This window comes from Citrobacter sp. Cb031, from assembly GCF_030336725.1.
Classification (GTDB): domain Bacteria; phylum Pseudomonadota; class Gammaproteobacteria; order Enterobacterales; family Enterobacteriaceae; genus Citrobacter; species Citrobacter braakii.
Window position 1 is genome coordinate 173015 of sequence record NZ_JAOWDA010000019.1, and the last position, 115343, is coordinate 288357.

Sequence of the window (115343 nt, forward strand, 5' to 3'; positions counted from 1 at the left end):
CGTCGATTTTTAACGGCGTGTTTGGTTTGCTGATGGCGTGGATCTTAACCCGCTATCGCTTTCCGGGCCGTACGCTGCTGGATGCGCTGATGGATCTGCCGTTTGCGCTGCCTACGGCGGTAGCAGGTCTGACGCTGGCATCGCTGTTTTCGGTCAACGGTTTCTACGGCGAGTGGCTGGCGAAGCTGGATATTAAAGTGACTTACACCTGGCTTGGCATTGCGGTGGCGATGGCTTTTACCAGCATTCCATTCGTGGTGCGTACCGTGCAGCCGGTGCTGGAAGAGTTAGGTCCGGAGTATGAAGAAGCGGCGGAAACGCTCGGCGCTACGCGCTGGCAGAGCTTTCGTAAAGTGGTACTGCCGGAGCTGTCTCCCGCGCTAGTCGCGGGCGTTGCGCTCTCGTTTACCCGCAGCCTCGGTGAGTTTGGTGCGGTTATCTTTATCGCCGGAAACATCGCATGGAAAACGGAAGTGACCTCGCTGATGATTTTTGTTCGTTTGCAGGAGTTTGACTACCCGGCCGCCAGCGCGATTGCATCTGTGATCCTCGGGGCTTCGTTGCTGCTGCTGTTTTCAATTAACACCCTGCAAAGTCGCTTTGGTCGACGCGTGGTAGGTCACTGATGGCAGACATTACCCAATTGAAACGTTATGGCGCACCCCGCATCAACTGGGGGAAATGGTTTCTGATCGGCACGGGCATGCTGGTATCCGCCTTTATTTTGCTGGTGCCGATGGTTTACATCTTCGTGCAGGCGTTCAGCAAGGGGTTGATGCCGGTATTACACAACCTGGCTGATCCGGACATGCTGCACGCCATCTGGCTGACGGTGCTGATTGCGCTGATTGCGGTGCCGGTGAACCTGGTGTTTGGCGTGTTACTGGCCTGGCTGGTGACCCGCTTTAACTTCCCTGGACGCCAGTTGTTGCTCACATTACTGGATATTCCGTTTGCCGTTTCACCAGTGGTCGCTGGCCTGGTCTATCTGCTGTTTTACGGCTCTAACGGCCCGCTTGGCGGATGGCTGGATGAACACAACCTGCAAATTATGTTTGCCTGGCCGGGAATGGTGCTGGTGACGGTGTTCGTGACCTGTCCGTTTGTGGTGCGCGAACTGGTGCCGGTGATGTTAAGCCAGGGCAGCCATGAAGATGAGGCGGCGGTTCTGCTTGGCGCATCCGGCTGGCAAATGTTCCGTCGCGTTACGCTGCCGAATATCCGTTGGGCATTGCTGTACGGTGTAGTGCTGACCAACGCCCGTGCGATTGGCGAGTTCGGCGCGGTATCGGTGGTTTCTGGCTCGATTCGCGGTGAAACTTTGTCTCTGCCGTTACAGATTGAATTACTGGAGCAGGACTACAACACTGTCGGCTCCTTTACCGCCGCGGCGCTATTAACGCTGATGGCGATTATTACCTTGTTTTTGAAGAGCATGTTGCAATGGCGCCTGGAAAACCAGGAGAAGCGCGCGCAGCAGGAGGAAAATCATGAGCATTGAGATTGCCAATATTAAGAAGTCTTTTGGTCGCACACAGGTGCTGAACGATATCTCGCTGGATATTCCTTCAGGTCAGATGGTCGCCCTGTTGGGGCCTTCTGGATCGGGCAAAACCACGCTGCTGCGCATCATCGCCGGGCTGGAGCATCAGTCCAGCGGGCATATCCGTTTCCATGGCACTGACGTCAGCCGTTTGCACGCCCGCGACCGTAAGGTGGGGTTCGTGTTTCAGCACTATGCGCTGTTTCGTCATATGACTGTTTTCGACAATATCGCTTTTGGTCTGACTGTTCTGCCACGGCGGGAGCGCCCGAATGCGGCGACGATCAAAGCAAAAGTGACCAAACTGCTGGAGATGGTTCAACTGGCTCATCTGGCGGACCGTTTCCCGGCACAGCTCTCCGGGGGGCAAAAGCAGCGCGTGGCGTTGGCGCGTGCGCTGGCGGTAGAGCCGCAGATCTTGTTGCTCGACGAGCCGTTTGGCGCGCTCGATGCTCAGGTGCGTAAAGAACTGCGTCGCTGGCTACGTCAGTTGCATGAAGAGCTGAAGTTCACCAGCGTGTTTGTTACCCACGATCAGGAAGAAGCGACGGAAGTCGCAGACCGCGTGGTGGTGATGAGCCAGGGTCATATCGAGCAGGCCGATGCGCCCGATCAGGTATGGCGCGAACCGGCTACCCGTTTTGTCCTGGAATTTATGGGTGAAGTTAACCGCCTGCAAGGGACGATTCGCGGTGGACAATTCCACGTGGGCGCACATCGCTGGCCGTTGGGCTATACGCCTGGCTATCAGGGTCCGGTGGATCTGTTCCTGCGTCCGTGGGAAGTGGACGTCAGCCGTCGTACCAGTCTGGATTCACCGTTGCCGGTACAGGTGCTGGAAGCCAGTCCGAAAGGACACTACACCCAATTAGTTGTGCAACCTTTGGGGTGGTATAACGAACCGCTGACGGTGATTATGCAGGGCGATGATTCCCCGAACCGCGGCGAACGTCTGTTTGTTGGGCTGCAAAATGCGCGTTTGTATAATGGCGACCAGCGTATTGAAACGCGTGAAGAGGAACTTGCCCTGGCGCAAAGTGCCTGATAGGTTAATTCGTATAGTTATCATCCGGTGGCGCTGCGCTTACCGGGCTTAACGGGTGGTGCATGACCTGTAAGCCGGGTAANGCGCCACCCGGCATTTTATTGAGCTGAAAACGTGAACACATTAGAACAAACAATTGGCAATACGCCTTTGGTGAAATTACAACGTCTGACGGCGGATAACGGCAGTGAAATTTGGGTCAAGCTGGAAGGCAATAATCCTGCAGGTTCAGTGAAAGACCGCGCGGCGTTGTCGATGATCGTTGAAGCGGAAAAGCGCGGGGAAATTCAGCCAGGCGACGTGCTGATTGAGGCTACCAGTGGTAATACGGGTATTGCGCTGGCGATGATTGCCGCGCTGAAAGGCTACCGCATGAAGCTCCTGATGCCAGACAACATGAGCCAGGAGCGACGTGCGGCGATGCGTGCTTACGGGGCTGAACTGGTTCTGGTGACCAAAGAGCAGGGGATGGAAGGGGCGCGTGATTTAGCCCTTGAGATGGCGCAGCGCGGAGAAGGTAAACTTCTCGATCAGTTTAATAATCCTGATAACCCGTATGCGCACTACACGACTACCGGACCCGAAATCTGGCAGCAGACGTCAGGCCGTATTACCCATTTCGTCTCCAGCATGGGGACGACAGGCACCATTACCGGCGTATCGCGTTTTCTGCGTGAACAGGACAAACCCGTCACCATCGTTGGCCTGCAGCCGGAAGAAGGCAGTAGTATTCCGGGCATTCGTCGCTGGCCAGCGGAATATATGCCGGGCATTTTCAACGCCTCGCTGGTGGATGAGGTGCTGGATATTCATCAGAACGATGCGGAAAACACCATGCGTGAACTGGCCGTTCGCGAAGGGATTTTTTGCGGAGTGAGTTCTGGCGGCGCGGTTGCGGGCGCGTTACGCGTGGCGCGCGCGACACCGGGGGCGGTGGTGGTGGCGATCATCTGCGATCGCGGCGATCGCTACCTTTCCACCGGGGTCTTTGGCGAAGAGCATTTCAGCCAGGGATTAGGTATTTAATTTGTCGGCCTGATAAGCGTAGCGCTAGCAGGCAACCGTACGGCAGGATCGCCGGATGACGACGCAAAGCGTCTTCTCCGGCCCGCACTGTTCAATCGTTACGTTTTTCTACCAACTTATCAAGGAATTGCCACAGCGTCTCATTCATCTGCTGGTAATCCCAGGTGCGCATCTCTTCAACAGCGCGAATAAAGCGCTTCCCTTTCGCTTCGGCCAGTTCTTGCTCAGAGTGCTGAATTAATCCTTCGACCGCTTCGGCGGTAAACTCCATATGGCACTGAAAACCATAGACGAAATTACCGTATTGTACGATTTGTCGCGGACATCCCTCGCTTGTGGCAAGAATTGTCGCCTGGTCGGTCAATCCCGGCATGTCATTGTGCCAGTGACCCACGTTGAGCGGTGAGCCGAAATGGCTGAACAACGGATGCTGTTGGCCTGCCTCGGTCAGGGCGATCGGATAGTGACCAATCTCTTTTTCCGGGCTTTGGCACACCTTCGCGCCCAGTGCTTCGCCGATTAACTGCGACCCCAAACAGATCCCCACCACGATTTTACGTGCCGCAATCGCCTGATTTATCAGATGCTGCTCTGCCTGAGAGTCAAAGTATGGGCACTCTGCGAGCGTGGTGCGGGGTGACTGCGGCCCACCAAATACCACCAGCATATCGAAGCCATCGGCATTAGCGGGAACAGTTTCTCCGGCGTAAACGCGCGACCAACTGATGGTATAGCCGCGTGATTCGGCCCACGGCAGGTACGCGCCAGCAGATTCGAAAGACTCATGAATAACAAAATGAACTCGCACTTTTTCTCTCCTGTTAGCGCTTTAGCGCCTGATGGATATCAGTCGCCAGCTTATCAATGTCGCTGTCTGCTAATGTTGACAGCGTAATGCGCAAGCCATGCGCAGGCGTATTGACGCCAAACACTTCGCCTTCACGTACCAGCCAGCCGGACTTTGCCAGCGCAAAAGCGATAGCCTGGCTGTTATCTTCTAGCGGCAGCCACAGATTAAGACCGTCGCTGTCGGGCAGCGTAATGCCATGAAGCCGCAGAGCCGCTGCCAGCTTTTGCTGCTGGGCGGCGTAAAACTGCTGAGTTTGCTCCAGCGTGTGTTGATAAGTCTCGTCACTCAGGCAGGCGCAGGCCAGATCCTGCAGCAGATGGCTAACCCACTGACTGCCGGCGTTGAGCCGTAAACGCAGTTTCGCGGAAGTGAGTGGATCGCTGGCGACGATGGCCAGGCGTAAATCCGGGCCTAAAGTTTTCGACATTGAGCGGACAATCGCCCAGTGTGTGGTTTCCTTCGCAATCACCGGATACCAACGGCATGCGGACAGCAGCGCAAAGTGGTCGTCGACGATCACCAGCGTCTGCGGATAGCGGGCCAGGATTTCCTGCAATTGCGCCGCGCGGGATGCGCTCAGACTGCATCCTGTCGGATTATGGGCGCGCGGCGTCAGAATCACCGCCCGCGCGCCTTTCTGTAGCGCGATTTCCAGCATGTCTGGCTGCATGCCTTCGCTGTCAACGTTGACCGGACTGGCGGAGAATCCGGCATAACGCAGCATGTTGATGCTGCTCAAAAAGCATGGATCTTCTACCACAACGCTGTCGCCAGGCAGTAAATGGGCGCACAGCAGCCGCTCAATGGCATCAATGGCGCCGCTGGTGATATCAATTTCTCCCGTGGCTGGCATCGCATCTTGCATCCATTGCGCGGCCCACGCCTCAAGGCCGGGTGATACAGCGGCATCACCGTACAAACGAGGATTCTTATTTATTTGCGCGAAATAACGGCTGAGGTCGGGAAGACGCGCGGGGGCTGGATTACCGCCGGAAAGATCGATAAGCGCGGTATCCGGATTGCCGCCTTCCAGCGCAACGGGGGCTGAAATCCCCTTGATTACCGTGCCGTTACGTCCCTGGCTTTGTGCTAGCCCGGAGGTGACCAGGCGTTTATAAGCCGCCGCGACAGTATTACGGTTAACGTTCAATGCTGTTGCCAGTTCACGCACCGGCGGCAACGTTTCTCCTGCTGCCAACGTGCCTGTAGCGACATGTTGACGAATACTGTCAAAAATTTCGTTAGCGGTTTTTCCGTCGATCATTATTGACCTATGACAAAATGAATTTTAGCATATGACGATAATAGTGAGGCGTAAGCCCGCTGTCCAGCGAGAGGAGAAATTTATGGAGCAGGGGAGTGATATTCAGTCAGTGCTCTTCGGCGACAAGCATCGGGCGTTACAGACCGATATCGTCGCCGTCCAGTCACAGGTGGTTTATGGCAGCGTAGGCAACAGCATCGCCGTTCCGGCCATTAAAGCGCAGGGATTACGCGTGACGGCAGTGCCAACGGTGCTGTTCAGCAATACCCCGCATTATGAAACATTTTACGGCGGCGTTATTCCGGCCGACTGGTTTAGCGGGTATCTCCGCGCCTTGAATGAGCGTGATGCTTTGCGCGAGCTGAAGGCGGTGACTACAGGCTATATGGGCAGTGCAGAGCAAATCGCTCTGTTAGCACAGTGGCTGAAAACGGTGCGGGCTACGCATCCGGCAGTGTGCATTTTGGTTGACCCGGTGATTGGCGATACGGACAGCGGTATGTATGTAAAAGCTGAAATTCCGCAGGCCTACCGTCAGCACCTGCTACCGCTGGCTCAGGGACTGACGCCGAACGTGTTTGAACTGCAAATGCTGAGCGGAAAGCCGTGTCGTACGCTTGATGAAGCCATCACGGCGGCGCAATCGCTGCTTACCGAAACGCTGAAATGGGTGGTGATCACCAGTGCGCCGGGGGATAGCGAAGATATTATTAACGTGGCGGTAGTGACGGCTGAAACGGTTGAGGTGTTCGCTCATCCACGGGTTAAAACGGATCTGAAGGGAACTGGCGATCTGTTTTGTGCTGAGCTGGTGAGCGGTATTGTGCTGGGTAAAGCGCTGACAACCGCGACGCACGATGCAGCACAGCGCGTACTGGAAGTGATGAAATGGACCAATCTGTGCGGTTGTGATGAGTTAATTCTGCCACCGGCAGGGGAGGCGCGATGAAGAGTTACCGGCTGGTGGTTCGCCAGAATGGGCGTATGGTTGGACATTTTGACACCAGCGGGGCAACGGCGCTGGAAGATATCTGTGTGGCGCGGGCCATGTTTGGCATCGCGGGTGGCTACAATTGTGAACTGTTAGTGGCGGATTCGGAGCGACGGATGCTGGAAAGCGGGCCGGAAGGGATGAAAATCCTGATGCGCGAGGCGTGTTACCGACCGGTCACCTCACAAATTTAGCGTTATCCGGCAGATTTTGAGGTCTGCCAGATAAAAAAATGGCGCCATCAGGCGCCATTCTTCTCAGCAGCAAGAATTACTTCTTGATGCGGATAACCGGAGTTTCACCCACTGTCACGCTACCGGACAGTTTGATCAGCTCTTTGATTTCGTCCATGTTGGAGATAACAACCGGAGTCAGGGTAGACTTGGCTTTTTCTTCCAGCAGCGGCAGATCGAATTCAATAACCGGGTCGCCCACTTTAACGCGCTGACCTTCTTCAGCGATGCGCTTAAAGCCTTCGCCTTTCAGTTCAACGGTATCAATACCGAAGTGAACAAACAGCTCAATGCCGCTGTCGGATTCGATAGAGAAAGCGTGGTTGGTTTCAAAGATTTTGCCGATGGTGCCATCAACAGGGGCGACCATTTTGTTACCGGTTGGTTTGATAGCGATGCCATCACCAACGATTTTTTCAGCAAAAACTACATCCGGCACGTCTTCGATATTGACGATCTCGCCAGAGAGCGGAGCAACAATCTCAATAGTTCCGGTGTCTTTCTTATCATCAGAAACCAGAGATTTCAGTTTATCGAACAAACCCATGATCTTCTCCTAAGCAGTAAATTGGGCCGCATCTCGTGGATTAGCAGATTGTTTTTTCTTCAATGAACTTGTTAACCAGCGTCATTAACTCGTCCGTTGTCGGTTGAGCAAGAGCCTGCTCTGCTAACACCTTCGCATCTTCGAAGTTCGTGTTACGGATAATCTTCTTAATGCGCGGGATAGAAATGGCGCTCATAGAGAATTCGTCCAGACCCATCCCCAGCAACAGAAGTGTAGCACGTTCGTCGCCTGCAAGCTCACCACACATGCCAGTCCATTTGCCTTCCGCATGAGAAGCATCAATAACTTGCTTGATCAGCGTCAGCACAGATGGCGACATCGGTTGGTAAAGGTGTGAAATCATATCATTACCACGGTCAACTGCCAGGGTGTACTGCGTTAAATCATTGGTGCCGATACTAAAGAAATCAACTTCTTTGGCTAAATGACGCGCAATTGTTGCCGCTGCCGGTGTTTCCACCATCACGCCAATCTCAATGCTTTCGTCAAATGCTTTACCTTCGTCGCGCAGTTCCTGTTTGTAGATTTCGATCTCTTTGCGTAGTGCACGCACTTCTTCAACAGAGATGATCATTGGGAACATGATGCGCAGTTTGCCGAAAGCAGAGGCGCGCAGGATTGCGCGAACCTGATCCCGCAGGATCTCTTTACGATCCATGGCGATACGTACGGCACGCCAGCCCAGGAACGGGTTCTCTTCTTTCGGGAAGTTCATGTACGGCAGCTCTTTATCGCCGCCGATGTCCATGGTACGGACGATGACCGCCTGAGAGCCACAGGCTTCAGCAACGGCTTTATACGCAGCAAACTGTTCTTCTTCAGTCGGCAGCGATTCACGGTCCATGAACAGGAATTCGGTGCGGTACAGACCAACACCCTCGGCGCCATTACGCTCAGCGCCTTCAACGTCACGAACGGTACCGATGTTGGCGCAAACTTCTACCTGATGTCCGTCCAGCGTGATAGCCGGGAGATCTTTCAGCTTAGCAAGTTCCGCTTTCTCGGTAGCAACCTGCTCCTGAACGGCGCGCAGTTGCTCAATAACTTCGTTGGTCGGATTGACGTAAACCTGGTTGTTTACGGCATCCAGAATCAGATAGTCGTCGTTTTTAACCTGAGAGGTGACGCTACCCGTACCTACGATGGCTGGCAGTTCCAGAGAACGCGCCATGATAGAAGTATGGGAAGTCCGTCCGCCCGCGTCGGTGATGAAACCCAGCACCTTGTTCAGGTTCAGCTGTGCGGTTTCTGACGGGGTCAGGTCTGCGGCTACCAGGATAACTTCTTCCTGAATAGCGCTCAGGTCGATAATAGCCAGACCCAGGATGTTACGCAGCAGGCGTTTACCGATGTCACGTACGTCAGCCGCACGTTCTTTCAGGTATTCATCATCCAGCTCTTCAAGGGCTGTGGCCTGACCTTCGATAACTTCATGCGCAGCTGCATCAGCCGTCATGTGCTTATCTTTAATCAGGGCTATGATTTCCTGCTCCAGCTCCTCATCTTCGAGCAGCATGATATGCCCTTCAAAGATGGCTTCTTTTTCTTCACCGAACGTTTCACCAGCTTTGGTTTTGATCGCTTCCAGTTGCGCAGATGCCTTGGCACGACCGCTCAGAAAACGTTCAACTTCCTGATCAACCTTGTCGGCAGAAATTTTTTTCCGGTCAATGACGATCTCGTCTTCTTTCAGCAGCAATGCTTTACCGAAAGCGATACCCGGGGATGCTAAAATGCCTGAAATCATAACCCTACCTTACTTGTGACTGATATTTAAAAGAACTCGTTGAACTTACTCGAGTTCAGCCATCAGTTTAACCAGATGCTCAACTGCTTTCTGCTCGTCTTCACCTTCTGCGGACAGGGTGACAACGGTACCCTGAGTCAGGCCCAGAGTCTGCAGTTTAAACAGGCTTTTGGCGCTAGCGCTTTTGCCGTTGGAAGTCACAGTAATTTCAGAAGTAAAGCCTTTTGCTTCTTTAACAAACTGAGCAGCAGGGCGAGTATGCAGACCGTTCGGAGCGGTAATGGTAACTTCTTGCTGGAACATTATATTTCCCCAACTTATAGGTTTAGTGTTGTGGAACTAAAGTCTAGCCTGGCGGTTCAACTTTAGCCTGTATTGTTAGCATCGGCGTAAACTGGACGCGACACAAAAGGAGTTCGGTGCAATCCGTTGCTGGCAACTTCTTGCCGCTGACGTTTCGTTCGTCATTAAACATTATGCCGCGAAAGGAAGAGTTGAACCAAATCATAAAATCGATTCAGCTAGCGCTTTTCCTGTAACGATTAATTTCGCGCATCAAAATAATTAGTTTGGTTAAATACCAGTTCCGGCGGGTTGAATCAATGCCAGGAGAGTTGAAAATTTGAAGCAGGCCACAAAAAAGCACCCCAAAGGGTGCTTTTTTACGCGTTTTTAACATGCTGGCATTACTGTTGCAGTTCTTTCTCTGTGAAGAGATCGGCAAACAGTGCAGTGCTCAGATAACGCTCACCCGATGACGGTAGGATAACCACAATATTCTTATTGGTAAAGGATTCATCTTCCTGGAGCTTAAGCGCGGCAGCCACGGCTGCGCCAGAAGAGATCCCTGCCAGAATACCTTCTTCTTCCATCAGGCGGCGCGCGGTAGAAATAGCTTCATCATTGGTGATGGCAACGACTTTATCGATAAGCTTCAGATCAAGGTTTCCAGGAATGAAGCCCGCGCCAATACCCTGAATTTTATGCGGGCCAGGTTTGAGTTCTTCACCCGCCAATGCCTGGGCGATAACAGGGGAGTCAGTAGGTTCTACCGCGACGGTGATCAGGTCGGTTTTGCCTTTAGTGCCTTTAATGTAACGGGTCACGCCAGTTAGCGTACCGCCGGTGCCGACGCCGGAAATAAAGACATCAACCTGGCCATCGGTATCTTCCCAGATTTCCGGGCCGGTGGTTTTTTCGTGAATTTCCGGGTTCGCCGGGTTGCTGAACTGCTGCAGCAGCAGGAATTTTTCCGGATCGCTGGCTACGATTTCTTCCGCTTTCTGAATTGCGCCCTTCATACCTTTTGCGCCTTCAGTCAGCACCAGGTTCGCGCCCAGCGCTTTTAAGAGCTTGCGGCGCTCAATGCTCATGGTTTCCGGCATGGTCAGAGTCAGTTTGTAACCACGGGCGGCGGCGACGTAGGCCAGCGCAATCCCCGTGTTGCCGCTGGTCGGTTCTACCAGCTCAACGCCCGGTTTCAGTACACCACGTTTTTCGGCATCCCAAATCATATTGGCACCGATACGGCATTTGACGCTAAAGCTTGGGTTGCGTGATTCCACCTTCGCCAGAATGCGTCCGTTACCGATACGGTTCAGTCGAACCAGCGGCGTATGACCGATAGTCAGCGAGTTATCTTCAAAAATCTTACTCATGGCCTGTCCTTAACTGTATGAAATTGGGATACCGCTTCAGCATACCTGTTGAGAAAGTATGGGGAAGTAAGGAATTCGCATATCTATATGCTGATGAGAAATAATGCGTAGCAGTATGGAATAAGAGCGGGCATAAGCCAGCCCGCTTTTACACATTTTTGCATTACTTCCATAACGCATGCTTAGCACGATAGCAGTCTACCCACATCGCCGTGGCACCACAAACTGCTACCGGCATGATGAACAGATTGAGCACCGGAATCATGGTGAACAGGCTGGTCAACGCGCCAAACTGCATATTGGTCACCTTGCGCGTGCGCAACGCGACGCGCATCTCCTTAAAAGGCACCTTATGGTTATCAAAAGGATAATCGCAGTACTGAATAGCCAGCATCCACGCGCTGAACAGGAACCACAGGACCGGGGCGACGGTCTGCCCAATGCCTGGAATAAAATAGAGGATCAGCAACACGAAGGCGCGCGGGAGATACCACGCCAGCTTTTGCCATTCGCGTTTCATAATGCGCGGAACGTCTTTCATAATGCCGAGAATGCCGGTGTCGGGCGGCGTTGCGCCCGTTAAGCGTGCTTCCAGCTGTTCAGCCAGCAGACCGTTAAACGGTGCGGCGATCCAGTTGGCGATAGTGGAGAACAGGTAGCCGAACACCAACAGCACGGAAATAGTCACAATCGGCCACAGTAAATAGCTGAGCCACTGAAGCCAGTCAGGGACATGACTCATCAGCGCGGGAACCCAGTTACCGAGCTGCGTAAATAACCACCAGAATGCGCCGCCCATCAGCAGGATATTCACCAGCAAAGGCAGAATAACAAAACGACGAATGCCCGGTTGGGTGATGAGCTTCCATCCCTGAGAAAAGTAATAAAGGCCGCTGCGAGGTACAACTGCAGATGATGAAACCATGGTCAGGACGTACTCCTTGTTATATAAGCTCTGGTAAACTGTGCGTATCTTACCGGGTTGTTGAGCGTTAAGCTGTTCGGAAATGTTCGAAAAAACAGCAAAAAGCACAATTTTGTTCATCTTTATGCCGTGAAAGCCAAGAGTACACTTGCACTTGGCGTAATCGACAAATACTCTTAGTGAGTAAATGTTTGCCGTGGTGGCAAGGTGTTAGAACAACAGAGAATATAATGATGCAGGATTTGCGTCTGATATTAATCATTGTTGGCGCGATCGCCATAATCGCTTTACTGGTACATGGTTTTTGGACTAGCCGTAAAGAGCGGTCTTCTATATTCCGCGATCGCCCACTGAAACGCATGAAGTCTAAACGTGAAGACGAGGATTCGTTCGACGACAACGTCGAGGAAGACGAAGGCGTGGGTGAAGTTCGCGTTCATCGTGTGAATCATGCTCCCGGTAATGCGCAGGAACATGGTGTTCCTCCTCAGTCGCCGCAACACCAGTACCAGCCGCCTTATGCGTCTGCTCAGCCGCGTCAGCCTGCGCAGCAGCCTGCACAAGCGCCGGTACCGCCGCCGCATGTTCAGCAGCAGCCTGTACAACCGCAGCAGCCGGTGCAACATCAGCCTGTTCAGCAGCCACCTGTGCAGCAACCTGTTGCCCCGCAGGTTCAGCAACCTGCTCAGCAAGCACCGCAACCTGCGCCGCAGACCTTCCAGCCAGCAGAGCCTGTTGTTGAACATCAACCGCAGCCCGAGCCGGTAGTAGAAGAAGCGCCTGTTGCTGAAAAACCGCAGCGTAAAGAAGCGGTCATCATTATGAACGTTGCGGCTCATCATGGTAGCGAGCTCAACGGGGAAGTGCTGCTCAACAGCATTCAGCAGGCCGGTTTCAAATTTGGCGATATGAATATTTTCCATCGTCATTTGAGCCCGGATGGCAGCGGTCCGTCGCTGTTCAGCCTCGCTAATATGGTTAATCCGGGAACGTTTGACCCAGAAATGACGGGCGACTTCAGCACCCCTGGTGTGACTATTTTTATGCAGGTTCCGTCCTACGGGGACGAGCTGCAAAACTTTAAGCTGATGCTGCAGTCCGCACAGCACATTGCCGATGAAGTGGGTGGTGTGGTGCTCGACGATCAACGTCGCATGATGACGCCGCAGAAACTGCGCGAGTATCAGGACCGCATCCGCGAAGTTAAAGAATCTCGCGCCTGATTTTCCTCTGGCGTGACATTTCCTTTCTAAACCCCCGCCTGTCGGGGGTTTTTTATCATTGATGGTGCGATATGGAATCAATCGAACAACAACTGACAGAACTGCGAACCACGCTTCGCCATCATGAGTATCTCTACCATGTGATGGACGCGCCGGAAATTCCCGATGCGGAATACGATCGCCTGATGCGCGAACTGCGCGAGCTGGAAGCGCAGCATCCGGACCTTGTTACCCCCGACTCGCCAACCCAACGCGTTGGCGCCGCGCCGTTAACCGCGTTCAGCCAGATTCGTCATGAAGTGCCGATGCTGTCGCTGGATAACGTGTTTGATGAAGAGAGTTTTCTCGCCTTCAACAAGCGCGTGCAGGACAGACTAAAGAGTACCGATAAACTGACCTGGTGCTGTGAACTGAAACTGGACGGCCTGGCAGTCAGTATCCTGTATGAAAACGGTGTGCTGGTCAGCGCCGCAACGCGTGGTGATGGCACCACGGGTGAGGATATTACCTCTAACGTGCGCACCATTCGCGCAATCCCGTTAAAACTGCGTGGCGAAAACATCCCTTCACGTCTGGAAGTGCGCGGTGAAGTGTTCCTGCCGCAGGCCGGATTTGAAAAAATTAACGAAGAGGCCCGCCGCACTGGCAACAAAGTGTTTGCTAACCCGCGTAACGCAGCGGCCGGTTCATTGCGCCAACTCGATCCGCGTATCACAGCGAAGCGACCGCTTACTTTCTTCTGCTATGGCGTTGGTGTGTTGGAAGGCGGCGTGCTGCCAGATACCCATCTGGGCCGCCTGCTGCAATTTAAAGAGTGGGGCCTGCCGGTAAGCGACAGAGTGGCGCTTTGCGACTCCCCGGAGGAAGTACTTGCTTACTATCACAAGGTTGAAGAAGACCGACCAACGCTGGGATTTGATATCGATGGCGTGGTGATCAAAGTCAACTCTATGGCGTTGCAGGAGCAACTGGGCTTTGTTGCCCGCGCGCCGCGCTGGGCTGTGGCCTTTAAGTTCCCGGCGCAGGAGCAGATGACTTTCGTACGCGATGTTGAGTTTCAGGTTGGACGTACTGGGGCGATTACGCCCGTCGCCCGCCTTGAGCCGGTCCAGGTTGCCGGGGTGCTGGTCAGTAACGCAACGCTGCATAACGCTGATGAAATCGAGCGTCTGGGGTTGCGTATTGGCGATAAAGTCGTCATTCGCCGTGCGGGCGATGTCATCCCGCAGGTGGTGAACGTCGTGCTTTCTGAACGCCCGGACGATACCCGCGAAATTGTGTTTCCAGCGCATTGTCCGGTTTGTAACTCTGATGTTGAACGTGTGGAAGGCGAAGCGGTCACTCGCTGCACCGGCGGTTTAATCTGTGGGGCACAGCGTAAGGAATCGCTGAAACACTTTGTTTCCCGCCGCGCGCTCGATGTTGACGGTATGGGCGACAAAATTATCGATCAACTGGTCGAGAAAGAGTATGTCCACACGCCGGCGGATCTTTTCACCCTGACCGCCGGTAAACTGACGGGGCTTGATCGTATGGGGCCGAAGTCGGCGCAAAACGTGGTCAATGCGCTGGAAAAAGCGAAAGAAACCACGTTTGCCCGTTTCCTCTATGCGCTAGGCATTCGTGAAGTCGGCGAAGCCACGGCTGCAGGTCTGGCGGCGTATTTTGGCACGCTCGACGCGCTGGAAGCCGCTTCTATTGAAGAGCTGCAAAAAGTGCCGGATGTCGGCATTGTGGTGGCGACGCACGTGTTTAATTTCTTCGCCGAAGAGAGCAACCGCGAGGTAATTGTTCAACTGCTGGCGCAGGGGATCCACTGGCCAGCGCCGGTGGTCATTAACGCTGAAGAAATCGACAGCCCCTTCGCAGGTAAAACGGTGGTGCTGACCGGGAGCCTGAGCCTGATGTCGCGCGATGACGCCAAAGCGAGACTGACCGAGTTAGGTGCAAAAGTGGCCGGTAGCGTGTCGAAGAAAACCGATCTGGTGATTGCCGGTGAAGCGGCGGGTTCGAAACTGGCAAAAGCACAGGAACTGGGTATTGCCGTGATCGATGAAGCTGAAATGATCCGCTTATTGGGTGCCTGAGATGGAAAAACAGCAGCTGGTTGACATCGCCAATACTGTGATGCCCTTTGGCAAATATAAAGGGCGTCGGTTGATTGATGTCCCGGAAGAGTATCTGCTGTGGTTTGCCCGTAAGGATGAATTCCCGCCGGGCAAGCTTGGCGAGCTGATGCAAATCACGCTGCTGATTAAAACTGAGGGGCTGACGCAACTGGTGCAGCCCCTGAAACGTCCTCTTTAAGCTTTTGCGGCGCGGCTTTTCTGTTGCGCCTGCAATGCGTCCGTCTGTTGCTTGTAGCGACGCGCCAGCACGGCGCACACCATTAGCTGTATTTGATGGAAGATCATCAACGGCAGCACCATCATCCCAATCACCGAAGTCGGAAACAAAATATTTGCCATTGGGATCCCGTTCGCCAGGCTCTTTTTCGAACCGCAGAATACAATCGTGATTTCATCAGCTTTGTTAAAGCCGCATTTGCGCGCAACAAAGACATTTATGCCAATCACGATTGCCAGCAGAATGATGCTGACCACCACGATAAACAGCAGTGAACCCACCCCCACTTTGTGCCAGATCCCGTTAACGACGGCTTCACTGAAGGCGGAGTACACCACCAGCAAAATAGAGGATTGATCCGTTTTCGCGATCCATTTTTTATGTCGAGAAACCCAGTTTCCAATCCACGGACGTGAAAGGTGACCCAGCACGAACGGCAGCAGCAGCTGCAACATGATTTTTCCCACCTGCTCCAGGCTGCCTTCTGCGCCGTGCATATTCATCACCAGCCCTACCAGCAGCGGCGAGAGAAAAATACCCAGCAGGCTGGAGGCCGAAGCAGAACAAACGGCGGCGGCAACGTTACCGCCCGCCAGCGACGTAAAAGCGATGGCCGACTGCACAGTGGCAGGCAAAATACACAGGTACAGGAAACCGGTGTACAGCATCGGGTCAACGTTGACCGGCGCCCACCAGGCGAACAGAACGCCGAGAACCGGGAAGACAACAAACGTGCTGCACATCACCCACAGATGCAAACGCCAGTGGCTACCACCGGCAATAATGGCTTCACGCGAGAGTTTCGCTCCGTGCATAAAAAACAGTAGGGCAATGGCGGCGGTGGTTAAGCCTTCAAAGAAAGGCACAAAACCACCTTCGGCCGGGAAAAAGGACGCCAGCAAAACAACGGTAATCAGCGTTATCGTGAACGGATCAAGAATACGAAAAAGTTTCATAAAGACTCCTGAAATTCGGTAGTAACATTTTGCTTTTTTCCGTTTGAGAAATAAAATTGATTTATTGCATCCATATATGAATCGAATAGATGAATTACTCTCTGCGTCAGTTGCGTATCTTTGTCACCGTCGCTCAAGCCAAAAGCTTTAGCCGGGCGGGGGATATCATCGGCTTAAGCCAGTCGGCGGTCAGCCATAGTGTCAAAGAGCTGGAAGGGCAGACAGGTGTGCGGTTATTGGACAGAACGACGCGGGAAGTGGTGCTGACGGAGGCCGGACACCAGTTGGCGGCGCGGCTGGAACGTATTCTGGATGAATTGCACAGCACGCTGCGCGAAGCCGGACAGGTAGGAACGCAGTTAACCGGCACGGTGCGGGTTGCCGCCAGCCAGACGATCTCTGCTCATCTTATTCCGCAGTGTATTGCCCAGAGTAATCAGCTTTATCCGGCTATCGATTTTGTGCTGCATGACCGGCCACAGCAGTGGGTGCTGGAGAGTATTCGCCAGGGAGAAGTGGATTTTGGCATTGTGATTGATCCCGGCGCAGTCACCGATTTGCAGTGTGAAGCCGTGCTGTCCGAACCGTTCCTGCTGCTGTGTCGCCAGGATCATCCGTTAGCCCAACGAGAGTGGGTGAACTGGCAGGATTTGTATCACGAACGCCTGGTGCTACAGGATTATGCTTCCGGTAGTCGACCGCTGATCGACGCTGCGCTGGCCCATTTTTCCATTGATGCCAATATCGTTCAGGAGATAGGCCATCCCGCCACGCTGTTTCCGATGGTTGAGGCGGGGATTGGCATCAGCGTGCTGCCCGCGCTGGCGCTCCCCTTACCGCAGGGCAGTCACTTGCAGGTTAAGCGCCTGACGCCGGTTGTTGAACGGCAACTGATGCTGGCCCGACGTAAAAACCGCTCTTTATCAACCGCTGCTCAGGCGCTGTGGGATGTGGTGCGTATGCAGGCCAGTGAATTAACCGCAGCCCGCGCCCGCGATCCGTTGTATCAGTTATAACGCTCACGCTGATGGTTATCAGAGGGGAAATGGTTCTTCTCTGCATAGCAAAAAGGCGCCTTTAGGGCACCTTTTTACATTGGTGGGTCGTGCAGGATGACTCGCTTCGCTCGCCCTTCGGGCCGTCGCCGTAAACGGCTCCGTTGTCTCACTGCGTTCGACTCGACCTGCTGCAGGTTCGAATCTTATAAATTGCAGATAGCAAAAAGGCGCCTTTAGGGCGCCTTTTTACATTGGTGGGTCGTGCAGGATTCGAACCTGCGACCAATTGATTAAAAGTCAACTGCTCTACCAACTGAGCTAACGACCCGAAGTGGTGGGTGATGACGGGATCGAACCGCCGACCCCCTCCTTGTAAGGGAGGTGCTCTCCCAGCTGAGCTAATCACCCACTTCGGTACTTCACATTTTAACAAGAAATCCAGCTGGCGAGAAAGTGGTGGGTGATGACGGGATCGAACCGCCGACCCCCTCCTTGTAAGGGAGGTGCTCTCCCAGCTGAGCTAATCACCCACTTCTCAATTTCTTGTTTTACACGGCGGAGACTACATAAAGTAGTTGGTGGGTGATGACGGGTTCGAACCGCCGACCCCCTCCTTGTAAGGGAGGTGCTCTCCCAGCTGAGCTAATCACCCCCGCTGTGTGGAGTCGCATTATAGGGAGAGTTGAAAATGAGTCAACGCATTTTCTAAAGAAATTGTTCGTTCGTCGTAAATTTAAACAAAACGATCGCAAAACAGTCCGTGCGGCATGATTTGTATACGAAAATGGCAAAGCGTAATGTTCCAACCTGAACAACATTGAGGAATCAGACCACGGTGATAGAATACGAGCCTGATAATCTTCCCTGGATTTGCCGGTTGTCGGCATCTTTATAAACGTAAGGCCATTTCATGAAAATCAAAACTCGCTTCGCGCCAAGCCCGACAGGCTACCTGCACGTCGGCGGTGCGCGTACTGCTCTTTATTCCTGGCTTTTTGCACGCAACCATGGCGGTGAGTTTGTGCTGCGTATTGAAGACACCGATCTCGAACGCTCCACTCCGGAAGCTATTGAAGCCATTATGGATGGCATGAACTGGCTGAATCTGGAATGGGATGAAGGCCCGTACTTCCAGACCAAACGTTTTGATCGCTACAACGCGGTGATTGATGAAATGCTGGAAGCAGGCACCGCATATAAATGCTACTGCTCTAAAGAGCGTCTGGACGCGCTGCGCGAAGAGCAGATGGCGAACGGTGAGAAGCCGCGTTACGACGGCCGATGCCGCCACGGCCACGAGCATCATGCTGCTGATGAACCTTGCGTGGTACGTTTTGCCAACCCGCAGGACGGTTCCGTTATTTTTGACGACCAGATCCGTGGGCCGATCGAATTCAGCAACCAGGAGCTGGATGATTTGATCATTCGCCGTACCGACGGTTCCCCGACCTACAACTTCTGCGTTGTTGTCGACGACTGGGATATGGAAATCACCCACGTTATTCGTGGTGAAGACCATATCAACAACACTCCGCGTCAGATCAATATCCTGAAAGCGCTGAACGCGCCGGTGCCAGTTTACGCACACGTATCAATGATCAACGGTGACGATGGTAAAAAACTCTCCAAACGTCACGGTGCGGTCAGCGTTATGCAATACCGCGACGACGGTTACCTGCCGGAAGCGCTGCTGAACTATCTGGTGCGTCTGGGCTGGTCCAGTGGCGATCAGGAAATTTTCACCCGTGAAGAGATGATCAAACTGTTCTCCCTTGGTGCGGTGAGCAAGTCTGCGAGTGCGTTTAACACTGAAAAACTGCAGTGGCTGAACCATCACTATATTAATGCGCTGGCGCCGGAATATGTAGCAACCCATCTGCAGTGGCACATTGAGCAGGAAAATATCGATACTCGCGTAGGCCCGCAGCTGTCAGAGCTGGTTAAACTGCTCGGTGAGCGCTGCAAAACGCTGAAAGAGATGGCGCAGAACTGCCGCTACTTCTACGAAGACTTTGCCGAGTTCGACGCTGATGCAGCGAAGAAACACCTGCGCCCGGTTGCGCGTCAGCCGCTGGAAGTGGTTCGCGACAAGCTGGCTGCGATTAGCGAGTGGACGGCAGAAAACGTGCACCATGCGATTCAGGCAACGGCTGATGAACTGGAAGTTGGCATGGGTAAAGTCGGGATGCCGCTGCGCGTAGCCGTTACCGGCGCGGGTCAGTCCCCAGCGTTAGACGTTACGGTGCATGCGATTGGTAAATCCCGCAGCATTGAGCGTATTAATAAAGCGCTGGCGTTTATTGCTGAGCGTGAAAGCCAGCAATAAGACTGATTGACCGATGAAACAACGGCAGGAGCGTATCCTGCCGTTTTTTTTGCCTGTTATTCAGACTCATCAATACCCAAACGAGTAAGAAAAGTGCGAATACCTTCGCGCGAAATATACATCGCCAGCTTTTCTTGTTCCGTTGGGGACATGTTGTCCAGTGCGCTAATTATCTGGCGGCACGCGTGGCTGCGTACTACGTGGGTGTATTCTGCCAGCGGTTCTTCAGCCTGATAAACTTCAGGAACTTTGCGAAAAGCGGGAATATTGAGCAGAAACGCGCGGACGCTGGAGTCAATATGAATCAGTCTGGCACGACCACCTTTAACGCCGGGAAACTTTTCGGTAGTCCAGTTTTGTTCTCTGATCCAACGATTGACGGTTTGTTTGGCAACCCCGAGACATTCCGCCAGCTCTTCGGTCGTCATTTTGCTGCGTAATTTTTTCATATTATTTGTTTTCGCGGATCCCTAAACGCTGTAATAAACCCGTAATGCCTTCACGCAGGATCAGTGAGGTAAACATTTTCTGTTCTGTCGGCGTCATTTCTTTGGCGAGCCTAATCAGCAGTGCTTCAACAGAGGTATCGCCGGATAACGATAAGTTATCTGATAAGCCTTCGGCTGAACGCTCAGCGCTGCGAATGTATTCACGAACTTGTTCGGTGACGTGAACCAGCCGGGCTTTACCGCCCTGAACGCCTGGTTTTGGTGATGTCGCCCAACCTTCTTTGCGTACCCATTTATTGATGGTCTGTCGGCTGTATCCGGTCAGATTAGCAAGTTCTTCTGGCGTCATCCGTTCCTTGAACATAACGATTCCCTGAATAGTCGTGGGGTTAATTAGTGGTTCATTTTATAGCACCATTTTAGTAGAAACCGTGACGCGTTTAACTACTGAATGCGAGTTGTTACGCAATGTTCTTCATTTGACTGCTTTTTCAGCGATTGAATTCTATGAGTTAATTTTGCCGTTGACACACGCGAAGGGAATTCATATGATGCCGCCCGTCAACTCGACAAGCTTTACGTAATGGGGCTATAGCTCAGCTGGGAGAGCGCTTGCATGGCATGCAAGAGGTCAGCGGTTCGATCCCGCTTAGCTCCACCAAATTTAATCCCAATGAATTTGGTACGTACGTAAAAGCATCGTGGGGCTATAGCTCAGCTGGGAGAGCGCTTGCATGGCATGCAAGAGGTCAGCGGTTCGATCCCGCTTAGCTCCACCAAAATTTAAACCCTCGCTGAAAAGCGGGGGTTTTTTGTTTCTGCATCCTGCCAGTTCTTACTCTTTATCTCTTTGGTTTGCTGAATTGCAGGCATAAAAAAACCGGGGAGAATATGAATCTCCCCGGTCTTATCACTGCGACGTTGTCTTACGCTTACAGTACCAGTGCGGCGATAGATGCGGACAGTACGCTCACCAGCGTAGAGCCGTACACCAGCTTCAGACCAAAGCGAGAAACCACGTTACCTTGCTCTTCGTTCAGGCCTTTAATCGCACCGGCGATAATACCGATGGAAGAGAAGTTAGCGAAGGAAACCAGGAACACGGACAGGATGCCTTCTGCGCGCGGGGAGAGCGTAGCGGCGATTTTCTGCAGATCCATCATCGCAACGAATTCGTTGGAAACCAGTTTAGTTGCCATGATACTGCCCACCTGCAGCGCTTCGCTGGACGGCACACCCATTACCCATGCAACCGGGTAGAAGATGTAACCCAGGATGCCCTGGAAAGAGATGCTGTAGCCAAACCAACCGGTCACGGTGGCGAACAGGGCGTTCAGGGCAGCGATCAGTGCGATGAAACCAATCAGCATCGCCGCAACGATAATTGCCACTTTGAAACCAGCCAGAATGTATTCACCCAGCATTTCGAAGAAACTCTGGCCTTCGTGCAGGTTAGACATCTGGATATTTTCTTCGCTGGCATCAACGCGGTAAGGGTTGATCAGCGACAGCACGATAAAGGTGCTGAACATGTTCAGAACCAGCGCCGCAACCACGTATTTCGGCTCAAGCATGGTCATGTACGCGCCGACGATAGACATGGAAACAGTCGACATCGCCGTTGCTGCCATGGTGTACATACGGTTGCGAGACATTTTGCCGAGAATATCTTTATAGGCGATAAAGTTCTCGGACTGACCCAGGATCAGAGAGCTGACGGCGTTGAAGGATTCCAGTTTGCCCATACCGTTTACTTTGGATAACAGGAAACCAATCGCGCGGATGATTACCGGCAGTACGCGGATATGCTGCAAAATACCGATCAGGGCGGAGATGAAGACGATCGGGCAAAGCACTTTCAGGAAGAAGAATGCCAGGCCTTTATCGTTCATGCTACCGAAGACAAAGTTAGTCCCTTCATTAGCAAACCCGAGCAGTTTCTCAAACATCTCGGAGAAGCCTCTCACGAAGCCCAGACCGACATCAGAGTTCAGGAAGAACCATGCCAGTAACACTTCGATAACAAGCAATTGAATAACATAACGAATGCGGATTTTTTTACGGTCACTGCTTACCAGCAGTGCGAGTACCGCAACCACGGCAAGGGCCAGGACAAAATGAAGAACGCGGTCCATATTTGCTCCAAATATGAGGCAGGTTTAGTTTTCGTGCACATTCTATGTAACAACCATAAAGAAAACGAGATCAAACACACACTATAATAAGGACCTGTGACGAGATTCAAAATTAGTGATCGGTGATACACTTCCGTTATGTTTAGTATGGAAGTGAAAAGTTATGTCATTGTGCTATTCTCATAACAATAATTAAACATCTCGCCGGTATTTCCAGAATCCTTATCGATCCATAGACAAACGCTATCAGAGAAATCAACGTCACCCATCAAAATGAATTTGATAATCATTCTCAGTAGGCGTAGCTTGAAACATAGCAAAGGCTATGTTTCTGAGGCATTAAAATGACTAACGATCGCGTTGAGAGTAGCAGTGGGCGGGCAGCGCGCAAGTTGAAGCTCGCATTAATGGGACCTGCGTTCATCGCGGCGATCGGTTATATCGATCCGGGTAACTTCGCCACCAATATCCAGGCAGGGGCCAGCTTTGGTTATCAATTGCTGTGGGTGGTGGTCTGGGCAAACCTGATGGCGATGCTGATTCAGGTGCTGTCGGCAAAACTCGGTATTGCTACGGGTAAAAACCTGGCGGAGCAAATTCGCGATCATTATCCTCGCCCGGTGGTGTGGTTCTACTGGGTGCAGGCAGAAATTATCGCTATGGCAACAGACCTTGCTGAATTTATTGGCGCTGCGATTGGCTTCAAACTGATCCTCGGCGTCTCCTTATTGCAAGGGGCCGTACTCACCGGTATCGCGACGTTCTTAATTCTGATGCTGCAGCGTCGCGGTCAAAAACCGCTGGAAAAGGTGATTGGCGGCCTGCTGCTGTTTGTGGCCGCGGCTTACATTGTGGAGCTGGTTTTTTCCCAACCGAACTTCGCGCAGCTTAGTAAGGGAATGGTGATCCCAAGCCTGCCTAATTCCGAAGCGGTGTTCCTGGCCGCTGGGGTGCTCGGGGCGACTATCATGCCGCACGTCATTTATCTGCACTCTTCCTTAACTCAGCATTTGCACGGCGGAACACGCCAACAGCGCTATGCGGCCACTAAATGGGATGTGGCTATCGCCATGACGATTGCCGGATTTGTCAATCTGGCGATGATGGCGACGGCTGCCGCCGCATTTCATTTTAGCGGGCATACCGGTATTGCCGATCTCGATCAGGCGTATCTGATCCTTGAACCGTTGTTGAGTCACGCTGCAGCGACGGTGTTTGGTTTAAGCCTGGTGGCTGCGGGACTCTCTTCTACCGTGGTCGGTACGCTGGCGGGGCAGGTGGTGATGCAAGGGTTTATCCGTTTTCACATTCCGCTATGGGTACGCCGTACCGTCACCATGATGCCATCATTTATTGTGATTCTAATGGGATTGGATCCGACCCGTATTCTGGTGATGAGTCAGGTGTTGCTCAGTTTTGGTATCGCGCTGGCGCTGGTGCCGCTGCTGATCTTCACCAGCGACAGTAAGCTGATGGGGGATCTGGTCAATCGTCGTTGCGTTAAACAGATTGGCTGGGTCATTGTGATACTGGTCGTGGCGCTCAATCTCTGGCTACTGGCAGGCACGGCGATGGGGTTATAATCAACCGTGACTCGCGACGGGTCACGGTTTTAATTGAGCTTTTCCTCTATTATGTGCCCTGCATAATTAACTGGCAGGCGTTCATGAATCACTTTGATCTCTCTTTCCTGAAATATCTCCAGGACAACAGTCCGCTCCCCGTTGAAGAGGCCGTCGAGCGTTTCGGTAAAACGCTCTCCACGCTAAAACGGACAATGAAAGAGCTCAATGAACTTCTGCCAGAAAATGTCCAGCTACATCAGGATAATCAGTTTATTACCACCCGGATTGGCTACAGCGAATACCGACAGTTTTTAGCGCGCGTCCAGTTTAATCGCTATATCACTACGGCAGAAGAGAGGGTGAAGGATCTCTTTGTGGCGCTCTGTTTGCACGATGTGGTGAATAAAAATGATTATTACAAAAAATTTTATGTCAGTGCGGGAACGGTAAAAAATGATAATCCCGTCATGATGAGCCTGGTGCAGGAACGCGATCTGATTGTGCAAAGTATCCCGCGTAAGGGCTCCCGGCTTGCGGGGGATGAGTTCCAGCTGCGGCTGGCGGCGTGCATGACGATACTAAAAACGGTTGAAATTGGTGAGGATCACCGACTTATCGCCCACCAGGCCAATGAGCCGACAGGCCGTTCAATTGCCGAACAGTTTCTTCATGAGTGTGCTGCAGAGATAAACCAGGCGGCAGACTATTACGAAGAGAAAATCAGTCCGGTCATCGCCCTGGGATATAACGGCAGAAAATACTTACTGGTCTATCTTAGCCTTGCCCTGCACCGTATCCGCAGGGGACACAGAATTACGGAGAGTTCGGCGGCTGAGTTTTTGACAACCTTTCCTTATGCCGTATTGCCTGATGCGGATGAAAATATCTGTCTGGATCTGCTGATTGCTTCACTGACGTTTACTCATCGCCCCTTCACATTATACGACGCCCGGCTGGTCTCTTACGTTAAGCGCACCTGTCACGCTTTAGCCGGATGTCTGGAAAACACCATTCACAATCAGCACGCCTGGTTTGCGGAGATTTATAATTTTATCTATGCCGCCATCATCCAGAATAAATTTCATCTCTGGTTCGATGATAAAAAGCTCCATGATGTCCAGCGACGCTATCCTGAGCTATGGGAACATGTCCAGTATGCGGTGAAAGAGATTGAACATAACTGGCAAACGACCTTTTCTGCTATTCACCTGGCAACCCTGGTGCTGATTATCAAAAAGTATGCGCTCAAAAATCGGGTTGTTGGCGATAAGAAAAAGCGGGTCATTATTGTGACGAACTCGTCAGAGAGTAAGGTCGGCTATTTTAAAGAGATGCTTTTCTCCCGCTTCCATATTGAAATCCCCGCCTGCATCAACATCAATGAGATTGCGCGGCTTCAGCAGCTCGAATTCGACCTGCTGATTACCTTTACAAACAAGATATCGAGTCATCTCCGCTACGCCGGGCTGGATTATGTCAAAGTGAATTTCTGGCTCACGCAGGACGATCTCCTGTTATTACGCGAAAATGGACTTCCCTCCGCGCGCAAAAAAATACCTGCTGAGGACTTTATTCAGCAGGTTCAGGGAATGAGCCAGGAGGCGTTAAAAATTTTTCTTGATACGCATTACAGTGATATTTTTATTTAGCCAGAGGTTGCGAAACGCCGCGACACCAGACGGCTTCCAGGTTTAACTCTGCACCCAACACGAGAATATCGGCATCTTTTCCTGACGTCAGGCTGCCTTTTCTCGCGTCAACACCAGCCAGGATTGCCGGATTAAGGCAGGCAATCTGCGCGGCTGAAACCCAGCCGTTTTCCAGCCTGTCGACCACATTTTTCACGGAGTCCAGAAAGCTCATCTCCAGTTTGCACACTTCGGACCACTCCGTGGGTGAAACCGTTCGGGTCTTTCCGCTGTGGTCGGTGATTTCAAGACAATGATTGTGAATACGAAACGTCTCCTGGCGCAGGTAATGGTGGAATTCTGATCCTTCGGGAAAATCCACATATCCCAGACAATCGCTGACCATGACCAACCGGCGATCTTTTTTCAACCGATAAAGAATGTCGAACACTTCTGGTCGCAACGTAATCCCGCTCTGCTTTGCCACTTCGGCATACGTATTCTGATGGTACATCAGCGCCCCCACCACGCCAGGCTCTCGGTGATGCAGCCCGCGCATGGCGCTAAAGGCATGGGTAAAGTGGGTTAAACCGGCTTCAATAGCGAGAGTGGTTTCATCAAAGGTGGCGTCGGTATGACCGGCTGACACGGTGACGCCAGACTGGCGTAAATAGCGGATTAGCGCCAGGGCGCCCGGCAGTTCAGGTGCGAGCGTCATCAGACGGATATTTCCCCTCGCGGCGTGCTGATAGCGTTTGAATCCTTCGATACCGGGTGGTTGAATCGCGTCCTTGCTCTGCATTCCGCTGTATGCAGGGTTAATAAAGGGGCCTTCCATATGAATACCCACCGCTTCGGCACCATCTTCCGCTTTTGCGTCTGCAATCCAGTCTGCGGCGGTGGAAAGACTCTCCAGCAAGAACGTTTCCGACTGGGTGGCTGATGTTGCAAGCCACGCGGTAACCCCGGCGTTAACCAGATCCCGGCTCATCGCCTGCAAAGAACGGCGTTCACCTCTCCAGGCAAACGACCCTCTCCCCCAGCCGTGAACGTGAATATCCACAAAACCGGGCATCAGCATGGCATCGCGATAATCGACGATTTTTCCTCGCGGTGTACTGTCGAGGCCAGAAATACGTCCGCTTTCAATATGCAGATAGCCGCTTTCGATTCCATTCGGGGTGACAATGCGTTCACTTGCCAGAGAAAGCAGGGGATCAGCCATTGTCTTTCTCCCATACGCGAGCGGCCGTTTCCTCGGCGATTTCTGCGCAAAGGCCGATGTAGTGAGCAGGATCCAGCAGCGTATTAATTTCTGAGTCGCTAAAGTGCTGGCGAATAAGAGGGTCATCACGCAGCACATCAGCGTAGGGGATGCCTTCATGCGTGCTGCGCATTGCCAGTTGGTAGACGCGTTCATGTGCGGCATCTTTGCCCATCCTTTCCACCAACTGCATCATGATTTTTTCGCTATTAATAAGACCATGCGTTAACTGCACATTCTGGCGCATACGCCCAGGATTGATGACCAGCGTTCGCGTCAACTCTTCGGCTCGCATCACAATCTCAGCCATTAACTCCATACTCTCCTGAATATTACCGTCAAAGATAAAGTAAGCGGAGCTGTCTGCTTCGAAGGGACGTGGGCTGACATACAGGCAGGAGGTCATTACTGAGTACAATTTCTGCGCGTTGGCGATGATCCCCTTCGCCAGTTTAGGATTCACTTTTTGCGGCATGGTGCTGCTGCCAACGGTGCCTTTAGTGAAGGCTTCTGAAACTTCGGCAAACTCTTCACTTGAGGTCTGATAAACCTCTTCGGCTATTTTGTGTAACGTCGTCGCCAGCAGGCACAAATTACTGATGTATTCAGTGCGGTAAATGCGCGAGTTGCGGGAGGGAATCGCCATTGAATGCATTCCCAGCTTTTGGGCAACGCTATCCTGAACCCGGCGGCCGGTTTCACCGGTTGCGTGGAAGGCGCCCACGGCTCCCCCCATCATCACGGTAAAGACGCGTTTTTCCGCTTCCCGCATGCGCTGCTGGGCGCTCAGTAACTCATCAATCCACACGGCGGCTTTATAGCCCCAGGTTATGGGTAGCGCGTGCTTACCGTGGGTACGTCCGGCCATAATCGTTGCTTTATGGTCAGATGCCATCTTTGCTAGGTTACGCAGAATATCGTCCACAAAACCCTGCATGATGGTATCGAACTGCTTTGCCAGATAAAGCTGTGCTGTTTGCTGAATATTCTGCGTGGTGACGCCGTAATGCACGTATTTTCCGCTTTCACTGTCACAGGCTTTGACCAGCACTTTGATGACCGGAACGAAGCCGTGACCAATCTCGCGCAGCAGGCGTTCCATTTCCGTCAGGTCAATCTTATCCACGTGGCAGTTAGCGGTAATATTGACTGCGGCGCTGGCGGGGATCATGCCGTGTCCGGCCTGAGCCTGAGCCAAGGCGGCTTCAACATCGAGCCATGACTGTACCCGCGCTGGCTGCGCGAGCAGAGATTTCATTCCTCGATCGTCGATCGTTTTGCTTTTTGAATCATACAGTGCACGCATTACTATCTCCTTGAATTTATTTCGCACCGACGAGGCGGTCGTCTACCGCGTTACGGACAAATTCTACGTGTGGGCCGAATACCACATGAACATGGTTGCTGGAGGGGATAAAGGTTCCCAGCGAGCCAGATTCTTTAAGAATGGCCATGTCCATTTTTTTCTGATCTTTCAAATCAATACGTAACCGTGAAACGCAGTTTTCAACGCGCTTGATATTGTCTGTCCCGCCCAGCCCCTGAATCACCAGTTCGGCGACTTTGTCGTACTCTTTATTGTTCAGTAAGGTGCTGTCAGCGATTTCACTCTCGCGGCCTGGGGTCTTAATATCAAATTTACCGATCGCGAAGCGGAAGACGAAATAGAAGACAACAAAGTTAATCACGCCGAGGATAATTAAATTAATCCATTGGGTGTGTTCATACATCAAACCGAAAATACCAAAATCAAAAATAGTGCCGCGAATATAGCCGATGGAGACTTCCAGTAATTGCAGTGGAATGGTCAATAAGCCACAGAGTACCGCATAGACAATAAAGAGTTTTGGCGCGATAAACAGGAAGGAGAACTCCAGCGGTTCGGTAATATTCCCCAGCATGGCGGTCAGCACCACGGTCAGGATCATCCCTTTGGCAAATTTCTTATTCTTGAAATAGGCCATATGGTACATCGCCAGACCAATCGCCGGAACGCGGAACAGCGTCGTGAGCATTTGTGATGAGGCAAGATAGCTGGTGAGCGTCGGCATATACTCTTTCCAGGCCGGATGGGTGGGACCAAGCTCAAACAGGATTTTATTGATAGCGGGCAAAATACCAACATAGGTCTGCCCGTCAATCAGGTACGTACCGCCTGCCGCGGTGAAACGCACGGTGGAACTGAGAACGTGGTGCAGGCCAAACGGGATCAGCAGGCGATTGAGCGTCATATAGATTCCTGCACCAATGTTGGGTGCCATCATTATTGTTGATATGGCGCGCATACCTGCGGTAAACAGATCCCAGATAAAAGGAATGATCAAGCCGACGGGAATGGAAAAAGCAATGGCTAAGATCGCGACGGATTTTTTACCGCTGAAAAAGGCGAAAGCGAGAGGTAATTGCAGCCGGTAAAAACGGTCGGTTATTTTAGCTGCCAGCAGCCCGGCAATAATGCCGCCCAGCGCTTCGATTTTCAGCGTCTGAATACCTAATACCATTCCCTGTCCGACGAAAGCCATATCCTCTTTCGCCAGCGTACCCGCCAGCTTAAGATGCACATGCATGGCGATAAGCAGAGTCAGGTAAGCCACGACGGATGCAAATACAGCAATCCCTTTTTCTTTTTTAGACATACCGTAGGCGACACCCATCGCGAACAGTAAAGGAATATTATTAAAAACGACGCTGCTGATTAATCCCAGAGAAGAGAGAATTGCTCTGAAAATTTCATTGCCCAGAAAGGGGAGTTTATCAATCATATAGCTCTGCCCTAACGCAGCGCTAATACCCATGACCATCCCCACAGGCGCCAGTACGGCGATCGGTAATAATAGCGATCGACCGAATGTCTGAATTTCATTCTTAAAATTAGCATTCATAAGTTAATCCTGACGTGAATTCTCTTGAGGATAAGATACGTTCAGGAGATTTTTGCTCAAGGGCAAATAGTGAAAAATAAAAAGCGCAGGATTTGACCATAAAAAAGCAGCCTGCAGGTTAATGCTGGTCACTTAAGGATTGATTAGCTGCAAAGGTATTTTTTATTAAAGCGAAACGGATTGAACTGAAAGTCAGCGTACTGAAGCGATCCGAAGGAAGACGACATAAGGCGAATGGATCACGAAGTGACGATTTTTCCTGCCGGAAGCCTGGGTGGCAAGGGAGACGGTGAGCCTCCCTTGCCCGTTACGGGAATGAGGGTTTCAGAGAAACAATGAACATACGGTGAACGGAACCCTTTGCCATTGTTAAAAATTCTCTGTTACCACAGGTTCCTTTTCTTAATGACGATGCCCGTGACCGCCGCGCCCACGACCGCGATGGTCGTCACGGTCATTCCAGCCTTCTCGGTAGCCGCGTTCATAAGCTTTGCGTTTATCCCAGCCACGATGGTAGCCGTTGTCATGACGCCACCAGCGATTTTTGCGCCACTCATAGTTATGGTGCCAGTAATCCCGGTCGCGCCAGCGGCCGCCATCCCAGTAGTTACCGTAATTATCGCGATCGCCAATTTGCAATTTTATTGATGGCAGCAGGGTGATTTCGCCAGCGTTCGCGGCCAGCGGTGTAAAAGCCATTAAGACTGCCGCCAGAATCAGTGACCTGAACATGTTTTCTCTCCTTCACGATCGAGCCGTAGCCGGCCTGTTAACGTAATATTACGGGGCAGTAAAGCCCCGTTTCATCGCCACAACTCTTAAATCGCAAGTGAGAGCACTTTTTGTTAATAAATGTGTCTTTATTTCAACCGACTCAGAATGGCATCAATCTCCGCGCACTCTTCAGGCGTAAAGTGACGGTTTGCCAGCATGCCGACGGCATCTTCAATTTGCGCCGGTTTACTGGCGCCAATCAGCACAGACGTGACCTTGTCTTCCCGGAGAACCCACGCGAGCGCCATCTGAGACAGCTTTTGTCCCCGTCGCTCTGCCAGTGCGTTCAGCGCTCGAACTTTTTCCAGTTTTTGTGGGGTGATCTGGTCCGGATTCAGAAAACGGCTGGTGCTTGCGGCGCGAGAATCCGCAGGAATACCGTTCAGATAGCGGTCGGTTAACTGCCCGCCAGCCAGCGGTGAGAAGGCGATACTACCGACGCCTTTTTCCTGTAAAAGCGACAGCAGGCTCTCTTCGACCCAACGCTCAAACATAGAATATTTGGGCTGATGAATAAGGCATGGCGTACCTAAATCGTCGAGTATTTCAATCGCTTGTCTGGCAAGTTCAGCCGGATAGTTAGAGAGGCCTACGTACAGCGCTTTGCCCTGACGGACGATATGATCCAGTGCGCGCATGGTTTCTCTGAGCGGTGTTTCAGGGTCGGGGCGATGGTGGTAGAAGATATCGACATACTCCAGCCCCAGACGCTTCAGGCTTTGATCGAGGCTGGCAATCAGGTATTTGCGTGAACCCCAGTCCCCGTAAGGGCCTTCCCACATGGTGTAACCCGCTTTGGTGGAGATGATCAGCTCATCTCGCCACGGTAAAAAATCTTCCTGCAGGATGCGACCAAAATTTCGCTCCGCTGAACCCGGCGGTGGACCATAGTTATTCGCCAGATCAAAATGGGTGATCCCCAGATCGAATGCACGCTGTAACAGCGCCCGACTGTTCTCGACCTGCGTTGTATCACCAAAATTGTGCCACAACCCCAGTGATACAATCGGGAGCTTGAGGCCGCTCTGACCGCAGCGGCGGTACTCCATTGTCTGATAACGATTTTCAGCAGCCTGATAAGCCATATAGCCTCCTGTCAGATAAGGTGTGACTTTGAGTGTATACGTTTACACAAGGCCAGCTGCAATTAAATTTAGGGATGAAAACTGTACATCTTGCTTTCCACCCCCTTCACAGCGACTTTCCTGGACAGTCATCACAGTTCTTCGATACTCAACATGAGGTTACCGTCAGAAGGAAAGCTGTCATGCAAACCCCGTATTCCGTTGCTGATTATCTGCTGGACAGGCTGGCAGGCTGTGGTGTTGGCCATCTCTTTGGTGTGCCTGGCGATTATAATTTGCAGTTTCTTGACCACGTGATTGAACATCCCAGCGTACGTTGGGTCGGGTGTGCGAACGAGTTGAATGCGGCTTATGCTGCGGATGGCTATGCCCGGGTATCCGGGGTGGGGGCGCTGCTCACCACGTTTGGCGTGGGTGAGTTAAGCGCGATTAACGGTATCGCGGGAAGTTATGCGGAATATGTTCCTGTTTTGCATATTGTTGGCGCGCCCTGTCGCGGTGCTCAACGTCGCGGGGAGTTGATGCATCACACCCTTGGGGACGGTGATTTTCAGCATTTTTATCGTATGCAGCAGGCGGTGACGACGGCCAGCGCAGTGCTGGATGAACAAAACGCCTGTTATGAAATTGACCGCGTGCTGCGAACAATGCTCATCGAACGCAGACCGGGCTATCTGATGTTACCTGCTGATGTGGCAAAACAGCGCACCACGCCGCCGAATGACATCCTGATTGTTCCTCTGAGCGAGCCAGAAAGCAGCGTGGCAGAAGCGTTTCGCTACCATGCCCGCGAGCGGTTACTGGACAGCCCGCGCGTAGCGCTTCTGGCAGACGTTCTCGCGCAACGCTTTGGCCTGCAGCCGGTATTGCAACGCTGGATGGCGGAAACGCCGATGGCCCACGCCACGTTGTTGATGGGCAAAGGGCTATTCGATGAGCGTCATCCGGCGTTTGTCGGCACCTACAGCGCTGGAGCCAGCAGCGACTATGTACGTCAGGCGATAGAAGATGCCGACACGATAGTGTGTGTTGGCACACAATTTGTTGACACTTTGACCGCCGGGTTTACGCAACAGTTACCACAGGAGCGCACGATTGAGGTGCAGCCACATGCCTCACGGATTGGAAACCGTTGGTTTAACGTCCCGATGGAGCAGGCGGTAACCACCTTGCGGGAGCTGTGTCTGGAGATGTCTTTTTCACTGCCGCCAGAACGCCCGCCAGTTAGGCGTATTCAGGTTGAGAAGGGACCTCTGACGCAGGAAAATTTCTGGCATACGGTGCAGCAGTATCTGGCGCCCAATGACATTATCCTCGTCGACCAGGGGACCGCTGCATTTGGCGCGGCTGCGCTCATGCTACCCGGTGGAGCGGAGGTGCTGGTTCAGCCGCTGTGGGGGTCTATCGGCTACGCGCTCCCGGCTGCATTTGGCGCGCAAACCGCCTGCCCGGACCGCCGGGTGATCCTGATTATTGGCGATGGTGCGGCGCAGCTCACCATTCAGGAACTGGGCTCTATGCTCAGAGACGGGCAATCTCCCGTTATTTTGCTGCTAAATAATGACGGCTATACCGTGGAGCGGGCTATACATGGGGCAAATCAGCGCTATAACGATATCGCTGCCTGGAACTGGACGCAGGTGCCGCAGGCGTTTCGTCGTGAATGTCAGGCGGAGTGCTGGCGTGTGGAGCAGGCGGTACAACTGGAAGAAGTGCTGGCCCGTTTGTCCCATCCGCAACGATTGTCGTTAATTGAGGTGGTACTACCGAAAGCCGATCTTCCTGAGCTATTGCGCACGGTGACCCGTGCGCTGGAAACGCGTAACGGAGGCTAACTACTTATCGGTACGCTCGGCGATCATCATCGGTTTGCCCGCCAGCAGCAGCCAGGCGGGCAGCATGACGATGCACAGCAGCGGCAGCAGGGTGGAATCTGGCACCACCACTGCTGCCATAAACAGGCTCAGCCAGGCGTCACGGGTGACGACCAGCACCAGTCCAAGAATCGCGCAGGAGACGGTAATGGCCGCTGGCACCGCTTCAACGTGGGCGTGCAGCATCAGGCCAAGCGCGACCCCAACGAATACTGCCGGGAAAATTCGCCCGCCGCGAAAACCACTCGCAGCTGCAACCACTAATGCCGCCAATTTGATCACGGCGAGCATGAAATAATCCGATGCTCCCAGCGTCTGGCTAAATGCCATTTGCTGCATTTCGTCCAGTCCTTTAAACAAGGTAAGCGGTCCGCCGATAACGCCTAAAATGCCGAGGATTAAGCCGCCAGCCCCAAGAATCAGGACCGGGTGTTTCAATCGATGTATTAAATGGTGTAAACGCGGCAGACACCAGACAGCCACCATCCCGGCGGCAATGGCGATGGCGGCAACGACCGCACCGCTGAGGATATCGATCACGTGCATCTGCGTGTAGTGCGCGATGGGCAGTGAAAAATGGGGGTGAAAAAACAGACTGGTGGTCAGCGAGCCCGCGGCGGCGGCCATTAACGGTGCAAACAGGCGATCCCACAAAGGAACATTGTCCGAGCTATTCAGCGTTTGTGAAAAGACCAGCGCGGCGGCAACGGGGGTGCCAAATAGCGCGCCGATGGTGCCGGCAGAGGCGAGGATGGTCCAGTCCAGCTTAGCAATGCGGGGAAACATACGGCTGCCGAGCGCCACAGCCAGTGCGATATTCACGGTCATGATCGGGTGTTCCGGACCCAAACTGACGCCACCCGCCAGGCCGAGGATGAGCGCTGCCAGCAAGCCCGCAATTGCTGAGGTGGGGACCGGCATTCCAATTAACGGCTCACAGGCAGGATCCGGTCCTGCGTGACCCTGGCTGTAGCGAATAACTAACCCGACCATGATCCCCGTGAGCGTCAGCATGCCGATAATCCACAGCGGAGAGTCCTGGGCAATACCGATGCTAACGGGCAGGCGTTCCCACAAAAATTGCTGTAAAACGGACGCCACTTTCATCACAACGATCAACACCAGGCTGGAGGCAATACCAATAATTAGCGCAGGAGTTGATAGCAAGAGCATCGTTCTGGCTCGTGGATGAAGCATATTCTATTCCTTAAAACAGAGTCATAGACATAGTTTGCACAGCCTGCGCAACCGCATCGCTGCAAATGGTGCTGAAACGATAAAGTAATTATGTGATCTGGATCGATTTTCCACGGGCATCAGCCTTCAGGGCGTTGTTGTTATGCCCCCATGAATTTACAGTGTGGCAAAGATTTATTCTGACTTTAGCGGAGCAGTGGAAGAATGACAAAATATGCTTTAGTAGGTGATGTTGGCGGCACCAACGCGCGTCTTGCTCTGTGCGACATTGCCAGCGGCGAGATTTCGCAGGCAAAAACCTATTCCGGGCTGGATTACCCAAGCCTCGAGGCGGTAGTACGCGTATACCTGGATGAGCATAGCGTCAGCGTTGAGGATGGTTGTATTGCCATTGCCTGTCCGATAACCGGTGACTGGGTGGCAATGACCAACCATACCTGGGCATTCTCTATTGCTGAGATGAAAAAAAATCTGGGCTTCAGCCATCTGGAAATCATCAATGATTTCACCGCCGTGTCGATGGCGATCCCGATGCTGAAGAAAGAGCATTTGATCCAGTTTGGCGGTGCGGAACCTGTTGAAGGCAAACCGATTGCTGTCTATGGCGCAGGTACCGGACTCGGCGTGGCGCATTTGGTGCATGTAGATAAACGCTGGGTGAGCTTGCCTGGTGAAGGCGGTCACGTGGATTTTGCGCCTAACAGCGAAGAAGAAGGGATTATCCTTGAGGTCCTGCGTGCGGAAATTGGTCACGTTTCCGCAGAGCGCGTACTGTCAGGTCCGGGGCTGGTTAATCTGTATCGCGCCATCGTCAAATCAGACGGGCGCCTGCCGGAAAATCTGCAGCCGAAGGATATCACCGGGCGTGCGCTGGCTGATTCCTGTATCGACTGTCGTCGCGCGCTGTCGCTGTTCTGCGTCATCATGGGGCGTTTTGGCGGCGATCTGGCGTTAACGCTGGGCACGTTTGGCGGTGTGTACATCGCTGGCGGCATCGTACCGCGCTTCCTCGACTTCTTTAAAGCTTCGGGTTTCCGTGGTGGTTTTGAAGATAAGGGGCGTTTTAAAGCCTACGTACAGGATATTCCGGTATATCTGATCGTGCATGATAACCCGGGCCTGCTTGGTTCCGGTGCGCATCTGCGCCAGACGCTGGGCCATATTTTGTAAGACCAACGCCGGACGGTGCACAGCGCTTATCCGGTTTACATATATCCCGCAAAACCGCGTTTATTACGCGGTTTTTTTATGCCTGCCGCCCGCCTTTCCGACCTTCGTCACATTTCCGAATGGCGGGATTATTTGTCCAGTAAAAGCATTATTTGTCTGATAACGGTCGTTACTTTCCCCGGACCATAATTTCACTCGTTAACTATTACGAGGAAATGATTATGAGCAAAAAACTGATTGCCGTTTGCGCGTGCCCAATGGGGCTGGCCCATACCTTTATGGCGGCTCAGGCGCTGGAAGAAGCCGCGGTTGAAGCGGGTTATGAAGTGAAAATTGAAACCCAGGGTGCGGACGGAATTCAAAATCGCCTGACGGCGCAGGATATCGCAGAGGCAACGTTGATCATCCATTCTGTTGCCGTTACTCCGGAAGATAACGAGCGTTTTGAGTCGCGTGACGTCTACGAAATTACGTTACAGGACGCGATAAAAAATGCAGCCGGCATCATCAAAGAGATCGAAGAGATGGTTGCCGCTGAACAACAATAATCATCGACAGGGAATTACGTATGGCCATTAAAAAACGCAGTGCAACCGTTGTGCCTGGCGCATCTGGTGCGGCAGCGGCAATAAAAAATCCACCGGCCTCCCACAATAGCTTCTGGGGCGAACTTCCGCAGCATGTGATGTCGGGTATTTCGCGCATGGTACCGACGTTAATTATGGGCGGGGTAATTCTCGCCTTCTCGCAACTGATCGCCTATAGCTGGCTCAATATTCCTGCTGACACCGGCATCATGGATGCGCTGAACAGCGGAAAATTCAGCGGTTTTAATCTCTCATTACTGAAGTTTGCCTGGCTGTCGCAATCTTTTGGCGGCGTGCTGTTTGGTTTTGCTATTCCGATGTTTGCCGCGTTTGTCGCCAACTCTATCGGCGGTAAGCTGGCGTTTCCGGCTGGGTTCATTGGTGGACTGATGTCCACTCAGCCCACACAGATACTGAATTTTGACCCAGCGACGCTACAATGGGCAACCAGTGCTCCCGTCCCGTCAACCTTTATTGGCGCGCTGATTATCTCGATTGTCGCCGGGTATCTGGTTAAGTGGATGAACCAAAAAATCCAGTTGCCTGATTTCCTGCTGGCATTCAAAACCACCTTTTTACTGCCCATTCTTTCCGCGATCTTCGTCATGTTGGCGATGTATTACGTGATAACGCCGTTTGGCGGGTGGATCAACGGCGGAATTCGTTCTCTGCTGACGGCGGCTGGAGAGAAAGGCACGCTGATGTACGCGATGGGGATTTCTGCGGCAACGGCGATTGACCTCGGCGGTCCGATTAATAAAGCTGCAGGATTTGTCGCCTTCAGCTTTACTACCGATCACGTTCTGCCGGTAACCGCACGCTCTATTGCCATCGTGATTCCTCCAATTGGCCTCGGGTTGGCTACGCTTCTCGACCGGCGCTTAACCGGCAAACGCCTGTTCAACGCACAGCTCTACCCGCAAGGGAAAACGGCAATGTTCCTCGCGTTTATGGGCATCAGCGAAGGGGCGATCCCGTTTGCACTGGAAAGCCCCATCACGGCAATTCCATCCTATATGGTTGGCGCTATTGTCGGATCGACGGCTGCCGTCTGGCTGGGGGCGGTGCAGTGGTTCCCGGAATCGGCTATCTGGGCATGGCCGCTGGTCACTAACCTCGGCGTCTATATGGCGGGGATCCTGTTAGGTGCGGTGATTACGGCGCTGATGGTGGTGTTCCTGCGCAACATGATGTACCGCAAAGGCAAATTGCTGATTGAAAGCCTCTGATTAAAAGGATTGTGACCATGAGCTTACTTGCCTCGCTGCGTGACTGGCTAACGGCGCAACATCTCGATGCGATGCTGCTGTCATCGCGGCAGAATAAACAGCCGCATATGGGGATCTCCAGCGGTTCAGGGTTTGTGTTTATCAGCCATCAAAGCGCGCATATTCTGGTCGACGCCCGTTACTACACCGATGTTGCCACGCGTACTCAGGGCTATCAGATCCATCTACTTGATGGCGCGCAGACGCTGTATTCACGGGTGAATCACATTATTGCTAACGAAAAGCTGCAGACGGTGGGATTTGAAGGCGAGCAGGTAAGCTGGAATACGGCGAATGGATGGTCGGGCAAACTGCTTGCGCGACTAGTGAGTGCCGTGCCGGATGTGCTCCGGCAGGTAAAAACGGCGCAGGAGATAGCCTGCATTCGCAAAGCCTGTCGGATAGCTGACCTTAGTGCTGAACATATTCGCCGCTTTATTCAACCTGGCCTCAGTGAGCGCGAAATCGCCGCTGAACTGGAGTGGTACATGCGCACGCTCGGTGCAGACAAACCCTCTTTTGACACCATTGTCGCCAGCGGCTGGCGCGGCGCGCTGCCGCACGGTAAAGCCAGCGACAAGCGTGTCGAGGCGGGTGAGTTCATCACGCTGGATTTTGGCGCGCAGTATCAGGGCTATTGTTCGGATATGACGAGAACCTTTCGCATCCCAGACGCAAACCAGCCAGCGCAAGAAAGCCCGCTGTTTTCCGTGTATCAGATTGTTCTGGCGGCGCAGCGTGCGGCGGTGGCAGCAATTCGACCAGGTCGGCGTTGCCATGAGGTTGACGCCGCAGCCAGGCAGGTCATTACGCAGGCGGGCTATGGTGATGAGTTTGGTCACAATACCGGACACGCTATCGGCATTGAGGTGCATGAAAATCCCCGTTTTTCCCCCACCGACGCGACGCCTCTGGCGGTTGGCATGCTGCTCACCGTTGAGCCGGGTATTTATCTGCCGGGGCAGGGAGGCGTGCGTATTGAGGATGTGGTGCTGGTTACGCCAGACGGCGGCGAGGTGCTCTACACCATGGCGAAGACATTGTTACACACGGGAGAAGCGTAATGGACTTATCGCTACTGAAGGCGCTGAGTGAGGCGGACGCGATCGCCTCTTCAGAACAGGAAGTGCGGCAGATCCTGCTTGAAGAGGCGGATCGTCTGCATAAAGAGGTGCGCTTTGACGGCCTGGGATCGGTGCTGATCCGTCTGAATGAATCAACCGGTCCGAAGGTAATGATCTGCGCGCATATGGATGAAGTGGGATTTATCGTGCGCAGCATTTCCAGCGAAGGAGCGATCGATGTATTGCCGGTGGGAAATGTGCGTATGGCGGCCAGGCAATTGCAGCCGGTGCGGATCACTACCCGTGAAGAGAGCAAAATTCCCGGTCTGCTCGACGGAGTGCGCAGCGGTAATGACGTCAGTGCGCTGCAGGTGGACATTGGCGCGCGGTCTTATGACGAGGTACTTCAGGCCGGCGTACGCCCTGGCGATCGCGTCACCTTTGACACGACGTTTCAGGTTTTGCCGCACCAGCGAGTCATGGGCAAAGCCTTTGATGATCGACTTGGATGTTATTTGCTGGTGGCGCTGCTGCGCGAATGGCATAACGCCATTCTCCCATGTGAGGTCTGGCTGGTGGCCAGTTCCAGTGAAGAAGTGGGACTGCGCGGAGGACAAACAGCAGCACGCGCGGTCGCTCCGGATGTGGCGATCGTGCTGGATACCGCCTGCTGGGCCAAAAACTTTGATCATGGTGCGGCCAACCATCGGCAGCTTGGTAAAGGCCCGATGCTGGTGTTAAGCGATAAATCGCTGATTGCCTCGCCAAAGCTGACCGCGTGGGTTGAAAGCGTGGCCACCGATGCGGGCATTACCCTGCAGTTTGACATGTTCAGTAACGGCGGCACTGACGGCGGGGCGGTGCACGTAAGCGGCACGGGGATCCCCACGGTTGTCATGGGGCCAGCTACGCGGCATGGACACTGCGCGGCGTCGATTGCCGACTGCCGTGACATCATCCAGACGCAGCAGTTGTTGTCGGCTCTTCTTTCACATCTTACGTGCGAAACCGTGGTTCATCTGACGGATTTCAGGTGCTGATTTCGCGCTAATCAGGAGTTGTTATGCTAACGATTCAATTTCTTTGCCCGCTACCCAATGGCCTGCATGCGCGTCCGGCGTGGGAGCTGAAAGAGCAGTGCAGCCAGTGGCAAAGTGAGGTGATATTTCTTAACCATCGCCAGAACGCCAGGGCAGATGCGAAAAGCTCCCTGGCGCTGATTGGCACCGGGACGCTGTTTAATGACAGTTGTAGCTTAACCATCACCGGTCGCGATGAAGAACAGGCCCGACGAGCGCTAGAGGAGTACCTCCTGCACCGGTTTATTGACAGCGACAGCGTTCAGCCGACGCCGGCGGAACTGGCGGCGCATCCGTTGCCGCGTTCGCTGATTCGCCTCAACCCAGACCTTCTTTATGGCACCGTGCTGGCAGGAGGCGTGGGGGCAGGTTCGCTCACGCTTTGGCAGAGCGATAATCTGGAAAGCTATCGCGCGATTGCGCCGAGTGCGGAAGACAATACCCGGCTGGAGCATAGTCTGGCGACGCTTGCCGAACAGCTCAATCAGCAACTGCGCGAGCGTGAGGGTGAGAGTAAAACCATCCTCAGCGCCCATCTGTCTCTGATTCAGGACGACGAGTTTGCCGGGAATATTCGTCGCTTAATGCTGGAGCAGCATCTGGGGTTAGGGGCGGCGATTATCGCCAATATGGAGCAGGTGTGCGACAAGCTGTCGGCCTCCGGTAGCGATTACCTGCGCGAGCGCGTTAGCGATATCCGTGATATCAGCGAACAGCTGCTGCACATCACCTGGCCTGAAAGACGTCCGCGCAATGCGCTGGTGCTGAATAAGCCGACGATTCTGGTCGCTGAGGATTTGACGCCCAGCCAGTTTTTAAGCCTCAATTTGCAGCATCTGTCAGGCATGATCCTGGAGAAAACAGGGCGCACCTCGCATACCCTGATCCTTGCTCGCGCGTCGGCTATTCCGGTGCTTAGCGGCTTGCCGCTGGAGGCCATTAGCCGCTATGCAGGCCAGCATGCGGTACTGGATGCCCGCTGTGGGGTACTGGCCATCAATCCAGACGATGCGGTTCGCGGTTATTACGCGATTGCGCAGAAGCTGGCCGATGAATGCCAGCGGCGGCAGGCGCTGGATGCCGCCCAGCCCGCGCTGACCAAAGATAATCAGCGTATTGACGTTGCAGCGAATATCGGTACCGCGCTGGAAGCGCCGGGGGCGTTTGCCAATGGCGCGGAAGGGATTGGGCTGTTTCGTACTGAAATGCTGTTTATGGACCGCGACAGCGCTCCCGACGAGCAGGAACAGTTTGAAGCCTACCAGCAGGTCTTATTGGCCGCGGGTGACAAGCCGGTTATCTTTCGCACCATGGATATTGGGGGGGATAAAAATATCCGTTACCTCAATATTCCGCAGGAAGAGAATCCGTTCCTGGGCTACCGCGCGGTGCGAATTTATCCGGAGTTTGCCGGACTGTTTCGCACGCAGCTGCGCGCCATCTTACGTGCGGCAACCTTCGGCAATGCGCAACTGATGATCCCAATGGTGCACAGCCTTGACCAGATTTTGTGGGTAAAAAGCGAACTGCAAAAAGCGCTGGTGGCACTGAAAGCCGACGGTTTACGCCATGCTCCGACAATTTCATTGGGGATTATGGTTGAAGTGCCGTCGGTGTGTTACATCATCGACCATTTCTGCGATGAGGTGGATTTCTTCAGTATTGGTTCAAACGACATGACCCAGTACCTGTACGCCGTCGATCGTAATAACCCGCGCGTTTCGCCGTTGTACAACCCGATTACGCCGTCGTTCCTGCGAATGTTGCAGCAGATTGTCCGTGTGGCGCACGAACGCGGTAAATGGGTGGGCATTTGCGGCGAACTGGGGGGCGAAGGACGCTATTTACCGCTGCTACTGGGCTTAGGACTCGACGAGCTGAGCATGAGCAGTCCACGTATTCCGGCGGTGAAAAGTCAGCTTCGTCAACTGGAGGGCCAGGCATGCCGTGAACTCGCCATACGGGCCTGTGAGTGCCGTAGCGCTCAAGAGATAGAAGATCTGCTCAACCAGTTTGCACCGCAGAAAGACGTGCGTCCGCTGCTGGCGCGGGAGAACATCTTTGTTGGTGAATCTCTGAGTAACAAAGAGCAGGTGATTCAGTTTCTGTGCGGCAATCTTGGTGTTAATGGGCGAACTGAACATCCGTTTGAGCTGGAGGAAGATATCTGGCAGCGCGAAGAGATAGTCACCACTGCTGTCGGTTTTGGTGTGGCTATTCCGCACACTAAGTCCCAGTGGATCCGCCATTCCAGTATCAGTATTGCCCGGCTTGCTCATCCCGTTGACTGGCAGTCAGAGATGGGCGAAGTGGAACTGGTTATCATGCTGACGCTGGGAGCTGATGAAGGCATTAACCACGTGAAGGTCTTCTCGCAGCTGGCGCGTAAGTTGGTGAACAAGCCGTTCCGCCAGTCGTTGTTTGCCGCTGAAAATGCCGACAGTATTCTCGCGTTGCTGGAGGCGGAACTGACGTTTTAAGCTTCACTGAAAGAGCGCTCTCCAGCCTGCGACGATCTGGTTGCAGGCTGGATGAACGCGACCGGAAAGCGACATCATCAATGCGGCGCGTTTGGCACCGGCAGTTTCCCGGCTCTTAAGAGCGTCATTTCTTGCTTACAGAGCAGAACCACCGCCTGGCGAGCTTTAACACGGCGGGAGGTAAGGGCTCTTTTCACGGTCTGACGATCCGCACCTGATTCCAGCATCTGAAAACACATCAGGGAGAGTGCACGTCTGTTTTTCATCGCATATTCACTTTATTGAGTAAGCCTGCAGGGGGAGCTACATGCCGTTATTTTACAACGATGCAAACGGATATTACTAACCTGTTGGTGTTGTCTCACTTAACGTGCTGACTGAAAACGTACGCTGTACTCTCCCGGCGTCAGGCCAAACTGACGCCGGAACAGGCGGCAGAAATAATTACTGTCCTGATACCCGCACCGCTGTGCGACTTCGCTAATCGACAGATGGTATTTCTGTAAGATGATGCGCGCCTTCGCCATTCTGACCCACCGCAGGTACTCGACGAACCCCATGGTGCCGTGCTGGGCAAACACTTTTGACAGGTGGTTGGGCGTGATATTAAAAAACTGCGCTACGCTTTCCCGGGTCAGCGGTTGGGCATAGTTATCCTGCACCCAGTTACACATACTGTGATAGAGAAATTCAGCGCGCGGACGTTCTGTGTCAGGGCGGGTATTCACCACGCTACGACACAGATGCAGCAGGCTAAGCACCAGCGGCTGAATAATATCCTGGGCCTGAGCAGAGCGGCTTAAATGGGTTAATGCGGTGAGCATCGCCTCGCCTTCGCCGCGCTGCGGATGTGGTAACTCAATACGGCGGATCGGACGTAACAGCGATGCCGTTCGATTATCGTAAAAAGAGAGACCCAGCCAGGCCGGAGAAAACACCAGACTCAGTAGCATCACGGGTTTATCGCTACCGGGCAAATTCGCTGCTTTCGCCGGGATAAACAGCATGTTGCCTTCAGGCAGGCTATGCTGCTGTTTTTCCAGTTGATTACTGTATTCGCCACGCAGCACGATATCGAGGCGCGGAAGGTCAATACACAAACTGCCGGACGGTAACGTGGTGGGCTGGGACGCGAACCACACGCGGCCAAGACGCTGCGGGTTCAATACCAGGCCGCTGAACAGATCGGCGAAAAACTGTTGGTCTGCGGGGAGGCCTGGCTCTTTCATCGCTCTTTCTCTGCGCTATAAGTGCATTAACTGCCTGAACTCTTTCACTTTACTCCGACTCACCGGGATTTCAAATTCCAGATCTTTTAAGCGCAAAATGTAGGTGTTGTTAAACCAGGGCTCGATCTCGCGGATTTTATTCAGATTCACACAGAACGAGCGGTGGCAGCGGAAGAAATGCGAAGCAGGCAATTTGCTGCAAAATTCAGTGATGTTCATTGGCATCACGTACGATTCGCGTCGGGTGTAGACAAACGTCATCTTTTCATGGGCTTCTGCGTAGTAGATGTCGTTGATCGGGGTCACGATGATCCGCTCATCTTTGATCAGATTGATCGTATCGTTTTCGCGGGTCACCGTACTGGCAGGCGAGGTTCCCGTTTGCTGTTGCTGCCAGGCAGCTTCCAGCTTTTGCAGCATGCCGACGATGCGTGATTCCTGATACGGCTTCAGGATGTAGTCAAAGGCCTCCAGTTCAAAGGCTTCAACAGCGTGCTCTTTCCACGCGGTAATAAAGACAATAAAGGGCTTGTGCGCGAACTGGCTGATGTTTTGCGCCAACAGGACGCCATCCAGCGAGGGAATATTGATATCCAGAAAAATGGCGTCAACGCGGTTGTGCTGGAGGTATTTCAGCACGTCCAGACCGTCGTCAAATGTGCCGACAATTTCCATCTGGCTGTGCTCTTTTATCAGCCAGCTAAGTTCCTGTTGGGCCAGGAATTCATCTTCAACAATGATGACTTTCACGACTTCACTCCTGGTTAAAGCAACAATGTGGCCGGTGCGGCTGCGGGCGAGTGCTGATTAGGCACATAAAAGGCAATCTCAGTGCCTGGCTCCAGACGGCGGATATGGAGGCCCTCGCCGTAGAGCAGCTTAACGCGATGATGCACATTTAACAGACCAATTTTATTGCCCGGCATTTCATTGGATTCGACCCGTTCAATCACTTTTGGATCGATACCGTGGCCCGTATCCCGCACGGCAATCCGTACCCGATTACCGCACTCCGCAACGCTGATGGTGACCACCCCTTTTCCTTTGCAGGGCTGAATCCCATGGACGATAGCGTTCTCTACCAGCGGCTGAATCAGCAGGCTGGGAATATAACAGCTTACCTCTTCATCGATATCATAAATAACCGTCAGCTTGTCGCCAAAACGGGCCTGTTCGATGGCGATGTAATCCTTGATTTGATACAGCTCTTTTTTGATGTCGATCTGCTCATCGTCTTTTAATTCAATATTATAGCGAAGATAGCGCGATAAATTAAAAATCAGCTGGCGCGCAGTGTCTGGATTCAGCCGCACCGACGATGAAATTGCGTTCAGGGCGTTAAACAGGAAATGGGGATTTATTTTACTTTGTAGCGCACGCAGCTCTGCCTTATTTGCCATTTCGCGTAGCTGCTCCGCCCGGGAGACTTCCAGCTGAGTCGAGATAATTTGCGACAGGCCGATGGCCATTTCTTGTAGCGAGGAGGTTATCTGGTGGGCGTGACAGTAGTAGATTTTTAGCGTACCGGTGACAACACCTTTCTCCCAAAGCGGAATCACCAGCATGGAGTGTATTTCTGGCGTACGGTGCGCTTCATCATTGTTTTTAATGATGATTTTTCCGTAATTGATCGCCTGTTGCGTAGTCGGACTGACGAAATCATCATTATCGCGGTAGTTAAGTTCACCCACGCCAACGTAGGCCAACACGTGCTGGGTGTTGGTAATAGCGACGGCATCAGCATGGATATCATGGCGAATAATTTCGCACACCTGGCGAAGCGATTCGCTATTGACCTGGCGAAAAAGCGGCAGAGTTTTGTTGGCGATATCCAGAGCCAGCTTAGCCTGCTTCGCGGCGCTGGCTTCTTTCTCGCCTTCCACGCTTTGCACCAGCATGACGATAAAACCAATGCAGACACTACCCAGAATCATTGGGATGCCGATTTTCGAGACGATATCCAGCCCCAGTTCGGTGGTGGGCGCCCAGGCGACGACGAGGATCATGGTCAGAGATTCGCACAGCATTCCGCCTAAAATACCCGCACGCCAGTGTTGCGCTTTGGGGATCCTACGGTTGATCCAGCCGGCAATGCAGCCTGCCAGAATGCTGGTGATAAAGCAGGGCAGGGCGGTTACGCCGCCGATGTCGATCAGGTAGCGGTGGGTGCCCGCGATCAGGCCTGTAATGATACCGACCCAGGGACCGAACAGAATTCCCCCTGACATGACGGCGATAATACGTACGTTAACCAGTGAGCCTTCAACCGGTACGCCGGACCAGGTACTGAACAGGGCAAACATTGAGAAAATCGCGGTAACGGCGAGCAGCTCTTTCGGGGAGTGGGCTGACTTGTGCAACAGTTCGCGAAACAGGCGGATACGAATCAGGAAAAACAGACAGAACAGCATCAGCGCTGCCCGGTCGAATACCGCCAGCAGCATATTGAATATTTCGTGCACGGGTGACTCTTGCGCAAGGGTTAAACCTCTATGATAGGTAACCTGAGGCTGGATGACCAGCACACCCGCAGCCTGTAGCTAATGGGGAAAAACCTTAATATTAAAAGGGGATTGTTGCATGATTGTTGTATTTACAATGCCTGTCCTGTCAACGGAGCGCACAAAGTAATATGTTTAACAATAAAATGTTAAATAGTGGTAATTTTAAGCGGAGTGTGAAAAATTTTATTTCCTCATTTTTTCTGGCTATTCCTCTTTTATCTCAATAAAAAATATTTTGTTTTGCCTCTCGACAGAAGGAAATTATTCAGGCTATTTTCTAAACGTGCCACCATCGTGGCAGCGTCGCTCGGACGGTCCGGGCGCTAACGTTAATCTGAGGATATTATGGCTGACTCCCGCCCTGAACGTCGCTTTACGCGTATTGATCGTCTTCCCCCTTACGTTTTTAACATCACTGCTGAGCTAAAGATGGCTGCGCGTCGGCGCGGCGAAGATATTATCGATTTCAGCATGGGGAACCCGGATGGGGCCACGCCTCCTCACATCGTCGAAAAACTCTGTACCGTGGCGCAGCGCCCGGATACGCACGGTTACTCCACCTCGCGCGGCATTCCGCGTCTGCGTCGGGCAATTTCCCGTTGGTACCAGGAACGCTATGACGTTGAGATCGATCCGGAATCCGAAGCGATTGTGACGATTGGCTCGAAAGAAGGATTGGCGCACCTGATGCTGGCTACGCTGGATCACGGCGATACGGTCCTCGTACCGAACCCGAGCTATCCGATCCATATTTATGGCGCGGTGATTGCCGGCGCGCAGGTACGTTCAGTGCCGCTGGTCGAAGGCGTTGATTTCTTTAATGAGCTGGAGCGAGCGATTCGCGAAAGCTACCCGAAACCGAAGATGATGATCTTAGGTTTTCCTTCCAACCCGACTGCGCAGTGCGTCGAGCTGGAGTTCTTCGAAAAAGTTGTGGCCCTGGCTAAACGCTATGACGTGCTGGTGGTTCATGACCTGGCCTATGCCGATATCGTCTACGATGGCTGGAAAGCGCCGTCGATTATGGAGATACCGGGCGCTCGTGATGTCGCGGTGGAGTTTTTCACCCTATCGAAAAGCTACAACATGGCGGGCTGGCGTATCGGTTTTATGGTAGGTAACAAAACGCTGGTGAACGCGCTGGCTCGAATTAAGAGCTATCACGATTACGGAACCTTTACTCCGTTGCAGGTTGCAGCAATCGCCGCGCTGGAAGGCGATCAGCAGTGCGTGCGGGATATTGCTGAGCAATATAAACGTCGTCGAGATGTGCTGGTTAAGGGGCTGCATGAAGCCGGGTGGATGGTCGAGATGCCCAAGGCCTCGATGTACGTTTGGGCGAAAATCCCAGAGCAATACGCCGCGATGGGCTCACTTGAATTTGCCAAGAAACTGCTGAACGAGGCGAAGGTATGCGTTTCGCCGGGGATTGGTTTTGGTGATTATGGCGATACGCACGTGCGCTTTGCGTTAATTGAAAACCGCGACCGTACCCGCCAGGCGATCCGTGGCATCAAAGCAATGTTCCGCGCCGATGGCTTATTGCCTGCCAGTGCAAAATCGGCCACCGAACGTACTGACTAACAACACGTTTCCCCAAAAGCAAACAGGAGCCATCAGGCTCCTGTTTTTTGCTGCGTCTTTTAATTTAGATCATCAGGGCGAAAGTACCGGCCCAAACGATGACCATAAAAGAAATGCCCATAAAGAAATATTTCACTTTTCATCTCTCCGCGTACCTGAGGTACGTCTAAATGAACATATGCTAACCTGACAGAGAGCTGATGCACGCGTAAACGAAATGGAGAATTCCCTTCGTTTGCTTGTCTGCATCACCTCAGAATTCTGAGCTTTTATGCTCCAGACGGCGCTAATGTACGCCTAAAAATGAGGTGAGACAAGAGGCATTTTTTTATTTAATTTTAATAACTTACAAGTGTCGTGATTCGGCGACAGTTTAATTTCTGTCGGTAATAAATTGCTATTGAGCGACGAAATGTTTACTCGGAGAATTCTCATATCTCCATGATGTTAATGCGGTTAATTTTTCGCGGAATGAGATTATGAAAAGGTTAAAAATGACCAGATTAATGATGTTAGCACTCGTTCTTACGCCAGTGACGTCGATGGCGGCCTCGCCGATGGCATTCAATTTCAGCTGCGCAAGTATTGGTGGTGTGAATAGTGATGGTAAAGGCAATATCTGGATTGATGGCACTAAGGCGACGGTAAAGGCCTTCAATGAAAATTACTGGGAAGCAAAAAGCGGTAACAATACCGTGTCTATCTCCCGTAAAGATGACGGGAATCCGGACGTTTCCTGGACCGGGCCTAATCGTAAGCACGGGATTTGCCTGCCTGAAGACAATATCGACTTTTCAGGGGCAAAGAAATCGACCAGCAACGGGCCTTCTTTTTCCTGTTCTGCGGTAGCAAAGGGCAGTATCGAAGAGGTTATCTGTCAAAGTCCTTCGCTCTCAGCCATGGATTTGGCATTGAACGGGGCCTACAAGCAGGCGCTGGTGAAATCGAGTAATAACCCGACGCTCAAAGCAGAGCAACGCGGCTGGGTGAAAGGGCGTAACGAATGCTGGAAAGATCAGGATAAGCCAGCGTGTATAGCCCGTAACTACAATGAGCGAATGGCTGAATTACAGAACAACTGGGGCGTGAAGTAATTCAGGCGCAGAAAAAAAGAAAGGCCTTTCGGCCTTTCTTTTTAGATATATAACGAGGCTTCACCCATCGGGCGAGTTTTGAAGCGACGGTGGATCCAGAGATACTGCTCGGGTGCGCGCATGATCTCTTTTTCGATAATTTTGTTCATATACGCCGCTGCCTGGCTTTCATCTGTTGGATAACCTTCCATTTCTGGCGTGATGAACAGGCGGTAACCGGAGTTATCTGCTTTTCTTACCATGGTTACGGTCAGCATCGCTGCGCCCGATAACCGTGACAGCACGTAAGTACCGTTGGTGGTCGCGACGTTTTTGACTGCGAAGAAGGGGGCGAATGAACTCCCTTTACGACCGTAGTCCTGATCGGGGGCAAACCATACCGCTTCCCCTTTTTTCAGGGCGCCGACAATACCGCGCAGATTATTTCTGCCGATCATGGCCTTGTTGGAGCGCATACGACCGCGGGTTTGGATCCACTCCATCAACTTATTGTTGTGCGGGCGATAGGTTGCCATCATCGGTTGGCAAAGTCCCATTACGCGACCACCCAATTCGAGTGACATAAAGTGTACACCTACCACCATCACGCCACGGTTTTGCATCTGTGCGCGTTTCAGGTTGTCCAGCCCTTCTACATCAAACCATTTGCGTACCCGGCGATCCGGCCAGAACCAGGCCATACCCGTTTCAAGCAGCGCCATGCCGAGTGAACGGAAGTTCTCATCGACCAGTTTGTCTCTTTCTTCTTGCGACAGATTTGGGAAACAGAGTTCGAGATTTTTATGAGCAATAGATTCACGGCGCTTTAAAAATGGACGAGCCAGCGTTCCTGTACGGGTACCAAGAAAACACAACACGGGATAGGGAAGTTGTACCAGTAACCAGAGCACACCGACGCCAAACCATGTGAGCCAGTAGCGCGGATGCAAAAACGCGCGTGAAAATTTACATTGGGGGAACATAAGCACCTGTTGTTGATACGAAATAGGTGTATCGCGAAGATTCTTTAGTCTGCCGCTTTACAGTCTGTACTGATCGTTAGGCCGCCATGAACGACATTGGTTCCTGTAAAGAGTGTAAAACTGAGTCAGGACAAAACCAGGAAGGGGCATGAATGATCGGACGCTCAATGTACACCCGAATATTAATGTCAGCCAGAAATAATTACTCAAGATGCGTAAATGTTTTTACGGCGATTAAGGTCAAAAATGAGTCGATATATAATGCGTTGTTTTTATGACGATTAAATAAACGGCTGTCGAATAAATTAGTAGTCAGCGATTGAGTGATTTTTGTAACGAAAATGTTGCTTAAATTGCGAACCATTGGGAATTGTCTTAGAATATAAACTCAAGGGAGTGTAAGGACTTACGTAAATTTTTACGGCAAACAGGAGGTATCGCTATGTTCTATTTTTGGATCTTTCTCGCGTTGAGCATTCTGAGTGTCAGTTGCTATATCTGGCAGGTTATGGGGACTGCGGCGTCAATAAGTGCTTTTATCGGCATGGCCATACTCACGGCATTAATTTACGTTTTTACTATGCAGTTGACCAATGGTAACGAGATGGTTACCGGATTATTCCTTTTTCTTGCCCCAGCATGCGGTTTGATCATCCGCTTTATGGTGGGTTACGGTAAGCAATAAATTATCACGTTGAGCTATTTATTCTTTATCTGAATGTATTGAAGTGCCAGCATCGCTGGCACTTTTTGCGAGACTGAAATCGGCTACCGGGCATCAGCCAACTGGAGTGACGCTTCCTCTTGTTGAGCGTTTTTCCGCTGTTGTTCGAGCTCCAGCGCGCCGCGATGGGAGAGGTAGCAGAACAGGATGCAGCATACAATCCCGCCCATCAACAGATAGAAGCCGCCATGCCATCCCATTTTATCGACCATCACGCCAAACAGGCTGGTTCCTAGCGATGCGCCAAAAATGTAGCTCATGAATCCGCGTAACCCTACCGCAGAACCTACTGCGAAGCTGGGGACGATTTCCATGGTCTGAACGGAGGCCAGGAACTGCGGAACATAAATCAGGCAACCCACGATGGCGGCAAAAATAGTGACCATCAGCAGCGATTCACTTTTCCAGTAACCGATCAGGCAGACGAAAATCAGCGCCATACAGATCATGGCCAGCGGCATGCGACGGCCTTTAAACAGTTTATCGGTGAGCCAACCCGCCAGTAATGTGGAAGGAATTGCCGCCCATTCGAAAAACAGAAAAGCTATGCTCATTTGCTCTTTCGAGAAATGTTTTTCGGTTAATAAATAAATTGGCAGCCAGCTAATCATACCAAAACGCACCATATAGACAAAAACGTCTACCAGTGAAACATACCAGGCATTTTTATTACGCAATACATAGGTGCAGAAGATCTGGAAGGCACTCATATTTTCTGGCGCCTGGACAGCGTGTCGGGAATTTAATACGACTTTTTCTTCCGGCATCATTTGTTCCAGAGCCGGTAAACCCTCCTGGCGTGGTGAACCTTTCCCTAGCATCAGCACAATAAAAGCAAACAGTACGGCAACACAGGCCGGAACAATATAGCTGGCGCTTTGCCAGTGTTCGCTCCCCAAAATGGCAAACGCGGCGCCAACAATCGGGGCGACAATACCACCGCCAACGTTGTGTGAGATATTCCAGAATGCGCCAACGCGTCCACGTTCTTTACGTGGAAACCAGTTAGCGATGGTAATAAATGAAGGGCCAACGCCCATCCCCTGAAACAAACCGTTGAAAACGACCAACGCGGCGAATATCCAGAATCCGGTACTGAACCCCAGGCCTACGTTGACGATAGCGCACAGGATCAGGCCGCATGCCATGAAGACTTTCGGGCTGGCTTTGTCTGCCAGACTGCTCATAATGCCTTTACTGATCCCATAGGCAATAAGCATGCAGCTGCTGAGTAAACCAATCTGCGTAGCGCTGAGATCCAGGTGCTCCTTCAGGTATGGAGTCGAGAGCGTGAAGTTATTGCGCACAATATAGTACGCAAGATAGCCAAGAAATACGCTGAGTAATGCCTGAATGCGGTATCGGCCATAAGTTGCCTGGACTTTCTCCGCCGGGACTTTATTCGCCGCTGGTCCTGCCTTAAATATTGATAACATATCATCACCTAATTTTTTATTGATGTGAATATCAGGATTTTTCGCAGTGAAGAGTGAAATAGACGGCAAAGAAACTCAAGTTGATGAAATGTGTCACTATTGACTCAATTTGCGGGCGGCGTGGCAGATTTTGACTCTTTTTTAATAATGGATTTTCAATTCTATTCTTTCACGGGAATTTTTATCATCGGCGTGTGCGGGTATTAACAAATTCAGGCTGCATTTTCGGGTATTCTTTACTGATGTCGTCACTTTCCGTTTGGTTATTCTACGAATAACCTTATTCTTCCCCCCAGCGGTGATAAACGGGTAAGTTTTGTCTCAATATTATTTTTTGTACATGTTGGTATTTATGAACGGGATCACAAACAGACTGTTGGGCCGGGGGCGTTTTTGGGCATTCTTGCTCTGTTTTATGTCGCTGTCGGCGAGCTGCCAGGTCCTGGGTAAAGAGCTGGTGATGGCGACCACCTTTTCCCCAGGGGCCACGGCCTGGATTATCCAGCGCTGGCAGACGGAGCCAGGGTCAGTGATGATTCGCACGTTAAACCGGACCAGCGGTTCGCTGGAACAGTTGCTGGATACTGCGAATGCGGAAAACGTCGATCTGATTTTGACCTCATCACCCATGCTGTTGCAGCATCTTCAGGAGCACCAGAAGCTGGCGCCTTTCGATAATGCGCTGCCTGAAAGCCAGCGGCTGGTGCCAGACTCGATTCGCTCGACCTCCGTGGCTGTGGCGATATCAGGGTTTGGCCTGTTGATTAATCGTTCTGCGCTGGCGGCGCGGCATCTTCCGCCGCCTGACGACTGGGGGGATTTAACGCAGCCTAAATATCAGAACGCGCTGTTGATGAGTAGCCCGTCGCGTTCCGATACCAACCACCTGATGGTTGAGTCGCTGCTGCAACAGAAAGGGTGGGAAGAGGGCTGGGCGACGTTGTTGGCCAGCGCCGGTAATCTGGTAACGATTTCATCACGCAGTTTTGGCGTGGCCGACAAAATTAAGAGCGGTCTGGGCGTGGCGGGGCCGGTTATTGATAACTATGCCAACCTGTTGCTTAACGATCCGCACCTTACTTTTACCTATTTTCCTCGCTCGGCGGTGTCACCCACCTATGTTGCCGTACTCAAAAATAGCCAGCACCCCAACGAAGCGCGTCGCTTTATCCGCTATCTGTTAAGCCCGGAAGGACAGCGGATCCTTGCGGATGCAAACACGGGGAAATATCCGGTCACGCAGCTCGCGCCTGATAACCCACGCGCCGCTCAGCAGGCTATTTTGATGAGCCAGCCCGCGCTTAATTATCGGCTGATCCTTAAGCGGCAACAGCTGGTGCAGCGGATGTTTGATACCGCCATCAGTTTTCGACTCGCGCAGCTGAAAGATGCCTGGCGGGCGCTATACAGTGCGGAAGCGCGCCTGAAACGCCCGCTACCCGAAATCAGAGCATTACTGACCAGCGTCCCGATAGATGCCAGAAGTAGTGAAGATGAGGCCTGGCTTGCGCAATTTGAGAATAAAAGCGTAGCCGAACAGCAGATGATGGAGTGGCAGCTCTGGTTTCTTAAAAATCAGCGTCAGGCGATATCCAAACTGGAAGAGTTAAAATGAAAGGTGGTTCGATACTGCAACGCCTGCGCCAGCTCAGCATCAGCAGTAGCCTGCGGGGAGCGTTTCTGACGGGCGCATTACTGACGTTGAGCGTAAGCTGCGTCAGTTTGTACTCCTGGCATGAGCAGAGCTCGCAGATACGCTATTCACTTGATGATTACTTCCCGCGCGTACATTCCGCTTTTTTGATAGAAGGAAATCTCAACCTGGTTGTGGATCAGCTTAATGAATTCCTGTTGGCCCCCAACACCACGGTAAGGCTGCAACTGCGCAATCAAATTATTTCTCATCTGGACAAAATTGAGGTGCTGAGCCGGGGATTACAATCTGCAGAACAACAGCAGTTGGCGGTGATTTTGCAAGACAGTCGGGCGCTGATGGCGGAGCTGGACCGGGTGCTCTACAACATGTTCCTCGTGCGCGAAAAGGTGAGTGAACTCTCCGCGCGCATCGACTGGCTACATGATGATTTTACAACCGAGCTGAATTCGCTGGTGCAGGATTTTACCTGGCAGCAGGGGACGTTGCTGGATCAAATTGAGGCCAAAAACGGCGATGCGGCGCAGTATCTCAAACGTGCCAGAGAGGTACAAAACGAGCAGCAGCAGGTTTACACCCTGGCAAGAATTGAAAATCAGATCGTGGATGATTTACGCGACAGGCTCAATGAACTGAAGTCGGGTAGCGACGACGGAATGCTGGTGGAGAATCATATCCGCTATCTGGAGAATCTGAAGAAAACGGCGGATGAAAATATCCGTACCCTCGATGACTGGCCCAGTACTATCACCCTGCGGCAAACCATTGATGAGTTACTGGAAATCGGGATGATGAAAAATAAAATGCCCGATACCATGCGCGATTATGTCGCCGCGCAAAAAGCGCTCGTTGATGCCAACCATGCCAGAGAGGCAACGCTCGGGCGCTTTCGAACACTACTTGAGGCGCAGTTGGGGAGTAGCCATCAGCAAATGCAGATGTTTAACCAGCGGCTGGAACAAATTGTTCGCGTCAGCGGTGGACTTATTCTGCTGGCGACGCTGCTGGCGCTACTTCTCGCCTGGGGGCTCAACCATTACTTTATTCGTTCGCGTCTGGTGAAGCGTTTTACCGCACTCAACCAGGCCGTGGTGCAAATTGGTCTTGGCAGAACGGATGCCACCATCCCGGTTTATGGGCGCGATGAGCTCGGGCGCATCGCAGGATTGCTGCGCCATACTCTGGGCCAGTTGAGTGCGCAAAAAAATCAGCTGGAGCAGGAAGTGACAGAGCGCAAGGAGATAGAGTCCGATCTCCGGGCAACGCAGGATGAACTGATCCAGACGGCAAAACTGGCAGTGGTGGGACAGACCATGACCACGCTGGCGCACGAGATTAACCAACCGCTGAATGCGCTGTCGATGTACCTGTTTACGGCGGGAAGGGCAATTGAACAAGGACAATCCGCTCAGGCCAGAAGTACGTTAACCAAAGCGGAGGGGCTGATTACCCGTATTGATGCCATTATCCGTTCGCTGCGTCAGTTTGCACGTCGGGCCGAGCCGGGCGCGCCTTTGCATCCGGTCGATCTGCGACAAACATTCAGCGCCGCCTGGGAACTGTTGGCTATGCGGCATAAGCCACAGCAGGGTACGCTGACGCTTCCAGCCCAGAGTGTATGGGTGACAGGTGATGAAGTGCGTATTCAGCAGGTGCTGGTAAACGTACTGGCAAATGCGCTGGATGCCAGTCCGACTGGCGCGCAAATAGAGGTTCACTGGCAGGCTGAGGGCAGCCGATTGTGCGTCTTTGTCTGCGATAACGGCCCCGGCTGGCCTGAGGCGTTATTGCCATCACTGTTAAAGCCGTTTACCACCAGTAAGGATGTGGGGCTCGGTATTGGCTTATCGATTTGTGTATCGTTAATGGGGCAAATGAACGGCGAGCTGCGCCTGGCGTCGACACCGGGGCGTAATGCCTGCGTCGTTCTGCAATTTAATCTGACGGATGTAAACGATGTTGTGTGATGACTATTCTGTTCTGCTGATTGATGATGATGCCGATGTTCTCGACGCTTACACTCTGTTGCTTGAACAAGAGGGGTACCGTGTCTATGCATGCAATAACCCTTTTGATGCCCGAAACTGGCTGCAAGCCGACTGGCCGGGGATTGTTCTGAGCGATGTGTGTATGCCTGGCTGCAATGGAATAGACCTAATGACGTTGTTTCATCAGGATGATAATCAGCTCCCTATTCTGCTTATCACCGGGCATGGCGATGTCCCGATGGCGGTGGAGGCAGTAAAGAAAGGCGCATGGGACTTTCTGCAAAAACCGGTCGACCCCGGCAAACTGCTGTCGCTGGTAGAGGATGCGCTGCGTCAGAGACAATCCGTGATTGCCCGTCGCCATTATTGCCAGCAAAAGCTTCAGGTTGAACTGCTCGGCTACAGTGACTGGGTCAATCAGTATCGTCAACGTCTGCAACACCTGGCGGAAACGGATATTGCCGTCTGGTTTTATGGCGAGCCGGGGACAGGACGTATGACCGGAGCCCGGTATTTGCATCAGCTTGGGCGCAGCGCTGATGGGCCGTTTATCCGCGGTGAACTAACGCCCGGGAACGCGGGACTACTCAATGACCTTATTGCACAGGCGCAAGGAGGAACGCTGGTCCTGAGCCATATTGAGTGCCTGACACGTGAACAGCAGCACCATATGGTGCATCTGCAAAGCCAGGAGCGGCGTCCGTTTCGTCTGATAGGCATTGGTGACACATCGTTAGTGGAACTGGCGGCAACCAACCAGATTGTGGCCGAACTCTATTACTGTTTTGCGATGACGCAAATCGGTTGTCAGCCGCTGTCACAGCGTCCGGATGATATTGAGCCGCTGTTTCGTCATTACCTGCAGAAAGCCTGTCTGCGCCTGAACCATCCCGTGCCCGAGGTTGAAGGGGAGTTACTGAAAGGCATGCGGCGTCGCGTGTGGTTAAGTAATGTTCGAGAACTGGCGAATGCCGCCGAGCTTTTTGCCGTTGGGCTACTCCCGCTGGCTGAAACCGCGAATCCGCAGCTGCATCTGCCTGAACCAACACCGCTCGATCGGCGGGTTGAAGAGTACGAGCGACAGATCATTACTGAAGCGCTAAATATTCATCAGGGGCGCATTAATGAAGTGGCGGAGTATTTACAAATCCCGCGTAAAAAATTGTATTTACGCATGAGAAAATACGGGCTGAGCAAAGAACACTATAAGTTTTAGTCGACAGAATTGGGGGCGAAGGGACGTCGAAGTATTTCGGTGGCGGCGTTGGCGTTCACCGAAATAGGCAACGGAAGTCCGGGTGATTATCTGGTTGTTTTTCTTACCACATCAAATCATCAGGGATGACAAAATCAGCATACGGATCGTCTTCGTCCTTCGCTTCCTGGCTCAGCTCGCAATTTAAAACAATATAACTTGCATCGCGCTGCGCAATCTTGTCGGCGACGACAGCCGGGATAATGGCGTATTCGCTATCGTTGCCGCTTTCAGCCGTGAGTCGGGCAATGGCCAGACGGCCCTTGATCAACTGAGACTGAGTCACCTTATCAACATAGACTTTTTTGATCAGGTTATTATCAGTAAAGTTGTAACCAATATCGCCACGGGTAATGGTGATTTTATTCATTTCAATCAGTTGCTTGATCTGGGCTTTATATTCTTTAGACAGCGCGGCCTGTTTCTGCTGTTCGCTGAGCTGCTTGTCGCGCTCAATTTGCGCTTTTTTATTCTCTTCAACCGCTTCTCTGGCTTCGCGAGCCTGAACGCGCGATTTCTTCGCCGTTCTTTGCACTTTGGCCACTTTTTTGCTGCTGACCAGACCTGCCTTAAGCATCTGTTCTTGTAGGGTAAGTTTTGTCATCGTCGCTTCTAATCCAATAAAATCGTTGTCAGGATTATAACCTTAACGTTCGACGGGATGCCAGAAAATGGCCGTGCCACGACGGTTATCTCCAGTAGGCGTCACTGTTCTGTGTCTTACTCCCTTTCCGAATCGTGTTGATAGTTAACTCGTTTTTTAATAAGAAATAATATGCTGAATAATTTAACTAACTTGATAATAGATATCATAAATATAAATATTCCAGTGATTTATCCTGATTGTCATAATCAAATAGAGTTATTTTGGCAGGTATTTAATCTAAAAAACAATCAGTTGTCTCTTGATCAAATTTAAAGTGCAACCTCATTGCGCCGATAACCATAATTAAAATATGGACAATGGAGGGAAGTGGCATGTGGTGGGTTTATCGAATGCCGATGAAAATGAAGTTAATAATCGCGCTACAACCACTATTATTGGCGTTATGTTGGTTTGCTGGTTCAGGAATATTGACGCGCATTGAGACAGAACGGCAGATGGAAAATATTGCTCAACTGACAGCGCTCGCGCGTAGTGCCGGAAATGTGGTGCATGAGCTGCAAAAAGAACGGGGAATGAGCGTCGGATTTCTGGGGGCTGAAGGGAAGACGTTCAAAGATGAGTTAACCGCACAGCGGGCTTTAACCGATCGCGAGATCGAGGTCTTTGTGCGTTCACTGTCCGATACTGCATTGCCAGAAGGGGATGCCGCCAATTCTGTCACCACGTTCAAGAAAAACATTCTGTCGCTTGCCACCATCCGGGAAAACGTCACGCGATTGGGGCTTCCGGCCTCTGATGTCGTTAAGTTTTATACTAATGTCATTGCTGATGTGCTGAGTTTTGTGGGCAGGTTGGGACAGTTGACGGATTCAGGCGAGATGGCGAACGCATTCGCCGCCTACTACAACTTGCTGAATTTGAAAGAACAAGCAGGTATTGAACGCGCGCTGCTGTCAAATATCTTTTCCTCCGGTCATTTCGCCGAGGGGCAGTTACATCAACTCAGTGATGTCGTCAGTAAACAGAACGTCTGGCTGGCACAATCGTTGCGTCTGAGCCCACCGGAACAGGCGGCCATGCTGGAAAGCCGCTTACAGTCCACAGAAGCGTCAAAAGCCCTCTCATTACGCGAAACCGCGTTTAGTCATGCCGCGAACGGTGGATTTGATGTCGATCCTACTGTCTGGTTCAAGGTTCAAACCCAGCGTATTGAAGTGATGCGGCAGATAGAAGATGTGACGGCGAATCTTCTGTTAGCGAATGCGGAAAAACTCGCGCAGGATGCACGAAAAAACTGGCAAATATATATGATTGTCAGCTTGTTAGCGCTCCTGGCATCATTGGCGTTCGCAGGGGCAATCGCTATCAATATGCATCGTCAATTTAGCGACACGCTCCGCAAGATTGCGGGTATGAACGGCGATCTGACTCAACGATTGGCGACCCCGGGGAAAGATGAGCTTTCCTCACTTAATCGCGCCTATAACACGATGCTGGAAAGTATTCAGCATATCGTCCAGGAGATTAAACAAGGCTCCGTGGTTTTATCCGATGCCAGCAGCAGTATTACGGCGGGTAATCAGGACCTGGCCCAACGCACGGATGAACAGGCAGCATCAATAGTACAAGCGGTGGCCAGTATGGAACAGCTCTCCACGACGATTACGCAAACGGCAGACAATGCCCGCGAAGCGGAGCATCTGACAATCAGGCTGGAAAAAGAGGTCCGCCAGGCCAGTAACGTCGCCAGTGCGGCAAATCAGAGCATGGGGGATATTCGCTCTTCCAGTGAGAAAATCTCGAATATTGTGACCTCGATAGACGATATTTCGTTTCAGACTAACTTGCTGGCGCTGAATGCGGCAGTGGAAGCTGCACGGGCAGGAGAGATGGGCAGGGGGTTTGCGGTTGTGGCCAGTGAAGTGCGGAATCTTTCGCAGCGTTGTGCCAAAGAAGCTAATCAGATCCGCGAGCTGGTCGCGCAGAATATGGTAAAAATTAGTGAGGGTGTTGAGCGGGTTACGGCGTCCGCTACCGCGCTAGAAGCCGCGGCGGACAATACCACCAGCATGAAGCAATATATTGCGGATATCGCTCGTGTAGCGACGGAACAATCGCAAGGGGTAACTCAGATTAACCTGGCACTGCGACCTATGGAGCAGGTCACGCAGCAAAACGCGGCGTTGGTTTCTCAGGCCGCAAGCGACAGCCAGCGCCTGGACAATCTGTCTGTCACTATGAAGGATCTGGTCAATCGTTTTGTTGTCTGACCTGACGCCGTTTAACCGACCCGGACAACATACCGGGTCGGTTCATCCCCTGGCGGGGAAATAGTATTAACGATAAATTGCTACAACGGGTTTCCCGTCATCGCCTATGGTTCCCCGGTACATACCTTCAGAGTTGAAGGACATGGTGTAATTACCGGCTTTATCAAGCACAATTACTCCACCGCTGCCATTCAGCGCCTTAACTTCATCCAGAGCATTCTGCGCTGCGTCTTTTAAAGGGGTATTGCGGTATTTCACCTGGGCTGCAATGTTATACGCGGTCAGCGTGCGGATAAACATTTCTCCTGAGCCGGTTGCGGATACCGCCACGGTTTCATTGTCGGCATAATTTCCTGCGCCAATGATAGGTGAATCCCCCACACGTCCGTAACGTTTGTTGGTCATTCCGCCTGTAGACGTTCCGGCAGCGAGATTACCGTCTTTATCCAGAGCAACAGCGCCGACAGTGCCATATTTATAGTCATACATCATTGGATCAGCGAACAGGGCAGCGCTCTTTCCATCGTGATCAAGGAGCACTTTTTCTTTTTTGATTGCATTCTGTAATTGCTGCCAGCGAAAATCTGTTTTGAAATAAGCAGGATCAACGGTTGCGAGTCCCTGTTCTTTTGCAAAGGTATCCGCGCCTGTCGAGACCATGAGTACGTGCGGGCTTTGAGTCATAACGGCATACGCCGCATTAATTGGGTTTTTAACCGTGGTTACACCGGCAACGGCACCGGCTTTTCGGGTTTTCCCATCCATAATGGACGCATCCAGTTCATTGCGGCCATCGTGGGTAAACACGGCACCTTTACCTGCATTGAAGAGAGGAGAATCTTCCATCACATTAATCGCTTTCTGAACGGCTTCCAGGCTGCTACCGCCTTTATTCAGAACCGCATAACCTGCATTCAGAGCTTCAGTGAGTTTTTCTGTATACTGCTTTTCCTGTTCTGGTGTGATGGTATCTTTTGTAATGGTACCGGCACCACCATGGATCACCAGCCTTATCGGCGATTGCGCGTCTCCCCATGCGGGAGCTGTCAGTAAGGTACAAAGGGTCAAAGTAGCGATACTGGTCTTGATTCTGATCATATGAATAAATTCCTTTTTTCTGAGTGATGAATCATTTCCGATAATGTTTCTCATTACCGGTATTAATCAGCCTGTTTATGGAGAACTTATCCCTGACAAACTGGCTAAAGATTAATCATGGCTATACTTCAATAATCATAATTTTGGTTAATTGATTTTAGTCAAAATATATTTTTAATGATTGATTAATCAAAAAATGAAGCGTTTCCGCAGAAGTTTCTATCATTCCACTGACCATACTCGCAGGCTTCCGGTTGCAGTCTGTCGCTGGTAAAGTGAGCAACCAATACCGAGATGTGGCCAGAAGGGAATTCCGAGTGACCGAACGTATTGATTATCAGACTGAAAAATACAGCTTTACTGAGGCGACTGAAAGTTCCCGTCTGGCTGGCCAGTGGGCTGATGTTATTGCTGAATGTCGGGAAATGAAGGCGGGTCCGCAAGAGCGTCTGCGTATTGCTTTATTGAATGTGGACTATGTGACCAGCTTTGAGCTGCCTTTCCGTTTGTTATTACTTCGTACCCCGCAACTGATTGCCAGCGTTCGTGAAGAGCTACAGCTTAGTCAGAAAAACGTAATCTTTAACGGCAAACGCTTTGGTTGTGTTTACAGCCTGAAAGCGAGTCTCGGCGGGATACCGGATGAATTTCAGTACCGCCTGTCGCATCGTATTCGACGCATTAATCGTGCAGGTTCAAGCGAAGCGCCATATCAACAAATTGCTAAAACGGTGAAAGCACCGCGTGAGCGTCTGAAGCTGGCACTGGAATCAGGCCTTGATGTCACTGCTTTGGACGGGCTTTTCTGGTTTGGCAGCCAACGTATTGCTGCTGACGTACTGAGGCTGAGAAAATCAGGGATGCGGATAGCTACTGAGCAGACAATGGTGTCCGACAATCTTACTGCAACGGTGAGGAATGTGCCGTTTTATCGCCTGGCTCAGGGATGAACTGACAGGTAAATGAAAGGATTTAGCCGGATGCATTTAATTAAAAGTGTCCCCTGCAGGAATCGAACCTGCAACTAGCCCTTAGGAGGGGCTCGTTATATCCATTTAACTAAGGGGACGAAGCGGCACGAGTATAGCGTTTTTTACTCACAACGGTAAGCCTCAGGCCGCCCAACTGCTCAAACCGTCACCATTCAAGCCTGTTTTTTCTGGTTTTTCTGCTTTTGCTCATCCCGCCTGGCTTGCAACCTGGCTTCTTCTTTGCGTTTATTGCTCATATCATTGCGGATCTGCGCATGGCTCATCAGCGCGAAGATAAACGTCCCGCCACAGATATTCCCGGCGAGCGTAGGGAGAGCAAAGGGCCAGAAGAAATCACTCCAGTGCAGCGTACCATTAAAGACCAGATAGAGAATTTCCACCGAACCGACGACGATGTGCGTGGTATCGCCCAGCGCAATCAGCCAGGTCATCAGAATAATGACCACAATTTTTGCTGCCCCGGCGGCGGGAAACATCCATACCATTGTGGCAATTAACCAGCCAGAAATGATGGCGTTGGAAAACATCTCCGTTGGCGTGTTTTTCATCACATCCATGCCGATTTTGACAAAAGCATCGCGGGTTTCTTCATCAAAAATCGGCATATGCTCAAACGCCCATGCGGCAACCCCGGTGCCAATAATATTACCTAGCAGAACCACACTCCACAGGCGCATCAGCAGGCCAAAATTGCCGAGCGTAGGGTTTTGCATTACCGGCAGGACGGCGGTGACGGTATTTTCGGTAAACAGTTGCTGGCGAGCCATAATGACAATTATAAAGCCGAAGGTATAACCGAGGTTCTCCAGCAAAAATCCTCCAGGCACACCTTCCAGTTGCACATGAAAAATTCCTTTAGCCAGTAGCGAGGCGCCCATCGAGAGTCCCGCAGCGATGGCTGACCACAGTAGCGCCATCGCGTCGCGCTCCATTTCTTTCTCCCCATCCTGGCGGATATGTTCATGGATCGCCATGGCGCGGGAGGGGAGTCTGTCCTCATCGACCTCAATCTTTTTACCCTCTAGCTTTTCGTCACTGTCGACCTGAAGTTCGTCGCTGTGCCGATCAATCTTTTCGTTCTCAATGTCATTCATAGCCGAATCCTGAATTAGCACGTATTGCTAAAGCGTAGCGGCTTTTGTCCGAAAATCAGCGGGAGAAAGTCTGAGATAGCAAAAATGGTAACGTTTGTTTTTATTGGGGTAGCTAGAATAGAGCCGCCGCGGAGTACGCATTACCAGGCTATGATCAAATCAGTAACACAGGGTATATAGACATCATTTGACGTGCTGTTACAATCGCTCACATCTAAACAGGCGGATACGTCATCGTTCCGTCATGGATGGCAATCAGCGATAGCCATAATACACAGGGAGACACTTATGAAGCTTCGCCTGTCGGCGCTTGCGCTGGGAACCACACTTTTGGTGGGGTGTGCGAGCTCTGGTACTGAACAGCAGGGGCGTTCGGACCCATTTGAAGGGTTCAACCGCACCATGTACAACTTCAACTTTAATGTTTTAGATCCATACGTTGTTCGACCGGTGGCAGTTGCCTGGCGTGATTATGTCCCGCAGCCGGCGCGTAACGGTTTGAGCAATTTTACCGGCAACCTTGAAGAGCCGGCCGTTATGGTCAACTACTTCCTGCAAGGCGACCCCTATCAGGGGATGGTGCACTTCACCCGTTTCTTCCTGAACACCCTGTTAGGTATGGGCGGATTTATCGACGTGGCGGGTATGGCTAATCCGAAGTTACAGCGCGTTGAACCACACCGTTTTGGTAGTACGTTAGGCCACTATGACGTTGGTTACGGACCGTATATGCAGCTTCCATTCTACGGCAGCTTCACGCTGCGTGATGATGGCGGCGACATGATGGATACGCTGTATCCGGTACTGTCCTGGCTGACCTGGCCGTTGTCGATAGGTAAATGGACGGTTGAAGGGATTGAAACCCGCGCGCAACTGCTTGATTCCGACGGTCTGCTGCGTCAGTCTTCCGACCCTTACATCATGGTGCGAGAAGCTTACTTCCAGCGTCATGACTTTATTGCGAACGGTGGCAAACTCAAACCAGAAGAAAACCCGAACGCGAAAGATATTCAGGACGATTTAAAAGAGATCGATTCTGAGTAAGGAAGGATGAAAATAAAAAGGTGAGCTAAAAAGCTCACCTTTTTTATATCTGAAGAAAATCAGAATGCGTAGTTGAAGTTGGTACCGAACAGCCAGGCTTTACCTTCAGAATCGAAAGTATACGGGCCTTCTTTGACGGTCACTTTCTGGCCGTGCATATAAGAAACGCCTACGTCAATGGACGCGTCATCATTGAAGGCGTAAGTGGTACCCGCACTCAGCCACAGACGGTCCTGGTCCGGAATGGAGATGGAACGCTTGCTCGCAGGAACCGGGCTATCGTCATAGGCAATACCGGTACGGAAGGTCCAGCTTTTATCCATGTAATAAGTCGTACCCAGCGCGATGCGGTAAGAATCTTTGAACCCTTCTTCTTTATAGAACAGCGTCTGCCCGTTGGTGCCGGTTGCTTTCAGTTCCTGGAACTGACTCCAACTGGTGTAAGCCATGCTGTAGTGAATAGCCCACTGTGGTGCAACGCGGTTGTAACCCGACAGTTCCCACATTTCCGGCAGGTTAAGCGTCAGAGAACCTGGGACGGTGGCGTTGGTAGTTCCCCAAGGGAACGCCGTGCCTGCGCCAGGTAACGCGTTGGCCTGGGTGCGGATGCCGCTCTTGTAATCGCCATCGAAGTCGATTTTGACTTCAGAACGATACGTTAAACCGTAGCGGTTATTTTTATCCAGCTCGTACAAAATACCGGCGTTCCAGCCGTAACCCCATTCGTCACCTTTCAGGCTGGCAATTTTCTGGCTGACTTTTGGCAATGCAGCAGTTTGTTCACCGGAATAACGCTCAATTTTTGCATCGGCATAGACGGCATTAAAACCAACGCCAAAGCTCCAGCTATCATTCAGACGGTAGGCACCGCTCAGGTTCAGGTTGACCGTTTTAAGATCGGTCTTCCCGCCGTATTCGCCGACGATGTAGCTGTCGTTAAATTCGGTTGCCAGGCCATAGTTTGACGTGACAGAAGCCCCCCAACCAAACTGTTCGTTGATCGGCATCACGAAGTGAGCATTGGGAACCCACGCCGTAGGCGCGATGTTGTCCGCATCGGTGCTGCGTCCTGTATATGGCGATTTACCGGAAATATTCACGTCTGGATCGATATACACCGCACCCGCTGAAAAAGTAGGGCGGTCAAACATCATAATCAGCGCCGGGTTACGACTGGCGTTACCTGCATCATCTGCAATAGCGCCTTCACCCGAATATGCCCGGCCAAGGCCAGAGGAAGAAAATTCGTTTAACTGAAAGCCTGCAGACCAGGCCTGTGTGGAGATAATTGCCACTGCGACTGCGAGAGCAGACTTTGTAAACAGGGTTTTCTGGCTCATGACCATAACCTCATTGATTTATTTTTATACAAACAATGTTACATACCGTAACAGGAGCGCGAAGTGTAGGGTCTGAGGTACAACTTAGAAATCAGACCAGTGCCGAGAGTATAGGTCTGACCAGATGAAATGTTGCAAGTATGTTTATAAATATTTTCAATTCTGATCTCAGAAACGCGATCCAGCTGGCAAAATTGCGGGTATGCACACTCACCTGTTTGGGTGATTTTTGTTTTAGATCATTTTTAAGTGTGATTTCGGTCACTTATCCCATTTCATACAATTAACGACTGGAGAGGCGAATAATGGGAGCGTAAAATATCCCCATCGTTTATCTGGCACCACAGGTGCGAATACAGAGGAAATCTACAATGAGTAAATGCAGTGCTGATGAAACCCCGGTTTGCTGCTGTATGGATGTTGGCACCATCATGGACAACTCCGATTGCACCGCGTCATACAGCCGTGTGTTCGCGAATCGTGCAGAGGCAGAAGAAACGCTGGCCGCTCTGACTGAGAAGGCGCGTGGCGTGGAATCTGAGCCTTGCCAAATCACCTCGACCTTTACTGAAGAGTCTGAAGGTGTGCGTCTGGATATCGACTTTGTTTTTGCCTGTGAAGCTGAAACGCTGATCTTCCAACTGGGTCTGCGTTAATCCCTTCTTTAAAAGCCCTTGTTACCCGGTAGCAAGGGCTTTTTCGTCACTGTCAGTGATTATTCACTGTGTCTTAGCTCCCACTTTCTTTTCTCCCTGCTTGGCTAAATGTAAAAAATTGGTTAAGACTGTGATCAGGTCAGACCACTTATTTTTATTTTTTACAGGGGAGTGTTATGAGTCAGGCTTTACCGCTGGTTACCCGCCAGGGCGATCGCATCGCCATCGTTAGCGGATTGCGTACGCCATTTGCCCGCCAGGCAACCGCGTTTCATGGCATTCCCGCCGTAGATTTGGGGAAAATGGTCGTTGGCGAGCTGCTGGCGCGCAGCGAAATTTCTGCTGATGTGATTGAGCAACTGGTCTTTGGCCAGGTGGTGCAAATGCCCGAAGCCCCAAATATTGCTCGTGAAATCGTGCTGGGAACCGGGATGAATGTGCACACCGATGCCTACAGCGTAAGCAGAGCCTGCGCCACCAGCTTCCAGGCGGTGGCGAATGTCGCGGAAAGCCTGATGGCGGGGACTATTCGTGCAGGAATTGCCGGCGGTGCGGACTCCTCGTCAGTTCTGCCTATTGGCGTTAGCAAAAAGCTGGCTCGGGTGCTGGTGGATGTCAATAAGGCCCGGACCACCGGTCAGCGTCTTAAACTTTTCTCCCGACTGCGCTTACGTGACCTGATGCCCGTACCGCCAGCCGTCGCCGAGTATTCCACCGGTTTACGCATGGGGGATACGGCCGAGCAAATGGCCAAAACTTATGGGATTACGCGAGAGCAACAGGATGCCCTGGCGCACCGTTCTCATCAGCGCGCCGCTCAGGCGTGGTCTGAAGGCAAACTGGCAGATGAGGTGATGACCACCTACGCGCCACCTTTCAAAGATCCTTTTTCAGAAGATAACAATATTCGCGGTAACTCTACGCTGGCCGATTACGCCAAACTGCGTCCGGCCTTTGACCGAAAGCACGGCACCGTTACCGCGGCGAACAGTACCCCGCTAACGGACGGCGCAGCCGCCGTGATTATGATGACGGAATCGCGTGCGAAAGAGTTGGGGCTGGTGCCGCTGGGATACCTGCGTAGTTTTGCCTTTACCGCCATCGATGTCTGGCAGGACATGCTGTTGGGGCCGGCGTGGTCAACGCCGCTTGCCCTGGAGAGAGCGGGTCTGACCATGGCTGATTTAACCCTGATCGATATGCATGAAGCATTTGCCGCACAAACGCTGGCGAATCTTCAACTGCTGGGTAGCGAACGTTTTGCCCGCGAAGTGCTCGGCAGGGCGCATGCCACGGGCGAGGTTGATGACAGTAAATTTAACGTGCTGGGCGGATCGATTGCCTATGGACACCCCTTCGCCGCCACCGGTGCTCGCATGATCACCCAAACCCTCCATGAGTTACGACGCCGTGGCGGTGGTTTTGGTTTAGTGACAGCCTGTGCTGCAGGTGGTCTGGGTGCGGCAATGGTTCTGGAGGCGGAATAATGGAAATGACATCGGCTTTTACGCTAAACGTACGTCTGGATAACGTCGCTGTTGTCACCATTGATGTGCCCGGAGAGAAAATGAATACCCTGAAGGCGGAATTTGCCTCCCAGGTTCGGGTCATTCTGAAACAAATTCGCGATAACAAAGCATTACGCGGCGTGGTGTTCATTTCGGCGAAACCCGATAACTTCATTGCCGGGGCGGATATCAACATGATTGGTCGCTGTCGCAGCGCGCAGGAAGCTGAAACGCTGGCACGCCAGGGGCAGCAGATTATGGCGGAAATTAATGCCTTGCCGATCCCCGTAATCGCCGCAATTCATGGCGCCTGTCTCGGCGGTGGCCTGGAGATGGCGCTGGCGTGCCACAATCGTATTTGTACCGATGATGCTAAAACCGTACTGGGTTTACCGGAAGTGCAGCTTGGTCTGCTGCCTGGCTCTGGCGGTACCCAGCGGTTGCCCCGTCTGATTGGCGTCAGTACCGCGCTGGATATGATCCTCACCGGAAAACAACTACGCGCAAAACAGGCGCTGAAAGTGGGTTTAGTGGATGAAGTTGTACCGCATACCATTTTGCTGGAAGCGGCCGTAGAACTGGCCAAAAAGGATAGTCCCGCACACCGTACTCTGCCGGTGCGAGAGCGTGTGCTAGCGGGGCCGCTGGGGCGGGCGCTGTTATTCCGCATGGCCAGTAAAAAGACGGCGCAAAAAACGCAGGGCAACTACCCTGCAACAGAACGTATCCTTGAGGTCATCGAAACCGGCCTGGCGCAAGGCAGCAGCAGCGGTTACGACGCCGAAGCCCGCGCGTTTGGCGAACTGGCGATGACATCTCAGTCTCAGGCGCTGCGGCACATCTTTTTTGCCAACACCGATGTGAAAAAGGATCCCGGAAGTGATGTGAAGCCCGGCCCGCTAAACAGTGTAGGCATTTTGGGCGGCGGTCTGATGGGGGGCGGTATTGCCTATGTGACGGCCTGTAAAGGCGGCTTGCCAGTGCGTATCAAAGATATAAATGCCAAGGGAATCAACCACGCGCTGAAGTACAGTTGGGATCAGCTTGAAACGAAGGTTCGCCGCCGTCATATCAAAGCCAGCGAGCGTGATAAACAGCTGGCGCTGATTTCGGGATCAACCGATTACCGTGGCTTCGCTCATCGCGATCTGGTTATTGAAGCCGTATTTGAAGATCTGGCGTTAAAACAACAGATGGTGGCAGAAGTTGAGCAAAATTGCGCATCTCATACCATTTTTGCCTCTAACACCTCATCTTTGCCGATTGGCGATATTGCGGCGAACGCTGCCAGGCCTCAACAAGTAATTGGTTTGCACTTCTTTAGCCCGGTGGAAAAAATGCCGCTGGTCGAGGTTATCCCGCATGCCACGACCTCTGAGCAGACAATTGCCACAACCGTTAAACTGGCGAAAAAGCAGGGCAAAACGCCGATAGTGGTCAGAGATAAGGCCGGATTTTATGTTAACCGCATTTTAGCGCCATACATTAACGAAGCTATTCGTATGCTGACCGAAGGCGAGCGGGTTGAAGCCATTGACGCCGCGCTGGTTAAGTTTGGTTTTCCGGTCGGGCCAATCCAACTTTTGGATGAGGTCGGAATTGACACGGGCACTAAAATTATACCAGTGCTTGAGGCTGCATATGGAGAACGTTTTAGCGCGCCTGCAAATGTTGTTGCTTCAATTTTGAATGACGATCGCAAAGGTAGAAAAAATGGTCGGGGTTTCTATCTTTATGGAGCGAAAGGGCGTAAAAGCAAAAAACAGGTCGACCCTGCAATTTATACGCTTATTGGCGTCCAGGGGCAGGGCCGACTCACCGCCGCGCAGATAGCCGAGCGGTGCGTCATGTTAATGCTCAATGAAGCAGCACGCTGTTTTGATGAGAGGATTATCCGCAGCGCGCGTGATGGTGATATCGGCGCTGTATTTGGTATTGGTTTTCCGCCCTTCCTCGGCGGCCCGTTCCGGTATATGGATTCGCTCGGCGCGGGTGAAGTGGTTGCTGCTCTGCAACGACTGACCACGCAATACGGCTCGCGGTTTACGCCGTGTGAGCAGTTATTGCAGATGGCGGAACGCGGTGAAAGATTCTGGAGTAATGGGGAAACTGACCTGAATTCATGAGGTCAAAGGTAGGATGAATCCGCACTGAATGTATGGGTCGCGCTCAAAATGTAAACAGAGATTGACTATACTTACGCCGTTGAGGTAAAAAACAGCGTTTCATTCGGTGAATGGATAAGGCACAATGCCGGCCACCACATCGTTACCACGGTCAATAGGGGCTGTGGATAAAGGTGTCGGTGATTCTGGTTAACAAAAGCGGTGCAATATGCAAGTTTTTATCATGCGTCACGGCGACGCAGCCCTCGATGCCGCCAGTGATTCGGTTCGTCCCTTAACCTCCTGTGGTTGTGACGAATCTCGCCTGATGGCGAACTGGCTGAAAGGTCAAAAAGTGGATATCGAACGTGTTCTGGTGAGCCCGTTCCTACGAGCCGAACAAACGCTGGATGTGGTGGGGGAGTGTATGAACCTGCCAACCGGTGTGGATGTTTTGCCGGAGCTGACTCCCTGCGGCGATGTCGGTCTGGTCAGCGCCTATTTACAGGCTCTGGCCAATGAAGGTATCGCCACGGCGCTGGTCATCTCTCACTTACCTTTAGTGGGGTATCTGGTGTCTGAACTTTGCCCAGGCGAAACACCGCCGATGTTTACCACATCAGCGATTGCCAGCGTAACGCTTGATGAGAGCGGGAAGGGTACTTTTAACTGGCAGATGAGCCCGTGTAACCTGAAAATGGCAAAAGCGATTTAAAAAGCCTGGAATCGGATAAGGCACAGCCGTCATCCGGAAAATCAAAGAGCCGCAAAAGCGGCTCTTTCTGTTTTTCTGCATCAGGGAAGTTCGGGTGGTTGCCACTCTTCCACTTCAATCAGCAGCAGCAGCGCGGCGTCGCCACCGTACTCTTTTGGCGCTTGATGAAAGGCCATCACGTGCGGATGCTGCGCCAACCAGAGCGGTGTTTGCTGCTTAAGAATATGTTTTCCGTGGCCATGCATCACGCAGGCGCAAAACACATGCTCACGACGACAGGCGGCAATCAGCGCGCCTAACTCCTGTTTGGCCTGCTGCTGGGTCAGCCCGTGCAGATCGAGAAACAGCTCCGGGGAGTAATCGCCACGGCGCATTTTCTTCAGTTCGAAATGGCTGACGTCGGCACGCAGATATCTTACCGGGCCGTCCGTATTCAGCAGCGGCTGAAACTCGTCCGAGAAATAGTGACTGGCATCAGCTTGTTCCTGCAGCAGCCTTTTAACCGGAACCTCGGTAATTTTTTTACGTAGCGGTCGGTGAACAATGGTGTCCTGTTTCATTTTACGCGTGCCGGTCATCAGCTGGCGAAACAGCGTCTGATCCTCCTCGCTGAGCGATGTTTTCTTTTTCATTCGAGAGTCTCATCTTTTATTTTTCGTTAGTTTAACCCGACTCGGCGGGCATCCGATCGCTTAAAACGCAATTTTCGCGCTCAGGCCCTGTGTGAATGCTGATTTATCGCCGTCTTCGTGGCAAACTAGCCGCCGAAATTAATACGAGCATGCCCTGGAGGAATACGTGGATAAAATTTTCGTCGATGAAGCAGTGAGTGAACTGCATACCATTCAGGACATGTTGCGTTGGGCGGTCAGCCGTTTTAGCGCGGCGAACATCTGGTATGGCCATGGCACGGATAACCCATGGGACGAGGCCGTACAGCTGGTGCTGCCGTCACTTTATCTGCCGCTGGATATTCCAGAAGATATGCGTACCGCGCGTCTGACTTCCAGCGAGCGCCATCGCATTGTTGAACGCGTGATTCGCCGCGTCAACGAGCGCATTCCGGTCGCTTATTTGACCAACAAAGCCTGGTTCTGCGGGCATGAGTTTTATGTTGATGAGCGCGTGTTGGTACCACGTTCGCCGATTGGCGAGCTTATTAATAACCGCTTTGCGGGCCTTATTAATGAGCAGCCGCAGCATATCCTGGATATGTGTACCGGGAGCGGCTGTATTGCCATTGCCTGCGCCTATGCTTTCCCGGAGGCTGAAGTGGATGCGGTGGATATTTCCACCGACGCGCTGGCGGTGACCGAACACAATATTGAAGAGCACGGCCTGATCCATCATGTTACGCCGATCCGTTCCGATCTGTTCCGCGATCTGCTGAAAGTCCAGTATGACCTGATTGTGACCAATCCGCCGTATGTCGATGCGGAAGATATGTCCGATCTGCCAAACGAATATCGTCATGAACCTGAGCTGGGTCTGGCGTCCGGCAGCGATGGACTAAAACTTACCCGCCGCATTCTGGGTAACGCTCCGGACTACCTGTCGGATAACGGTATTCTGATTTGTGAAGTCGGAAACAGCATGGTACATCTGATAGAGCAATACCCGGATGTACCGTTCACCTGGCTGGAGTTCGACAACGGCGGTGAAGGTGTATTCATGCTGACCAAAGAGCAGTTAGTTGCTGCTCGCGAGCACTTCAGCATTTATAAAGACTAAATACACGCGCACATACACAACACTCATAACGGAGCCGTGATGGCAGGAAACACAATTGGGCAACTCTTTCGCGTAACCACTTTCGGTGAATCACACGGGCTGGCGCTCGGTTGTATTGTCGATGGTGTTCCGCCGGGCATTTCTCTGACAGAAGCTGACCTGCAGCACGATCTCGACAGACGCCGTCCGGGCACATCGCGCTACACTACGCAGCGTCGTGAGCCGGATCAGGTGAAAATCCTCTCCGGTGTGTTCGAGGGCGTTACCACCGGCACCAGTATTGGCCTGTTGATCGAAAATACCGATCAGCGTTCACAGGATTACGGCGCGATTAAGGACGTTTTTCGTCCAGGACACGCCGACTATACCTATGAGCAGAAATATGGCCTGCGTGACTACCGTGGCGGCGGACGCTCATCCGCACGTGAAACGGCGATGCGCGTTGCGGCCGGAGCGATTGCCAAAAAATATCTGGCGGAAAAGTTCGGCGTTGAAATTCGCGGCTGTCTGACGCAGATGGGTGATATTCCGCTGGAGATCAAAGACTGGTCCCAGGTGGAACTTAACCCGTTCTTTTGTCCAGATCCGGATAAACTCGAGGCGCTGGACGAACTGATGCGTGGGCTGAAGAAAGAGGGCGACTCCATCGGGGCGAAGGTGACCGTAGTTGCAAGCGGCGTACCAGCGGGTCTCGGCGAACCTGTATTTGACCGCCTGGATGCTGATATCGCTCACGCGCTGATGAGCATTAACGCCGTTAAAGGCGTTGAGATTGGCGACGGTTTTGACGTTGTTGCACTGCGCGGCAGCCAGAACCGTGATGAAATCACCAAAGAAGGTTTCCAGAGTAATCATGCGGGCGGCATTCTTGGTGGGATCAGCAGTGGGCAACAAATCATTGCTCATATGGCGCTGAAACCGACCTCGAGTATTACCGTTCCAGGGCGCACTATTAATCGCTTTGGTGAAGAAGTCGAAATGATCACCAAAGGTCGTCACGATCCGTGTGTTGGGATCCGCGCCGTGCCAATCGCCGAGGCGATGCTGGCGAGCGTGTTGATGGATCACCTGCTGCGTCAGCGGGCGCAAAATGCGGACGTAAAGACCGATATTCCACGCTGGTAAGAGATGAAAAAAACGGCACTTGCGGCGCTGGCTCTTTTTGCCAGCACCGCCTGTCTGGCGGCGACGCCCTGGCAGAAAATTACCCATCCGGTTGCAGGCAGCGCGCAGTCTATCGGCGCGTTCTCCAACGGCTGTATTGTTGGCGCAGATACGCTGCCTGTACAGTCAGAACACTATCAGGTGATGCGCACCGATCAGCGCCGTTACTTTGGCCATCCGGACCTGGTGATGTTTATCCAGCGTCTGAGTAATCAAGCCAACAATCTGGGGCTGGGTACGGTGTTAATCGGCGATATGGGCATGCCGGCCGGTGGGCGATTCAATGGCGGTCACGCCAGTCACCAGACGGGACTGGATGTAGATATTTTCCTGCAATTGCCGAAAACCCGCTGGACCCAGTTGCAACTGCTGCGGCCGCAGGCGTTAGATCTGGTCTCACAGGATGGCAAACGTGTCGTGCCGTCACTCTGGAAGCCGGAGATTTTCAGCCTGATCAGGCTGGCGGCAAAAGATAATGAAGTCACGCGTATTTTCGTGAATCCGGCGATTAAGCAGCAACTTTGTCTGGATGCAGGGACCGACAGGGACTGGTTGCGTAAAGTGCGGCCATGGTTCCAGCATCGTGCGCATATGCACGTACGGTTACGTTGTCCTGCCGACAGTCTTGAGTGCGAAGATCAACCGTTACCACCACCGGGTGACGGCTGCGGCGCGGAGCTGCAAAGCTGGTTCGAACCTCCGAAACCTGGAACCACCAAGCCTGAGAAGAAGACACCGCCGCCGTTGCCGCCTTCCTGCCAGGCGCTACTGGACGAGCATGTACTCTAATGGATCATTTTGCCTCTCTGTTTATGGTGTCGCCACTGCTGTTAGGTGTGCTTTTTTTCGTGGCGATGCTGGCAGGTTTTATTGATTCTCTGGCCGGAGGCGGTGGTTTACTCACTATCCCGGCATTGATGGCGGCCGGGATGCCACCCGCGCAAGCGCTGGCCACCAATAAGCTACAGGCCTGTGGAGGATCTATCTCTTCCTCCCTCTATTTTATTCGCCGTGGCGTGGTTAATCTGGCGGATCAGAAGCTCAATATTTTCATGACTTTTATCGGCTCAATGAGCGGCGCGCTGTTGGTTCAGCATGTGCAGTCAGATATTCTGCGCCAGATCCTGCCGGTTCTGGTTATCTGTATTGGCCTTTACTTTCTGTTGATGCCGAAAGTGGGGGAGGAGGACCGCCAGCGTCGGTTGCATGGGTTGCCTTTCGCGCTGGTGGCCGGGGGCTGCGTCGGCTTTTACGATGGCTTTTTTGGTCCGGCTGCGGGGTCGTTCTACGCGCTGGCCTTTGTCATGCTGTGCGGCTACAACCTGGCGAAATCGACGGCCCACGCCAAAGTATTAAATGCCACATCGAATATCGGCGGGCTGTTGCTGTTTGCCCTCGGCGGCAAAGTGATTTGGGCGACCGGATTTGTGATGCTCATTGGCCAGTTTATTGGCGCACGGATGGGCTCACGGCTGGTGCTCAGTAAAGGACAAAAACTCATTCGGCCAATGATCGTCATTGTCTCCGCCGTGATGAGCGCCAAGCTACTTTATGATAATCATGGACAGGAGATTCTCCACTGGCTGGGGATGAACTAATGAATAATACCCATCACTACGAACAGTTAATTGAGATTTTTAACGGCTGCTTTGCCGATGAATTTAATACCCGTCTGATTAAAGGCGATGACGAACCGATCTATCTTCCTGCGGATGCGGAATTACCGTATCACCGTATCGTTTTTGCGCATGGCTATTACGCCAGTGCGTTACACGAAATTTCACACTGGTGCATCGCCGGTAAGGCGCGGCGTGAACTGGTCGACTTCGGTTACTGGTATTGTCCGGACGGACGCGACGCGAAGACGCAATGCCAGTTTGAAGACGTGGAAGTGAAGCCGCAGGCGTTTGACTGGCTGTTTTGCATGGCGGCGGGCTACCCGTTTAACGTCAGTTGCGACAACCTTGAAGGGGACTTTGAACCGGATCGCGTGGTATTCCAGCGCCGTGTTCATGCTCAGGTGATGGAGTACCTGGAAAAGGGGATCCCTGAACGTCCGGCGCGCTTCATTAACGCGTTACAGAATTATTATCACACGCCTGAACTTAAGGCGGAACAATTCCCGTGGCCCGAGGCGCTCAACTGAAGTCGCTGCCACGTTTACAATGAGGAAAGAAGATGATCGCGGAGTTTGAATCACGCATTCTGGCATTAATCGACGATATGGTAGAGCACGCCAGCGATGATGAGTTGTTTGCCAGTGGTTATTTGCGTGGACACCTGACGCTGGCCGTGGCCGAACTGGACGCTGGCGAGGACCATTCCGCTGAGGCATTGTACGCCAATGTGACCAGCAGCCTGGAAAAAGCCATCAGCGCAGGCGAACTATCGCCGCGTGACCAGGCGTTAGTGAAAGAAATGTGGGACACTCTGTTCCAGAAGGCTACTGCACAATAATTGCGGTAAATTGTGCCGGATGGCGACGCTCTGGTGTCTTATCCGGCCAACCTTGTTGGGGTGTTTGTAGGCCTGATAAGCGTAGCGTCATCAGGCCATTCTTTTATTTCACCGCTTTACCCTTCAATAACTTCCTGACCCACAAACGATTTGGATTTAGCGCCGCCAGCGTGCTGGCATCCATGGGAATCGGTTCATTGCTCATTTGCGACGCCAGAATTTCTGCACACAGTGGGGCAGTACACAGCCCGCGCGATCCCAGCGCGCCCAGCATAAATAAATCGGAATAAACCGGCGCGCTTACGGCGTGCTCTTTGTCTGCAGCAAGTGTGGTGTACTGGCTGAGCGTGGCGTCATAGTCCGCGACGTTGCCGACCATTGGCATGTGATCGCGCGTGGCGCAGCGCACCCCGCAGCGGGCGGCATTGTCACTAACGTCTACCTCTTTTGTCCACACAGCGTTCGGGAAGCAGTCGATTAAGCGTTGACGGTTTTGTTGCTGATCGTCCTCGCGATACGCTGTCTCTTCACTCCCACGATGATAGCTGGCGCCAATGCAGTGCTGCTGATTTTGCGGGTTGTGCGGCGTGAGGTAGCCGTCATAGCACAGCACCTGACGTAGCGCTGAAAGTGCAGGTGTGGTGGGAATATGACTCACCTGACCGCCCACGGAGTACACCGGTAGCGGCTGCGTTTGCTCAAAGCTGCTAATGCGATGACCGTTAGCCAGAACGACTGCTGCGTGAGAGGCGGTTTCTCCACTGGAAAACTGCAATTGCCAGCTTGCTGTTTGGCGAGTCAGTGAGGCCAGCGTATGTTGGTAGCGGGTGCGTAATCCCAGGGTTGTTGCATAGTCCAGTACCGCGGCGGTTAACTGCGCCGGGTACAGCCATCCTCCGGTCGGATACTGAATCCCGCCGCATCCGGTTTCCACCCCTGTCGTTTGTAATACCTGTTGTGCGTCAACCCCGACGGCGAGCGCAGTGGGCAGTTCAAGGGACAGCATCTGGGTGATTTTTTGCTGGCTTTTTTCATCCCACGCGAGTTGCGTCACGCCGCACCAGTCATGCGCAAACTCAACGGGGAGGGCATCATACAGTCGACGGGCGAAGGTAAACGCAGTGGGGAAAAAGAGATTAATGGCTGCATCATGTTTGCTAAGTAGGGGGTAGAGCGCCCCCTGGCGATTACCGGATGCGCCCCCGGCAGGTTTATCGTCGGCGCAATACAGCGTGACCTGCCAGCCGCGGCGCAATAACGCCAGTGACAGCAATGCGCTGGCAATTCCTCCACCAATAATGGCGGCTTCGCGCTTATCTGTTCCCGTACGCGCAAACCATGGCGCCGAGGACGTGAGCGCCTGAGTCTGTTCCATCACGCCACAGAGCATTTCGCGTTTGCGCCCAAAGCCTTTACATTTTTGCATTGTAAATCCGGCTTCCTGCAACCCCCGACGAACAAAGCCTGCCGATGTAAAAGTTGCCAGCGTCCCGCCGGGACGAGCCAGTCGGGCCATCGCGTTAAACAGCGTTGGCGTCCACATATCCGGGTTTTTTGCCGGTGCGAAACCGTCCAGGAACCAGGCGTCCACCTTTTGATTCAGAGAGTCATCCAGCGTACTGGTCAGTTCGTTTATATCGCCAAACCACAGATCCAGCGTGACGCGCCCATCATCAAGCAGCAGGCGATGACATCCCGCCAGCGGCAGCAGCCATTGTTCTTGCAGTGCCGTGGCCCACGGGGCAAGTTCTGGCCAGTGCTGGTGGGCTAAGGTGAGATCTTCACGCGTCAGCGGATATTTTTCAAAGCTGATGAAATGTAATCTTTCCAGGGTAGCTTCTGGGTGGGTATCGCGAAAATCGGCAAATGCCTGCCAGAGCGTGAGGAAGTTAAGTCCGGTGCCAAACCCGCTTTCTGCCACCACGAAGAGAGGACGTGAATGCGCAGGGAATCGTTGTGCGAGATGGTTACCGCCGAGAAAGACGTAACGTGTCTCTTCCAGCCCGTTATCATTAGAAAAATAGACATCGTCAAAATCTCGGGAAACAGGTGTACCCTCAGCATTGAATTCAAGGTTGGCAGGTTGTATAGCGTATTGTTTCACGTAAGTTACTCGTCTGACAGGCTGTGCCCCGATCTTAGCGATGAGTGCCTGGCTGCGCAAATTTCCACATAAAATGGCTGATCGGACTTGTTCGGCGTACAAGTGTACGCTATTGTGCCACTCGAAACTTTAAAATAGTGCGACTTACAGAGGTATTGAATGAAACGTGCAGTGATTACTGGCTTGGGCATCGTTTCCAGCATCGGTAATAACCAGCAGGAAGTCCTGGCATCTCTGCGTGAAGGACGTTCAGGGATCACTTTCTCTCAGGAGCTGAAGGACTCCGGCATGCGTAGCCACGTTTGGGGCAACGTAAAACTGGATACCACTGGCCTCATTGACCGCAAAGTAGTGCGCTTCATGAGCGACGCATCCATCTATGCATTCCTATCAATGGAGCAGGCAGTGGCTGATGCCGGCCTTGCTGCAGAAGATTACCAGAACAACCCGCGCGTTGGCCTGATTGCAGGTTCCGGCGGCGGCTCCCCACGTTTTCAGGTGTTCGGCGCTGACGCAATGCGTAGCCCACGTGGTCTGAAAGCGGTTGGCCCGTATGTGGTCACCAAAGCGATGGCGTCCGGCGTTTCTGCCTGCCTCGCAACGCCGTTCAAAATCCACGGCGTAAACTACTCCATCAGCTCTGCCTGTGCGACATCTGCGCACTGCATCGGCAACGCGGTAGAACAAATTCAGCTGGGCAAACAGGATATCGTTTTTGCTGGCGGCGGCGAAGAGCTGTGCTGGGAAATGGCGTGTGAATTCGATGCAATGGGCGCGCTGTCTACCAAATACAACGACGATCCGTCAAAAGCTTCCCGTACCTATGACGCAAACCGCGACGGTTTCGTTATTGCTGGCGGCGGCGGTATGGTCGTGGTTGAAGAACTGGAGCACGCTCTGGCACGTGGCGCGCACATCTATGCGGAAATCGTCGGTTACGGCGCAACGTCCGATGGCGCAGACATGGTTGCTCCGTCTGGCGAAGGCGCAGTACGTTGCATGCAGATGGCGATGCACGGTGTAGATACGCCGATCGACTACCTGAACTCTCACGGTACCTCGACTCCGGTTGGTGACGTGAAAGAACTGGGCGCAATCCGCGAAGTGTTTGGCAACAACAGCCCGGCAATCTCCGCAACCAAAGCGATGACCGGTCACTCACTGGGCGCGGCTGGCGTGCAGGAAGCTATCTACTCTCTGCTGATGCTGGAACATGGCTTTATCGCGCCAAGCATCAACATTGAAGAGCTGGATGAGCAGGCGGCAGGTCTGAACATCGTGACCAAACCGACCGAGCAGGCGCTGACCACCGTGATGTCCAACAGCTTCGGCTTTGGCGGCACCAACGCTACGCTGGTTATGCGTAAGCTGAAGGCGTAAGTCTCAGCTTGAATACGAAAAAAGGGAGCTAACAGGCTCCCTTTTTACTGTGTTTACTTCGGCATTTTTTCGTATTCCGGCGCGATCTCAGCGGACCATGCTCTGGCTCGCGTAATCTCTCCGGCATTGTAAATGGGCTGCTCGTAATGACGACCCGCGTCCCGGACACGATAAATTTTCCACCGTCCTTCCTCCCAACGGGTATATACCTCCAGTTGAATAGGGGCTGACTCAGTGCCTAACTGCAGGTTCAGTTTTTCACCGCCGAGGAATGGCTGCGCCTGTCCAACCCGCAACAGCGGGATCCATGCCGGTGCGTAATCCTGCACATACATAAAGTAGTCCGCTTGCACGATCTCCTGCTCATAAAGCGTATCAATCAGCGCCAGACGCCCGATAACCTCTTTGGCGACATAGCGTTGCAGTAATGCTGATGTTTCGCGGGGCGCATCCGGATCCTGAGTGTAGTTCTTCATCCACGAAAGATAGAACTGTTTCACATCCTGCGTGCTGTCACGGTGAGAAGGGGTACAGCCACAAATCAGCAGGATGAGAACAATCAGTGGAAAGGCTTTCATTACTTCTTCCTGTAAATGGTGTATGACGGCTTTGCGGGTATATTCCCCACAGCGCCCTTGTGAATGTGAACTCGCGTGCGATTTGGCGTAATTGACCGCCACCTTTTTATCCCAACTCATAACGACTCCTGTTAATAACATACGTAATAGCAATTACGTGATGCTTTAACAGTATTTACGCAATTGGAAATGGCAAATAGTGCTATTAATATTCTCAATATATTAAGCTGGGATATTTATTGATTTATATGCTCGATAAATTACGAGTGATCTATTTAATATTCAGTATTACTTGTTTTATCCTCTGGCTGCTGGCGTGGATAGCATGCTGGCCAAATCACGTCTGGCGAGGTTTCGAGCGCCTGCGCAATGAACTGTTCCGCTCTGGGCCAGCTTCGGGTAAATACATTGCGCAGTGAATCGGGTGATAATCCAGCCGCACGAGAAAGATCTCCGAGCGTGATTCCTTTTTTTCCAGTGCACTTTTAATATCTGCACGATGCCAGTCTTGGCTTTTGTGTTCCATTCTGTAATCCTAAGGAAATGTGTTATCGGCGCCGATATTTTTCAGGGTATAAACCAGAGAAACAAAAGAATGTAACTTTCTTTTTTGTCACTGGAATATTGCCAGAATAAAACTGAAATTTCGCGCAAAAGAAAAAATATTTTTTATTCCACAGGCAGAAAGGAAAGAAACTAATGGCAAAAGGTTGGTCACGGTAAAGACGAAAAGTCGTCTTTACCGTGACCAACCTGGTGAGATTTCAGGGTTGACAAATTTAGTGGCTCACAGGCAGACTTCGCACTCAACATTATCTATCTGATAATGCGTAAGCGTTTAACGTTATCCAACGCACCTTAATCCTGAAAGTCAGGTAGAGGGGGCGTGGACATTCCTCGCCTTACTCTGCATTTTGGAGTAACGCATGACAGCTGTAACCCAACAAGAAAAAACACCTTCGGCGAACTTTTCGCTGTTTCGTATCGCTTTTGCAGTTTTCCTGACCTATATGACGGTCGGTCTACCTTTGCCCGTTATTCCTCTGTTTGTGCATCAGGAGCTGGGCTATGGCAACACCATGGTTGGTATCGCCGTAGGCGTACAGTTTCTGGCAACGGTATTAACGCGCGGCTACGCCGGGCGCTTAGCCGATCAATATGGCGCCAAACGTTCGGCGCTACAGGGGATGTTTGCCTGTGGGTTGGCGGGTGCGGCGTGGTTGTTAGCCGCGCTATTGCCTGTCTCTGTCCCTGTAAAATTTGCATTGTTAATCGTCGGGCGTTTGATCCTCGGTTTTGGCGAAAGCCAACTGCTCACCGGAACGCTGACCTGGGGGCTTGGGCTGGTCGGTCCAACACGCTCGGGTAAGGTGATGTCGTGGAACGGGATGGCTATTTACGGTGCGCTGGCCGCCGGTGCGCCGCTGGGCTTGCTGATCCATAGTCACTTTGGCTTTGCGGCGCTGGCGGGAACGACAATGGTATTACCGCTGCTGGCATGGGCATTCAACGGCACCGTTCGCAAAGTGCCTGCTCATGCAGGAGAACGCCCTTCGTTATGGAGCGTGGTAGGGCTTATCTGGAAACCGGGCCTGGGCCTGGCGCTGCAGGGCGTTGGCTTTGCGGTGATCGGTACGTTTATTTCACTCTATTTTGTCAGCAATGGCTGGACGATGGCGGGGTTCACCCTGACCGCGTTTGGCGGGGCGTTTGTGCTGATGCGCATTCTGTTTGGCTGGATGCCGGATCGGTTCGGAGGTGTGAAGGTAGCCGTTGTCTCCTTACTGGTTGAAACCGCGGGGCTGATTCTGCTGTGGCAGGCCCCATCAGCATGGATTGCGCTGCTCGGGGCGGCATTAACCGGGGCAGGATGTTCGCTTATCTTCCCGGCATTGGGCGTAGAGGTTGTGAAGCGAGTGCCCGCGCAGGTTCGCGGTACGGCGCTGGGCGGTTACGCCGCGTTTCAGGATATCTCCTACGGCATAAGCGGCCCGGTCGCCGGGGTGCTGGCCACCGCGTACGGTTATCCCTCGGTATTCCTTGCCGGAGCGATATCCGCCGTGGTGGGGATTGTCGTGACGCTGCTTACGCTGCGCAAAGGTTAAGCGACCAGCCAGAAAATGGCTAATGCGATCATTAACGCGACAAACAGCAGTCCCGGTCGTGCCGACAGAGATTTAACCGTTTCAATCATCGGCGCGAACGGGCTGTAAATAGGTTGAAGATGGCGCGGATCGTTTAGCTCGCGTTCCCGTTCTACGCGGCGCAGGAAGATTTGATTCAGCAAGTCCTGCACCTGCACCGTGGTCAGAATCGTTTGTGGTTGGATCTGATACGTCTGCTGCGCGTACTCTTTTATTGCCGTCAGCTCATTCGGCTCTAATGGCAGCTTCAGGGCTGCCTGGAGCGTTTGTAGCGTCGGGGCGCTTTGCAGGCTGAGCGTCTGGCGCGCCTGCAGCCAGGTGACCAGATGAGTAAACTGTTTGGCGGGGATCAGCTCACCGCTTTTTACGCCAGACAGCTCTAACATTGACTGCCAGATCATCTTACCTGACTCTCCCGTGGCCGCCGCCAGTTTGGTAACCAACTGGTTCAGCGTATTGTGCTCTGCGGGTAATAACGGACGATCGGTGGCCGGGCGCTGTTGCGGCTGCGGTATAGAAAGCTGTCCTTGTTGCAGCAGCGTGAGCACGTTCTTCAACTGCTCAGGCGTGAGCTGGCTGAGCGCCGTTTGCCCATACTGCTGACGGATAAAATCACTTACCGCCTGGCGGTTATTTCCCTGACTCAGTAATTCAGTGAGCTGTGAGAGAACCTGACGATTAGCATGATTTTGCTGAGCAACACCCAGCCGCTGATTCAGGTTTTGCTCCGCGGCAGGAAAGTGACGTGATTGCAGCGGCGTATCACTTTTGACGCCCAGATCGTGCTTCATTCCGGCCCACACCTCGGCGCTTTGCTGTTGGGTGAGTGAAATCAGACGGGTAATCAGTCGTTCCAGCACGGTACGTTGTTGTGTGGATAACGGTTGTTCACCCGCAGCAGAAGGGGCATTTTGGCCTTCGCCGGGAGGGCGTGCGGGTGTACCTGAAATGGGCTGCATCATCTCTGTTCCTTAAATCTGTGCTGACCAGGTCTCGCAGTATGCCTGGCGGCGAGATTATGGCACACTTGCCCGGTTAACTCTCGTTCTCAAACAGGTGCGAAAGACGTGAAAATCCTCGTTGATGAAAATATGCCCTATGCCCGCGAACTGTTCAGTCGTTTGGGGGAGGTCAAAGCGGTTCCCGGTCGCCCGATTCCCGTTGCCGAACTGGATGATGCGGATGCCTTAATGGTGCGCTCGGTGACGAAAGTAAATGAATCACTGCTTAGCGGAAAACCGGTTCAATTTGTCGGCACGGCAACCGCAGGCACGGACCATGTGGATGAAGCATGGCTTGCGCAGTCGAAGATCGGCTTTTCCGCAGCGCCCGGCTGTAACGCGATTGCGGTCGTAGAATATGTTTTTTCAGCGTTGCTGATGCTGGCGGAGCGCGACGGGTTTGCGTTACGCGATCGTACTGTAGGCATCGTAGGCGTGGGCAATGTGGGCGGACGTTTGCAGGCACGTCTGGAAGCACTGGGGATCCGCACGCTGCTGTGCGATCCGCCGCGAGCCGATCGCGGTGACGAGGGAGATTTCCGCTCGCTGGACGAACTGGTAGAGCAAGCCGATGTGTTGACTTTCCATACGCCGTTGTTTAAAGACGGACCGTACAAAACGCTGCACCTGGCAGATGATGCGCTGATTAGCCGGCTGAAGCCGGGCACCATTGTGATCAACGCCTGCCGCGGGCCAGTCATCGACAATACGGCATTGCTGAACCGATTGAATGCCGGGCAGTCGCTGAGCGTCGTGCTGGATGTCTGGGAAGGGGAGCCGGATCTCAATGTGGCATTGCTGGAGAAAGCCGATATCGGCACGGCGCACATTGCCGGGTATACCCTGGAAGGAAAAGCGCGCGGCACCACGCAGGTCTTTGAGGCCTTTAGCAAGTTTATTGGTCGCGAACAACACGTTGCGCTCAATACCCTGTTACCTGCGCCGGAATTTGGTCGTATCACGCTGCATGGCCCGTTAGATCAGCCAACGCTGAAAAGGCTGGTGCATTTAGTGTATGATGTGCGCCGCGATGATGCACCGCTGCGTAAAGTCGCTGGAATTCCGGGTGAGTTTGATAAGCTGCGTAAAAATTATCTTGAGCGCCGTGAATGGTCGTCTTTATACGTGATGTGTGACGACGCAACGGCTGCTGCCTTGCTGTGTAAGCTAGGTTTTAACGCTGTTTATCACCCGGCACATTAATGTCTTCTTAATGCTCCCTGTCGAATAATGCGACAGGGACGCTTACGTATTTCTGGAGTAAATCACCATGTCTGAAGGCTGGAATATTGCCATTCTGGGCGCAACGGGCGCCGTAGGCGAAGCCCTGCTCGATACGCTGGCTGAACGCCAGTTCCCGGTCGGTGAAATTTATGCGCTGGCGCGTAATGAAAGCGCGGGTGAGCATCTGCGTTTTAACGGTAAATCGGTCCTTGTTCAGGACGTTGTAGACTTTGACTGGACGCAGGCGCAACTGGCATTTTTTGTTGCGGGCGCTGAAGCCACCGCCGCATGGGTGGAAGAAGCGACCAATGCCGGTTGCCTGGTTATCGACAGCAGTGGCCTGTTCGCGCTTGAGCCGGACGTTCCGCTGGTGGTTCCGGACGTTAACCCGTTCGTACTGGCGGATTACCGCAACCGCAATGTGATTGCGGTCCCTTCCAGCCTGACCAGCCAACTGCTGTCTGCGCTGAAGCCGCTAATTGATGACGGCGGGCTGTCACGTATTACGGTGACCAATATTATTTCCGCTTCCGCTCACGGTAAAAAAGCCGTAGATGCGCTTGCCGGACAGAGCGCGAAACTACTGAACGGCATCCCTATTGACGATGACGATTTCTTTGGCCGTCAGCTGGCGTTCAACATGCTGCCGATGCTGCCGGATCGCGAAGGTAGCGTGCGCGAAGAGCGCCGTATCGTCGATGAAGTGCGCAAAATTATGCAGGACGACGGGCTACTTATCTCCGCCAGCATCGTGCAGTCGCCGGTATTTTATGGCCACGCACAGATGGTGAATTTTGAAGCTCTGCGTCCGTTGGCGGCGGAAGAAGCACGCGATGCGTTTTCACGCGGTGAGGACGTAGTGTTGTCAGAAGAGACCTATATCCCGACGCAGGTTGGCGATGCGTCAGGTACTCCGCACCTTTCAGTTGGCTGTGTGCATAACGATTACGGGATGCCGGAACAGGTTCAGTTCTGGTCTGTGGCAGACAACGTACGCTTTGGTGGCGCGTTGATGGCGGTAAAAATTGCGGAAAAACTGGTGCAGGAGTACCTGTACTAATGTCTGACCTGCAACAGCCGTCAACCCATAAAATTGCGCTGGGCATTGAGTATGACGGCAGCAAATATTATGGCTGGCAGCGCCAGAACGAAGTGCGTAGCGTTCAGGAAAAACTGGAAAAAGCGCTCTCTCAGGTGGCGAATGAACGCATCACTGTCTTTTGTGCGGGACGCACGGATGCGGGCGTTCATGGCACAGGGCAGGTCGTGCACTTTGAAACGACTGCCCAGCGTAAAGATGCAGCCTGGACACTGGGGGTAAATGCGAATTTACCTGGTGACATCGCTGTGCGCTGGGTGAAAGCTGTACCCGATGATTTCCATGCCCGATTTAGCGCCACGGCTCGCCGTTATCGCTACATCATCTACAATCATCGGTTGCGCCCTGCGGTTTTAGGTAAAGGGGTAACCCATTACTATGAACCGCTGGACGCTGAGCGTATGCATCGTGCGGCCCAGTGTTTGATTGGCGAAAATGATTTTACTTCGTTTCGGGCGGTGCAGTGTCAGTCGCGCACACCGTGGCGTAACGTGATGCACATTAACGTTGAACGTTTTGGTGCATATGTGGTGGTGGATATTAAAGCGAATGCCTTTGTACATCATATGGTCAGGAATATTGTCGGCAGCCTGATGGAAGTAGGCGCCAACAACCAGCCGGAGAGCTGGATAGCAGAACTGCTAGCGGCGAAGGACAGAACGCTGGCAGCGGCAACGGCGAAAGCGGAAGGACTGTATCTGGTTGCAGTAGATTACCCGGAACGGTTCGACCTGCCAAAACCGCCTATGGGCCCGCTATTTCTGGCGGACTAATTTGAGTCGTATAAAGGCAAAACTATGGACCTGATTTACTTTCTTATCGATTTTATCCTGCACATTGATGTGCATCTGGCGGAGCTGGTTGCGGAATACGGTATCTGGGTATACGCGATTCTGTTTCTGATCCTGTTCTGCGAAACCGGGCTGGTGGTGACGCCGTTCCTGCCGGGAGACTCGCTGCTGTTTGTCGCTGGCGCGCTTTCTGCGCTGCCAACTAACGATCTCAATGTTCATCTGATGGTGATGTTGATGATTGTGGCGGCGATTATCGGCGATGCGGTGAACTACACGATTGGTCGTTTGTTCGGTGAAAAACTCTTCAGTAACCCGAACTCTAAAATTTTCCGTCGCAGTTACCTGGATAAAACCCATGCGTTCTACGAGCGTCATGGCGGCAAAACGATTATCCTCGCGCGTTTCGTACCTATTGTGCGTACATTTGCACCGTTTGTTGCCGGTATGGGGCACATGTCCTACCGTCATTTTGCGATGTATAACGTCGCAGGCGCGCTGCTGTGGGTATTGCTGTTCACCTATGCAGGCTATCTGTTCGGCGATCTGCCGATCGTTCAGGAAAACCTGAAATTACTGATTGTGGCGATCATCGTCCTTTCCGTATTGCCGGGCATAATTGAAGTGATTCGCCATAAACGCGCTGCGTCACGGGCTGCAAAATAGAAAGTAACTCAGCGGTTCGACCACTTTTTTATCCAAAGTTTCGGGCTGTTATGTTTTAATGTGCAACATTCATGGTCTGTTAGGGGCAAAAATGGCATTATGCGCCCCTTATAACAAAGCTGACTAGGGTTCAGGCAGAAAGGTCACCAATGAGCTGGATTGAACGAATTAAAAGCAACATTACTCCCACCCGCAAGGCAAGCATTCCTGAAGGGGTGTGGACCAAGTGTGATAGCTGCGGTCAGGTTTTATACCGTGCTGAGCTGGAACGTAATCTTGAGGTCTGTCCGAAGTGTGACCATCATATGCGCATGTCGGCGCGCAATCGCCTGCATAGCCTGTTAGATGAAGGTTCTCTTGTGGAACTGGGTAGCGAGCTTGAGCCGAAAGATGTGCTGAAGTTTCGTGACTCCAAAAAGTACAAAGACAGACTGGCTTCTGCGCAGAAAGAAACTGGCGAGAAAGATGCGCTGGTGGTAATGAAAGGCACGCTGCACGGTATGCCGGTCGTTGCTGCTGCATTCGAGTTCGCGTTTATGGGCGGCTCCATGGGCTCTGTGGTCGGCGCGCGTTTTGTCCGTGCCGTTGAGCAGGCGCTGGAAGATAACTGTCCGCTGATCTGCTTCTCCGCTTCTGGCGGGGCGCGTATGCAGGAAGCGCTGATGTCTCTGATGCAGATGGCGAAAACCTCTGCTGCGCTGGCGAAAATGCAGGAACGCGGTTTACCGTATATTTCTGTACTGACCGACCCAACAATGGGCGGTGTTTCTGCTAGCTTCGCGATGCTGGGCGATCTCAATATTGCAGAACCGAAAGCACTGATCGGCTTTGCTGGTCCGCGTGTTATCGAGCAAACCGTACGTGAGAAACTGCCGCCGGGATTCCAGCGTAGCGAGTTCCTGATTGAAAAAGGCGCTATCGATATGATCGTCCGCCGTCCGGAAATGCGCCTGAAACTGGCAAGCATTCTGGCGAAGCTGATGAATCTTCCTATGCCGAATCCGGATGAGCCGCGTGAAGGCGAGGTGGTACCTCCGGTTCCCGATCAGGAATCAGAGGCCTGATAGTTTACTCTATGGGTTTCGGGTTGCAGGCAGGCGATAAGAGAGTAGATCCCGATGAGCTTACACAGGTAAGTGATTCGGGTGAGCGAGCACAGCCAACGCATCTGCAACGTGTAAAAAAGGGCAGGCCGGTTGGTGCTGCCCTTTTGCTTTTCTCAACGTAAAGAATCTACAGCCATCATGGACAATAAACGTATTCCTCAAGCCGCGTCGCCCCTGGCATCGTGGCTTTCTTATCTGGAAAACCTGCACAGTAAAACCATCGATCTCGGCCTGGAACGCGTAAGTCAGGTGGCGCGCAAACTGGGTGTGTTGAAACCCGCGCCATTTGTTTTTACGGTGGCAGGAACCAATGGGAAAGGCACAACCTGCCGTACGCTGGAATCTGTGCTGACCGCAGCAGGTTATAAAGTTGGCGTTTACAGTTCGCCGCATCTGGTACGCTACACGGAACGCGTACGCGTGCAGGGACGTGAACTGCCGGAATCAGCGCATACCGCCTCGTTTGCTGAGATTGAAGACGCGCGTGGCGATATTTCCCTGACCTACTTTGAATACGGCACGTTATCGGCGCTCTGGCTGTTTAAACAGGCCCAACTGGATGTCGTCATTCTGGAAGTTGGGTTAGGCGGTCGCCTTGACGCGACCAATATCGTGGATGCCGATGTTGCGGTGGTCACCAGTATTGCGCTTGACCATACTGACTGGCTGGGCCCGGATCGCGAAAGCATTGGTCGTGAGAAGGCGGGAATTTTCCGTGCAGAGAAACCGGCTATCGTCGGCGAGCCGGAAATGCCTTACACCATCGCCGATGTTGCACAAGAGAGCGGGGCGATTTTGCAACGCTGCGGCGTGGACTGGCGCTATGCGGTTACGGAGAACGACTGGTCCTTTACGGACGATCACGGCACGTTGGCGCACCTGCCGTTGCCGCAGGTCCCGCAACCTAACGCCGCGACCGCACTGGCAGCACTGCGCGCAAGCGGGCTTAACGTCAGCGAGCAGGCCATTCGTGACGGTATTGAACAGGCGATTTTACCGGGGCGCTTCCAGATTGTGAGCGAGTCGCCGCGGGTGATTTTTGATGTTGCCCATAACCCGCATGCGGCGGAGTATCTGACCGGCCGTCTGAAAAAATTAGTGAAAAGCGGGCGTGTACTTGCGGTTATCGGTATGCTACATGATAAAGATATTGCCGGTACGTTAGCCTGGTTAAAAAGCGTGGTTGACGCCTGGTACTGTGCGCCCCTGGAAGGGCCGCGTGGTGCTACTGCAGAACAACTGCTGGAGCATCTGGGCAAAGGCTACGCCTATGACAGCGTGGCGCAGGCATGGTCTGCGGCGCTAGCTGAGGCGAAGCCAGAAGATACCGTGTTGGTGTGTGGATCGTTTCACACTGTCGCACATGTCATGGAAGTGATAGACGTGGGGAGAAGCGGTGGCGAGTAAGTTTCAGAATCGATTAGTCGGCACAATTGTGCTGGTCGCGCTGGGGGTGATTGTGCTCCCCGGTCTGCTTGACGGGCAGAAAAAGCATTATCAGGATGAGTTTGCGGCGATCCCGCTGGTGCCGAAACCCGGCGATCGCGATGAACCAGACATGATGCCTGCAGCAACGCAGGCGCTGCCGACGCAGCCACCGGAAGGGGCGGCTGAAGAGGTGCGCGCGGGCGATGCTGCCGCGCCATCGTTGGATCCGTCACGTTTGACGACGGCAAACAGCGCGGAGTTAGATCCTGTCCCCGCGCCTGTAGAACAGCCGAAACCCAAACCGAAGCCGCAGCCGATTGCCGTCGCTCCGACGCCAGCACCGGCTCCAGCGCCGAAACCGGCCGCGGTGGAACCGCCAGCGCCAACCGGCAAAGCGTACGTTGTACAGCTCGGTGCGCTGAAAAATGCGGATAAGGTCAATGAGATCGTGGGTAAACTTCGTGGCGCGGGCTTCCGGGTATATACTTCCCCGTCAACGCCGGTGCAGGGTAAAATAACCCGTATTCTCGTAGGACCTGACGCCTCCAAAGATAAGCTGAAGAACTCGCTGGGCGAGCTGCAGAAGATCTCCGGTCTGAGTGGCGTAGTGATGGGGTACACCCCTAATTAAGGGATTGCGCTGTTCACGGCGCTGCTCTTAATTCAGGCCGGATAGGGTGTTTTTACCGCTATCCGGCAGTGCCCGAAGAGGCATAAAACGGTATGGCGTTGAAGATTTTTTCAGCGCCATTTTTATTTACGCGTGGAAAGGAAATCCCTACGCAAACGTTTTCTTTTTCTGTTAGAATGCGCCCCGAACAGGACGACAGGGCGTTAAATCGTGGGACACTTATGGTCTGGATTGATTACGCCATTATCGCGGTGATTGGTTTTTCCTGTCTGGTTAGCCTGATCCGTGGCTTTGTTCGTGAAGCATTATCGTTGGTGACTTGGGGTTGTGCTTTCTTTGTCGCCAGCCATTACTACACTTACCTGTCTGTCTGGTTTACGGGCTTTGAAGACGAACTCGTTCGAAATGGGATTGCTATCGCGATACTGTTTATCGCGACACTTATCGTCGGCGCTATCGTTAACTTTGTGATAGGCCAACTGGTAGAGAAAACAGGCCTGTCGGGTACCGACAGGGTGTTGGGGATCTGCTTTGGTGCTCTGCGAGGAGCGCTGATCGTCGCCGCCATACTGTTCTTTCTCGATACCTTTACCGGTCTGTCGAAAAGTGAAGACTGGAGCAAGTCGCAGCTGATCCCGCAGTTCAGTTTCATCATCAGATGGTTCTTTGACTATCTGCAAAGCTCGTCAAGTTTCTTGCCCAAAGTATAAACTTTGGGTTGTTGCTGAACGAGGAAAAGACGTATGTGCGGTATTGTCGGTATCGCCGGTGTTATGCCGGTAAACCAGTCGATTTATGACGCGTTAACGGTGCTCCAGCATCGTGGTCAGGATGCCGCAGGCATCATCACCATTGATGCCAACAACTGCTTCCGCTTGCGTAAAGCAAACGGAATGGTGAGCGATATTTTTGAAGCGCGCCATATGCAGCGTTTGCAGGGCAATATGGGCATCGGTCATGTGCGTTACCCAACGGCTGGCAGCTCCAGCGCCTCCGAAGCTCAACCTTTTTACGTCAACTCACCGTATGGCATCACGCTTGCCCATAATGGCAACCTGACCAATGCGCATGAGCTGCGTAAAAAGCTGTTTGAAGAAAAGCGCCGCCACATCAATACCACTTCAGACTCTGAAATTTTGCTGAATATTTTCGCCAGCGAGCTGGATAACTTCCGCCATTATCCGCTGGAAGCCGATAATATTTTTGCTGCTATTGCGGCAACCAACCGCCAGATCCGCGGCGCCTATGCCTGCGTGGCGATGATTATCGGCCACGGTATGGTTGCCTTCCGCGATCCTAACGGTATCCGTCCGCTGGTACTGGGTAAACGCGATATCGGGGATGGTCGTACCGAGTATATGGTAGCCTCCGAGAGCGTGGCGCTGGATACGCTGGGCTTTGAATTCCTGCGCGATGTTGCACCTGGCGAAGCGGTGTATATCACCGAAAAAGGTCAACTGTTTACTCGCCAGTGTGCCGATAACCCGGTTAGCAATCCGTGCCTGTTTGAATACGTTTACTTCGCACGTCCTGACTCCTTTATCGACAAGATTTCCGTCTACAGCGCCCGTGTAAATATGGGGACCAAGCTTGGCGAAAAAATTGCTCGTGAGTGGGAAGATCTGGACATTGACGTGGTGATCCCGATTCCGGAAACCTCCTGCGATATCGCGCTGGAAATTGCCCGTATTCTCGGTAAGCCGTACCGTCAGGGTTTTGTGAAAAACCGCTACGTGGGACGTACCTTTATCATGCCCGGCCAGCAGCTGCGCCGTAAATCCGTGCGCCGTAAGCTGAACGCCAACCGTGCGGAATTCCGTGATAAAAACGTGCTGCTGGTGGATGACTCCATCGTGCGCGGTACCACCTCGGAACAGATTATCGAGATGGCGCGTGAAGCCGGAGCGAAGAAAGTGTATCTGGCCTCTGCGGCCCCGGAAATTCGCTTCCCGAACGTTTATGGTATCGATATGCCTACGGCGACGGAGCTGATTGCTCATGGTCGCGAAGTGGACGAGATTCGCCAGATAATCGGTGCAGACGGTCTTATCTTCCAGGATCTAAACGATCTGATTGAAGCGGTCCGCGCTGAGAACCCGGATATTCAGCAGTTTGAATGTTCAGTGTTTAACGGCGTGTACGTCACCAAAGACGTCGACCAGCAATATCTCGATTTCCTTGACTCCCTGCGTAATGACGATGCCAAAGCAATTTTGCGTCAGAACGAAGCGGAAAACCTCGAGATGCATAACGAAGGGTAATGTTCTGTTGCAGGTCAGGACACATAGAGTGGACTGACTTGCAACTGCGCATAAAAACCTGCAAAGTCAGCCCTGAAGCAAGTAAGGGCGAAAAAATGAAACGACTCATTGTAGGGATTAGCGGTGCCAGTGGCGCGATTTATGGCGTGCGCCTGCTGCAGGTTTTGCGTGACGTTACTGATGTGGAAACCCATCTGGTGATGAGTGCTGCTGCCCGACAGACGCTGGCGCTGGAAACAGACCTCTCTGTACGCGACGTGCAGGCACTGGCGAATGTAAATCACGATACGCGCGATATCGCCGCCAGTATCTCTTCCGGCTCTTTTCAGACCGCCGGAATGGTAATATTACCTTGTTCAATCAAAACGCTTTCAGGCATCGTCCACAGTTACACCGATGGGCTGCTTACCCGTGCGGCAGACGTGGTGTTGAAAGAACGCCGCCCGCTGGTGCTGTGCGTGCGTGAAACGCCCCTGCATCTGGGGCATCTGCGACTGATGACGCAGGCGGCAGAAATTGGCGCGGTGATTATGCCGCCAGTCCCGGCATTCTATCATCGCCCGCAAACGCTAGATGATGTGATTAATCAAACGGTTAACCGCATACTCGACCAGTTTGATATCTCCCTTCCACAGGATCTGTTCACCCGCTGGCAAGGGGCGTAAAACCGTTCCATCAGCGTGCAAAGAAACATCCGTTGCCCTGTTTCAGGGCAATTTTGTAACCGCGATCATATCCTCAACATTTAATTCGTTAAAACTCAACGAAACGCTGCGGTTCAACCGTCAGACCTGCTATCTTCAAAATCAGGACATTATTGCAACGTTTTATTAACATATTTAACGTCGAATATCCTCATCGACGCGAAAATGGCATAAGACCTGCATGAAAAAGTCTGCAAACACACAACACAACGTAAAACATAATAAAATTACGCCACTTGAGGGTTATGTATGAAGAAGACGGTTCTTGCTTTGTCTTTGCTGGTAGGACTCTCCGCCACCGCGGCCAGCTACGCAGCACTTCCGCAGACGGTTCGTATTGGTACAGATACAACGTACGCACCTTTTTCCTCTAAAGATGCCAAAGGCGACTTTGTCGGCTTTGATATCGATCTGGGAAATGAGATGTGTAAGCGCATGCAGATCAAATGTACCTGGGTAGCCAGCGACTTTGATGCGCTGATCCCGTCGCTGAAAGCGAAAAAAATTGATGCCATCATCTCCTCGCTTTCAATCACTGAGAAGCGTCAGCAAGAGATTGCGTTCTCAGACAAGCTTTACGCAGCAGACTCACGTCTGATCGCCGCGAAAGGTTCCCCAATTCAACCGACTCTTGATTCCCTCAAAGGTAAACATGTTGGCGTACTGCAAGGCTCGACTCAGGAAGCCTATGCTAATGACAACTGGCGCAGCAAAGGCGTAGATGTGGTGGCCTATGCGAACCAGGACCTTATCTATTCTGACCTGACAGCGGGTCGTCTGGACGCGGCGTTGCAGGATGAAGTCGCGGCCAGCGAAGGCTTCCTGAAGCAGCCTGCCGGTAAGGACTACGCTTTTGCTGGTCCGTCGGTGAAAGATAAAAAATACTTTGGTGACGGCACCGGGATTGGCTTGCGCAAAGATGATGCAGAGCTGAAAGCTGCTTTCGATAAAGCGCTGGGCGAACTGCGCAAAGACGGCACCTACGACAAAATGGCGAGCAAGTATTTTAACTTCAATGTCTACGGCGATTAATACGCCGCAGCGGGGAATGGACTGCACCATTGCGGGTAACCATTACGGTGCATAATAAATTCAGTGCACTGTTTTGGTGCTTTTGTCGCTGTCTTAATAAGCATGAGTGCATACTTAAGCGCTTTTCATGCAAATAAATACCGTCGACAGGGTAGAATGCTTTGCCTTGTCGGCCCGATTAATGGCACGATAACTGCACCTGGTCCTGTAAAGATCCCCTATAAAAGACAGTCTGTTGAGGATAGTTATGAAAAAACTGGTGTTGTCTCTTTCTCTGGTCCTGGCTTTCTCCAGTGCTACCGCAGCATTTGCAGCCATTCCGCAAAAAATTCGTATCGGTACCGATCCTACTTATGCGCCGTTCGAATCGAAAAATGCACAGGGTGAATTAGTCGGTTTTGATATCGATCTGGCTAAAGAGCTGTGCAAACGTATCAATACACAATGTACCTTCGTGGAAAACCCGCTGGACGCGCTTATCCCTTCGTTAAAAGCGAAGAAAATCGATGCGATTATGTCCTCGCTTTCCATCACTGAAAAACGTCAGCAGGAAATCGCCTTTACCGACAAGCTTTATGCAGCCGACTCGCGTCTGGTTGTCGCTAAAGATTCTGCTATTCAGCCAACCATTGAGTCGCTGAAAGGTAAACGTGTTGGCGTGCTGCAGGGCACGACTCAGGAAACCTTCGGCAACGAGCACTGGGCGCCAAAAGGCATTGAAATTGTCTCTTATCAGGGGCAAGACAATATCTATTCTGACCTGACTGCCGGGCGTATTGATGCTGCTTTCCAGGATGAAGTCGCGGCCAGCGAAGGCTTCCTGAAACAGCCGGTCGGTAAAGATTACAAATTCGGCGGCCCATCTGTAAAAGATGAGAAGTTATTCGGCGTGGGTACCGGTATGGGGCTGCGCAAAGATGATAACGAACTGCGCGAAGCACTGAACAAAGCCTTTGCCGAGATGCGAGCTGACGGTACTTACGAGAAGCTGGCGAAAAAGTACTTCGATTTTGATGTTTATGGCGGTTAATCACCGCAGGTGCTGATAAAGCCCGTAGATTTTTGACGTGTTGAATTTATGCCTGATGGCGCTGCGCGTATCCGGTCTACAGTGATTTTGTAGGCCGGATAAGGCAAAGCCGCCATCCCGCATTTAACAGTTTGTCTGAAATCAAAAGAGGCTTATTACTCCACCACACACGACAGGACAGGCAGCATGTTGTATGGCTTTTCAGGTGTTATTTTACAGGGCGCAATTGTTACGCTGGAGCTGGCACTTAGCTCGGTGGTACTGGCGGTTCTGATAGGCCTTGTCGGCGCGGCAGCAAAGCTGTCGCAAAGCCGGGCGCTGGCGCTTATTTTCGAAGGGTACACAACGCTTATCCGCGGCGTGCCCGATCTGGTCTTAATGCTGCTCATCTTTTACGGATTACAAATCGCGCTGAATACCCTTACCGATGCAATTGGTATCAGCCAGATTGATATCGATCCGATGGTCGCGGGTATTATTACGCTCGGGTTTATCTACGGAGCCTATTTTACCGAAACATTTCGTGGCGCATTTATGGCCGTGCCAAAAGGCCATATTGAAGCCGCGACGGCATTCGGTTTTACCAGTTCACAAATATTTCGCCGCATTATGTTCCCGGCGATGATGCGCTATGCCTTACCGGGAATTGGCAACAACTGGCAGGTCATTCTTAAGGCCACGGCGCTGGTATCGTTGCTCGGCCTGGAAGACGTGGTGAAAGCCACTCAGCTTGCCGGAAAAAGTACCTGGGAGCCGTTCTATTTTGCCGTAGTGTGCGGGGTCATCTATCTGGTGTTTACCACTGTTTCTAATGGTGTGCTGCTGTACCTTGAGCGCCGCTATTCTGTGGGTGTGAAGAGGGCTGACCTGTGATTGAGATTATTCAGGAATACTGGAAGTCCCTGCTGTGGACCGACGGATATCGCTACACCGGCGTGGCTATCACCCTGTGGCTTCTGATTTCGTCGGTGGTGATGGGCGGGATACTGGCGCTGTTTTTGGCAATTGGTCGTGTTTCCAGTAATAAATTTATCCAGTTTCCCATCTGGCTGTTCACCTATATTTTTCGTGGGACGCCGCTGTACGTCCAGTTGCTGGTGTTTTATTCCGGGATGTATACGCTGGAGATAGTCAAAGGCACGGACTTCCTCAACGCATTTTTCCGCAGTGGGCTAAATTGCACCGTGCTGGCGCTGACGCTGAATACCTGCGCCTATACCACGGAGATTTTCGCCGGGGCTATTCGTTCCGTACCCCATGGTGAGATTGAAGCCGCGCGCGCTTACGGTTTCTCGTCGTTTAAACTGTATCGCTGCATTATTTTGCCTTCCGCGCTGCGTATTGCGCTGCCGGCTTACAGCAATGAAGTTATTTTAATGCTGCACTCCACGGCGCTGGCATTTACCGCAACGGTGCCTGATTTGTTGAAAATCGCCCGCGATATCAACTCGGCAACGTATCAGCCGTTTACCGCCTTCGGTATTGCCGCTGTTCTGTATTTGATTATTTCGTATGTCCTGATCAGTCTGTTCCGTAAAGCGGAAAAACGCTGGTTGCAGCATGTATCCTCTAAATGATTCGAGTAACACGATGTCTGAAAATAAATTAAACGTTATCGATTTACATAAGCACTACGGCGAACATGAAGTGCTGAAAGGGGTATCGCTGCAGGCCAATGCGGGTGATGTTATCAGTATTATTGGCTCGTCAGGTTCCGGTAAAAGTACCTTCCTGCGCTGCATTAACTTTCTCGAGAAACCGAGCGCCGGGTCGATTGTCGTCAGTGGTCAGAACATTGGTCTGGTACGCGACAAAGACGGCCAGCTTAAGGTTGCAGACAAAAATCAGCTGCGCTTGCTGCGCACGCGACTGACGATGGTCTTTCAGCACTTTAATCTGTGGAGCCACATGACGGTGCTGGAAAACGTGATGGAAGCGCCGATCCAGGTGTTGGGGCTGAGCAAGCAGGAAGCTCGCGAACGTGCGGTGAAGTATCTGGCGAAAGTGGGTATTGATGAGCGCGCTCAGGGAAAATATCCGGTGCATCTGTCCGGTGGTCAGCAGCAGCGTGTCTCCATTGCTCGTGCGCTGGCGATGGAACCGGAAGTGTTGCTGTTTGATGAACCCACGTCGGCACTTGACCCGGAGCTGGTGGGCGAAGTGCTGCGCATTATGCAACAACTGGCCGAAGAGGGAAAAACCATGGTGGTCGTGACCCACGAAATGGGGTTTGCCCGTCATGTCTCCACGCACGTGATTTTCCTGCATCAGGGGAAGATTGAAGAAGAGGGCGATCCGGAGCAGGTATTTGGTAATCCGCAAAGCCCGCGTTTGCAGCAGTTCCTCAAAGGTTCGTTGAAGTAAGTCACCTGCCCGGAGGCGCTACGCTTTCCGGGCCTGGGATTTTAGCGCGTCGCACTCCAGACGATAAACCCAGTCGTCGTAGGCGATACCATCAATCTCATACGCCTTTTCCAGTACCTGCGTACGCACGAACCCCGTTTTTTCCAGAATCCGTATTGAGCCCTTATTATCCGCCAGTGCGTAAGCATTTATCGCCGTGACCGCCGCGTGCTCGAAGGCGTACTGGCACACCGCGCGTACGGCTTCGCTGGCAATACCTTTCCCCTGCGCCTGTGGCAAGATGGCGTAGCCGAGGTCGGCTTCATGCGGGTAGAGATGGCTGATTTGCAGACCAATATCGCCGAGCGGCGTCGGGTTGTTGTGCTCGCGGATGACAAAAGTGTGCTGTGCGGCAAGGCGTCTGGCGAATAACAGACGCGTATCTTTCACCGGGGCGATGTTGCCCATATAGCGCATGACTTCAGGACATTCACGTAGTTTCTGGAAAAATGACCAGTCAGAAAACTGAAACAAAGAGAGGGTAAGTCGGGGAGTCGAAATTATCGCCATAACGTCGCCATTGCAGAAATCTGGCCTATAACCTTACCACCACAACGGCGACCGTGAATAGCGCTTAGGGGTTATCGGATGACATCCGCCAGCGCTTCTTCTAAATCGTACCAGCGAAACGCGAAACCGGACGCTTCCAGGCGTTTTGGCAACGCTCGCTGCCCGCCGAGAACCAGCACTGAAGATTCGCCCATCAGCAACCGCATTGCGGTGGCGGGAACGCGCAGAATGGCAGGACGGTTCAGGGCGTGGCCCAGCGCGTGGGCAAACTGCTCATTGTGCACCGGGTACGGTGAAACCATATTGAAGGGACCGCGCAGATCGTTATCCAGCAGCCAGAGAATTCCGTTGACCATATCATCAATATGGATCCAGGCCATATACTGGCGTCCGTTGCCAATTGGTCCGCCTAAGCCAAGACGAAACGGCGGGACCATTTTCGCCAGAATGCCGCCAGCAGAGGCCAGTACCACGCCGGTGCGCAGCATACACACGCGGGTTTTTTCGCTTTGCGCGGTGCTGGCAATTTGCTCCCAGCGGGCGCACAGCTTATGGGTAAATTCGTTATGCGGCGGCTCTTCTTCTGTGACCACCACTTCGCCTAAATCGCCGTAGTAACCGGTAGCGGAACCGGAGATTAGCACTGCGGGCGGTGTCTCGCTGGTATTGATTAAATCGACCAGCTTCTGCGTAATGACCCAGCGGCTCTGACACAGGCGTTCCTTTTGCTGGGCACTCCAGCGCTTGTCCGCAATCGGCTCTCCGGCAAGGTTAATGACGGCATCAATGTCATTGAGATTTTGCCGCTCTTCCAGCCCTTTGGACAGCGTAACCCGGGAGTCGAGAATCTGACGTGCCTTATCAGGAGAACGGGTCACTACGGTTATCTGATGCCCCAGCTCCAGCAAGCGGGGGATCAGATGACGTCCAATCAGGCCAGTACCGCCGGTAATCAGAATCTGCATGTCGCCTCCCGGGTTATGTTTTAGCGCTGCCAGCTCAGCGTCATAGAGACTGAGTCGGCGTAACGTAATGCGTGAAGTTTATCTATCTCTACTTGAGCATAAGTGACCCAGTGATGTTCGCGTGCGATATCGAGCACATCTTGAGTTAATTTTTCTAACAATGAGAAGCGGTTACCCTCCACGTGGGCAATGATGCTCTTGGTGATAGTGCGATAATTCAGCGCGTCGTTGATATCTTCACTGGTACGGGCTTTGTCTGCCGGATAGTGAATGGCAATGTTGATGACGATATCCTGGCGGTTAAGGATCTCCTCTTCTTTAATGCCGATAAAAGTGCGCAGACGAAGGTTTTTTATACGAATAATTGCGTCAGGTTGTGACATTGCAGGTTTCCTCCATGTATGAACCTTTGCATGATACACGAGAACCGAATCGCGTCACCGCTTCTCACTTTGTGCTTGTTGCATGGCGCGTTCCGTTGCGGGACGCGTACGGATGCGTTCATGCCAGTTATTGACCGCCGGGTAGTTGTCGAGGTCGATGCGCTGACGCTGATGGGCGTGGATCCACGGCCAGCAGGCAATGTCGGCAATGCTGTAGTGATCGCCTCCCAGCCAGGGGGACGTTTCCAGACGTTTATTCATCACGTTGTACAGGCGCTGGGTTTCAACCTGGTATCTTTCAATGGCGTAGGGAATCGTTTGTGGGGCGTAGTGGCTAAAATGATGATTCTGACCCAGCATGGGTCCGAGGCCGCTGACCTGCCAGAACAACCACTGCAGCGTAGTGTGGCGTTCACGTAACTCACCGCTCAGCAGCTTACCGCTCTTTTCTGCCAGATAGAGTAATATTTCTCCGGACTCAAACAGGCTGATGGGCTTTCCGCCGTCTACCGGGGCACTGTCGATAATGGCCGGGATTTTATTGTTTGGTGAGATTTGCAGAAAATCAGGGTGAAACTGGCTACCTTTGCTGATATCGACATGAATCAGACGGTATTGCAGCTGCGCCTCTTCAAGAAACAGCGTTATTTTGTGACCGTTTGGCGATGGAGTGTAATAGAGATCGATCATTTTCAGCGTCCGTTTTGTCATGAACCGGGTCATAACAAGTATAGAGCCTGTTGGCGTGCGTGAGTTTTCATCAAGTGACAGTGAGAGAAAGACTCTATATTTTGAAGGCAAGCCAATACATTTCAGAGGACATTATGAGCAAATCTGCAATTACGCTGTGGTCAGATGCCAATTTTTTCTCCCCTTACGTGCTGTCTGTTTATGTCGCTCTGCAAGAGAAAGGACTGCCTTTTACGCTGAAAACCGTTGATCTCAACAGCGGCGAACACTTGCAACCTTCATGGCAAGGGTATGTGTTAACGCGGCGCGTACCGGTGCTTGAAATCGACGGTTTCGAGCTGAGCGAATCATCAGCGATTACTGAGTTCCTGGAAGAGAGTTTTGCGCCGCCGCAGTGGGAGCGTATCTACCCACACGATGTGCAAAAGCGTGCGCGGGCGCGCCAGGTTCAGGCGTGGATCCGCAGCGATCTGATGCCTATCCGTGAAGAACGCTCAACGGACGTAGTTTTTGCTGGCGTGAAGAAAGGTCCGTTAAGCGAAGCGGGAAAAGTCAGTGCGGAGAAATTGTTCGCCACTGCGAGCCATTTATTGAGCCACGGGAAGCAGAATTTATTTGGCGAATGGTGTATTGCCGACTGCGATTTAGCGCTAATGCTGAATCGTCTGGTCCTTAACGGCGATGAGGTTCCCGAAGCGCTTGCAGAATATGCCGCCTTCCAGTGGCAGCGCGCTTCAGTCCAGCGTTTTATCGCGCTTTCAGCGAAGCGTTCCTGCTGAAAAACGGGGCGTAATCCAGTATCATTACAAGGTACTTTTCAACGAGGAGTGAGTGATGAAACTGATGTTCGCATCGGACATTCATGGTTCGTTGCCAGCCACGGAACGCGTACTTGAACGGTTTGCCGCAAGCGGTGCGCAATGGCTGGTGATATTGGGTGATGTTTTAAACCACGGACCGCGTAATGCGCTCCCGGAAGGCTATGCGCCTGCGCAGGTTGCTGAGCGGTTGAATGCGCTGGCAGCGCGGATTATCGCGGTGCGTGGCAATTGTGACAGCGAAGTGGATCAGATGCTTCTGCATTTTCCGATGACCGCGCCGTGGCAGCAAATTCTGACAGAAAACCAGCGACTCTTTTTGACCCACGGGCATCTTTTTGGTCCGCAAAATATGCCGGCACTCAACGTGGGAGATGTGCTGGTTTATGGGCATACACATTTGCCCGTCGCTGAGCGTCAAGGGGATGTTTACCACTTCAATCCCGGCTCGGTAAGCATCCCGAAAGGGGGCTTTGCGGCAAGTTACGGGATTCTGGATGATAATGTTCTCAGCGTAATGGCACTCAATGATCAAAGTGTTATTGCACAGGTCGAGATTAATCCGTAATTTACCCCACAAACATAAACGCGCCGTAAGAGCGCAAGAAAAAAGAAGGTTTCCTGATGGTGGAACAGCGTCGTTTGGCAAGTACGGAATGGGTGGATATTGTGAATGAAGACAACGAAGTCATTGCACAATCCAGCCGGGAACAAATGCGGGCGCAACGCTTACGCCATCGTGCAACGTATATCGTCGTGCATGATGGTATGGGCAAAATTCTGGTTCAGCGTCGTACTGAGACAAAAGATTTTTTGCCCGGCATGCTGGATGCCACCGCTGGCGGTGTTGTGCAGGCTGACGAGCAACTACTGGACTCAGCGCGCCGTGAAGCGGAAGAGGAACTGGGGATTGCGGGCGTGCCGTTTGCCGAGCATGGGCAGTTTTATTTTGAAGACCAGAACTGTCGCGTATGGGGTGGGCTGTTTAGCTGTGTTTCCCACGGACCGTTTGCGCTTCAGGAAGAAGAGGTTAGTGAAGTTTGCTGGCTGACGCCGGAAGAAATTACCGCGCGCTGCGACGAATTTACGCCGGACTCACTGAAAGCCCTGGCGCTGTGGATGACCCGCAACGCTAAGAATGAAGGGGCGAAAGCCGAAAAGCAGGAAGAAGCTGAGTAAAATCTGCTCATCCGGCCTACAGCGTCGAGAAATCGTGTAGGCCGGGCAATCGTTTTTTAATGGTAACCCATTATCTGCGCGCCAATTACCACCACGCTGGACATAATAAACAGCAGTCCCAACAGCGTGGCGCCTACCTTCAGCCAGTTACGAAAATCCACCCGACACACGCCTAACGTCGCCATCAGCGATGCCGATGTAGGATAGATAATATGACTGAATCCGTCGCCAAACTGGAAGGCCAGTACGGTGACCTGACGGTTTACGCCAACCAGATCGCCTAAGGGTGCTAATAACGGCATGGTCAATGCAGCCTGACCAGAGCCGGAAGTAACGAAGAAATTAAACACCGCCTGGAACAGCAGCATAAACCACGCCGCGATGGCGTTATCCAGCCCGCTGATGCCGTTGGCAATGCTGTGCAGCAGCGTGTTCAACACGCTGGCTTCCCCCGCTTCTCCATTACCGACCAGCAGTAATATGCCCTTGGCAAAACCGACCAGCAGGGCAGGGGCAATCATCATTCGTGCGCCTTCAGTGAATGAGGAGGCCATGATGTTGACCGTCATGCCGTTGAGACGAAAGACCACGCCAATGATGCCAATTACCAGGCCCATGGTGAAGAACTGACTGGCGATCTCAGGAATAAACCACGCGTTGACGATCACGCCCCAGACAACCCAAATCATTACCGCAGTCAGCACCAGCAGCACCAGCCAGTCGCCCAGCGTGAAGCGTCGTTCCACAACGTCGTCCTGCTGTTCGCGAAAGAAACGGTCGGATTCATGTACCCGGGACAAAAGCGGATTCTTTTTGATGCGTGCCGCATAGGCCAGCGTGAAGGTCAGCCCTATCAGGGTCGCAACCACCCACACAATGATACGCAGACCGGAACCAGAGAGTACCGGCACGCCCGCAATCCCCTGCGCGACAACCACGCAAAACGGGTTCATCCATGAGCTGGCAAATCCAATCTGAGTCGCAATATAGGTGACCAGAACGGTGGTGATACTGTCGTAACCTAACCGTACCATTAACGGTGCGATAATAATGGCAAAGGCGACCGCCTCTTCCCCCATGCCAAACACCGCGCCGCCTAATGAGAAGAGAACAAACAGCACCGGGATAAACAGGACTTCGTTTCCTCGCGTATGGCGGATGAGCGCCAGGATGCCGTTATCGATGGTTCCGGTACGCATAACGATGCCGAATGCGCCGCCAATCACCAGCATAAACATAATAATGCCGACGGCAGTGCCGAATTTAGAGCCGGAGGTTAACCCTTCAAACGGAAAATTCATCAGGCCAGGGCGCTCATCACCGGTGGTGAAAAACTGCACCCGGTGATACTGCTCTTCGCCCGCGTCGTTGGTCAGAATTCGAAAAGAATGGGGGTCGACCACCTTACGGGTTTTGGTTTGTCCATCAACCTGATACTGCACTTCCTGACTGTCGAACATCCCGACGGGAACAACCCATGTCGCCAGACTGGTTAAAATGGCAACGAAAAAAATAATCACCAACGTATCGGGCATCGCCCATTTTTTAGCTGGCTGTGTTTCTGTTACTGCTGACATGAAAGACTATCCCTGTTGCAATGCAAAAGAGGATAAGTATGCAAACAGGAGAATAGTTATTCATTGATGCAGCGCATCCTGGCAAATGTTTCAGAATATGCCAACGGGAAAAACAGGTATAAAAAAACCGGAAATATAAGCTATTTCCGGTTTAATAAGCAGAAGTGTTGCCGGATAAGACATCCGGCACACTCGACAGATTACTGCTGCTGTTGGGAAGACTGGATCGCGGTCAGAGCGATGGTGTAGACGATGTCGTCAACCAGCGCGCCACGAGACAGGTCGTTCACAGGCTTGCGCATACCCTGCAGCATCGGCCCGATGGAGATCAGGTCGGCAGAACGCTGTACCGCTTTGTAGGTGGTGTTACCGGTGTTCAGATCCGGGAAGATGAACACGGTAGCGCGACCTGCAACCGGAGAGTTCGGCGCTTTGGATTTTGCTACGTCAGCCATAACGGCGGCGTCATACTGCAGTGGACCGTCGATCATCAGGTCAGGACGTTTTTCCTGCGCCAGACGCGTGGCTTCACGAACTTTTTCTACGTCGCTACCTGCACCAGAAGTACCGGTGGAGTAGGAGAGCATTGCTACACGCGGTTCGATACCGAAAGCAATGGCGGATTCAGCGGACTGAATCGCGATTTCTGCCAGTTGCTCTGCAGTCGGATCCGGGTTGATCGCGCAGTCGCCGTATACGTAAACCTGATCCGGCAGCAGCATGAAGAACACGGAAGACACCAGGGAACTACCCGGTGCAGTTTTGATCAGTTGCAGCGGTGGACGGATGGTGTTCGCGGTGGTATGAACTGCACCAGAAACCAGACCGTCAACGTCGTCCTGTTCCAGCATCAGGGTACCGAGAACCACGTTGTCTTCCAGCTGTTCGCGGGCAACGGTTTCGGTCATACCTTTGTTTTTACGCAGTTCGACCAGGCGAGCAACGTAGCTTTCGCGAACCACATCTGGATCAACGATTTCTACGCCAGCACCCAGCTCAACGCCCTGAGAGGCCGCAACGCGGGTGATCTCATCCGGGTTGCCCAGCAGTACGCAGGTTGCGATACCGCGTTCAGCACAGATAGCCGCCGCTTTAACGGTACGCGGCTCGTCACCTTCCGGCAGAACAACGCGCTTGCCGGCTTTACGTGCCAGCTCGGTCAGCTGATAACGGAACGCTGGCGGAGACAGACGACGGCTGCGCTCAGAGGTCGCGGTCAGGGATTCAATCCAGTCAGCGTTGATGTAGTTAGCAACGTATTCCTGAACTTTCTCAATACGTTCGTGATCGTCAACCGGAACTTCCAGGTTGAAGCTCTGCAGGCTCAGAGAGGTCTGCCAGGTGTTGGTGTTCACCATGAATACCGGCAGGCCGGTTTCAAATGCACGTTCGCACAGTTTAGTGATACGCGCGTCCATTTCGTAGCCGCCAGTCAGCAGCAGGGCACCGATTTCCACGCCGTTCATGGCTGCCAGGCATGCTGCAACCAGCACGTCAGGACGATCGGCGGAAGTCACCAGCAGAGAACCGGCACGGAAGTGCTCCAGCATGTGCGGAATGCTGCGTGCGCAGAAAGTCACAGACTTCACGCGACGGGTATTGATATCACCTTCGTTAACGATAGTGGCGTTCAGATGACGCGCCATATCGATTGCACGCGTTGCGATCAGATCGAAGCTCCATGGCACCGCGCCCAGAACCGGCAGCGGGCTGGATTCTTGCAGTTTAGCCGGATCAACTTTGATCACTTTCGCTTTGGAAGAGTCGTCGAAAATCTCGGACAGATCCGGGCGAGTACGGCCCTGCTCATCAACCGGTGCGTTCAGTTTGTTAACGATTACGCCGGTGATGTTGGTGTTTTTCGCGCCGCCGAAGCTGCTGCGAGTCAGTTCAATACGCTCGTTCAGCTGTTCCGGGGTATCGGTACCCTGAGACATTACGAAGACGATTTCTGCGTTCAGCGTTTTCGCGATTTCGTAGTTCAGAGACTGCGCGAACTGATGTTTACGGGTTGGGACCAGGCCTTCAACCAGTACAACTTCAGCGTCTTTAGTGTTCGCGTGGTAGTTCGCGATGATCTCTTCCATCAGCACATCTTTCTGATTGCTGGACAACAGAGATTCAACGTGGCTCATCTTCAGCGGCTCAGCGGCTGGCAGAGAAGAGTTAGCACGGACGATGCTGGTAGTCTGGTCTGGCGCATCGCCACCGGCACGCGGTTGAGAGATCGGCTTGAAGACGCTCAGACGAACGCCTTTGCGTTCCATTGCGCGGATCACGCCAAGGCTGACGCTGGTCAGACCGACGCTGGTTCCGGTAGGGATCAGCATAATAATACGGGACACGGTTTATCCTCTTTCGTTACCGTCGATGTAGACGGGTTACAAAACAGCACCGCCAGCTAGGCTGGCGGTGTGAAATCAGGCAGTCAGACGGCTCGCGTCTTGCGCGATAACCAGTTCTTCGTTGGTTGGGATAACCACCGCAGGACGGGTACCTTCTTTGTTGATGAAACCAGATTTGCCGAAACGTGCGGCCAGGTTACGTTCGTGGTCAACTTCAAAGCCCAGAACGCCCAGTTTGCCCAGAGACAGTTCACGAACCATCGCTGCGTTTTCACCGATACCACCGGTGAAGACAACTGCATCCAGACGACCATCCATCAGCGCAGTGTAAGAACCGATGTATTTCGCCAGACGGTGACAGTAAACGTCCATTGCACGTTTAGCGTCTTCTTTAGTCGCGTAGTTATCTTCAACATAACGGCAGTCGCTGGTGACTTCGGTCAGACCCAGCAGGCCGGACTCTTTGGTCAGCATTTTGTTGATCTGGTCAACGCTCATGCCCAGGGTGTCGTGCAGGTGGAAGATGATCGCCGGGTCGATGTCACCGGAACGCGTACCCATCACCAGACCTTCCAGCGGGGTCAGACCCATGGAGGTATCAACACATTTACCGTTACGGATAGCAGAAACAGAACCGCCGTTGCCCAAGTGGCAAGTGATGATGTTGAGCTCATCAACCGGTTTGTTCAGAATTTTTGCCGCTTCCTGAGTTACGAAGAAGTGGCTGGTACCGTGCGCGCCGTAACGACGAACACCGTGTTCTTTGTATAGGCTGTATGGCAGAGCATAGAGGTAAGACTCTTCCGGCATGGTCTGATGGAACGCGGTGTCGAACACAGCCACGTTTTTGTCTTTCAGATTCGGGAAGGATTTCAGCGCTTCTGCGATACCGATCAGGTGTGCAGGGTTATGCAGCGGTGCAAAAGAGGCTGCGTCTTTGATACCCTGAATAACAGAATCGTCGATAACCACAGAGCCGGTGTATTTCTCGCCGCCGTGAACAACACGGTGACCAATCGCAGTCAGCTGAGCAGACAGTTCTGGTTTTTGTGCCAGAATAGTATTAACGATAAAATTCAGCGCTTCACTGTGAGCGGCGCCTGCACCTAAAGCCGCTTCTTGTTTACCGCCGTCCATTTTCCACTTGATACGTGCTTCTGGGAGATGGAAACATTCGGCTAAACCAGAGAGGTATTCTTCACCGTTTACTGCATCGATGATGGCAAATTTCAGTGAGGAGCTACCGCAGTTCAGAACCAGTACTAACTTACTCGACATGGAAGTACCTATTTATGATACGTGGCTAAAAAAACGTCAGGAAGTCATAGAGCGTAGCGCATGATGACACCGACGTTTATGATTAACATCATGCGCCATAGTCTTTTTGGGCACGATGGAATAAATACCTTTGAGTCTATGTCATTTTGCGTATTTTTCAGCCAATGGCATACTATGTGTCAATTTGACGACTCAATGATTTTGGACTAAAGGCCTTACAGGCCGGCACAGGATACCTGAATGTGGGTATTAAAGACAAAATGTTTTGAACGATGTCCTTTGTAGTTGTTGTTTTGCACAAATTTTTTAATTTTTATATGTGAAGTTGAGGTAACCGCCATGTCGACACCGGATAATCGTTCCGTCAATTTTTTTAGCTTGTTTCGCCGGGGGCAGCACTATGCGAAGACGTGGCCAATGGAAAAGCGCCTCGCACCTGTGTTTGTAGAGAACCGCGTGATCCGCATGACGCGTTACGCGATCCGTTTTATGCCGCCTATCGCCGTCTTCACCTTATGCTGGCAAATTGCGTTAGGGGGGCAGTTGGGACCGGCCGTGGCGACTGCGCTGTTTGCGCTCAGCCTGCCGATGCAGGGCATGTGGTGGCTGGGTAAACGTTCTGTAACGCCGCTGCCGCCTTCAATACTCAACTGGTTCTACGAAGTTCGGGGTAAATTGCAAGAAGCCGGGCAGGCGCTCACTCCGGTAGAAGGAAAGCCTGATTATCAGGCGCTGGCTGACACGCTTAAGCGCGCCTTCAAACAACTGGATAAAACTTTCCTTGATGATTTGTAATTGACCCCTGATTACGCATATAAAAGAAGGCACAAGATGCCTTCTTTTTTTTCATCGCAGTAGTAGTGATACAGGAGTCCCAAATGGAAATGACCAACGCTCAACGTCTGATTTTGTCTAATCAGTACAAAATGATGACTATGCTCGATCCCACTAACGCCGAGCGTTATCGTCGTTTGCAGACGATTATTGAACGCGGTTACGGCTTGCAGATGCGCGAGCTGGATCGTGAGTTCGGTGAGCTGACGGAAGAAACCTGTCGTACGATTATCGATATTATGGAGATGTATCACGCATTACATGTGTCCTGGACTAATCTTAAGGACGCGCAGGCTATTGATGAGCGTCGTGTGACCTTCCTTGGCTTTGATGCCGCAACGGAAGCCCGTTACCTCGGGTACGTACGTTTTATGGTTAATGTGGAAGGTCGTTATACCCACTTTGATGCGGGTACGCATGGCTTCAACGCCCAGACCCCGATGTGGGAAAAATATCAGCGTATGCTGAATGTCTGGCACTCTTGCCCGCGCCAGTATCACCTGAGTGCGAATGAAATTAACCAAATCATTAATGCCTGAGGGGGCGAGCGTGCAGTGCAAAGGTTTTCTGTTTGATCTGGATGGAACGCTGGTCGATTCCTTACCCGCAGTAGAACGCGCGTGGTGCAACTGGGCCGATCGTTTTGGCCTCGATCACGCCGAGGTGCTCGGCTTTATTCATGGCAAGCAGGCCATTACCTCCCTGCGACACTTTATGGTGGGCAAATCTGAGGCTGAGATCGCCGCGGAATTCACCCGCCTGGAGCAGATCGAAGCGACGGAAACCGCGGGGATCACAGCGCTGCCGGGAGCGGTTGATTTACTCAACCACCTCAATAAAGCGGGTATTCCATGGGCGATTGTGACCTCCGGATCCATGCCGGTCGCACGAGCGCGTCATCGTGTCGCGGGGCTGCCTGCTCCTGAAGTGTTTGTCACCGCCGAGCGGGTAAAAAGAGGCAAACCCGAGCCTGACGCCTATCTGTTAGGCGCCCAGCTTCTGGGTCTTGCGCCACAGGAATGCGCGGTGGTGGAAGATGCGCCCGCTGGGGTGCTTTCAGGACTGGCGGCAGGGTGTCATGTGATAGCGGTCAACGCGCCTGTGGACACGCCGCGTCTGGATGAGGTCGATTTTTCGCTGACCAGTCTGGAACATATTTCTGTGACCAAACAGCCTAACGGAAATGTGGTCGTGGTAAGAAATACCTGAACATGATTTAGCCCCAGATTGTTGGGGCTTTTTTATGGCAGAATCGATCCATCCCTCTCATTTAACAAGGATATGTTGTGAACGGTGAATTGATATGGGTTCTCTCATTGCTGGCGATTGCCGTCGTCTTGTTTGTTACTGGCAGAGTGCGTATGGACGCGGTCGCTTTGCTGGTCATCATTGCCTTTGTTCTGAGCGGAACATTGAGCATCACAGAAGCCTTTTCCGGATTCAGCGATCCTAACGTTATTTTGATAGCGGCATTATTCATTATCGGCGACGGCCTGGTGCGTACCGGGGTGGCGACAGTAATGGGTGCCTGGCTGGTGAAGGTGGCTGGCAGCAGTGAAGTCAAAATGCTGGTGTTGCTGATGATTACCGTTGCCGGGCTCGGGGCGTTTATGAGTTCGACCGGCGTGGTCGCCATCTTTATCCCGGTGGTCTTAAGCGTTTCCATGCGCATGGAAATTTCCCCTTCACGCCTGATGATGCCGCTGAGCTTTGCCGGATTGATAAGCGGCATGATGACGCTGGTGGCGACGCCGCCTAACCTGGTCGTCAACAGTGAACTGTTACGTGAAGGACTTAACGGGTTCAGCTTTTTTAGCGTTACCCCGCTGGGGCTGGTGGTTCTGGTTCTCGGCATAATTTATATGCTGCTGATGCGCTTTATGCTCAAGGGAGAAGATTCCAGGCAGCCGGGAGACGGCTGGAAACGCCGGACCTTTCGCGATCTGATTAAGGAATATCGCCTGACCGGGCGCGCGCGTCGGCTGGCGATTCGTCCCGGTTCTCCTATGATTGGCCAGCGTCTGGATGATCTGAAGCTGCGTGAGCGCTACGGAGCAAACGTGATTGGCGTGGAACGCTGGCGTCGCTTTCGTCGCGTAATAGTCGACGTTAACGGGGTTTCTGAGTTTCGCGCCCGTGACGTATTGCTGATTGATATGTCCGCGGCCGATGTCGACCTGCGTGAATTTTGCAGTGAACAGTTTCTGGAACCAATGGTACTGCGCGGCGAATACTTCTCCGAGCAGGCGCTTGATGTGGGGATGGCCGAGATCTCTCTGATCCCTGAATCGGAATTGATCGGCAAAACGGTACGGGAAATCGCTTTTCGTACCCGCTACGGGCTGAATGTCGTTGGGCTGAAGCGCGATGGCGCGGCTCTGGCTGGAGCGGTGGTGGATGAGCCATTGCTGATGGGCGATATCATATTAGTGGTGGGCAACTGGAAGCTCATCACACTGTTGGGACAAAAAGGGCGTGATTTTGTCGTGCTGAATATGCCCGAGGAAGTCAGTGAAGCTTCTCCGGCGCACAGCCAGGCACCGCATGCGATTTTCTGTCTGGTGCTGATGGTCGCTCTGATGCTCACTGATGAAATTCCCAATACGGTGGCTGCGATCATCGCCTGTCTACTGATGGGGAAATTTCGCTGTATTGATGCCGAAAGTGCCTATAAAGCGATTCACTGGCCAAGCATTATTTTGATTGTCGGGATGATGCCCTTCGCGCTGGCTTTACAAAAAACCGGCGGTGTCGATTTGGTGGTGAAAGGGCTGATGGATGTCGGCGGCGGGTATGGCCCGTATATGATGTTGGGCTGCCTGTTCGTGCTGTGTGCGACTATCGGGTTATTTATCTCCAACACCGCGACGGCGGTGCTGATGGCGCCAATCGCGCTGGCGGCTGCAAAGTCGATGGGCGTTTCACCGTATCCTTTTGCGATGGGGATTGCGATGGCGGCATCCGCAGCCTTTATGACACCTGTCTCTTCCCCGGTAAACACTCTGGTGCTCGGACCTGGCAACTACAGCTTTAGCGATTTCGTGAAGATTGGCGTACCGTTTACCATCATTGTGATGGCGGTGTGCGTGGTGATGATCCCGATGCTGTTTCCGTTTTGATGTTGTTGGCGGATGGCGACGGGGATGTCTTCGCCGCCACCGGGTCATGCGTTTATAGCGGAGAATCCTGGCTGATTTCATCTAATGAGAGGTGAAAGCTCGGGACAAACACGTCCATAAAGTAGTCCATCTCTTCGCTGCGTCGCGACTCGAGCGTTTTTTCCAGACGTGTCTTGGCAAGCAGAAATTCGTTGTTACCGGCAGAGAGTTCCTCCAGACACTTCAGATACGCACACAGGGCATCGGCCTGTTTAACAATCGATCTCTCTTCTTCACTTAAGGCATGTTCATCAATGAGCGGCGCAAAAATATCGCGCAGTTCATCAGGTACCATATCGACCAGCTTTTGCTGGGCAATTTTCTCTATCGCTTTATATTCCTGCGCAATCTGCGAGTTGAAATATTTCACCGGGGTAGGGAGATCACCGGTCAGCACTTCTGACGCATCGTGATACATCGCCAACAGAGCAATACGCTCAGCATTAACCTGACCACCAAATTTGCGGTTTTTGATCGCGGCCAGCGCATGGGCAACCATGGCAACCTGCAGACTGTGTTCAGACACGTTTTCGGTGCGCACGTTGCGCATCAGCGGCCAGCGATTAATGAGCTTCAGACGGGAGAGGTGGGCAAAAAAATGGCTCTGCTTCATAACGACCCTTATATGATGGCAACCTAAGAGTCATTTTGCGCAGAGAAGGCTGTCAGATGCAAATACTCGTCATCCATCCGACAGCCTTTGTTTAATTACAGCTGGTGATACCCTGACAGGAAACGCTCAAATTTACTCAGCGACATTTCAATATCGTCAATACGCGGCAGCGTGACGATGCGGAAATGATCCGGCCACGGCCAGTTGAACGCTGTTCCCTGAACCAGCAGTACTTTTTCCTGCAGCAGGAAGTCGAGCACCATCTTCTGGTCGTCATGAATGTTGAAGCGTTTAGCATCAATTTTCGGGAACATATACAGCGCGCCGCGCGGTTTTACGCAGGAGACACCAGGAATGTCATTGAGCAGTTCCCAGGCGCGGTTGCGTTGTTCATACAGACGCCCACCAGGCATGATAAATTCGCTGATGCTCTGGTATCCGCCCAGTGCGGTCTGAATGGCATGTTGCGCCGGAACGTTGGCACACAGGCGCATAGAGGCCAGCATCTCAAGACCTTCAATATATCCTTTAGCATGTTTCTTCGGCCCGTTCAGCACCATCCAGCCCTGACGGAAACCGGCAACGCGATAGGTTTTTGACAGGCCATTGAAGGTGATGGTCAGCAGATCCGGCGCCATTGCAGCGATGGAGTGGTGTTCAGCGTCGTCGTAGAGAATTTTGTCGTAAATCTCATCCGCAAAGATGATGAGGTTGTTCTGGCGAGCAATCTCAACAATCTCCATCAGCAGCTCTTTGGAGTAAACAGCGCCGGTTGGGTTGTTTGGGTTGATGATGACGATCCCACGCGTACGCGGCGTGATTTTGGCGCGGATATCATCCAGGTCCGGGAACCAGTCTGATGATTCGTCACACAGGTAGTGCACGGCATTACCGCCGGAGAGCGATACCGCCGCCGTCCACAGCGGATAATCAGGAGCAGGAACCAGCATTTCGTCCCCACTGTTCAGCAATGCCTGCATAGCCTGCACAATTAATTCAGAAACGCCGTTGCCGATATAAATATCTTCCACGGTTACGTCGCGCATACCACGGGCCTGGTAATGCTGCATAATCGCTTTACGGGCGGAATAAAGGCCTTTGGAGTCGCAATATCCTTGCGCTGTTGGCAAATTGCGGATCACATCCACCAGTATTTCATCTGGCGCTTCAAACCCGAATGGCGCCGGGTTGCCGATGTTCAGTTTCAGAACCTTATTGCCTTCTTCTTCCAGGCGCTTTGCTTCCTTCAGAACCGGGCCGCGAATGTCATAACAGACGTTTTCTAATTTGCTGGATTTTTCAATGGGGGACATGAACGTTGACCTTTTTAGCTGTGAATGCCACTCCCTGCCATGGAAGTCAGCCCAGCACAATGTACTCCCACGGCGGTGAGTTTTGAAGGGTCTTTAGTAGAAGATTTTGAAAAGCTATGAAGTGATAATTAACTGTTAACAACTGAATAATGTAAATATTATAAGATAATAATCTATCTGGATGTGTTTTATTGGTAGTATATTTTGTTTTATTGGTTTGGTTGTGGTGAATTGTTTGGTCAAAAAAAGTTAAGCCTGTAAAGCGAAATGTCACGGGTGTCTAAGCTGGATGAGGTAATTCGAAAATACTGAGGTTTTAACTACGGGGCCTGTTATCGGCCTGATCCGTACATGATACGGTGTGAATTCATTGTTAAGCATAATTAATGAATTGAAGAATTCTTAATTAATTATTATTTAATATTTAAACGACATTAAATTGAATGGGCCAATAATAGCAAAACCGCTGCTCTGACATAACACCTGGTAGCCTGGAATTATTCACGATAACACTTATAAATATAGTGGTTTTAGGTTAAGATAAGTCTCATGAAATGGTAAGTAGTCTGAATTTTAAGATAATTCAAATGTTTGTTGGTTGTTCCTAACACACTGAAAAGTTAGTTTTTAATGTGTAAATTATTGTTCGTTAACTTTTTTTTAAATTTACAAAATTTACATGTTTTCCCTAAGTCAGAATCATCCAGCAGCTAAAAATTCGGCTCTTTCTCGTTGCTATATTCCGATGAATATCACGGGAATTAAAATAGCCAGGAAAGAGAATTGTTTCGTTTGTTAAACCAAATACATCCTTATTTTCACTTGGTTACACTAAGCGAAACTGCGAGGGAGGCACATTACAAATGGAGTTGTTTGATTCCAAATGCACAGCATTAACCCGGTATGACCCGCGAGTAAGTGAAAAACTATGATAAATGCAAATCGTCCGATAATTAACCTCGACCTCGATCTGCTGAGAACCTTCGTTGCTGTTGCCGACCTGAATACCTTTGCGGCTGCGGCAACTGCGGTATGTCGAACTCAGTCTGCGGTGAGTCAGCAAATGCAGCGTCTTGAGCAACTCGTGGGGAAAGAGTTGTTCGCGCGCCATGGACGCAACAAACTACTGACCGAACATGGTATACAACTGTTGGGTTACGCCAGAAAAATACTGCGCTTTAATGATGAGGCATGCTCATCATTAATGTTTAATAATCTTCAGGGAGTGTTAACTATCGGTGCTTCTGATGAATCAGCCGATACCATACTGCCTTTCCTGCTCAACCGAATAAGTTCGGTTTATCCGAAGCTTGCGCTGGATGTGAGGGTCAAGCGTAACGCCTACATGGTGGATATGCTGAAGTCGCAAGAAGTGGACTTGGTTGTGACTACCAACCGTCCTGGCGATTTTGAATGTCTGAATCTGCGTACCTCGCCAACGCATTGGTACTGTGCTGCCGAATATATTCTGCAAAAAGGTGAGCCGGTACCGTTGGTTCTGCTGGACGATCCGAGCCCGTTTCGCGATATCGTGCTGGCGACATTAAACGCTGCTCAGATCCCGTGGCGTCTGGCTTATGTTGCTTCAACCTTACCTGCGGTTCGCGCGGCGGTAAAAGCAGGGCTCGGCGTCACTGCACGGCCTGTTGAAATGATGAGTCCGGATTTACGCGTACTGGGCGCCGCCGACGGATTACCGCCATTGCCTGATACTGAGTATTTGTTGTGCTGCGATCCGTCCACGCAAAATGAGTTGGCAGAAGTTATCTTTAAGTCGATGCAAACGTATCAAAATCCTTGGCAATACAATCAGTTTACCCCTGAAGGGGGAGATGATTCGCTGATTGTTGAAGGCGACTTTGAGTAATCCGTCACAAAAAATCGTTTTAAAATGTTAGTGTAAAAAAGAGCCACTGGTGATGAAAAAACATCCAGTGGCTCTTTTTTTATGCAAATATTGCCGCTTTATGTCATTTGCTATACTAAAACTTAACAAAATCAGAAGGTAAAAAAACGGCCTGACATCTGGTTGAAAAATAAGCAGCAGCGTTACTAATTGTTTCCATGTTAAAAAACTAGAGAAATTGTTGCTGTTTTTTATGGTGAATTAACAAAAGCGTGTCACAGATCAAGAAAATACTCCCATTTAGGGGGAGGCATCTGGGTGAATTCCTGTCAAAATAGGTGAGTATTATCTTTTTTACTTCACTACGGACACGATTCAACAACATTAAAAATGACCGATGATGCGATCGAAATTGGTCTAAATAGCACTTTATGTTAATGAAGTTGGAGCGGTGTAAAATAATGTGAGGAAACTTTTGTTAAAGTTGACAAAAGGTTATAGAAAGGAGTAAAAAACCCCATCAATTAGCTGTATAAAATGGTTTTTCACAGTGATTGTAAGGTTTTTTTTATTCCTCCCCATGAATCGATGTGGCGTTCATCTGCCGAAAAGAGCAGAGAATTTGGCGCTACTTTTGATGAGTAAGCAATGAGTATGTCAACATCCACTGAAATCATCGCTCATCACTGGGCATTCGCTATCTTTCTTATTGTTGCCATTGGCCTGTGCTGCCTGATGCTCGTCGGCGGCTGGTTTTTAGGTGGTCGCGCGCGCGCGAGATCTAAAAACGTGCCGTTTGAATCAGGTATCGACTCGGTCGGCACCGCCCGCTTGCGCCTGT

107 protein-coding genes, 7 tRNA genes, 1 other RNA gene and 2 pseudogenes (2 of these 117 running past the window's edge) are annotated in these 115343 nt (G+C 52.3%); 68 read left to right on the plus strand and 49 right to left on the minus strand.

What is annotated here, in order from left to right; translation table 11 throughout:
• From cysT to cysM, 4 genes are all read left to right on the plus strand, one after another.
• A protein-coding gene (gene cysT, locus OGV93_RS02055; RefSeq protein WP_003038061.1) for a sulfate/thiosulfate ABC transporter permease CysT crosses the window boundary here: on the plus strand, positions 1-626 show its 3' portion. It extends 208 nt beyond the left edge of the window; the window shows 626 of its 834 coding nt (coding positions 209-834); its start codon lies beyond the left edge, outside the window; it ends in the stop codon at positions 624-626.
• Complete coding sequence (cysW, locus tag OGV93_RS02060; protein ID WP_016153932.1) at positions 626-1501, plus strand: sulfate/thiosulfate ABC transporter permease CysW; 876 nt, start codon at positions 626-628, stop codon at positions 1499-1501. Before cysT ends, cysW begins: the two co-directional genes overlap by 1 nt.
• Entirely contained in the window at positions 1491-2588 is a 1098-nt protein-coding gene (gene cysA / locus OGV93_RS02065; protein WP_016153931.1) for a sulfate/thiosulfate ABC transporter ATP-binding protein CysA, read from the plus strand. The genes cysW and cysA overlap by 11 nt, the downstream gene beginning before the upstream one ends.
• Positions 2589-2702: 114 nt before the next feature.
• The gene (gene cysM / locus OGV93_RS02070) at positions 2703-3614 is read left to right on the plus strand and encodes a cysteine synthase CysM (RefSeq protein ID WP_016153930.1); all 912 of its coding nucleotides are present in this window, start codon (positions 2703-2705) and stop codon (positions 3612-3614) included.
• A gap of 91 nt (positions 3615-3705) precedes the next feature.
• Here the strand turns inward: cysM and OGV93_RS02075 are convergent, their stop codons facing one another.
• Positions 3706-4422 carry a type 1 glutamine amidotransferase gene (locus tag OGV93_RS02075; protein ID WP_016157091.1) on the minus strand — a complete coding sequence of 239 codons (717 nt, stop codon included), beginning with the start codon at positions 4420-4422 and terminating at the stop codon, positions 3706-3708.
• A gap of 13 nt (positions 4423-4435) precedes the next feature.
• Entirely contained in the window at positions 4436-5728 is a 1293-nt protein-coding gene (gene ptsJ, locus OGV93_RS02080) for a MocR-like B6 salvage transcription factor PtsJ (RefSeq protein WP_103928441.1), read from the minus strand.
• Between the two features lie 82 nt (positions 5729-5810).
• On the opposite strand from ptsJ, the gene pdxK reads away from it, so the two are divergent.
• Together pdxK and OGV93_RS02090 are read left to right on the plus strand one after the other, a co-directional pair.
• Positions 5811-6677 (plus strand): pyridoxine/pyridoxal/pyridoxamine kinase, encoded by an 867-nt coding sequence (pdxK, locus tag OGV93_RS02085; RefSeq protein ID WP_103928440.1) that lies wholly within the window; start codon positions 5811-5813, stop codon positions 6675-6677.
• The gene (locus OGV93_RS02090; protein WP_016153926.1) at positions 6674-6913 is read left to right on the plus strand and encodes a hypothetical protein; all 240 of its coding nucleotides are present in this window, start codon (positions 6674-6676) and stop codon (positions 6911-6913) included. Before pdxK ends, OGV93_RS02090 begins: the two co-directional genes overlap by 4 nt.
• 76 nt (positions 6914-6989) lie before the next feature.
• Here OGV93_RS02090 and crr read toward each other — a convergent pair whose 3' ends face one another.
• The 5 genes from crr to cysZ form a co-directional block, all read right to left on the minus strand.
• Entirely contained in the window at positions 6990-7499 is a 510-nt protein-coding gene (crr, locus tag OGV93_RS02095; protein ID WP_000522253.1) for a PTS glucose transporter subunit IIA, read from the minus strand.
• Positions 7500-7539: 40 nt separating this feature from the next.
• Entirely contained in the window at positions 7540-9267 is a 1728-nt protein-coding gene (gene ptsI / locus OGV93_RS02100) for a phosphoenolpyruvate-protein phosphotransferase PtsI (RefSeq protein ID WP_016153925.1), read from the minus strand.
• Between the two features lie 45 nt (positions 9268-9312).
• On the minus strand, positions 9313-9570 hold the full coding sequence (gene ptsH, locus OGV93_RS02105; RefSeq protein WP_002913505.1) for a phosphocarrier protein Hpr: 258 nt from the start codon (positions 9568-9570) through the stop codon (positions 9313-9315).
• 383 nt (positions 9571-9953) lie between these two features.
• Positions 9954-10925, minus strand: coding sequence for a cysteine synthase A (gene cysK / locus OGV93_RS02110; RefSeq protein ID WP_005121957.1), 972 nt, complete (start codon positions 10923-10925; stop codon positions 9954-9956).
• Positions 10926-11088: 163 nt separating this feature from the next.
• Positions 11089-11850 (minus strand): sulfate transporter CysZ, encoded by a 762-nt coding sequence (gene cysZ / locus OGV93_RS02115; protein WP_016153924.1) that lies wholly within the window; start codon positions 11848-11850, stop codon positions 11089-11091.
• Between the two features lie 230 nt (positions 11851-12080).
• On the opposite strand from cysZ, the gene zipA reads away from it, so the two are divergent.
• The 3 genes from zipA (at position 12081) to OGV93_RS02130 (ending at position 15380) form a co-directional block, all read left to right on the plus strand.
• On the plus strand, positions 12081-13073 hold the full coding sequence (zipA, locus tag OGV93_RS02120; RefSeq protein WP_016157088.1) for a cell division protein ZipA: 993 nt from the start codon (positions 12081-12083) through the stop codon (positions 13071-13073).
• A gap of 71 nt (positions 13074-13144) precedes the next feature.
• Entirely contained in the window at positions 13145-15160 is a 2016-nt protein-coding gene (gene ligA, locus OGV93_RS02125; RefSeq protein ID WP_019077345.1) for an NAD-dependent DNA ligase LigA, read from the plus strand.
• Between the two features lies 1 nt (position 15161).
• Entirely contained in the window at positions 15162-15380 is a 219-nt protein-coding gene (locus tag OGV93_RS02130) for a DUF3820 family protein (protein WP_019077344.1), read from the plus strand.
• Here OGV93_RS02130 and OGV93_RS02135 read toward each other — a convergent pair.
• A complete protein-coding gene (locus OGV93_RS02135) occupies positions 15377-16375 on the minus strand; it encodes a bile acid:sodium symporter family protein (RefSeq protein WP_016153920.1) in 999 nt (332 codons plus the stop codon). The two genes, OGV93_RS02130 and OGV93_RS02135, sit on opposite strands and share 4 nt — an antisense overlap.
• A gap of 89 nt (positions 16376-16464) precedes the next feature.
• Between OGV93_RS02135 and OGV93_RS02140 the strand changes: the two genes are divergently transcribed.
• The gene (locus OGV93_RS02140; RefSeq protein ID WP_016153919.1) at positions 16465-17391 is read left to right on the plus strand and encodes a LysR family transcriptional regulator; all 927 of its coding nucleotides are present in this window, start codon (positions 16465-16467) and stop codon (positions 17389-17391) included.
• Positions 17392-17471: 80 nt separating this feature from the next.
• On the opposite strand, the gene OGV93_RS02145 is transcribed toward OGV93_RS02140, so the two are convergent.
• The 5 genes from OGV93_RS02145 to OGV93_RS02165 all read right to left on the minus strand — a co-directional run bounded on the left by OGV93_RS02145 (position 17472) and on the right by OGV93_RS02165 (position 18025).
• Positions 17472-17596: non-coding RNA, RtT sRNA (locus OGV93_RS02145), on the minus strand.
• A gap of 29 nt (positions 17597-17625) precedes the next feature.
• Positions 17626-17701: transfer RNA gene (locus OGV93_RS02150), tRNA-Lys, on the minus strand.
• Between the two features lie 4 nt (positions 17702-17705).
• Positions 17706-17781, minus strand: a tRNA-Val gene (locus OGV93_RS02155).
• Positions 17782-17827: 46 nt separating this feature from the next.
• Positions 17828-17903, minus strand: a tRNA-Val gene (locus tag OGV93_RS02160).
• A gap of 46 nt (positions 17904-17949) precedes the next feature.
• Positions 17950-18025: transfer RNA gene (locus tag OGV93_RS02165), tRNA-Val, on the minus strand.
• 258 nt (positions 18026-18283) lie between these two features.
• Here OGV93_RS02165 and gltX point away from each other — a divergent pair.
• Entirely contained in the window at positions 18284-19699 is a 1416-nt protein-coding gene (gltX, locus tag OGV93_RS02170) for a glutamate--tRNA ligase (protein WP_103928439.1), read from the plus strand.
• A gap of 56 nt (positions 19700-19755) precedes the next feature.
• Here gltX and OGV93_RS02175 read toward each other — a convergent pair whose 3' ends face one another.
• Together OGV93_RS02175 and OGV93_RS02180 are read right to left on the minus strand one after the other, a co-directional pair.
• Positions 19756-20148, minus strand: a complete 393-nt coding sequence (locus OGV93_RS02175; protein ID WP_016153914.1) for a MerR family transcriptional regulator — start codon at positions 20146-20148, stop codon at positions 19756-19758.
• A gap of 1 nt (position 20149) precedes the next feature.
• Positions 20150-20512 (minus strand): YfeC-like transcriptional regulator, encoded by a 363-nt coding sequence (locus tag OGV93_RS02180; RefSeq protein ID WP_016153913.1) that lies wholly within the window; start codon positions 20510-20512, stop codon positions 20150-20152.
• A gap of 221 nt (positions 20513-20733) precedes the next feature.
• Here OGV93_RS02180 and OGV93_RS02185 point away from each other — a divergent pair.
• Together OGV93_RS02185 and OGV93_RS02190 are read left to right on the plus strand one after the other, a co-directional pair.
• Positions 20734-20809: transfer RNA gene (locus OGV93_RS02185), tRNA-Ala, on the plus strand.
• Positions 20810-20851: 42 nt separating this feature from the next.
• Positions 20852-20927, plus strand: a tRNA-Ala gene (locus tag OGV93_RS02190).
• A 153-nt stretch (positions 20928-21080) separates the two neighbouring features.
• On the opposite strand, the gene nupC is transcribed toward OGV93_RS02190, so the two are convergent.
• On the minus strand, positions 21081-22283 hold the full coding sequence (gene nupC / locus OGV93_RS02195) for a nucleoside permease NupC (protein WP_016153912.1): 1203 nt from the start codon (positions 22281-22283) through the stop codon (positions 21081-21083).
• 273 nt (positions 22284-22556) lie between these two features.
• Between nupC and OGV93_RS23895 the strand changes: the two genes are divergently transcribed.
• The 3 genes from OGV93_RS23895 (at position 22557) to OGV93_RS02205 (ending at position 25497) form a co-directional block, all read left to right on the plus strand.
• Complete coding sequence (locus OGV93_RS23895; RefSeq protein WP_418135078.1) at positions 22557-22631, plus strand: hypothetical protein; 75 nt, start codon at positions 22557-22559, stop codon at positions 22629-22631.
• Positions 22628-23866 carry an Nramp family divalent metal transporter gene (locus tag OGV93_RS02200; RefSeq protein ID WP_287109328.1) on the plus strand — a complete coding sequence of 413 codons (1239 nt, stop codon included), beginning with the start codon at positions 22628-22630 and terminating at the stop codon, positions 23864-23866. Before OGV93_RS23895 ends, OGV93_RS02200 begins: the two co-directional genes overlap by 4 nt.
• Positions 23867-23949: 83 nt before the next feature.
• A complete protein-coding gene (locus OGV93_RS02205; protein WP_287109329.1) occupies positions 23950-25497 on the plus strand; it encodes a BglG family transcription antiterminator in 1548 nt (515 codons plus the stop codon).
• Here OGV93_RS02205 and OGV93_RS02210 read toward each other — a convergent pair.
• From OGV93_RS02210 to mgrA, 5 genes are all read right to left on the minus strand, one after another.
• Positions 25490-26701, minus strand: a complete 1212-nt coding sequence (locus tag OGV93_RS02210) for an N-acetylglucosamine-6-phosphate deacetylase (RefSeq protein ID WP_046275536.1) — start codon at positions 26699-26701, stop codon at positions 25490-25492. The two genes, OGV93_RS02205 and OGV93_RS02210, sit on opposite strands and share 8 nt — an antisense overlap.
• Positions 26694-28046 (minus strand): class-II fumarase/aspartase family protein, encoded by a 1353-nt coding sequence (locus tag OGV93_RS02215; protein ID WP_115190364.1) that lies wholly within the window; start codon positions 28044-28046, stop codon positions 26694-26696. Before OGV93_RS02215 ends, OGV93_RS02210 begins: the two co-directional genes overlap by 8 nt.
• Positions 28047-28062: 16 nt before the next feature.
• On the minus strand, positions 28063-29622 hold the full coding sequence (locus OGV93_RS02220) for a PTS transporter subunit EIIC (RefSeq protein ID WP_016153907.1): 1560 nt from the start codon (positions 29620-29622) through the stop codon (positions 28063-28065).
• Between the two features lie 402 nt (positions 29623-30024).
• Positions 30025-30354 (minus strand): DUF2502 domain-containing protein YpeC, encoded by a 330-nt coding sequence (gene ypeC, locus OGV93_RS02225; RefSeq protein WP_016153906.1) that lies wholly within the window; start codon positions 30352-30354, stop codon positions 30025-30027.
• Between the two features lie 128 nt (positions 30355-30482).
• Entirely contained in the window at positions 30483-31481 is a 999-nt protein-coding gene (gene mgrA / locus OGV93_RS02230) for an L-glyceraldehyde 3-phosphate reductase (RefSeq protein ID WP_016153905.1), read from the minus strand.
• A 182-nt stretch (positions 31482-31663) separates the two neighbouring features.
• Here mgrA and OGV93_RS02235 point away from each other — a divergent pair, with 182 nt between their 5' ends.
• A complete protein-coding gene (locus OGV93_RS02235) occupies positions 31664-33316 on the plus strand; it encodes an alpha-keto acid decarboxylase family protein (RefSeq protein WP_046275538.1) in 1653 nt (550 codons plus the stop codon).
• On the opposite strand, the gene OGV93_RS02240 is transcribed toward OGV93_RS02235, so the two are convergent.
• Complete coding sequence (locus OGV93_RS02240; RefSeq protein WP_287109330.1) at positions 33317-34552, minus strand: ion channel protein; 1236 nt, start codon at positions 34550-34552, stop codon at positions 33317-33319.
• A 204-nt stretch (positions 34553-34756) separates the two neighbouring features.
• Between OGV93_RS02240 and glk the strand changes: the two genes are divergently transcribed.
• The 6 genes from glk to ptsP all read left to right on the plus strand — a co-directional run bounded on the left by glk (position 34757) and on the right by ptsP (position 42200).
• Positions 34757-35722 (plus strand): glucokinase, encoded by a 966-nt coding sequence (gene glk, locus OGV93_RS02245; protein ID WP_016153902.1) that lies wholly within the window; start codon positions 34757-34759, stop codon positions 35720-35722.
• Between the two features lie 221 nt (positions 35723-35943).
• Positions 35944-36270, plus strand: a complete 327-nt coding sequence (locus tag OGV93_RS02250; RefSeq protein ID WP_003028254.1) for a PTS fructose transporter subunit IIB — start codon at positions 35944-35946, stop codon at positions 36268-36270.
• A gap of 20 nt (positions 36271-36290) precedes the next feature.
• Positions 36291-37538, plus strand: a complete 1248-nt coding sequence (locus tag OGV93_RS02255; protein ID WP_200013512.1) for a PTS fructose transporter subunit IIC — start codon at positions 36291-36293, stop codon at positions 37536-37538.
• Positions 37539-37555: 17 nt separating this feature from the next.
• Positions 37556-38641, plus strand: a complete 1086-nt coding sequence (ypdF, locus tag OGV93_RS02260; RefSeq protein WP_287109331.1) for an aminopeptidase — start codon at positions 37556-37558, stop codon at positions 38639-38641.
• Positions 38641-39681 (plus strand): aminopeptidase, encoded by a 1041-nt coding sequence (gene ypdE, locus OGV93_RS02265; protein WP_131405193.1) that lies wholly within the window; start codon positions 38641-38643, stop codon positions 39679-39681. Before ypdF ends, ypdE begins: the two co-directional genes overlap by 1 nt.
• 23 nt (positions 39682-39704) lie before the next feature.
• The gene (gene ptsP, locus OGV93_RS02270) at positions 39705-42200 is read left to right on the plus strand and encodes a phosphoenolpyruvate--protein phosphotransferase (RefSeq protein ID WP_053389664.1); all 2496 of its coding nucleotides are present in this window, start codon (positions 39705-39707) and stop codon (positions 42198-42200) included.
• Positions 42201-42277: 77 nt separating this feature from the next.
• On the opposite strand, the gene OGV93_RS02275 is transcribed toward ptsP, so the two are convergent.
• The 4 genes from OGV93_RS02275 to OGV93_RS02290 form a co-directional block, all read right to left on the minus strand.
• On the minus strand, positions 42278-42466 hold the full coding sequence (locus tag OGV93_RS02275) for a hypothetical protein (RefSeq protein ID WP_032931709.1): 189 nt from the start codon (positions 42464-42466) through the stop codon (positions 42278-42280).
• A 99-nt stretch (positions 42467-42565) separates the two neighbouring features.
• Positions 42566-43429, minus strand: a complete 864-nt coding sequence (locus OGV93_RS02280) for an AraC family transcriptional regulator (protein WP_284201803.1) — start codon at positions 43427-43429, stop codon at positions 42566-42568.
• 15 nt (positions 43430-43444) lie between these two features.
• Positions 43445-44179: a two-component system response regulator YpdB gene (gene ypdB, locus OGV93_RS02285; RefSeq protein WP_287109332.1), complete on the minus strand. Its 735-nt coding sequence runs from the start codon at positions 44177-44179 to the stop codon at positions 43445-43447.
• 14 nt (positions 44180-44193) lie between these two features.
• Positions 44194-45891, minus strand: coding sequence for a sensor histidine kinase (locus OGV93_RS02290; RefSeq protein ID WP_029139619.1), 1698 nt, complete (start codon positions 45889-45891; stop codon positions 44194-44196).
• Between the two features lie 387 nt (positions 45892-46278).
• On the opposite strand from OGV93_RS02290, the gene alaC reads away from it, so the two are divergent.
• Positions 46279-47517 carry an alanine transaminase gene (gene alaC / locus OGV93_RS02295; RefSeq protein WP_287109333.1) on the plus strand — a complete coding sequence of 413 codons (1239 nt, stop codon included), beginning with the start codon at positions 46279-46281 and terminating at the stop codon, positions 47515-47517.
• Positions 47518-47581: 64 nt separating this feature from the next.
• Here the strand turns inward: alaC and ypdK are convergent, their stop codons facing one another.
• On the minus strand, positions 47582-47653 hold the full coding sequence (gene ypdK, locus OGV93_RS02300; RefSeq protein WP_010723117.1) for a membrane protein YpdK: 72 nt from the start codon (positions 47651-47653) through the stop codon (positions 47582-47584).
• Positions 47654-47996: 343 nt separating this feature from the next.
• On the opposite strand from ypdK, the gene OGV93_RS02305 reads away from it, so the two are divergent.
• On the plus strand, positions 47997-48611 hold the full coding sequence (locus OGV93_RS02305) for a lysozyme inhibitor LprI family protein (protein ID WP_287109334.1): 615 nt from the start codon (positions 47997-47999) through the stop codon (positions 48609-48611).
• 41 nt (positions 48612-48652) lie between these two features.
• Here the strand turns inward: OGV93_RS02305 and lpxP are convergent, their stop codons facing one another.
• On the minus strand, positions 48653-49573 hold the full coding sequence (gene lpxP / locus OGV93_RS02310) for a kdo(2)-lipid IV(A) palmitoleoyltransferase (protein WP_016157070.1): 921 nt from the start codon (positions 49571-49573) through the stop codon (positions 48653-48655).
• A 442-nt stretch (positions 49574-50015) separates the two neighbouring features.
• Between lpxP and OGV93_RS02315 the strand changes: the two genes are divergently transcribed.
• Complete coding sequence (locus tag OGV93_RS02315) at positions 50016-50258, plus strand: DUF2545 family protein (protein WP_019077325.1); 243 nt, start codon at positions 50016-50018, stop codon at positions 50256-50258.
• Between the two features lie 83 nt (positions 50259-50341).
• On the opposite strand, the gene pgtP is transcribed toward OGV93_RS02315, so the two are convergent.
• Positions 50342-51733, minus strand: coding sequence for a phosphoglycerate transporter PgtP (gene pgtP, locus OGV93_RS02320; protein ID WP_016153890.1), 1392 nt, complete (start codon positions 51731-51733; stop codon positions 50342-50344).
• A 421-nt stretch (positions 51734-52154) separates the two neighbouring features.
• Here pgtP and pgtC point away from each other — a divergent pair, with 421 nt between their 5' ends.
• From pgtC to pgtA, 3 genes are read left to right on the plus strand one after another with little or no spacing between them, the layout of a single operon-like run.
• A complete protein-coding gene (gene pgtC, locus OGV93_RS02325) occupies positions 52155-53348 on the plus strand; it encodes a phosphoglycerate transport regulator PgtC (RefSeq protein WP_370603117.1) in 1194 nt (397 codons plus the stop codon).
• Between the two features lie 11 nt (positions 53349-53359).
• Entirely contained in the window at positions 53360-55354 is a 1995-nt protein-coding gene (pgtB, locus tag OGV93_RS02330; protein ID WP_170973721.1) for a two-component system sensor histidine kinase PgtB, read from the plus strand.
• Entirely contained in the window at positions 55344-56591 is a 1248-nt protein-coding gene (gene pgtA, locus OGV93_RS02335; protein ID WP_181633427.1) for a two-component system response regulator PgtA, read from the plus strand. Before pgtB ends, pgtA begins: the two co-directional genes overlap by 11 nt.
• Before the next feature lie 103 nt (positions 56592-56694).
• On the opposite strand, the gene OGV93_RS02340 is transcribed toward pgtA, so the two are convergent.
• On the minus strand, positions 56695-57234 hold the full coding sequence (locus OGV93_RS02340) for a DUF2058 domain-containing protein (RefSeq protein WP_016157066.1): 540 nt from the start codon (positions 57232-57234) through the stop codon (positions 56695-56697).
• A 374-nt stretch (positions 57235-57608) separates the two neighbouring features.
• Between OGV93_RS02340 and OGV93_RS02345 the strand changes: the two genes are divergently transcribed.
• On the plus strand, positions 57609-59507 hold the full coding sequence (locus OGV93_RS02345) for a methyl-accepting chemotaxis protein (protein ID WP_016153885.1): 1899 nt from the start codon (positions 57609-57611) through the stop codon (positions 59505-59507).
• Positions 59508-59573: 66 nt separating this feature from the next.
• Here OGV93_RS02345 and OGV93_RS02350 read toward each other — a convergent pair whose 3' ends face one another.
• On the minus strand, positions 59574-60605 hold the full coding sequence (locus OGV93_RS02350; protein WP_019077319.1) for an isoaspartyl peptidase/L-asparaginase family protein: 1032 nt from the start codon (positions 60603-60605) through the stop codon (positions 59574-59576).
• Between the two features lie 317 nt (positions 60606-60922).
• Here OGV93_RS02350 and OGV93_RS02355 point away from each other — a divergent pair, with 317 nt between their 5' ends.
• Positions 60923-61555 (plus strand): ECs1377 family protein, encoded by a 633-nt coding sequence (locus tag OGV93_RS02355; protein ID WP_019077318.1) that lies wholly within the window; start codon positions 60923-60925, stop codon positions 61553-61555.
• Positions 61556-61602: 47 nt separating this feature from the next.
• Here the strand turns inward: OGV93_RS02355 and OGV93_RS02360 are convergent.
• Both OGV93_RS02360 and OGV93_RS02365 read right to left on the minus strand, forming a co-directional pair.
• Positions 61603-61674 (minus strand) — tRNA-Arg (locus OGV93_RS02360).
• 75 nt (positions 61675-61749) lie between these two features.
• The gene (locus OGV93_RS02365) at positions 61750-62691 is read right to left on the minus strand and encodes a formate/nitrite transporter family protein (protein ID WP_047416338.1); all 942 of its coding nucleotides are present in this window, start codon (positions 62689-62691) and stop codon (positions 61750-61752) included.
• A gap of 288 nt (positions 62692-62979) precedes the next feature.
• Between OGV93_RS02365 and mlaA the strand changes: the two genes are divergently transcribed.
• A complete protein-coding gene (mlaA, locus tag OGV93_RS02370) occupies positions 62980-63735 on the plus strand; it encodes a phospholipid-binding lipoprotein MlaA (RefSeq protein ID WP_287109335.1) in 756 nt (251 codons plus the stop codon).
• A gap of 59 nt (positions 63736-63794) precedes the next feature.
• Here mlaA and fadL read toward each other — a convergent pair whose 3' ends face one another.
• Positions 63795-65075 (minus strand): long-chain fatty acid transporter FadL, encoded by a 1281-nt coding sequence (gene fadL, locus OGV93_RS02375; protein ID WP_046275562.1) that lies wholly within the window; start codon positions 65073-65075, stop codon positions 63795-63797.
• 371 nt (positions 65076-65446) lie between these two features.
• Between fadL and OGV93_RS02380 the strand changes: the two genes are divergently transcribed.
• From OGV93_RS02380 to sixA, 4 genes are all read left to right on the plus strand, one after another.
• Positions 65447-65731, plus strand: a complete 285-nt coding sequence (locus OGV93_RS02380) for a YfcZ/YiiS family protein (protein WP_003834838.1) — start codon at positions 65447-65449, stop codon at positions 65729-65731.
• A gap of 176 nt (positions 65732-65907) precedes the next feature.
• The gene (gene fadI, locus OGV93_RS02385; protein ID WP_016153879.1) at positions 65908-67218 is read left to right on the plus strand and encodes an acetyl-CoA C-acyltransferase FadI; all 1311 of its coding nucleotides are present in this window, start codon (positions 65908-65910) and stop codon (positions 67216-67218) included.
• A complete protein-coding gene (gene fadJ, locus OGV93_RS02390; protein WP_279267201.1) occupies positions 67218-69365 on the plus strand; it encodes a fatty acid oxidation complex subunit alpha FadJ in 2148 nt (715 codons plus the stop codon). Before fadI ends, fadJ begins: the two co-directional genes overlap by 1 nt.
• A 208-nt stretch (positions 69366-69573) precedes the next feature.
• The gene (gene sixA, locus OGV93_RS02395; protein ID WP_003028179.1) at positions 69574-70059 is read left to right on the plus strand and encodes a phosphohistidine phosphatase SixA; all 486 of its coding nucleotides are present in this window, start codon (positions 69574-69576) and stop codon (positions 70057-70059) included.
• 80 nt (positions 70060-70139) lie between these two features.
• On the opposite strand, the gene smrB is transcribed toward sixA, so the two are convergent.
• Positions 70140-70691: an endonuclease SmrB gene (smrB, locus tag OGV93_RS02400; protein ID WP_016153877.1), complete on the minus strand. Its 552-nt coding sequence runs from the start codon at positions 70689-70691 to the stop codon at positions 70140-70142.
• A 166-nt stretch (positions 70692-70857) separates the two neighbouring features.
• On the opposite strand from smrB, the gene prmB reads away from it, so the two are divergent.
• From prmB to OGV93_RS02430, 6 genes are read left to right on the plus strand one after another with little or no spacing between them, the layout of a single operon-like run.
• Positions 70858-71790 carry a 50S ribosomal protein L3 N(5)-glutamine methyltransferase gene (gene prmB, locus OGV93_RS02405; protein WP_016157058.1) on the plus strand — a complete coding sequence of 311 codons (933 nt, stop codon included), beginning with the start codon at positions 70858-70860 and terminating at the stop codon, positions 71788-71790.
• Between the two features lie 39 nt (positions 71791-71829).
• On the plus strand, positions 71830-72915 hold the full coding sequence (aroC, locus tag OGV93_RS02410; RefSeq protein WP_287109336.1) for a chorismate synthase: 1086 nt from the start codon (positions 71830-71832) through the stop codon (positions 72913-72915).
• Positions 72916-72918: 3 nt separating this feature from the next.
• Positions 72919-73743 (plus strand): penicillin-insensitive murein endopeptidase, encoded by an 825-nt coding sequence (mepA, locus tag OGV93_RS02415; protein ID WP_046275566.1) that lies wholly within the window; start codon positions 72919-72921, stop codon positions 73741-73743.
• On the plus strand, positions 73743-74552 hold the full coding sequence (locus OGV93_RS02420; protein WP_016153874.1) for a sulfite exporter TauE/SafE family protein: 810 nt from the start codon (positions 73743-73745) through the stop codon (positions 74550-74552). The genes mepA and OGV93_RS02420 overlap by 1 nt, the downstream gene beginning before the upstream one ends.
• Positions 74552-75100, plus strand: coding sequence for an elongation factor P hydroxylase (locus OGV93_RS02425; RefSeq protein WP_016153873.1), 549 nt, complete (start codon positions 74552-74554; stop codon positions 75098-75100). The genes OGV93_RS02420 and OGV93_RS02425 overlap by 1 nt, the downstream gene beginning before the upstream one ends.
• A gap of 32 nt (positions 75101-75132) precedes the next feature.
• Positions 75133-75411: a YfcL family protein gene (locus OGV93_RS02430; protein ID WP_016157057.1), complete on the plus strand. Its 279-nt coding sequence runs from the start codon at positions 75133-75135 to the stop codon at positions 75409-75411.
• Positions 75412-75514: 103 nt separating this feature from the next.
• Here OGV93_RS02430 and mnmC read toward each other — a convergent pair whose 3' ends face one another.
• Positions 75515-77515, minus strand: a complete 2001-nt coding sequence (mnmC, locus tag OGV93_RS02435; protein WP_287109337.1) for a bifunctional tRNA (5-methylaminomethyl-2-thiouridine)(34)-methyltransferase MnmC2/FAD-dependent 5-carboxymethylaminomethyl-2-thiouridine(34) oxidoreductase MnmC1 — start codon at positions 77513-77515, stop codon at positions 75515-75517.
• A 159-nt stretch (positions 77516-77674) separates the two neighbouring features.
• Between mnmC and fabB the strand changes: the two genes are divergently transcribed.
• The gene (fabB, locus tag OGV93_RS02440; protein WP_016157055.1) at positions 77675-78895 is read left to right on the plus strand and encodes a beta-ketoacyl-ACP synthase I; all 1221 of its coding nucleotides are present in this window, start codon (positions 77675-77677) and stop codon (positions 78893-78895) included.
• Positions 78896-78948: 53 nt separating this feature from the next.
• Here the strand turns inward: fabB and OGV93_RS02445 are convergent, their stop codons facing one another.
• From OGV93_RS02445 to OGV93_RS02455, 3 genes and pseudogenes are all read right to left on the minus strand, one after another.
• Positions 78949-79473 carry a YqhG/Tai3 family protein gene (locus tag OGV93_RS02445; protein WP_047358791.1) on the minus strand — a complete coding sequence of 175 codons (525 nt, stop codon included), beginning with the start codon at positions 79471-79473 and terminating at the stop codon, positions 78949-78951.
• A gap of 24 nt (positions 79474-79497) precedes the next feature.
• Positions 79498-79593 (minus strand): annotated as a pseudogene (locus OGV93_RS02450) (hypothetical protein); the annotation flags it as partial.
• Between the two features lie 155 nt (positions 79594-79748).
• Positions 79749-79999: pseudogene (locus OGV93_RS02455) on the minus strand (helix-turn-helix domain-containing protein).
• A 400-nt stretch (positions 80000-80399) separates the two neighbouring features.
• On the opposite strand from OGV93_RS02455, the gene OGV93_RS02460 reads away from it, so the two are divergent.
• Positions 80400-81578: an MFS transporter gene (locus OGV93_RS02460; protein ID WP_016153865.1), complete on the plus strand. Its 1179-nt coding sequence runs from the start codon at positions 80400-80402 to the stop codon at positions 81576-81578.
• Here the strand turns inward: OGV93_RS02460 and flk are convergent.
• Entirely contained in the window at positions 81575-82576 is a 1002-nt protein-coding gene (flk, locus tag OGV93_RS02465) for a flagella biosynthesis regulator Flk (protein WP_016153864.1), read from the minus strand. The genes OGV93_RS02460 and flk overlap by 4 nt on opposite strands.
• 108 nt (positions 82577-82684) lie before the next feature.
• On the opposite strand from flk, the gene pdxB reads away from it, so the two are divergent.
• From pdxB to hisP, 15 genes are all read left to right on the plus strand, one after another.
• Entirely contained in the window at positions 82685-83821 is a 1137-nt protein-coding gene (pdxB, locus tag OGV93_RS02470; RefSeq protein WP_016153863.1) for a 4-phosphoerythronate dehydrogenase PdxB, read from the plus strand.
• Positions 83822-83888: 67 nt separating this feature from the next.
• A complete protein-coding gene (locus tag OGV93_RS02475; protein WP_131405184.1) occupies positions 83889-84902 on the plus strand; it encodes an aspartate-semialdehyde dehydrogenase in 1014 nt (337 codons plus the stop codon).
• Positions 84902-85714 carry a tRNA pseudouridine(38-40) synthase TruA gene (gene truA, locus OGV93_RS02480; protein WP_016157050.1) on the plus strand — a complete coding sequence of 271 codons (813 nt, stop codon included), beginning with the start codon at positions 84902-84904 and terminating at the stop codon, positions 85712-85714. Before OGV93_RS02475 ends, truA begins: the two co-directional genes overlap by 1 nt.
• Positions 85715-85738: 24 nt before the next feature.
• Entirely contained in the window at positions 85739-86398 is a 660-nt protein-coding gene (locus OGV93_RS02485; protein WP_016153860.1) for a DedA family protein, read from the plus strand.
• Between the two features lie 149 nt (positions 86399-86547).
• Positions 86548-87462, plus strand: coding sequence for an acetyl-CoA carboxylase, carboxyltransferase subunit beta (gene accD / locus OGV93_RS02490; protein WP_287109338.1), 915 nt, complete (start codon positions 86548-86550; stop codon positions 87460-87462).
• A gap of 180 nt (positions 87463-87642) precedes the next feature.
• Positions 87643-88911, plus strand: a complete 1269-nt coding sequence (gene folC / locus OGV93_RS02495; RefSeq protein WP_047500877.1) for a bifunctional tetrahydrofolate synthase/dihydrofolate synthase — start codon at positions 87643-87645, stop codon at positions 88909-88911.
• Positions 88901-89563: a cell division protein DedD gene (gene dedD, locus OGV93_RS02500; RefSeq protein WP_200013523.1), complete on the plus strand. Its 663-nt coding sequence runs from the start codon at positions 88901-88903 to the stop codon at positions 89561-89563. The genes folC and dedD overlap by 11 nt, the downstream gene beginning before the upstream one ends.
• A 221-nt stretch (positions 89564-89784) precedes the next feature.
• Entirely contained in the window at positions 89785-90273 is a 489-nt protein-coding gene (gene cvpA, locus OGV93_RS02505) for a colicin V production protein (protein ID WP_005129678.1), read from the plus strand.
• A gap of 33 nt (positions 90274-90306) precedes the next feature.
• Complete coding sequence (purF, locus tag OGV93_RS02510) at positions 90307-91824, plus strand: amidophosphoribosyltransferase (protein ID WP_005129677.1); 1518 nt, start codon at positions 90307-90309, stop codon at positions 91822-91824.
• Between the two features lie 95 nt (positions 91825-91919).
• Positions 91920-92489: a UbiX family flavin prenyltransferase gene (locus tag OGV93_RS02515; RefSeq protein ID WP_103928413.1), complete on the plus strand. Its 570-nt coding sequence runs from the start codon at positions 91920-91922 to the stop codon at positions 92487-92489.
• 288 nt (positions 92490-92777) lie between these two features.
• Positions 92778-93560, plus strand: coding sequence for a lysine/arginine/ornithine ABC transporter substrate-binding protein ArgT (argT, locus tag OGV93_RS02520; RefSeq protein ID WP_006683634.1), 783 nt, complete (start codon positions 92778-92780; stop codon positions 93558-93560).
• A gap of 247 nt (positions 93561-93807) precedes the next feature.
• Positions 93808-94590 carry a histidine ABC transporter substrate-binding protein HisJ gene (gene hisJ / locus OGV93_RS02525; RefSeq protein ID WP_003028120.1) on the plus strand — a complete coding sequence of 261 codons (783 nt, stop codon included), beginning with the start codon at positions 93808-93810 and terminating at the stop codon, positions 94588-94590.
• A gap of 186 nt (positions 94591-94776) precedes the next feature.
• The gene (locus OGV93_RS02530; protein ID WP_016153853.1) at positions 94777-95463 is read left to right on the plus strand and encodes a histidine ABC transporter permease HisQ; all 687 of its coding nucleotides are present in this window, start codon (positions 94777-94779) and stop codon (positions 95461-95463) included.
• On the plus strand, positions 95460-96167 hold the full coding sequence (hisM, locus tag OGV93_RS02535) for a histidine ABC transporter permease HisM (RefSeq protein ID WP_003028116.1): 708 nt from the start codon (positions 95460-95462) through the stop codon (positions 96165-96167). The genes OGV93_RS02530 and hisM overlap by 4 nt, the downstream gene beginning before the upstream one ends.
• Before the next feature lie 13 nt (positions 96168-96180).
• Positions 96181-96954: a histidine ABC transporter ATP-binding protein HisP gene (gene hisP, locus OGV93_RS02540; protein ID WP_043017062.1), complete on the plus strand. Its 774-nt coding sequence runs from the start codon at positions 96181-96183 to the stop codon at positions 96952-96954.
• Between the two features lie 18 nt (positions 96955-96972).
• On the opposite strand, the gene OGV93_RS02545 is transcribed toward hisP, so the two are convergent.
• From OGV93_RS02545 to yfcG, 4 genes are all read right to left on the minus strand, one after another.
• A complete protein-coding gene (locus OGV93_RS02545) occupies positions 96973-97503 on the minus strand; it encodes a GNAT family N-acetyltransferase (protein WP_072050783.1) in 531 nt (176 codons plus the stop codon).
• Positions 97504-97574: 71 nt separating this feature from the next.
• Positions 97575-98468, minus strand: a complete 894-nt coding sequence (locus OGV93_RS02550; protein WP_200083849.1) for a TIGR01777 family oxidoreductase — start codon at positions 98466-98468, stop codon at positions 97575-97577.
• Positions 98469-98488: 20 nt separating this feature from the next.
• The gene (gene folX, locus OGV93_RS02555; protein ID WP_016153849.1) at positions 98489-98851 is read right to left on the minus strand and encodes a dihydroneopterin triphosphate 2'-epimerase; all 363 of its coding nucleotides are present in this window, start codon (positions 98849-98851) and stop codon (positions 98489-98491) included.
• 54 nt (positions 98852-98905) lie between these two features.
• Positions 98906-99541 carry a GSH-dependent disulfide bond oxidoreductase gene (gene yfcG, locus OGV93_RS02560; protein ID WP_016153848.1) on the minus strand — a complete coding sequence of 212 codons (636 nt, stop codon included), beginning with the start codon at positions 99539-99541 and terminating at the stop codon, positions 98906-98908.
• A gap of 134 nt (positions 99542-99675) precedes the next feature.
• Between yfcG and yfcF the strand changes: the two genes are divergently transcribed.
• The 3 genes from yfcF to yfcD are packed head-to-tail and all read left to right on the plus strand — an operon-like array spanning position 99676 to position 101538.
• Positions 99676-100320, plus strand: a complete 645-nt coding sequence (yfcF, locus tag OGV93_RS02565) for a glutathione transferase (protein ID WP_094761645.1) — start codon at positions 99676-99678, stop codon at positions 100318-100320.
• Positions 100321-100375: 55 nt separating this feature from the next.
• Positions 100376-100927, plus strand: a complete 552-nt coding sequence (yfcE, locus tag OGV93_RS02570; RefSeq protein WP_016153846.1) for a phosphodiesterase — start codon at positions 100376-100378, stop codon at positions 100925-100927.
• Positions 100928-100983: 56 nt separating this feature from the next.
• Positions 100984-101538, plus strand: a complete 555-nt coding sequence (gene yfcD, locus OGV93_RS02575) for an NUDIX hydrolase YfcD (protein ID WP_006683645.1) — start codon at positions 100984-100986, stop codon at positions 101536-101538.
• Positions 101539-101594: 56 nt separating this feature from the next.
• Here yfcD and yfcC read toward each other — a convergent pair whose 3' ends face one another.
• From yfcC to ackA, 3 genes are all read right to left on the minus strand, one after another.
• Positions 101595-103115 (minus strand): putative basic amino acid antiporter YfcC, encoded by a 1521-nt coding sequence (gene yfcC / locus OGV93_RS02580; RefSeq protein ID WP_016157044.1) that lies wholly within the window; start codon positions 103113-103115, stop codon positions 101595-101597.
• A 200-nt stretch (positions 103116-103315) separates the two neighbouring features.
• Positions 103316-105460, minus strand: a complete 2145-nt coding sequence (gene pta, locus OGV93_RS02585; protein WP_016153844.1) for a phosphate acetyltransferase — start codon at positions 105458-105460, stop codon at positions 103316-103318.
• Between the two features lie 75 nt (positions 105461-105535).
• Positions 105536-106738, minus strand: coding sequence for an acetate kinase (gene ackA, locus OGV93_RS02590; RefSeq protein ID WP_016153843.1), 1203 nt, complete (start codon positions 106736-106738; stop codon positions 105536-105538).
• 339 nt (positions 106739-107077) lie between these two features.
• On the opposite strand from ackA, the gene yfbV reads away from it, so the two are divergent.
• The 4 genes from yfbV to OGV93_RS02610 all read left to right on the plus strand — a co-directional run bounded on the left by yfbV (position 107078) and on the right by OGV93_RS02610 (position 110691).
• Positions 107078-107533 (plus strand): terminus macrodomain insulation protein YfbV, encoded by a 456-nt coding sequence (gene yfbV, locus OGV93_RS02595; protein ID WP_016153842.1) that lies wholly within the window; start codon positions 107078-107080, stop codon positions 107531-107533.
• Between the two features lie 83 nt (positions 107534-107616).
• The gene (locus tag OGV93_RS02600) at positions 107617-108111 is read left to right on the plus strand and encodes a YfbU family protein (protein WP_016153841.1); all 495 of its coding nucleotides are present in this window, start codon (positions 107617-107619) and stop codon (positions 108109-108111) included.
• Positions 108104-108781: a sugar phosphatase gene (locus tag OGV93_RS02605; RefSeq protein WP_085951065.1), complete on the plus strand. Its 678-nt coding sequence runs from the start codon at positions 108104-108106 to the stop codon at positions 108779-108781. The genes OGV93_RS02600 and OGV93_RS02605 overlap by 8 nt, the downstream gene beginning before the upstream one ends.
• A gap of 77 nt (positions 108782-108858) precedes the next feature.
• Positions 108859-110691, plus strand: coding sequence for an SLC13 family permease (locus OGV93_RS02610; protein WP_016153839.1), 1833 nt, complete (start codon positions 108859-108861; stop codon positions 110689-110691).
• 52 nt (positions 110692-110743) lie between these two features.
• Here OGV93_RS02610 and yfbR read toward each other — a convergent pair whose 3' ends face one another.
• Together yfbR and alaA are read right to left on the minus strand one after the other, a co-directional pair.
• The gene (yfbR, locus tag OGV93_RS02615; RefSeq protein ID WP_003028083.1) at positions 110744-111343 is read right to left on the minus strand and encodes a 5'-deoxynucleotidase; all 600 of its coding nucleotides are present in this window, start codon (positions 111341-111343) and stop codon (positions 110744-110746) included.
• Positions 111344-111438: 95 nt separating this feature from the next.
• A complete protein-coding gene (gene alaA, locus OGV93_RS02620; protein WP_005129483.1) occupies positions 111439-112656 on the minus strand; it encodes an alanine transaminase AlaA in 1218 nt (405 codons plus the stop codon).
• Between the two features lie 928 nt (positions 112657-113584).
• Between alaA and lrhA the strand changes: the two genes are divergently transcribed.
• Both lrhA and nuoA read left to right on the plus strand, forming a co-directional pair.
• Complete coding sequence (gene lrhA / locus OGV93_RS02625; protein WP_181599050.1) at positions 113585-114523, plus strand: transcriptional regulator LrhA; 939 nt, start codon at positions 113585-113587, stop codon at positions 114521-114523.
• 627 nt (positions 114524-115150) lie between these two features.
• Positions 115151-115343, plus strand: the 5' portion of a protein-coding gene (gene nuoA / locus OGV93_RS02630; RefSeq protein WP_003028077.1) for an NADH-quinone oxidoreductase subunit NuoA. It continues 251 nt past the right edge of the window; the window shows 193 of its 444 coding nt (coding positions 1-193); the start codon lies at positions 115151-115153; the stop codon falls past the right edge of the window.

What these genes read in the sequence shown, in the direction of transcription:
- OGV93_RS02315 (WP_019077325.1), top strand. Translation starts at nt 50,016, where the DNA reads ATGTTCTATTTTTGGATCTTTCTCGCGTTGAGCATTCTGAGTGTCAGT.
- cysK (WP_005121957.1), bottom strand. Translation starts at nt 10,925, where the DNA reads ATGAGTAAGATTTTTGAAGATAACTCGCTGACTATCGGTCATACGCCG.
- OGV93_RS02090 (WP_016153926.1), top strand. Translation starts at nt 6,674, where the DNA reads ATGAAGAGTTACCGGCTGGTGGTTCGCCAGAATGGGCGTATGGTTGGA.
- OGV93_RS02235 (WP_046275538.1), top strand. Translation starts at nt 31,664, where the DNA reads ATGCAAACCCCGTATTCCGTTGCTGATTATCTGCTGGACAGGCTGGCA.
- truA (WP_016157050.1), top strand. Translation starts at nt 84,902, where the DNA reads ATGTCTGACCTGCAACAGCCGTCAACCCATAAAATTGCGCTGGGCATT.
- OGV93_RS02445 (WP_047358791.1), bottom strand. Translation starts at nt 79,473, where the DNA reads ATGAAAGCCTTTCCACTGATTGTTCTCATCCTGCTGATTTGTGGCTGT.
- OGV93_RS02275 (WP_032931709.1), bottom strand. Translation starts at nt 42,466, where the DNA reads ATGAAAAACAGACGTGCACTCTCCCTGATGTGTTTTCAGATGCTGGAA.
- yfcF (WP_094761645.1), top strand. Translation starts at nt 99,676, where the DNA reads ATGAGCAAATCTGCAATTACGCTGTGGTCAGATGCCAATTTTTTCTCC.
- fabB (WP_016157055.1), top strand. Translation starts at nt 77,675, where the DNA reads ATGAAACGTGCAGTGATTACTGGCTTGGGCATCGTTTCCAGCATCGGT.
- pgtP (WP_016153890.1), bottom strand. Translation starts at nt 51,733, where the DNA reads ATGTTATCAATATTTAAGGCAGGACCAGCGGCGAATAAAGTCCCGGCG.
- yfbR (WP_003028083.1), bottom strand. Translation starts at nt 111,343, where the DNA reads ATGAAGCAGAGCCATTTTTTTGCCCACCTCTCCCGTCTGAAGCTCATT.
- ptsJ (WP_103928441.1), bottom strand. Translation starts at nt 5,728, where the DNA reads ATGATCGACGGAAAAACCGCTAACGAAATTTTTGACAGTATTCGTCAA.
- crr (WP_000522253.1), bottom strand. Translation starts at nt 7,499, where the DNA reads ATGGGTTTGTTCGATAAACTGAAATCTCTGGTTTCTGATGATAAGAAA.
- gltX (WP_103928439.1), top strand. Translation starts at nt 18,284, where the DNA reads ATGAAAATCAAAACTCGCTTCGCGCCAAGCCCGACAGGCTACCTGCAC.
- OGV93_RS02460 (WP_016153865.1), top strand. Translation starts at nt 80,400, where the DNA reads ATGACAGCTGTAACCCAACAAGAAAAAACACCTTCGGCGAACTTTTCG.
- OGV93_RS02420 (WP_016153874.1), top strand. Translation starts at nt 73,743, where the DNA reads ATGGATCATTTTGCCTCTCTGTTTATGGTGTCGCCACTGCTGTTAGGT.
- ptsP (WP_053389664.1), top strand. Translation starts at nt 39,705, where the DNA reads ATGCTAACGATTCAATTTCTTTGCCCGCTACCCAATGGCCTGCATGCG.
- OGV93_RS02350 (WP_019077319.1), bottom strand. Translation starts at nt 60,605, where the DNA reads ATGATCAGAATCAAGACCAGTATCGCTACTTTGACCCTTTGTACCTTA.
- folX (WP_016153849.1), bottom strand. Translation starts at nt 98,851, where the DNA reads ATGTCACAACCTGACGCAATTATTCGTATAAAAAACCTTCGTCTGCGC.
- OGV93_RS02365 (WP_047416338.1), bottom strand. Translation starts at nt 62,691, where the DNA reads ATGAATGACATTGAGAACGAAAAGATTGATCGGCACAGCGACGAACTT.
- OGV93_RS02605 (WP_085951065.1), top strand. Translation starts at nt 108,104, where the DNA reads ATGCCTGAGGGGGCGAGCGTGCAGTGCAAAGGTTTTCTGTTTGATCTG.
- alaC (WP_287109333.1), top strand. Translation starts at nt 46,279, where the DNA reads ATGGCTGACTCCCGCCCTGAACGTCGCTTTACGCGTATTGATCGTCTT.
- ptsI (WP_016153925.1), bottom strand. Translation starts at nt 9,267, where the DNA reads ATGATTTCAGGCATTTTAGCATCCCCGGGTATCGCTTTCGGTAAAGCA.
- OGV93_RS02550 (WP_200083849.1), bottom strand. Translation starts at nt 98,468, where the DNA reads ATGCAGATTCTGATTACCGGCGGTACTGGCCTGATTGGACGTCATCTG.
- pdxK (WP_103928440.1), top strand. Translation starts at nt 5,811, where the DNA reads ATGGAGCAGGGGAGTGATATTCAGTCAGTGCTCTTCGGCGACAAGCAT.
- mepA (WP_046275566.1), top strand. Translation starts at nt 72,919, where the DNA reads ATGAAAAAAACGGCACTTGCGGCGCTGGCTCTTTTTGCCAGCACCGCC.
- pgtA (WP_181633427.1), top strand. Translation starts at nt 55,344, where the DNA reads ATGTTGTGTGATGACTATTCTGTTCTGCTGATTGATGATGATGCCGAT.
- fadL (WP_046275562.1), bottom strand. Translation starts at nt 65,075, where the DNA reads ATGAGCCAGAAAACCCTGTTTACAAAGTCTGCTCTCGCAGTCGCAGTG.
- yfcC (WP_016157044.1), bottom strand. Translation starts at nt 103,115, where the DNA reads ATGTCAGCAGTAACAGAAACACAGCCAGCTAAAAAATGGGCGATGCCC.
- OGV93_RS02305 (WP_287109334.1), top strand. Translation starts at nt 47,997, where the DNA reads ATGAAAAGGTTAAAAATGACCAGATTAATGATGTTAGCACTCGTTCTT.
- yfcG (WP_016153848.1), bottom strand. Translation starts at nt 99,541, where the DNA reads ATGATCGATCTCTATTACACTCCATCGCCAAACGGTCACAAAATAACG.
- cysZ (WP_016153924.1), bottom strand. Translation starts at nt 11,850, where the DNA reads ATGGTTTCATCATCTGCAGTTGTACCTCGCAGCGGCCTTTATTACTTT.
- ypdE (WP_131405193.1), top strand. Translation starts at nt 38,641, where the DNA reads ATGGACTTATCGCTACTGAAGGCGCTGAGTGAGGCGGACGCGATCGCC.
- lrhA (WP_181599050.1), top strand. Translation starts at nt 113,585, where the DNA reads ATGATAAATGCAAATCGTCCGATAATTAACCTCGACCTCGATCTGCTG.
- OGV93_RS02475 (WP_131405184.1), top strand. Translation starts at nt 83,889, where the DNA reads ATGTCTGAAGGCTGGAATATTGCCATTCTGGGCGCAACGGGCGCCGTA.
- sixA (WP_003028179.1), top strand. Translation starts at nt 69,574, where the DNA reads ATGCAAGTTTTTATCATGCGTCACGGCGACGCAGCCCTCGATGCCGCC.
- purF (WP_005129677.1), top strand. Translation starts at nt 90,307, where the DNA reads ATGTGCGGTATTGTCGGTATCGCCGGTGTTATGCCGGTAAACCAGTCG.
- OGV93_RS02215 (WP_115190364.1), bottom strand. Translation starts at nt 28,046, where the DNA reads ATGCGTGCACTGTATGATTCAAAAAGCAAAACGATCGACGATCGAGGA.
- OGV93_RS02250 (WP_003028254.1), top strand. Translation starts at nt 35,944, where the DNA reads ATGAGCAAAAAACTGATTGCCGTTTGCGCGTGCCCAATGGGGCTGGCC.
- OGV93_RS02485 (WP_016153860.1), top strand. Translation starts at nt 85,739, where the DNA reads ATGGACCTGATTTACTTTCTTATCGATTTTATCCTGCACATTGATGTG.
- ptsH (WP_002913505.1), bottom strand. Translation starts at nt 9,570, where the DNA reads ATGTTCCAGCAAGAAGTTACCATTACCGCTCCGAACGGTCTGCATACT.
- yfcE (WP_016153846.1), top strand. Translation starts at nt 100,376, where the DNA reads ATGAAACTGATGTTCGCATCGGACATTCATGGTTCGTTGCCAGCCACG.
- OGV93_RS02345 (WP_016153885.1), top strand. Translation starts at nt 57,609, where the DNA reads ATGTGGTGGGTTTATCGAATGCCGATGAAAATGAAGTTAATAATCGCG.
- cysW (WP_016153932.1), top strand. Translation starts at nt 626, where the DNA reads ATGGCAGACATTACCCAATTGAAACGTTATGGCGCACCCCGCATCAAC.
- OGV93_RS02255 (WP_200013512.1), top strand. Translation starts at nt 36,291, where the DNA reads ATGGCCATTAAAAAACGCAGTGCAACCGTTGTGCCTGGCGCATCTGGT.
- OGV93_RS02130 (WP_019077344.1), top strand. Translation starts at nt 15,162, where the DNA reads ATGGAAAAACAGCAGCTGGTTGACATCGCCAATACTGTGATGCCCTTT.
- OGV93_RS02205 (WP_287109329.1), top strand. Translation starts at nt 23,950, where the DNA reads ATGAATCACTTTGATCTCTCTTTCCTGAAATATCTCCAGGACAACAGT.
- hisJ (WP_003028120.1), top strand. Translation starts at nt 93,808, where the DNA reads ATGAAAAAACTGGTGTTGTCTCTTTCTCTGGTCCTGGCTTTCTCCAGT.
- alaA (WP_005129483.1), bottom strand. Translation starts at nt 112,656, where the DNA reads ATGTCCCCCATTGAAAAATCCAGCAAATTAGAAAACGTCTGTTATGAC.
- lpxP (WP_016157070.1), bottom strand. Translation starts at nt 49,573, where the DNA reads ATGTTCCCCCAATGTAAATTTTCACGCGCGTTTTTGCATCCGCGCTAC.
- OGV93_RS02280 (WP_284201803.1), bottom strand. Translation starts at nt 43,429, where the DNA reads ATGAAAGAGCCAGGCCTCCCCGCAGACCAACAGTTTTTCGCCGATCTG.
- cysA (WP_016153931.1), top strand. Translation starts at nt 1,491, where the DNA reads ATGAGCATTGAGATTGCCAATATTAAGAAGTCTTTTGGTCGCACACAG.
- flk (WP_016153864.1), bottom strand. Translation starts at nt 82,576, where the DNA reads ATGCAGCCCATTTCAGGTACACCCGCACGCCCTCCCGGCGAAGGCCAA.
- aroC (WP_287109336.1), top strand. Translation starts at nt 71,830, where the DNA reads ATGGCAGGAAACACAATTGGGCAACTCTTTCGCGTAACCACTTTCGGT.
- OGV93_RS02180 (WP_016153913.1), bottom strand. Translation starts at nt 20,512, where the DNA reads ATGTTCAAGGAACGGATGACGCCAGAAGAACTTGCTAATCTGACCGGA.
- ackA (WP_016153843.1), bottom strand. Translation starts at nt 106,738, where the DNA reads ATGTCGAGTAAGTTAGTACTGGTTCTGAACTGCGGTAGCTCCTCACTG.
- OGV93_RS02545 (WP_072050783.1), bottom strand. Translation starts at nt 97,503, where the DNA reads ATGGCGATAATTTCGACTCCCCGACTTACCCTCTCTTTGTTTCAGTTT.
- OGV93_RS02380 (WP_003834838.1), top strand. Translation starts at nt 65,447, where the DNA reads ATGAGTAAATGCAGTGCTGATGAAACCCCGGTTTGCTGCTGTATGGAT.
- OGV93_RS02515 (WP_103928413.1), top strand. Translation starts at nt 91,920, where the DNA reads ATGAAACGACTCATTGTAGGGATTAGCGGTGCCAGTGGCGCGATTTAT.
- cvpA (WP_005129678.1), top strand. Translation starts at nt 89,785, where the DNA reads ATGGTCTGGATTGATTACGCCATTATCGCGGTGATTGGTTTTTCCTGT.
- smrB (WP_016153877.1), bottom strand. Translation starts at nt 70,691, where the DNA reads ATGAAAAAGAAAACATCGCTCAGCGAGGAGGATCAGACGCTGTTTCGC.
- nupC (WP_016153912.1), bottom strand. Translation starts at nt 22,283, where the DNA reads ATGGACCGCGTTCTTCATTTTGTCCTGGCCCTTGCCGTGGTTGCGGTA.
- fadJ (WP_279267201.1), top strand. Translation starts at nt 67,218, where the DNA reads ATGGAAATGACATCGGCTTTTACGCTAAACGTACGTCTGGATAACGTC.
- fadI (WP_016153879.1), top strand. Translation starts at nt 65,908, where the DNA reads ATGAGTCAGGCTTTACCGCTGGTTACCCGCCAGGGCGATCGCATCGCC.
- ligA (WP_019077345.1), top strand. Translation starts at nt 13,145, where the DNA reads ATGGAATCAATCGAACAACAACTGACAGAACTGCGAACCACGCTTCGC.
- zipA (WP_016157088.1), top strand. Translation starts at nt 12,081, where the DNA reads ATGATGCAGGATTTGCGTCTGATATTAATCATTGTTGGCGCGATCGCC.
- OGV93_RS02530 (WP_016153853.1), top strand. Translation starts at nt 94,777, where the DNA reads ATGTTGTATGGCTTTTCAGGTGTTATTTTACAGGGCGCAATTGTTACG.
- hisP (WP_043017062.1), top strand. Translation starts at nt 96,181, where the DNA reads ATGTCTGAAAATAAATTAAACGTTATCGATTTACATAAGCACTACGGC.
- argT (WP_006683634.1), top strand. Translation starts at nt 92,778, where the DNA reads ATGAAGAAGACGGTTCTTGCTTTGTCTTTGCTGGTAGGACTCTCCGCC.
- ypdF (WP_287109331.1), top strand. Translation starts at nt 37,556, where the DNA reads ATGAGCTTACTTGCCTCGCTGCGTGACTGGCTAACGGCGCAACATCTC.
- yfcD (WP_006683645.1), top strand. Translation starts at nt 100,984, where the DNA reads ATGGTGGAACAGCGTCGTTTGGCAAGTACGGAATGGGTGGATATTGTG.
- OGV93_RS02140 (WP_016153919.1), top strand. Translation starts at nt 16,465, where the DNA reads ATGAATTACTCTCTGCGTCAGTTGCGTATCTTTGTCACCGTCGCTCAA.
- OGV93_RS02600 (WP_016153841.1), top strand. Translation starts at nt 107,617, where the DNA reads ATGGAAATGACCAACGCTCAACGTCTGATTTTGTCTAATCAGTACAAA.
- OGV93_RS02200 (WP_287109328.1), top strand. Translation starts at nt 22,628, where the DNA reads ATGACTAACGATCGCGTTGAGAGTAGCAGTGGGCGGGCAGCGCGCAAG.
- glk (WP_016153902.1), top strand. Translation starts at nt 34,757, where the DNA reads ATGACAAAATATGCTTTAGTAGGTGATGTTGGCGGCACCAACGCGCGT.
- yfbV (WP_016153842.1), top strand. Translation starts at nt 107,078, where the DNA reads ATGTCGACACCGGATAATCGTTCCGTCAATTTTTTTAGCTTGTTTCGC.
- OGV93_RS02220 (WP_016153907.1), bottom strand. Translation starts at nt 29,622, where the DNA reads ATGAATGCTAATTTTAAGAATGAAATTCAGACATTCGGTCGATCGCTA.
- OGV93_RS02340 (WP_016157066.1), bottom strand. Translation starts at nt 57,234, where the DNA reads ATGACAAAACTTACCCTACAAGAACAGATGCTTAAGGCAGGTCTGGTC.
- OGV93_RS02425 (WP_016153873.1), top strand. Translation starts at nt 74,552, where the DNA reads ATGAATAATACCCATCACTACGAACAGTTAATTGAGATTTTTAACGGC.
- mgrA (WP_016153905.1), bottom strand. Translation starts at nt 31,481, where the DNA reads ATGGCTTATCAGGCTGCTGAAAATCGTTATCAGACAATGGAGTACCGC.
- ypeC (WP_016153906.1), bottom strand. Translation starts at nt 30,354, where the DNA reads ATGTTCAGGTCACTGATTCTGGCGGCAGTCTTAATGGCTTTTACACCG.
- mlaA (WP_287109335.1), top strand. Translation starts at nt 62,980, where the DNA reads ATGAAGCTTCGCCTGTCGGCGCTTGCGCTGGGAACCACACTTTTGGTG.
- folC (WP_047500877.1), top strand. Translation starts at nt 87,643, where the DNA reads ATGGACAATAAACGTATTCCTCAAGCCGCGTCGCCCCTGGCATCGTGG.
- accD (WP_287109338.1), top strand. Translation starts at nt 86,548, where the DNA reads ATGAGCTGGATTGAACGAATTAAAAGCAACATTACTCCCACCCGCAAG.
- OGV93_RS02210 (WP_046275536.1), bottom strand. Translation starts at nt 26,701, where the DNA reads ATGGCTGATCCCCTGCTTTCTCTGGCAAGTGAACGCATTGTCACCCCG.
- OGV93_RS02135 (WP_016153920.1), bottom strand. Translation starts at nt 16,375, where the DNA reads ATGAAACTTTTTCGTATTCTTGATCCGTTCACGATAACGCTGATTACC.
- OGV93_RS02240 (WP_287109330.1), bottom strand. Translation starts at nt 34,552, where the DNA reads ATGCTTCATCCACGAGCCAGAACGATGCTCTTGCTATCAACTCCTGCG.
- OGV93_RS02175 (WP_016153914.1), bottom strand. Translation starts at nt 20,148, where the DNA reads ATGAAAAAATTACGCAGCAAAATGACGACCGAAGAGCTGGCGGAATGT.
- OGV93_RS02430 (WP_016157057.1), top strand. Translation starts at nt 75,133, where the DNA reads ATGATCGCGGAGTTTGAATCACGCATTCTGGCATTAATCGACGATATG.